Raw genomic sequence first — 115,343 nt, forward strand, 5'->3', positions numbered from 1 at the left:
TTTCATGGAGTCGCCACAAAGTACCTTGATCATTACCTTGGTTGGTTCAGGTATATGGATGCTCCTGGAAACCTTAATGAAAACAAGCTATTTCGCATTCAACAACAGTTAATGGGAACATAGCCAACATTTAAATACAGATGTTGCTTTAAAACACCTGTATTTAAATACTTTTGATTTATTTTTTAATAGTCTTGAATCCCCCTTCTATTTAGCGTGGAGTCAACCACTAAATATTTCAAGGCAATTTAAAAATATCAATTCGATGTAAACTTTCATCACTAACCGCTCCAAAATATATTGTCTTAGCAGGATGGGCTTTATCTGACGCTATAATTGATTTTACTTGCTCACATAAATAGCGTTTACACGTAAGCGAACGCAGTTCATGTGGTAAACGACATCCCCTTCCCCCTTGGAATATACAGCTGTTTTCAATTGACTCATCGACTATATAGCTTTGATATAAATTTACAATTTCACCATCTGAATACCTTGTACCTAAATTATTCTTTACATGTATTATGGAGTTAAAGTCTAAAAAACCATGATCTTTTCCTAGACGACAGCAGTGTCCTTTGCACGTGGCACAAGCTGTAGCCAGCCATACCGGGTCTTGTTGTTGATCGATAATTTGATGGTCAGACTGCGAATAAGGGAAATTTTTATGCGACTCTACATTATGCTGAAGCACTTGGGTTAAATGCTGAGTAAAGCGCTTAATACGTATTTTCGGCACTTTTTTTAGCACGTTTACATTACTTGGTACCAAGCCGACTAGCGTGCGTCCTAATTTTCCGTCACTTGGATGATACTCATTTACTTGGTCACCTTTCGAATGAACTTCTTGCACCAACTGTTCTTCCAACACAAGCTGCTGCTGCCTTTTTCGTTCAATTGCAACTCGTGCTTTAGCACGTTGACAATCCGGCAGGTTACAATACTTGCTGTGAAGGTACTGCGGACCTGTTAAGAACTTTAAGCAATGGTGACAATGATAACTTCCATTCATCGTGATTATCTCCTTATCACTTAAAGGTAGCACAATGCAAGGAAGTTATATGAACCTTAATTAGTTAGGTACAGACGATTAAAAAGTGATTTATTACTTTTCTTTGCCCATTAGCTTATCTTTAAGCATCCGCCAGTCGCCTATAAAGCTATACCAAGGATAAATAAAAGTTGCTGGTTTATTTTTTTCAAAAAAGAAATGTCCCACCCAAGCAAACGCATAGCCAGAAACAATTGCTGCTACCATTAAAAGTAACGATTGATAATAAAGTGCACCTATAAATAACAATAGGCCGAGTGACGTTCCTACATAGTGCAAGCCGCGACAAATTTTATTTTGATGTTGTGATAAATAAAAAGGATAAAACTGTTCAAAACTCTGATATTTCTTTATATCAGTCATTAATCTTGCTCCCGATAATGCACCATTAACGCACCACTAACTTTGCCAACCTGTACCTCTTTAATTAACTGATAATCAACATCGTTAAAGAATGCTCGATATTTATCATTAGTAGCATAAACCGCAACCCCTTCACTATCGGGGTGGGTCTCTAAAACGGTATTTACCGCCGCCATTAAATAATGACCAAAACCGTGATGTTGATGCAATGGATGAATGGCGATAAAACTTAGCATATGAAATTTTTTCAGCGGTACTTCCTGCATGATAATTTTTTCTTTTTCCATCATTTGCTTGGTTGAGAAGTAACCAGCACTTAACAGCATTTTCAGTCGCCAATGCCAAAAACGCTCAAATCCAACCCCATCATCAGGACTGTTTAAACAGGCAACCCCAACCATAGCCTCACCTAAATAAAGTCCAACCATAGGTTGTTTCGCCTGCCAGAACACGCCCAGTTCTTCTCGAATTGAAGCTCGTAGCCGTTGCTCATAGTCTTCTTTATCACCACTAAATATTTCTAAAAAAACCGGATCATCATGATATGCCTGATAAAGTAACGACGCTGCAATTTTTAAATCTTCCGCAGCTAAGTAAGTTGCTCTAATATCTACATTATTTGGTGTGGCTACAGTACTTGTCATACCCTTCCCCATTTTTCTTAACTATACAACTATATTGGTTTATACAACGCTATTTGTTGACAGCAAACTTTATTATTATTTTTTTTCGAAACTCCACCTTACCAGCAAGTTAAGAAGTAGGTCAATATTCAAACAGTTTCCTTGTTTAAGGTTATACTGTTAGAGACACTTATCGATTTCAGCAAAAAAATTGGAGGAATTATGGAGTCTATGCAACACAGCTTAAACGACCTATTCGCCCAACTTGGGTTAGATAATTCAAATGCCGATATTGAAAATTTTGTGAAAAAACATCAAGGCTTACCTATGTCAATCGGGTTATCACAAGCAACATTTTGGAGCCCTTCACAAGCCAATTTTATTCATCAGGCAAAAGAAGATGATGCCGATTGGGCTGAACTTGTTGACACGCTAGATTCAATGCTTCGTTAATTCTAGTTCGCAGTAAAACCAAATATTGTGAGTAGTTTTACATTTCAAAGCACATTTGTTACCGCTTGATAACTGGTACGACCTGATATAGAATATCGCCCGTTTAAAGCACATTAAATATATTGATGCGGTTTGCGATGGAAAAATATATTTAACCAAGTTAGTAATAGGTTGAATATGAATTTACAAACAAATCATTCGACTAGTAACTCAGTATTTACGATCAAAGTAGACGGAGCCTTAACCATAGAAAATTACTATGACTTTCGCTCTGCATTTCTAGCCATGAGCATAATTGGAGCAACATTTATCATGGATTTAAGTAATGCCGTAACTTTGGATGTATCTGCGTTAGCTATGTTATTAATCTTAAATGATTATGTTGATTCACAAAAAGGATACTTAGTCGTAAAGTTTCCGACACAAGAATGCCAAGCTTATCGATTACTTAGAGCTGCAAATTTTGATAAAAAATTTAACCTTAACAGCGAAGCTAGTTAATTTTTACTCTACTAGTACGATATAAAGCTTACAGCGACAGCTATTAAAATATAAAAGGGCTTATTAGCCCTTTTATATTATTCTCTATCAATTTAAACCAATACTAGTATCGTCTAAAGTAACGCATAGGCCTTTTCGCCCCAGCTCACTAACATACCATTTTTGAAAATTAGTGGTGTACATTCATCTTTTGTCGTTAAACCATCTTTGTGTTTACGATTAGTGCGATAGTAAAGCACTTGAATGTTTTCATCGTCTTTTTGATACACTTCATTAAAATCAGCGACACCCAAGGTATGTTGAACATCTGCAAAACTAGAGTTTAATTGTAGTACTGCAATTTTTTTACGATTTTCATATGCACGATCTTCATGATCAAAGCTATAGCCTCTATCTTCATCGCCGCCTACGGAAATTACACAGCCAGTTAATGACAAAGTTAATGGTAGTGCTGCAAGTAAAACAATTAGTGATTTTTTCATAGGTAATAATTCCTTAAGTTTGTTATTATTTACCTAGTCAGCAAATAATAGACCAACAAACTAAGTTATTGATATTAAATAAAATTTATTTATAGCGCTGCAAAACAGACTTATTGAGTTGGTCATATTTCCTAATTTTTAATAAATATCGATACCAGATGTGAAATATGACGATTAAAGGTGAAATATTATCCATTGCTAATCAAATAGCTAATGAAGGTGGTACACCTAGTGTAGCCAAAGTAAAAGCGCGATTAAGCCAACCTGCGCCATTACCAACAATTATACAAGCATTAAAAAATTGGCAGCATGAGCCTGAGAATATCCATACAAAAATGGATATTACTGAGTCCGAAAAGCCAACGAAAGATCAGGAGTTGGAACGAGCAATAGCTAACGCTATCGCTCCATTAGTAAAAGAAATTGAATTATTAAAACAACAAGTTATAGCCCTTGAGAAAAGTATAAAAATTAACAACGATTAGTCGTAAATTATTGGTGTTGCTTGGGCTAAAAACTCAGACAAGCTTTCTGCAAGCTTTTTATGTGGGGCCTTGCCTACTTGCTCAACCCAAACAGCACCAGTTTCATTCTCTATCGATAAAATAAAGTTTTCATCATCCGTTAAAGCAAAGAAAACCGTAGGTGATTGTTTGAGTTTTCTTTTCATTAAAATATGACCAATTAAGTTTTCCTGTAAGCGCTCAAAGTCAGCTTCACTCCATATGAATAACAAGCTGAAATGGCCTTCTTCGCAACTTAAATCAAAGCTTTCACTATAAATACTGGTAAAGTAGCATTTTATATCTGGATGTAACGCCAAACCTAAGGCGGATTCCATATTGTCGAAACTTAAATTTTCATTAATTACTACCGGATGCCAGTAGTCAGCTTCTTTTGAGTATTCACCCGACAAACAAGGTGATGGCCAGTTTTCATCTTTTTCGACCACAGGCAAATGTCCATGCTTTTGTTTAAAAAGTTCAACATATTGCTGGGATAGCTGATGAATTTGGGCAGACAAGTTAGATTTAGAGGGTACCATCAATTAATTTTCCTAGTAAAATAACGCCTAATAATGCTGAACTAGTGATTAAGCACAATATGACAAAGTATCAAAATAACGACTTATTACACGGATTAACGCTTGGAAAAGCAACCGAATATAGTAATAAGTATGACCCAAGCCTATTGCAAGGGGTACCACGCAGTTTAAATCGTGATGATTTAGCTATCGATCAACAAGCGCTGCCATTTTATGGCGAAGACATTTGGTATGGTTATGAGCTTTCTTGGCTAAACGCCAAGGGGAAACCTGTGGTTGCGGTAGCAGAGTTTGTTTTTCCTTGTACTAGTGAAAACCTCGTTGAGTCGAAATCATTTAAACTTTATTTAAATAGTTTTAACCAAAGCAAGTTTGAATCGATAAACGACGTTCGCCAAGCCTTGATTAAAGACTTAACCAGCACGGCCAAGGCTGAAGTTAGCGTTACCTTATATCCTGTTGATGACTGCCCTGCGCTTGATTTAACGAAAGTAGATGCCGTTTGTATTGACGAACTTGATGTCACTATCGATAGTTATCACTATCAACCTGAGCTATTAGAACAATCGGTTAATTTAACCAGTGAATTGTCGGCAATCGAGCTCACTGAACACTTAGTGAGTCATTTATTAAAATCTAATTGCTTGATCACGAATCAACCTGACTGGGCAACGGTTTATATCAGCTATACCGGCGCACCAATCAACCATGAAGCCCTACTAAAGTACTTAATTAGTTTCCGTGAGCACAATGAATTTCATGAGCAATGTGTTGAACGTATTTATTGCGATATCATGCAATATTGCCAGCCGAGTGAACTAACAGTTTACGCTAGATATACTCGTCGTGGAGGTTTAGACATCAACCCTTACCGAAGCTCTATGCATAGTATACCGCCACGCTGTCGCACTTATAGGCAATAAGTACGAAGCATTTACGTGTACTGCAGTATGAAGAAATGTCACATTGTGGAGCTAAATGTGCAGATAGACCATGTTCACCTTGTAGTTCGAACACCACCAAGTTTGAGTGTTTCAGAGTTGGTTGGGTATGTAAAAGGCCGAGTAGCAATCCGAATCTTTGCTAAATTTCCATACTTACGAAAGAAAAAGCTATGGGGAAATCATTTCTGGCAAAGAGGATACTTTGTTGATTCAGTTGGCGCTAACGAGGCAATAATAAAAAGGTATGTAAAATACCAAGACAAAGTTGCTAAAGAAGAGGAAGAGCGTCAATTACAACTGGATGTTGATAAATAAAAAAGCTCCCTTATAGGGAGCCGTGTCAAAGCCACCTGCTATGCAGGTGGATTTTTATTCGCTGCAATAAAGCAGTTTTATATAAAATTAACTATCAGCATTATTTAGCAGGTTCTGGAAATGTTAACCCTGTCCAAGCTTCAAATAATGCTTTTTGCTCAGCAGTTGCGTCTTTTTTCGCAACAACCGTTAACTCACCTGCAGGTTTTGGCTGTAATTTTACCGTTTTGTTAGCAAGTTCATCACGTCTAAAGAAAGTAAACGCCACTTTCTGATCGGCTTTAAAGTTCTTCAAACGTTTTTCTAGATCTTTATCTGCCATACGTAAACCATCAACCGCGATAATAATATCATCAGTTGTTAAACCAGCTTTCCACGCTGGGCTCCCCTTTTCAACACGAGTAACAATTAAACCATTATTATGTGGTTTAGTAGAAAGCCCCGTCCAAGCAGTAGTTTTATCATCGTTTCCATAGCTAATTTCTAAGCCCGATTTTGCTAACAACTCATCGAAATCAGGTTTAGCAAAACCATCAACATTTTGTTGCCACCAAGGAGCATAATCTTCACCTGTTACTCGGTTGATAATATTAATTACATCTTGATCGTTAAAGGTCTTAGGAATGCTATGCTCTTTATATAGAATATCATGAACATTGCGGTAACTTTTCACCAAGTTTGTTTGCTCTAATATTGCAACATCTAACATCCAAGACACTAAGAAGCCTTCCGAGTAAATATTTACGCTGTGGTTATTACCGTAATCACCACCCTCGTTTATCCAGCTATCAAAGCTCGCCTCAGCAACCGATTGCGCATCACGACCAGGCTTATGGTTATAACCTTTGATTCGACCAGCTAGGTTTTTCAACCACTCTTTAGCAGTCATCAACTCACCACGCATCAACAATTGATTTTGTAAGTAGCTAGTTGAGCCTTCTGATAACCATAACAAGTTTGAATAATTTTCATTTTGATAATCGTAAGGCACTAGTCCTTCTGGGCGGTACTGCTTGACGTTCCATGTATGAACAAACTCATGGGCTGCAGTGCCTAAAAAGCCTAAATAGTCTTTGCGATCTGAAAAGCTAAAACGTGAACGTTGGATAATGGTTGAGTTTAAATGCTCTGTTGCACCGCGCGCACCGCTGGTTGCGTGCACCATAAACACATATCGAGAAAATGGGTAGTCAGACCAAATGGCGCTACTTTGAGCGACCATTACTTCAAGATCTTTCACCATTTGCTTGCTATCGTAGTTACCCTGACCCCAGATCACTAACTCGTAATCACGGCCATCTACGCTAAATTCGTGATGTTCGTTAATTCCCGTTTCAATCGGTGAATCAATTAATACATCATAATTAGGGGCAATAAATTGGTGCTTATTACGACCCGTTGCTAAGCCTGATACACTGCGCCACTTTTTAGGTACTTTTAATTGAATAACATGCTTATCATCACGCGTTTTTTCGGTATACATCACCACGCCTGAAGCATCTAAAAATGCATGGCTGTCATCAACATGACGTGTACGATACCCCAATTGATTAGCGTAAACTTGGTAACTCACCTTGATACCGTCAGATAAGTCACCTGAAATACGCCACGTATCTTTATCAATTTTCTGCCATGTTTGAGTGTCATCGCCTAAGCTAAATTCGCGAATACCGTTGGCTAAGTTTAGAATTTCATAACGTCCTGTACGCCATGTTGGTAACTTTAAATCAACAGAAACAGCATCTGATTCAGGAAGCGTCAACGATACGTTGGCATAATGATGCTCGGCTTTAAGTAAATCGATATTTACTTTAACGTCGGCCAAAACCTGCGCAGAAAACACCGTAGAAAGAATAATGGATAATTGACCAAAACGACGAGTCAAAACATGCATATTAAAACGTGCCTTATAATAATTAGAGCGTACTCTAGCAAAATATGAAGCCCAGCATTTTACCTTGTTTGTATACAATTTCCATGGATAACCAACAAAAATCACAAGCTTAGACACTTAATGACAAATTTATTGTCACTAAAATAGTTTTATTGCCGGTTCTGATATACATTCAATAGTGAGAGCAAAGTGTAAATTTTTGCGCTAAAGTTTTGTTCAAGATATTGAAAGTTAATTTAATTTAGGGAAATGATTAACGATGAGCGAGAAATCTGTACCGCACAGTCAATTCAATCAATTAAAAATTAAGCTAGATACCGCTATCAACTCCCACAATGAACTAGAAGAAGATTTTAAAAAACGTTCTAGTTTGCTCAATGAATTTATCGCCAAATTGTCCTTATTATGCAAAGGCGTCGACTTAGTACTAGACAATCGCTTGGCTAAATTAAGAAATATGCTTAAAAAGCCATTTACTGTAACGGCATTAGAAACAGAGCTTGAAAGCATTACTAAGCTCTTACAGCAACAAGCGAATAAAAATGATGCCAATATTCGCCAAATGCACAATGAGTTTCATCATGCAGGCGAACTACTGCAAAAAAGTAAAGGTATGCCAGCCCAGTCTAGGCGTCAACTTAGAGAGCTCTTAACTAACAACAGCGACACCAAAGATTCGTTAATTCAATATATTCCTAAATTGAATGAACTATTAGCCATATATGCCGAGGTTTTGGCAACAAAAGACAATATTAAGGCGACGTTGCCATTTAGTCGTGAAGACGCGAAACCAATAGCACTGCAATATACCGGCTCAACGCAAAGTATTAACCAGTTCATTGAAATATTAGATAACTTAGTGCTGTCCGATCTTCAACAGAAAAAGTTAATACAGGTCAAGGCAAGCCTTGCCAGCTCTACTGACATCAACGATGCCGTGCTAGAGAATATGGTGAAAGCCTTTCAAATTGTTGCCGCAGATATGGAGCAAGAGCGCGCCACAGCTAAAACCTTTTTATCAACGTTATCTGGAGCTCTGACTAAGTTACAGCGCGCGGTAAAATCAACCTTAATTTACTCTGACGAGCAAAAACATTTACACGAAAAAATTAATCAAAAACTGAGTACTGAACTTGAAGCAATGACCACAGTGCTCAGTGATGCGAACTCGTTAAGTGAGGTTAAATCTTCTTTGTCAAAACGTATTGAAACCATTGCTAAAACGGTTGAAATCAAATCATTAAATGAATTGGAGTACTTCAATTCACTGGAAACACAGCTAGATCAAATGAAAGCAAAAGTGCTGGATTTAGAAAAGCAAGGCCAGACGTTTGAGAAGCGCCTATTAGAGCAACAAAAAAAGAGCAAGCAAGACGGCCTAACAAAACTAAACAACCGCGCGGCATTTGATGAGTATATCGCAAAGCAACTCGTTCGCTTCCATCATTCGCCATTTAAGTTGGCAATAGCCATCATTGATTTAGACGATTTTAAGCGAATCAATGATACTTATGGCCACACCGCAGGTGATAAAACCCTAAAAGTTATTGCTTCAACGATTGATAAACAATTAGGCGAGCTAGCGTTTACCGCTCGCTATGGCGGAGAAGAATTTGTGCTGGTTTTTGAAGAATTAAGTTATGGCGACTTAATGTTAACACTCAATAATTTACGCAAACACATCGCCAAATTACCATTTAAATTTAAAAACACCAAAGTCAATATCAGTACCTCCATTGGTGTCACCTATATAAAACCAGAAGACAACATTCATCAGGCGTTTGAAAGAGCCGACCAAGCACTCTATCAATCTAAAAACAACGGCAAAAACCAAGTTACCTACGCAGAATAAACACAGCGCCTACTGTCTTTCACCCAAAAAAGGGAGATTTCTATGCATATTCAAGTAAACCCTGTTGGCAACATGAACCTATTATCTCAATATGAAGTTGATCAACTACAAGAGTCGGTAAGCAAGAAGCTTTATGACCTATATCGCAATTGCTCACTTGCTGTATTAAATGTTGGTAGCCATACCGATGATGCTGAACAAATTTATCGCCAGTTTTTAGACTTTCAAATTACGGTGGTACGTCGTGAGCGTGGCGTCAAGCTTGACCTCCTAAACCCACCAGAAGAAGCCTTTGTTGACGGTAAAATCATTCGAGGTATTCGCGAGCACCTATCAGCAGTGCTGCGTGATATTTTATTTATCAACGATAAATATGATGCCCTATGCAACACGCCGAGTTGTGAACAAGATAAAATGACCCACATAGTGTTTGATATCCTGCGCAATGCCAATGCGATTTTACCCGAAAGTAAAGCCAACTTAATAACCTGTTGGGGCGGGCATTCAATTAACAATGATGAATATAAATACACCAAAGAGGTCGGTTATCAATTAGGCCTGCGTGGGTTTAATATTTGCACTGGTTGTGGCCCTGGCGCAATGAAAGGGCCAATGAAAGGTGCAACTATAGGCCATGCCAAGCAACGTAACCCTGTAGGTCGCTATTTAGGGCTAACCGAGCCGAGCATTATTGCTGCAGAGCCCCCCAACCCTATTGTTAATGAACTGATTATTATGCCTGATATTGAAAAGCGTTTAGAGGCATTTGTTCGACTTTCCCATGGCATTATTATTTTCCCTGGCGGCGCAGGTACTGCGGAAGAATTTCTGTATATTTTAGGTATTATGCTGCATGAAAAAAATGCAGAGCAAAAGTTGCCAATTATCTTAACTGGCCCAAAAGAAAGTGCCGAGTATTTTACTGAAATTGATAACTTTGTTGGTGCCACTTTAGGGAAAAAAGCACAAAGTTTGTATCAAATTATTATTGATGATGCGCCAAAAGTTGCCCAAACCCTAAACCAATCGCTTGAGCAAGTATTGGCGTACCGCAAGACAACGGGTGACTCATTTCACTTTAATTGGACGTTAGCCATTGATAAACAATTTCAACAACCATTTGAACCCTCGCACCAAAACATGGCAAACTTAACAGTCAAAAGTGACATGAACACTGCTGAACTTGCTGCGAACTTACGCCGGATATTTTCTGGTATTGTTGCCGGCAATGTAAAATCTAATGGCATAAAAGCGATAAGAAAGCATGGCCCATTTGTTATTTCTGGTGAAGAGAAAATTATGGCATTAATGGATAAGCTTTTAGCGTCTTTTGTAAAACAACAACGAATGAAGTTGCCTGGTAGTGAATATGTACCCTGTTATCAAATTGCTCAAGGATAGGTTGAATGACTGCACATGTTGTCTTAATTGATGCACTCAATCTGATCAGACGAATATATGCGGTGCAAGAGCGCCCATTTTTATTAAATAACGAACTGTCTGACAACACCAAAAAGCAAGTATTACACAACACAGTTCAAGCGTGCACTACAGCAGTAGCCAATATTTTAGCGCAATTGCAACCTACTCATGGTGTCGCGGTATTTGATAGTGAGCAGCTATGCTGGCGCTATCAATTGTACCCTGACTATAAAAAGGGGCGTAAAAAAATGCCCCAGCATTTAGCTGAGCAATTACCGGTGATCCAAGACGGCTTTTTATCGATCGGTATCGACTCAATTGAACCAGAGGAAGACGAAGCCGATGATGTTATTGCAACGCTGGCTATTAAAGTGGCACTGCGCAATCAGCAAGTAACGATTGTTTCCACCGACAAATGTTTTCTCTCATTATTAAACAACAATATTCATGTATATGATTATTTCAATCGACGCTATTTAGATGATCAGTACATTTCAGATAAATTCAGTGTAAAGTCTAGCCAACTTATTGATTTATGGGCGCTAACCGGCGACAGCACCAATAAAATCCCCGGCGTTGCCGGTGTTGGTCAAATCACCGCCGCCGAACTTATCAACACTTACGGCTCCCTTAGTGCGATATTAGCGGCGGATAAAGTTAAATCCTCCATTAAAGAAAAGCTTGAACAAGGCAAAGAAATGCTAAAACTTAGCCACCAACTTTTGACCTTAAAACAAAATATCCCGCTAGGTTTTAATTTAAAAGATATTCGCTTAAGCGATAACAGCTGTGATGTTGACTAAAAAACATTGACAAAATTTTAACTAACTATTTAAAAATGCTGGTCAAATCGCTATGCTATCGGCAGCATAAAAACAAGGTCCTTGCTGTATCTATTAACATGAATAAAAAAGTCATTCTTCGCATTTTATTAGCTTTAGCCGCTTACGGCGTTTTCGTTTTATTAGTCGTTAATTTTTATGACGACAACCCTGCCAATATGAAGTGGGAAGACAGAGAAGCATACAATCGACAATACATCGCTAAATTAAAATTAGAAGATTTTACCTTTGAGCAAGCGATTGAAGATTTAGGTAGCCCAGATATTACTGAGGCTAAGAAAGTGAATGGTATCAATTACCAAGTAATGTTTTATCGCACACAACACGTAAAGTCAGACGGTATAACCACCCAAGAAGAGTGTACACCATTGCTCTTTAGTAACGGGGTACTTACCGCTATCGGCAATGTTGCCTACACACAATTTAGCGATTTAAAGTTAGACTAAAGCACTATTCCTAATCACATCCTAGCCGCATAAAATATTGCGGCTTTCTGTAATTCATACTGAAAGCTTTATTACTGGCTTACAAGCCTAAGCCATGGTATAACACGCGCAATTTTTCAAAGTGGTACGACAAGCAGCGTTTTTCTGCTTTTCAACTATGCTTTGAAAACCCTTCATTCAAAGTTTAAAGGTAAAATTAAATGGCTAAGCAAACTATCACAGTAATTCCTGGCGACGGTATCGGTCCAGATATTATCGATGCAACAATTAAAGTTTTAGATAAAGCAGGTTGTGATTTCGATTATGAATATGCTGATGCAGGTTTAGTAGCATTAGAAAAGCACGGTGAATTAGTACCGGAAGAAACATTAGAACTAATCAAGAAAAACAAAATCACCCTAAAAGGCCCTTTAACAACGCCTGTAGGTGAAGGTTTTACGTCTATTAACGTAACTTTACGTAAGCAATTCCAACTTTATGCTAACGTACGCCCGGTATTGTCATTTAAAGGCACAAAAGCGCGTTACGAAAACATTGATATCATTACCATTCGTGAAAACACTGAAGGTATGTACTCAGGACTTGGTCAAACTATTTCTGAAGACGGCGCAACAGCAGAAGCTATGAGCTTAATTACTCGTGAAGGTGCTGAGCGCATTGTCGAGTTTGCCTATGAAACGGCACGTAAAGAAGGCCGTAAGAAAGTTACTGCCGTACACAAAGCAAACATCTTAAAATCAACTTCTGGCTTATTCTTAAAAGTTGCTCGTGAAGTTGGTGAACGTTACCCAGATATCGAATCTGCAGAAATGATTGTTGATAACTGTTGTATGCAGTTAGTAATGAACCCAGAGCAGTTCGACGTAATCGTTACCACTAACCTATTCGGTGATATTTTATCTGACTTATGTGCCGGTCTTGTTGGTGGTTTAGGTATGGCACCGGGTGCTAACATTGGTAAAGACTGTGCAATTTTCGAAGCGGTTCACGGTAGTGCGCCAGATATCGCAGGTAAAAACTTAGCCAACCCAACGTCTGTTATTCTGGCAGCTATTCAAATGCTTGAATACTTAGAAATGGGTGATAAAGCCGATGCAATTCGTAAAGCCATTACTGACGTGATTGAATCAGGTGACCGTACTACGCGTGACTTAGGCGGCACACACGGTACTACAGACTTTACTGAAGCAGTATTAGAGCGTTTATAATTTTATAACTTCTCAAACAGCTAATATAAAAAGCCCCGCCATTAACGGGGCTTTTTTATTAAGTCATTGTAAATGTCTAGTTTTTTTACAATAAAATATATATTCCCGACAAAACACCTCTCCTTTTAATAAATTTAACACATTTTTTACAAGGCAAAATATTAAACTTCTTAATATTCAAATGGTTAAAGATTCGGCACAACAACTGCTTAATTTTCAACCAAAAAAAACAATGAGAAGGAATATCTATGAAACACAAAACGTTAAGAACACTTTTTTACGCTGTTACTTCTGCCACAATACTTGCCTCTTTTACTAGCCAAGCAGGCTTAGTCAAAAGTTCCACATCGGTTAACCTTACCCAGCGAACTTGTACCTCTGTAGCCGATGATTTCGATGGCTACATAGCGAAGTGGGGAGATACCATGTCTAATCCAGATCATGGTTTCCCCTTTTCAAATAATAAGGCTGATTTAACCCCGGCTGACGCCTGTATTTTCAATACACAATGGGAGGTATTTTTTGAAGGAGCAAATCCTGGTACAAAAATATCTATGGATCAAATATCCCCCAATATTAGTAGTGCTTACCTAGAAAATGATGATGGTGATATTTGGTTGCAAGCTGAGCTAGATGATACTGAATTGGCATTACCCGAAGCTCATTTCGTAGTTAACGCGGATTATGGAGAACGAAATTCTGCAAATTTATTTTCGGCTCAAAGCTATTTATGGTCAGGCGAAACGACAACACTAGAGTTCAGCGCTAACTTTGATTTCGCTCTATCAAATGGGGCTTGGGGAAACGATCCAGATTCATTTTATATTTTACAAATTGGCGCTAGCCAAAATATGACATTTGGTGAACAGCTATTTCCTGAATACTGGGGAGAATCTTTGGATGTTAGTTCTTACTTGTCTGCAGAAGATAATGGCATTGTTGACACTAGTAAAAACTATCGAAATATGACTATCTCATTCGAAGTAAACAACGGTGACGAATTCCAACTTTGGGGACTATCGCAAGCATTTGCATTAAACGGAGGTTGGGTTGATTCTGCAAATACCATGACGACAAGTTTAGGTATAAAGGGGATAGATAGTGATGAAGAAGTGAAAGCAATATTTGCCAGTTCACTTAGCATTGTTTCAGTACCTGAGCCCCCTGCTATAGCATTAATGTTATTTTCCTTAATTGTGTTACTTCGAAAATTAAGTCATCAGTAACGGATTATTTGTACTTTTACGTGAATAATCTATACCTAGTACAATTCAAGCTCCAATTAATTCGGAGCTTGAATTTGATAGTAAAGCTAACCCTTTACCAATGGCGGTGGTGATAATAACCGTGCATGTACGGTAATTTCTTCACGATCATAATACAAATGCTTAGCATACATTTCGTATTTCACTTCATGCTCGGCAAATCTGTCTTTGATCATTTGTAAGTCTTTTTGTACTTGCTGGTAGCGCCCTTTCATTGGCAACTTCAAATTAAACATCGCTTCTTTGCAGTAGCCATGCAATAGCCATTCTGTCATTAAGTAGGCTACACGATGCGGCTTTTCTACCATATCGCAGACCAGCCAATAAACATTTTGTTTTGCCGGAATAAATTTAAAACCATCCACCATAAAATGCTTAACTTGCCCAGTTTCCATTAGCGATTCTGCCATAGGGCCATTATCCACCGCTTGCACCATCATACCGCGGCGCACTAGCTGATAAGTCCAACCACCGGGTGCTGCACCTAAATCAACCGCGCGTAGACCTGACGTTAAACGAGTTTCCCATTCGCTTTTAGGAATAAAGTATAAAAACGCTTCATCAAGCTTTAATGTTGAGCGGCTCGGCGCTTGAGAAGGAAACTTAAGCCTTGGAATGCCCATCACATGTGGCGAGGTATTAGTGCCTAATGAAAATCCTAAAATCACTTCACTGCCAGAGAAGAATAGCGCATGTAAAACCGCGCCTTCATTATCATCTTTTTCAGTTAACACTTTGTTTTTACGCAATGCTTGGCGCAGTGGTACGGCAAGCTTTCGACAAAATTTAGTTAACTCTTTACCTTCGTTGCTATCTGGCGTTTCCATGCGTAAATCGGCATATTGCCAATCTGTGCCAAGCGCTTCACAAATTGCTTCAACACGATTGTAGTCAGGTAATTCAATTTTTTCGGTTAAGGTAACAAACCATTGGCGAGCAAAAATAAGGCGCTTTAATGGCAACTTTTCCATCAACTTTTCGCCATCTTCAGCTTGGTGTAAATGAAAAAAGACCACACCCTGCTTTTTCATTATTTCAAGGTAGCCATATATTTCATTCCATGCGGCTTTTTCTTGAATTTCAGCGCCACATTCTTTTTCAAAGCCTGGACGACAATATAAAACTATTGAGGTTTTCATTTTCTTTTACCTTTTAACGACAACGCCGGTATATACCAAAGACAGCCAAGCCAAAGCTAACGTTACACCGCCCATTGGCGTTAATTTACCAATAACGGGCATCATCAACAGGGTTTTTAAATATAACGTACCGCTGAACAATAAAATGCCCAGCACCAATAAACCAGCGCTCAGATATAAGGTTTTACGCGGTTTGAACTGTATTAGTACATATACCGCTAGTAGCGCAAGCGTATGAATTACTTGATAATGATGTGCTGTTGTCAGCCGACTATTTAGCTCTGCTGACAAATTTACGCCGGCATGAGCTAACCAAGCGCCGAATAATACGCAGAAAGCACCACTAACACCAATAAAAATAGGAATAAATCGCGCAATAAATATATTAAGCATTTGCTAGCTTCTCATTAATGTAATTAACAATAGCATCTGCCGCACTTTTAATATGGGCACTATAGTTAAAACCCGATTTTACTCGCGGCTTTAAATCATGATCACCATCAGGCAGAAAGTTCACTTTACATAACTCGGGCAATTGATAGCCGGCGATCTCTATTTCATCACCTAACTTGTCTCGTTCACCTTGCACTATCAGTATATCGTTATCACGCTGAGTCAGTGGCTCTAGCCTTAGGTTTTCAGGTTTACCAATTGGGTGAAAAGGATAACCTAGGCAAAAAGTACCTAAAATAGACTTATTAAGCTGAGTATCTAAAGGTAGCTCCATATCACTGGTCAACATTGCTGCGACACGGCTGCCCATAGATTTTCCGCCAATAAATAACGGCAAGTCATTTGAAGTTTGATTAATATGATCAATAAAACAGTCAAGAAGTTTAGGCATGCGATCTGGCGGTCGGCGTTTACCATCTGCTAAACGCTTATCCATATAGGGAAAGTTAAATCGAATAACCGAAATACCTTGTTCAACTAATAAATCACTGACCTTAACGATAAAATCAGACGACTTATCTGCACCGGCACCATGAGCAAAGAGCACATTGGCTTTAGGTGTTTTTGCGTGTTGAATAATTACTGAGCTTGTCATCGAATTTGCCCATCTTCAATGTGCTCACGTTCGCTTTCAACTGTCGTTAACATCCACTCGCGAAACGCTGCAATTTTACCGACATCTGCTTGATGTTCTCTACAGACAATGTAATAAGCATTTTTACTCACTAAAACATCATTAAATGGACAAACTAACCGACCTGCATCGATATCTGGCTTTGCCAAAACACTGTAGGCTAACGCAATACCTTGGCCATGAATAGCAGCCTGAAGAACCATCGACGAGTGACTAAAAATAGGCCCGTGATTAACGTTAACGCCTTTAACACCAACATCTTTAAACCAGCGCTTCCAGTCACGACGAGAGGTATCATGCAATAATGTATGATTAGCTAAATCATTCAACGTATATAACGGCTTTTTACCATTCATTAGCAGCGGTGAGCACACTGGAATTAAATATTCGGTATATAGCTTTTCCGCTAATACTTTGCTCCAGCGCCCGCGACCATAATAAATTGCAACATCAACATCTTCGGTTAATGAATTTTCAGCTTGATCCACCGCGACAATTCGCACATCTATATCGGGGTGTAATGCATTAAACGCGTTTAGTCTGGGTACCAGCCACTGAATAGCAACACTGGGCTGCAGTGCAACGGTAATTGCCCCTTTGGCGCCCCGAGCTAAAAGCTTCTCAGTGGCTTCGTGTAGTGCATTAAAAATATCTTTTATATCTAAATAATAGGCTTGGCCTTCTTCTGTTAATAATAATGCACGGTTTTTTCGCATAAACAGTTTAATGCCTAAATGCTCTTCCAATGCTTTAATTTGATGACTAATTGCTGCTTGCGTAACAAAAAGTTCTTCTGCTGCACGAGTAAAACTTAACTGCCGAGCAGCCGCTTCAAACGCGCGTAAGGCATTTAACGGTGGGAGACGAGAGGCCAAAGCAACCTACCTGATAAAGAGAAAAAAGACTATCGCGGGATTATGACAAAGAAATGAAATCACGGCAAATTAATTCATTAGTTTTTCTAATGTAAAAAGTGAATTTATGTCAGTGTTAACTCTTGACCATTTGGCTTAAAATTTCCCCTGTAGATGAAGGACAACATCTCTAAGTCTTGATTTGACTATTTAAAATTTGATTACGTTCCCAACCCGTAATCATTTCCGGTGGAGATAGGTTCTTTTACATCTATAAGGAAAATTGACGTAATTTAAAGGTAACCTCATGAAAAAAATCACTCTAACCATTGCAGCGATATTATCGCTCGTCGTTAGCCAAGTACAGGCTAAAACTGCTACTGTTGCCGAAAAAGCAACAAAAATTAACAATCAAGTTTATGTCACTATTGCCCATAACTATATATCTGAGCAAGGCACAAAAGACTTAGCAATTACATTAAAGCCACAGATTCTGATCTTAAACAAAAGTCAGATTAAGGTGAATGCAAGTGCTAATACCTTAATGGCATATGCCAGTGCCGATCAAAAGTTAAACGTCGCTGAATAATTTAAGTTTGTTAATTTAATCAATTTAGTTAGGCACTTAGTTAGACAACCAGTTAGGCATAGAATACAACAACCTAGCCTAACATCTGCAATAAACATAGAATACAACCAATAAAAAAGGTGCTAAAAGCACCTTTTTTGATTTTTAAACTGTTATTTAGATTTAGTCAGTCACTAGGGGCTCAAAACCTTTAACTAAATCATCAATCGCTTTCATTTGCGCTAAGTAAGGCTCTAGTTTATCTAATGGCAATGCACACGGGCCATCGCACTTGGCTTCACTTGGATTTGGGTGTGCTTCAATAAATAACCCCGCAATACCTAATGCCATGCCACTACGGGCAAGTTGTGCCGCTTGCGCGCGTCGACCGTCAGCCGAATCACTACGACCACCTGGTTTTTGTAGGGCATGAGTTGCATCAAAAATCACTGGCGCGTAATGCGTCATTTCATCCATCGCCAGCATATCAACCACTAAATTATTGTAGCCATAGCAACTACCCCGCTCACAAAGCATCACTTTTTCATTACCCGCTTCAGCAAACTTTTTAATGATATGGCGCATTTCATGAGCCGCTAAAAACTGCGGTTTCTTAACATTAATTGCAGCGCCGGTTTTCGCCATAGCCACAACTAAATCGGTTTGACGTGCTAAAAATGCTGGTAATTGAATAACATCAACCACGTCAGCAACTGGCTGTGCCTGATATGGTTCGTGAACGTCAGTAATGATCGGTACATTGAACGTTGACTTAATCTCTTCAAATATTTTTAAGCCTTCATCCATACCTGGACCGCGGTATGAGTGAACCGATGAGCGATTTGCCTTATCAAACGATGCTTTAAACACATAAGGAATATTCAGCTTTTGTGTCACTTCAACATAGTGCTCACAGATTTTCAGTGCTAAATCACGAGACTCCAGTACGTTCATACCGCCAAACAAAGTAAATGGCTTATCGTTTGCCACTTCTATTGTGCTGACATTCACTTTATTAATTGTCATTAATATTCCTTAAATTTTAAACTCGTATCTTTTACTTTGACTTTTCACTCTGGCTTTTTAATCAGAAGGCTTTAAGCTGATTCTTTAAACCTGATCGTTTTAGCCGGAAACTGCCTGCATCAACAAACCACAAATATAAGCCATGTAAGTACCAACCCCATAGCCTAACACCGCTAATAATACACCTACTGGTGCCAAAGACGGATGAAATGCAGAAGCAACCACTGGCGCGGAAGCGGCACCGCCAACATTTGCCTGACTACCAACCGCCATATAAAACAGTGGTGCCTTAATTAGTTTGGCAACAATCAACATAAAGCTGGCATGAATTAACATCCAAATCAGCCCCATCAAGAAATACATCGGTGTTTCTGCAATCGCCATAATATTCATATGCAGGCCAATAGAGGCTACTAAGATATAAATAAATACTTGACCAATCTTTGATGCGCCAACCGACTCTATTTCTCTTACTTTAGTAAAAGATAAGCCAATACCTATAGTGGTTGAAATAATAATTAACCAGAAAAACTTGCTATTTAAACTAAACTCTTTAGCCCACGGGAACGTTTCGCCAAAAAATGGTCCAAGAAAATCAGCACAAAAATGTGCTAAGCCCGTAATAGAAAAGGCAATAGCAAGCATTTTTATATAGTCGTTAAGCTGTGGCGTTTTGCTATTTTGAGCATGGTACGCTTCCACCTTAACTTTTAGCTCTTCAATAGCACGGGTATCAGCGCCAGTTCTGGCATCAATTTCTTTATGGCGTGCCGTCATAAACAGTAATACAGCCATCCATAAGTTCGCCATAATAATGTCAACGGTTACCATTGCTGAAAAAATATTACCGCCGACATTAAACATTTCTTTCATTGACGCTTGGTTAGCACCACCACCTATCCAACTACCAGCGATAGTTGTCATGCCGCGCCACACGGCATCAGGGCCATTACCGCCAAAGGCTTCTGGCACAAAGGCACTCATCACTAAAATAGCAATAGGACCGCCAATCACGATACCTACAGTACCGGTTAAAAACATAATCAGCGCTTTGGGCCCTAAATTAATGATGGCTTTTAAATCAATACTAATGGTTAATAAAATCAAACACGCAGGCAGTAAATAACGGGAAGCTACGTAATAAACGTTTGAGTTATGACCATCGACCACACCAAAGGTATTTAATAGTGATGGCAAGAAATAACAAAGCAATAGTGCCGGTACGTATTTATAAAACTTACGACACCAAGGGTGGTTGCTATGGGCAGTTTTAAATACCGCGCCCAGAATAAATGCCAACAAGCCAAGAACAACAGCATCGTTGGTAATTAAAGGATTGTGAGTCATTAAGGCTCCGTGAATCTAATGAATAACTGTATTTGAAATAGTGATATTTTCTAATTGTAATTTTAATATTTGTGCCGCAGGGTCTTGCGGGCATTGATTAACAAAATATTGATAATCGTCGTAAGCCACTTTAAAGCAATCGAGCTGATGAAGCAAAAATCCGCGATCTCGGCGCTGAAAAGGGTCATCAGGTTTTAACGTAATTAACACATCAACACAGCGCAATGCTTTGGTGTATTGCTGTTCTTGGATCAGCGCATTTTTCAGTGCCGTTAAGTACTCGACAACAACAGCTTTAGTGTCTAGCGCATCAAGATAAGCGCTTGGCTCTTGTGATGACTCTTCAAGACGATTATCTAACTCCTGCCAATTTAGCGATTCACCATTAAGCGGATCAAAGATAATCGCGTATTGTTGATCGCAAATTAAACGTAGCATTACTTTTTCTGGCACAAAAACTAAATCAGCCTCAAAACCACACTGCTCAGCAATGTATTTAATTAGAATTGCCTTTAATACAGGATGAACTTCTCGATAGCCAATCGCTTGCTCTAAGGTAAATGCCGCCACTGGCCAAGTGTTTTTCTTTGACTCTAATAGTAATAAATCGATAAACAGCACATTAATTAAATGTTCAGCTTGTGCTAACGGTTCATCAATATCGGCTAACTCCTGCTCACAATAATCAACCAATGCTTCAATAGCAGGTAAAACATTGGATTTTTGTTCAAAGATAAATTCTTCAATCAACATAACTGCTCGCAGCATGTCTTCTTGATCAGTATTTATTTCAGATAACAGCAAATCATTCATGGGAGTTAATACTTAGACACTTAATAAACTTAGGGGGTACAACGTTAATAGGGTATTGTGGGGACTCACTATGCACTTTTAAAGAGCAACGCCAAATAAAATTAGCGTCGCTTGAGTCTGCTGAACGTTTAGGTTTATTTTTGCAGCAAAGTGCTTGGCTGTTATACAAAGCAGAGCCAGCGTAGCATAGTTATGCTACCTAAACAGGCAATAACCCGATAATAACCCAATAGAAAAGCCAAACACTCAGTGACGGATCAACGACTAAAAGAAAAATGTTTGTTTCGTATGAGCAATTTTAAACACTAACATGACCCACCCCATGGCTCCTACATAGCCAAATATTTGCATAACGCGGGTTCTGGCAAATTTTAATGCATATAAACCAGTAAAAATATATGCAACAATCGCCATAATTTTTTCAGCAAGCCACAATTGCTCCATCGGGTTAATGGCTAATTTAACCGCCATTACCACACCAATGCCCAGTAAAAAGGTATCGATAACATGCGGTGAGATTTTTACCCATTTTTTATCTAGCATGGTTGGCGATTTCATTAGCCAGAAAAATCGTAATGTGAAAAATGCCACGCTGATCACTGCCAGCAACATATGAAGATGTTTCATAAAGTTATTCCTACTCTTATTGTTCTTGTTTTTACTCTTTGGTTTATAATTTAGCCCAAGTAATACGATCATTACCAGCAAGATCTTTTACCGTTTCAATAACTTGGTAACCATGATTTGCCAGTATTCCCTGCACTAATGAACCTTGCTCAAAGCCATGTTCAAAATACAGTTCGCCATTTGCCGTTAAATAATGTTTTGCCATTTGGCAAATATGCTCAATATCAGCAAGACCGTGATTGTCTGCGACTAATGCTGACTCGGGTTCAAATCTCACATCACCTTGCACTAAGTGCGGATCATCTTGATCAATATAAGGCGGATTACTGACAATAACATCAAATCGTTTGGAGTTATCTATGCCAGAAAACCAGTTTGATTGATAAATATTAACCTGCTCCAGCTTAAGTGCTTTAGCATTGCGCTTGGCTAAGTTTACCGCATCAGAATTAAAATCGACCGCATCAATTTGCCACATGGGCTGTTCTGATGCTAACGCTAAGGCTATTGCGCCAGTGCCAGTGCCTAAGTCCAATAATTTAATTGGCTGATCAAGATGATTATCCAATACTAATTCAACTAGCGTTTCAGTATCAGGACGCGGGATCAGGGTTGATGGTGAAACTAAAAATGGTAGTGACCAAAATTCTTTAATGCCGATAATATAAGCAACAGGCTCGCCGGTTATTCGACGTTGCAGTAAAGTTTCAAAGCTAGCAACAACGTCCGCATCAAGTCGTTTATCAAACCAGGTCAGTAAATAGGTTAACTCTTTGTTCAGTGCATGAGCAAGTAGAACTCGCGCATCAAGTTGTGGGCTATCTGAGTGCTCAGCAAGCTGTTTACTTGCTGAGCTGATAAGTTGTTCAATGGTTAGATGTTCATCACCTATAAACATAGACTTTACAAGCCAAACAGTTAACTTTGATCAGCAAGAGATGCTAATAAGTCTGCTTGGTTTTCCTGTAAAATCGGATCCATTACCAATTGTAAATTACCTTCCATCACCTCATTTAAGCGGTAAAGCGTTAAGTTAATGCGATGATCTGTCATACGACTTTGTGGATAATTGTAAGTACGAATACGCTCTGAACGATCACCACTTGCCACTAAGCTACGACGAGACGAATCTTCTTCAGCGCGACGTTTGTCATCTTCAGCTTGTTGTAAACGCGCTTGAAGTACTGACATTGCTTGAGCACGGTTTTTATGCTGTGAACGTTGATCCTGACACTCAACAACCACTCCCGTTGGGATATGAGTAATACGAATGGCCGAGTCAGTTTTGTTAACGTGTTGACCACCAGCGCCAGAAGCACGGAAGGTATCAATTTTCAAATCAGTTTTATTAATTTCAATCGCTTCAGATTCTGGAATTTCCGGCATCACTACCACAGTACAAGCTGAAGTATGCACACGGCCTTGTGATTCAGTTTCTGGCACACGTTGCACGCGGTGACCGCCTGACTCAAACTTCATTTCACCATAAACGCCATCACCGACCATTTTGGCGATAATTTCTTTATAGCCGCCCTGCTCACTTTCATTGGCATTCATTAATTCGACTTTCCAGCCTTTCTTTTCTGCATAACGGCTGTACATACGGAATAAATCGCCAGCAAAAATCGCGGCTTCATCACCACCAGCACCGGCACGAATCTCGATAAAGCAGTTATTATCATCATTCGGATCTTTTGGTAGTAATAAAATCTGTAACTCACCTTCCAAGTCTTCAATTGCTTGCTTGGCCGCTTTAAATTCGTCCTGTGCCATTTCACGCATATCAGGATCGTCATCTTTAAGCATTTCTTCTGCCATGGCGAAATCTTCTTCCGCACCTTGGTATTGCTTAAAGACCTTAGTAGTTTCCTCTAACTGAGAAAACTCTTTAGAAAGTGCTTTAAATTTTTCTTGATCGGCAATGGTACTGGGATCAGACAATAACGCCTGAACTTCTTCAAAACGCTCTACCAAGCCTTCAAGTTTGCTATATACAGATTCTTTCATGGATTACTATCTTATGTAAAAGTCGCGCAATATTAATTGTTTGGCTTGTCCAAATCAAAAATATCACGCAAGTAAATTAGTTTGTCGAGCTCGCCACCTTGGGCGGCTGATTGTAATGCACTCGTTGGCGCGTGCATTAATTTATTGGTGAGCTTAGTTGCAAGTTCGGCAACTACCGCTTCTGGATCTTTATTATTTTTTATTTGGCTGATGGCTTTCTCTAATAAAATATCACGCTCATTGATACATTGCTGACGATAACTTAGAACCGCATCTTGGGTATTTAAACCACGCAACCATGACATAAACACTTCTGATTGCTCGCCAACAATTCCCTCGGCTTGCACAGCCGCTTTACGTCGATTCTCAATATTTTTAGCAATAATGCCTTGCAGATCGTCAACAGTATATAAAAAGACATCTTCTAGTTCAGAAACTTGCTCTTCAATATCACGTGGTACGGCAAGGTCGACCATAAAAATCGGCTGATGTTTACGTTGCTGCAGTGCGCTTTCCACCATACCTTTACCAATAATTGGTAAGGTACTGCCGGTTGAACTAATCACGATATCGGCTTTTGCTAAATGCTCTGGAATTTGTGCCAAAGTAATCACATCAGCGCCCACTTGTTCAGCCATAGTTTTAGCGCGAGATATTGTACGGTTTGCAACCGTAATACTGCCGACATTATTGTCATATAAATGCTTGGCTACTAACTCGATAGTTTCACCGGCGCCAACTAATAGCACCCGTGCATTTTTCAGGCTATCAAATATATGCTTGGCTAAATTTACTGCCGCAAAGGCAACAGATACCGCATTTTCACCAATTTCGGTTTCGGTGCGCACTTGTTTGGCGACACCAAAAGTACGCTGAAATAAGCGATCCATTACCAAAGCCATCGAGCCCGCCGCTTTAGCCTGAGAATATGCTTGTTTTAGCTGGCCAAGAATTTGCGGTTCGCCTAATACTAGCGAGTCTAACCCGCAGGCCACACGCATAATATGATTCACCGCTTGTTTGTCGGTGTGCCAATATAAGCTTGGAATAATCGACGATGATGGTATTTGATGATATTGCTCAAGCCAATTTACCACTTTTTGCTGAGTAGCTTCTAATGAGCCATCTTGAATCAGATAAAGTTCCGTTCGATTACAGGTGGAAAGTATTGCTGCTTCATTACAGTTAACCGTAGACAACATTTCTTGCAGGGCGTGGCTTAATTTATCAGGATTAAAGGAAATTTTTTCCCGCACCGCTACTGGAGCAGTTTTATGATTTATACCAACAGCAACAATGGACATATTTCTGATTTCAGCCTAGTGCAATACCAACAACACTCATATAGCCAAAGTATTTAACAAATACTGACGATACAAGTGAAACTATCGAAAGAAAAGCAGGCATCGTACGCACAAATTATCACCAGCCAAGGTCAAATTAAGGCCAAATAAGAGCGTAAACGATATTCTCTGACAAATTTTGTGGCTAATTTTACGAAATATCTAACACGATTGAAAGTCACTAGTGCTATGTGTTCAAATATAACTTGTCTAAAATCACACTAAACTGGTTTAAATCCGGTTCAAGGACGCAATTTTGCGCGCTGTTTATTTGAAATTATCGACCGTTTCACTGTTGAACATATCATTTATTCGTCTATTGCTTATTAGCCTATTACTTACCGGTTGTGCCCAATCGCCCAGCTCAAATCAATCAGCCCTTAAAAACGATCTTTCTGGCAATACTCGTATAGAGCAACTGCAAAATATCAAGCATTGGCAAATTAGTGGTCAAATAGCATTCCTACAAGAAAGTAAGCGCGAAAAAGCCAGCATTTTTTGGCAAAAAAATAGTGCTGAACAACGATTAAATTTAACCACTTATTTAGGTATTAATGTACTGAGCTTAACTTCCGATACCCATGGTCATGTTTTAGAAGTAGAGGGTAAAAAGTATCGCAGCGATAACTTGGATGAGCTTATTTTGCAGCTAACAGGATTAGACTTTCCAAGCGATGCATTAAGCTATTGGCTAAAAGCACTGCCCTATTCTAATGACGACTTAGTTGCCCTAAACGCTGAAAGCCAGTTGCCTGATACCATAACCAGTTTTTATCAAAATAAAATCTGGCAAATACAATATCAACGCTATAAACAAGTAAAAAATATAGCGCTACCTTCAGCAATATTAATTAAACAACAGAATTTAACCATTAAACTTGCGATCAACGACTGGTCAATTTAATCACTATTTATTGAGCACTACGCCTTTATCACATGACTTCATTTACTAAGCAGCAATTTACTGAACATAAGCTTTTATCGCCAGCCAAGCTTAACTTGTTCTTACATGTTAATGGCCGGCGAGCTGATGGTTATCACGAGCTACAAACACTATTTCAGTTTCTAAACTACGGCGACACGATTACCCTAGCGTTAAATAATGCAAAAGCGATTAACTTACTTACGCCAGTCGCCGGTGTTGATGAACAAGATAACCTAATTGTCAAAGCGGCTATGATGTTAATGCCATATAATAAAACCCCTTATGGCATTGATATTAGTATTGAGAAAATACTGCCAATGGGTGGCGGTTTAGGCGGTGGCTCTTCAAATGCGGCCACTATTTTGTTAGCGCTTAACAGTATGTGGCAAATAAACTTTACTCTTACCCAGCTTGCTGACATTGGCTTACAGCTAGGTGCTGACGTTCCCATATTTATTCATGGCGTTGCGGCATTTGCCGAAGGGGTTGGTGAAAAGATTTTTCCTGCATCACCCAAAGAATGTTGGTATTTAGTTAGCAAGCCTAATTGCCACATATCAACCCAAGTCGTATTCCAAAGCCCTGATTTACCAAGAGATACGCCTAAAATATCTCATCAAGCACTCGATACAGAGCATAGGCAAAATGACTGTGAAGTCGTCGTAATAAAACACTACCCTGAGGTTGCCAAGCTGTTGTCGACATTGGTAGAATACGCGCCGTCTCGAATGACGGGTACCGGCGCATGTATTTTCACGTGTTGTACTAGTGAACAAGAGGCACTGCATATTAAAGCTCAGTTACCCAGTGAAATTGAGTCGTTTGTTGCGAAAGGTGTCAACCAATCTCCAGTTCATGCCATGTTAAAAAATATGGTTAAGTAACTGGCAAAAAATGAATAATTTGCTGATAGTTAATGCACGTTTAACTATCAGTGTGAACTTACAATGTCACAAGTTTCTGAGGAACTGATTGTGCCTGACATGAAGATTTTTGCGGGTAACGCCACCCCTGAACTGGCAAAGAAAATTGCGGATCGCTTATACATAGGTTTAGGTGAAGCAAAAGTAGGTAGTTTTAGCGATGGCGAAATCAGTGTTGAAATCACTGAAAACGTTCGTGGTGCTGATGTTTTCATCATTCAATCTACCTGTGCCCCAACCAATAATAATCTAATGGAATTAATCGTCATGGTTGACGCACTGCGCCGTGCTTCAGCTGGCCGAATTACTGCGGTAATGCCTTACTTTGGTTATGCCCGTCAAGATCGTCGCGTACGTAGTGCTCGTGTACCAATTACTGCTAAAGTAGTTGCCGATTTCTTATCTAGTGTTGGTGTTGACCGTGTATTAACCGTTGACTTGCACGCTGAGCAAATTCAAGGTTTCTTTGATGTACCGGTAGATAACGTATTCGGTACGCCTATCTTATTAGAAGATATGAAAGCTAAAGCACTAGAAAACCCAGTAGTTGTTTCACCAGATATCGGTGGTGTTGTCCGTGCCCGTGCTGTTGCCAAGTTACTTGATGATGCCGATCTTGCCATTATCGACAAACGTCGTCCAAAAGCTAATGTTGCGCAAGTAATGCATATTATTGGTGATGTTCAAGGTCGTGACTGTATTATTGTTGATGACATGATTGATACTGGCGGCACATTAGCTAAAGCTGCTGCTGCATTGAAAGATCATGGTGCGAAAAATGTTTATGCTTATGCAACTCACCCAGTTTTATCTGGTAACGCTGCGCAAAACTTAAAAGAATCTGTGATTGATGAAGTGATTGTTACCGACTCAATTCCATTGTCTGACGAAATTAAAGCGTTAGGCGATCGCGTACGTCAACTAACATTAAGTGGTATGCTTTCTGAAGCCATCCGCCGTGTAAGTAACGAAGAATCTATTTCAGCAATGTTTGAAGCTTAATTGCTAAACATTTTCTGCAAAATGTACTACAAAAAAAGCACCAATAGGTGCTTTTTTTTATACACGGTAAAATCCTAATAGGCACGGCCCTTTTTTAAAAGTTAATAAACTTGGCTTTAAATCAAGTGCGTGGTATCATTCCGCGCCTTTTTATTCTGGCTAGTTCAGATAAAAAGTATTCAGGTTGTTTTTGGTCGCAAAAAACAACGAAAATTGACTTATTAATAGAGTATTTATCATGACAGATTTATTTACTTTGGATGCTGAAGTACGTACTGATTTAGGGAAAGGTGCGAGCCGCCGCCTACGTCACGCGAACAAAGTTCCAGCAATCCTTTACGGTGAAGGCCAAGAGCCAGTTTCTTTAACTTTAGCGCACAACAAAGTATTCCGTGCTCAAGAAGAAGAAGCGTTTTACTCACACGTTTTAACATTAAATGTAGACGGTAAAGCTGTTGAGTGTGTTATCAAAGACATGCAACGTCACCCGTTCAAGCCAGTTATCATGCACATGGATTTCATGCGTGTTGATGCTACTCACCCAATCCACACTATCGTTCCTGTTCACTTCATCAACGAAGAAGCAGTAGCGAAAAAAGGTGGTGTTGTAGCTCATCACTTAGCTGAAATCGCAGTGACTTGTTTACCAGGTGACTTACCAGAGTTCATCGAAGTTGATGTAGCTGGTTTAGAAGTTGGTCAAACACTTCACTTATCTGACATCACGTTACCAAAAGGTGTTACTTCAGATGAGTTAGCCAAAGGTGCTGATCACGACCAAGCAGTAGTTACAGCTAACGCTCCAAAAGGCGGCAGCGAAGCTACTGAAGAAGAAGCTACTGAAGAATAAGTTATAACGACTTAAGTTATGACTATTCAGTTAGTTGTGGGGCTAGGTAATCCTGGCCCCGAATATTCTCAAACCCGCCATAATGCTGGCGTCTGGTTCGTCGAAGAATTAGCACGCATACACAATATATCTCTTACTCCCGATAAAAAATACGCAGGTCTGTACGGTAAAGGACAGATTGCTGGTCATTTAGTACATTTACTAATTCCCACAACCTTTATGAACAGAAGCGGCCAAGCTGTTGCGCCACTTGCGAACTTTTTTAAAATTCCTGTTGCAGATATTCTCGTTGCTCACGATGAATTAGATATGGATCCCGGTGTTTGTAAAATTAAACTTGGCGGCGGACATGGTGGACATAATGGCTTACGAGACATTATCGCCCGCATGGCAAATAATAAAGATTTCTATCGGTTACGTATTGGTATTGGTCACCCTGGCCACCGCGAACGTGTAACCGGTCATGTACTTGGCAAAGCACCAGCAGCAGAGCAAGCATTAATTGATCAAGCCGTTGATGAAGCCAGCCGTTGTTTTGATATTTGGCTAAAAGACGATTTAAAGAAAGCACAAAATCGTTTGCACTCATTCAAAGCACAGTAACCGATTTTATCTACCGCACTAAGCGGTAAAAATATTAGGAAATTATCATGGGTTTTAAATGTGGTATCGTTGGTTTACCAAACGTAGGTAAATCTACACTGTTCAATGCACTTACTAAAGCCGGTATTGAAGCGGCAAACTTCCCTTTCTGTACTATTGAACCTAATACAGGTGTTGTTCCGGTGCCAGATCCACGCCTTGATCAAATAGCAGCTATCGTTAACCCTGAACGCGTAATTGCTACTACCATGGAATTTGTTGATATTGCAGGTCTTGTAGCTGGCGCGTCAAAAGGTGAAGGTTTAGGGAATAAATTCCTAGCTAACATTCGCGAAACCGACGCAATTGGTCACGTAGTTCGCTGTTTTGAAAATGACAATATTGTTCATGTTTCAGGTAAGGTTAATCCACTAGATGATATTGATGTTATCAATACCGAGCTTGCATTAGCTGATATGGATACCGCTGAGCGCGCCATTCAACGTCAAACTAAAAAAGCCAAAGGTGGCGATAAAGATGCCAAGTTTGAATTGCCAGTATTAGAAAAAATTCTAAAACACGTTGAAGAAGGCCATATGATCCGCTCGCTAGATCTTTCAAAAGAAGAGTTAGCAGCAGTGAAATACCTTAACTTCTTGACGGTAAAACCAACTATGTACATTGCTAACGTTAACGACGATGGCTTTGAAAACAACCCTTATTTAGATCAAGTACGTGAAATTGCTGAAAAAGAAGGTGCAGTCGTTGTGCCGGTTTGTGCGGAAATTGAAGGCGAACTTTCTGAAATGGACGAAGAAGATCGTCAAATTTTCATGGAAGAAATGGGCTTAACAGAACCAGGCTTAAACCGCGTAATTAATTCAGGTTACGGCTTATTAAGCTTACAAACCTATTTCACCGCAGGTGTCAAAGAAGTGCGTGCTTGGACCGTAAAACAAAATGCCACAGCCCCACAAGCCGCTGGCGTTATTCACACCGATTTTGAAAAAGGCTTTATCCGAGCTGAAGTTGTAGGGTTTGATGATTTTATCGCCTGTAACGGTGAATCTGGCGCTAAAGAAGCCGGGAAATGGCGCCTAGAAGGTAAAGACTACCTAGTTAAAGACGGCGATGTTATACATTTTCGTTTTAATGTTTAGTTTTTTAACATAATATGCGCCCAATAAAACAAGGAACTTATAGTTCCTTGTTTTATTTTAAATATCGACCAAACTTAACATGGACGATGTCATGGCAAACTTTGTTTGTTATGTTTATAAACTAAAATAAGAAGGTTGTTTTTATGAAAAAAACACTATTGATTGCAAGCCTTATCGTTACAGCAACAGCAGCTTCATATACGCCAGTTGCAAGTGCAAATGATGCTGCACTACGTATTTGTGAATATGTAGCAGCCAACGATAAAAACCGATTACGTACATTCTTAAAGCAGAACAAATTGAACATTCGTTCAGTTTTTGATGACATAAGTTGTAATGATCAAAACTTGCTAATTTTTTCAGCAACGAATAACGCACTAGAAGTAGGTGAATTTATTATTGGTAAAACGCCAGCTAAAGTAGTTACAGCTAATTTAGAAGAAATTGCCAAACACTCGCCGCACTTAGCAGAAGCTGCGAAAAAACGCGTAGAGTAGTTTTATTCAATAAAACAACAGATAACGAATAAAGTAAAAAGCGAGCACCTGCTCGCTTTTTTATCAAATAAACACTGTGATTAGCACACTTATAAGTCAGTTTGCTGACAAATTGTTCAAACGAACAAAAACAGTAAATTTTTTCTAAAAAAACGGTTGACGTGTCGCAAACAGATTTGCATAATACGCGCCACTTGCTGAGAGGCAAGATTGTAAATGGCTACATAGCTCAGCTGGTTAGAGCACATCACTCATAATGATGGGGTCCCAAGTTCAAATCTCGGTGTAGCCACCATTTACAATGCGGGGTTGGCGGAATTGGTAGACGCGCTGGATTTAGGTTCCAGTATCGCAAGATGTGAGAGTTCAAGTCTCTCACCCCGTACCATTTCAAGCAACATCAGTTGCGAGAATATGAGACATTGTAGGGGTATAGCCAAGCGGTAAGGCAGCGGGTTTTGATCCCGTCATTCAGAGGTTCAAATCCTCTTACCCCTGCCACTTTCATAACAGTTTCTTTTATTTGATTCTGTTAAGTCAACGAAAGTGGGAGTATAAATCAACAATGTTTCTCTTAAGAATTCCGGAAGGGGTATAGCCAAGCGGTAAGGCAGCGGGTTTTGATCCCGTCATTCAGAGGTTCAAATCCTCTTACCCCTGCCAATTCTTAACACTTCAAAATATTCATTAAGAAATGGTTATTTATTTTGAGTCGCAAACTCATTAAACTATGCTCATATCTACTATGCGGTTTGTCAGAATTGAAGACTCGCTGGCATTTTTAGGTATTAGCGTTTCAGTAACGCTGGAGTTGCAAGCTCCTAAACTATGCTCATATCAAAATGCGGGGTTGGCGGAATTGGTAGACGCGCTGGATTTAGGTTCCAGTATCGCAAGATGTGAGAGTTCAAGTCTCTCACCCCGTACCATTTAAAAGTATCCTCTTTTCTTTATTTCATTAGATGTTACATCATATTTTTATCATTGCCAGAATTGGTAAACGCGCTACTCTTGCCGAAGAAACGTAGGTTCCAGTATCGCAAGATGTGAGAGTTCAAGTCTCTCACCCCGTACCATTTTGAAAAGTAATTCTTTGTATTGTTCCTTTCTTTTTCTATTAGCTTATAAAGCTAAATATTTCGATAATAGCGGAATTGTAAGATACGCTAGCATTTTTAGTTTTAACGTTCCTGTTCGCAATCTCTTTTAGCTATGAGCATTCAATTTCCTTCCTATTACCTTTAAAAGAGTGTTGTTCTAACTTAGTTTGTGCTTTGTAAGAAACTAGAGCTTTTACAAACCACAGGCATAAGCTAATACTTTATCTTTTATAACTTTTGGTGCTTTTTCTGCGCTATATAATCCAAGGTTTCTAATGAACTTTAACAAAGGTAGTTCATTCGAGAACATTTGATACAAACTATCCATTGCTGTCATCATTAATAAGTTATCTGGGCGTCTTTGTTGTTCATAAGCTTTCAACGTCGCTTGTTGATGCCAGCACTCCCCTTCACCTATGGCTTTGGCAATCACTGTTCTCAATGCCTTAACATCTTTAAAGCCTAAGTTCACACCTTGTCCAGCTAATGGGTTAATAGTGTGAGCAGCATCGCCCAATAAAACGACACGTCCAGAAAAGTAGTGATTCGCATGTTGCCTTGTTAATGGAAAGCTTGCGTGGTCAATGACCGAAATATCGCCAAGACGCTGAGGAAATTCCGCCAATATCTGCTGTTTCAATTCAGCTTTAGATAACTGATTTAATTGCTTAATACGATCTTTATGGTGATACCAAACCAATGAAGCCTGGTGAACTGGTACCTGAGCACCAAACTCTTTTCTAACTTGCTCTTTACTGGGCTCTTTACTAGGGAGAGGCAACATTGCTAAAGGACCAGTCGGTTTAAACTGCTGCCAAGTAATGTCTTGCTGTGGCAATTCTGTGCTGACATTAATAAGCATCGCTGATTGCTGATAGTTCCAGCCTGTGCAACCTATTCCTACTTGCTTTCGAATATATGAATTAGCACCATCAGCAGCGACTAATAACTTAGCACTAATAGTACTTTGGGAAGTACTGACGCTAACAAACCTCTCATCTTGTTCAATTGCTTGTATGTCTTCACCAATCAACAACTCAATATTCGAATGTTGAGTTAATTGTTGCCACAGTGACAATTGAATTAGGCGATTTTCAACAATGTGACCTAAATATGGGCTGTTAATCTGCTCTGCTGAAAACTCGGCATATGCCTGCTCTTTTTCCCAAACCCCAAGCCGGCGATATGGGCAAGCACGCCATTGCAAGATTTGTTGCCAAGCATTTAAATCTTTTAATAAGTTCTCTGAGGCAACAGAAATAGCAGAAACTCGTAAATCAATTGGCTGCTTGGCATCAAATGCAATAGGGGCTAGGCGCTCAAGTATGACAACCGATAGTCCTAAGTTAGCTAACGACAATGCACTTGCAGCCCCAACCATGCCGCCACCAACAACAATAACATCTACTTGTTTCATCACTTTTATCACCCAAAAACCTGATAAAAGCTATTGTAAAGCATTGAATAAGATAAGCGAGCAATAACAGCGTGTTATCACGCTCAACCAATAAAATATAGGTTGATATTTGATCTATACTAAGCAACGGCAATTAAGCCGAAAATAAAATTAAGGAAAGATTATGTCAGCATTAAAAGAAGAAAAAATTGTCTCACCGGATATCAAACTTGTTTATGACCTCACGGTAAAACCAAATAACACGCATCTTAAAGCAAAAGTAGATCGTGCGGTAATGGCACGTATGCGTTTAGATTTAGTGTTACCGGAAGATAACATCCTAACCGTAGATGTAGATTTTGATACAACAAGTGGCTACCATGGTAATATCATGATGATTATGGACGACTTTGGTGTAGAGTTACTAGCGACAGCATTCCAAACAAAATATGGCACGGAAGCAGCTGAATGCATCAAAAAAGCCTGGCGAGAAAAACAACAAGAAAATGATCCTAGAAAGCCTAGTTATTTGCTGGTTCAAAAACCAGAGCACCCAGGTGCTCTGCCAAAAGTATTCGCCACTTGCGGCGGTAAAAAGCATGATAATATCGTGCCGCCAGACTGTATTTTGTAAAGCAAACAGAACTTGGTGGCAGTTTTTACTGCCACTTTTATTGCTCTCTTCAGCTCAGGCTTTTTCAGCCACAGCAGTCGATGTTCAAGACTTAGCTAAAGTCTACAGTATTAAACAAGACAATAACGGCTTTATCTGGTTAGCCGGAAACCATGGTATTACAAGGTATGACGGCGTTAGTAGTATCAATTTTTCCGCCACAAGTGCAAACTGGCAAACCCCATTCACTTGGGCTCACCACATTGAGTCATACAATAACCAATTTATTGTAGCAACAGAAAACAAAGGCTCTTGGTTATTCGATCCTAATAATGGGCAAACATCTCCGATCCCTATTAACACCGAGCTCAACAGTCATTATTCAACATTATATTTTAACCAGTCGTTTTATAGCTACTCTTCTAAAAAAGTCTATCAATATCAGCCGCAAACTGGCGCAACAAAGCAATTGCTTACGCTCAATAACGCTGCAGTATTAATTAATACGACAACTGACTTATTTGTTAACGCTGGTCCTCAAGGTCTGTATTTACTCATTGGAGATAAGTTTAGCCAAGTTGTCACACAGCGTGTACTAGCAAGTTTAGCTATAGAAGATAAGCTTATTATCACTACGCCTACTGAGCTTATGGTGTTATCTGCCGGTAAAGTAATCGCTAGAAAATCAATTGACGAGTCAATTCATGGACTAAGCCAAGAAAACAATAGTAGTAACTTTTTTACTATTTCAGATCAGGGGAATATTAAAAAGTATCAGTTGTCAGAATTAAAACAAGTTCGCCATCACTATGGTAAAGCGAGAAGTTCTCGGGTTAAAGCGGCTTATCATGACACTTCAAATGTACTATGGTTAGCAACAAACGTAGGTATTGAAACGCTTTCCGAAAGTGCAATAAAGAACTACCCCATTGTCTTTGATATTGCCAACAATGCCAATGAAATTACCTTAATTGATGATCAGGTAGTTATCGGTAGTTTTGGCATGGGGCTTCAATCTATGCCCAATGAGCCACCATTATTCCCAGAAAATATTAATCAGTTATTTACTAAAAAAGCCCTGCGGATAATGGATGTACTTACGGTAAATAACGACTTATATATCGCGACATTTGATGGCGCTTGGCATTACTCCACTAAAGATAACGTATTAAAAAAGCTGTCATTTTCAGGCAACGATAAAATACTTATAAAGTTATTTTACGCCAACGGCTTACTCTATATTGGTAGTAATGACTATGGCTTGTTTATTTATGATGTTGTAAGCATGCAATTAGTCGATCAAATCTCTATTGAAGATGGGCTAATTGCCAATGAAGTAACCGATATAATTGCGCTAGAAGATGGTAATATCTGGATTGCCACAATCGATGGTTTATCGATTTATAATCGTTACTCAAAGCAAATCAAAAACATACCAGGTAAAGGCCCTAGCAAGTATATCTCTATGGCATTTGCCGATGAGAAAATATTTGCTGCAACCTTAGGCGATGGCGTCTTTATTTACGATCTTCAAGGCACCTTGTTATCAATTATTGCCAGAGGTATAGAATTTACCTACAGCACCATCATTAATGATGAAATATGGCTAGGTGCCGCTTTTGGTTTATATACGATTAATCCAAAAACTCACCAATACACACTTATGCCTGGCACCGAAAAATATTCGTTTTCAGGTGAAGCCCATATCAAAGGCGACAAAGCTTATTTAGCCCATTATGGCGGTATCTTATCGGTTCCAGTTAAAAAGCCAGGCCAATTTAATGCAAAAGTGCATGTTGCGAAAACAACAGTGTCGGGCAAAGAATTCCTATTAAATCGCCAAATTGATGTTTCCTCATCAAATGATGTCATTACCTTGGACTTAGTCAGTTTAGATTACCGCCCTGGCCAGCAAAAAAAGTTTCAATACAAAATCAATAACGGCACTTGGCAAAAAGTAAATGGTAACCAACTAACGTTAACAGGGCTTGCCTCTGGCAGTTATCATATTGAAGTAAAAGCGACAAATAGCCTTGGCCAGTGGAGTAACAACCGAGCATTTACCAATATTGATGTTGCCTTTCCTTGGTACTGGACACCTAAAATTAGAATCATTTATACGGTTACGTTAGTATGTCTTATTAGCTTAATTTTATGGCTTATCTACCTTAGGGCGCAGTCAATACGCAATATTCATTTATTACTAGCTGATGAAATTAAAACAAAAGGTAAACGCGATTTATCCGCAAGAAGAAATATCAACCAAACGCTAAAGTTACTGGAAGATGGTGATATCGATAATGCTAAAACTTTGCTCGCACAAAGTTTAGAGAGCATTGAAAAAGAGAGTAACACTGAACTGCCCGATGGTTTATATGGCAACACCTTAGATGTAGCCCTGCCTTATTTTGCTGACTATCTACAACATAAATATCATGTTCACTTAACCTTTGAATATGATCTTAAACAAAATACGCTTAGTTATGAATTACAATCTAACCTGTATAAAATTATTTATGAGGCAGTGATCTGTGCCGTTGTTAACGGTGACGGTGGAAAATTTCACGTTACCATTCAAGAATTTAAAGAGAAATTATGGCTAACGATAAGTGATGATGAAACCTCTTTCTCTCACTTTAACAATAAAATCACCTTCAATATGTCAATGTATTACATTAGACAAATTGCCAATAAATATAATGCGACTTTCAACACCTTTGAACCGACCGATGATAAAGGTAGTCAACTGGTAATAAGCTTCCCTTCGCTCAATGCGTTTTAAACCGGAACTTTATAGAAACTCCTAAATAAATGTGGTGCCCAGCAAATGGGCGCCATTTACCCATATTGTTTTATTTAGCTAACTAAGCGGCAACTAAGCGGCAACTAAGCAATGACATAGAGTAATTTCGAAAATCGAATAACTGTTTTCGAAACTAGCGTCGGCGGCAAAGGTAGAGTAAAATGTGCGCCCTTAAATTCTCTAGCAAAAACTAGAATCAATTTTTAAAGAAAAGTAGGCGTGTATTAATGAGTAAAAAGCTATATATCAAAACTTGGGGCTGTCAAATGAACGAGTACGACTCGCAGAAAATGGCAGAATTATTAGATTCAACCCATGGTTTCTCGTTAGCAGAAGAAGCGGAAGATGCTGACGTTATTTTACTTAACACCTGCTCTATTCGTGAAAAAGCACAAGAAAAAGTATTTCATCAGTTAGGCCGCTGGAAAAACTTAAAAAACGATAACCCAGATTTAATTATCGGTGTTGGTGGTTGTGTCGCCTCTCAAGAAGGTGATGCCATTCGTGCGCGTGCCCCATACGTAGATATGGTTTTTGGCCCGCAAACATTGCACCGCTTACCAGAAATGATCCAACAAGTTACCGGTGAAAAATCACCAGTAGTTGATGTGAGCTTCCCTGAAATTGAAAAGTTTGATCGTCTGCCTGAGCCTAAGGCTGATGGCGCTACAGCGTTTGTGTCGATTATGGAAGGTTGCAGTAAATACTGTACTTTCTGTGTGGTTCCTTATACGCGTGGTGAAGAAGTGAGCCGCCCGTTAGACGACGTACTTTACGAAATAGCCCAACTTGCCGAACAAGGCGTGCGTGAAGTTAACCTGTTAGGTCAAAACGTTAATGCTTACCGCGGTGAAGCTCATGATGGCAGCATTTGTCGATTCTCAGAATTATTACGCCTTGTCGCCACCATTGATGGTATTGACCGTATTCGTTACACCACTTCACATCCAGTTGAATTTACTGACGATATTATTGAAGTGTATAAAGATGTACCTGAGCTGGTTAGCCACCTTCATTTACCGGTACAAAGCGGTTGTGATCGCATCTTAGTACAAATGAAGCGCGGACATACCGCCCTTGAATATAAATCACAAATTCGTAAGTTGCGTAAAGCGCGCCCTGATATTTGCATGTCGTCAGACTTTATCGTTGGTTTCCCTGGCGAAACTGATGAAGACTTTGAACAAACCATGAATTTAATTAAAGATATCGACTTTGATTTAAGCTTTAGCTTTATCTACAGTGCGCGCCCTGGTACGCCTGCTGCCGATTTACCTGACGATATTTCAGAAGATACTAAAAAGCAACGCTTACAAATTTTGCAAGATCGCATTAACCAACAAGCATTACGTATTGCTCGCCAAATGTTAGGTACCGAGCAGCGTATTTTAGTTGAAGGCCCATCAAAGAAAAACCCGATGGAACTACGTGGCCGTACTGAGAACAACCGTATCGTCAACTTTGAAGCGCCACATCATGTGATTGGCCAGTTTGTTGATGTTAAAATTACTGATGTTTACGCTAACTCATTACGTGGCGAGCTAGTACGTGAAGAAAAAGATATGGGTCTGAGAATTGCCCACTCGCCTTCAGATATTCTTGCTAACAGCCACCATGGCGATAACGCGATGGCTTCAACCAATGGTACTGACGACCTTGGTGTTGGCACTTATACGCCCTAATTAACAGTTAAATGCATAAATAAACGGAATAAATCATTGACTAAAGATAACAGCACATTACTAACGTTAGAGCCGGTTGATAATACCCGCCAAGCTAACCTTTGCGGCCCGCTAGATGACAACTTAAAAGTGATTGAACGTCGCCTAGGTGTTGAAATTAGCTACCGCGGCAATGAGTTTAAGATTGTTGGGCAACCGAAAAATACGGAAGCCGTTGCTCATTTACTCAAAGATTTATACGTTGAAACGGAAACGGTGAAAGGTAAGATGAAAACCATCACCGCCGAAATGGTGCATTTAGGTATTTTAAATGCCGACGTTCTAGAGCAAGCACCAGCAAAAGTCGATATTGATTACGAGAAAATGGTCACCATTAAAACCAAGCGCGGCATCATCAAGCCGCGTAACCTCAATCAGTCGGCTTATGTCCAGCATGTTATTACGCACGACATCAGTTTTGGTATTGGTCCTGCCGGTACCGGTAAAACTTATTTGGCAGTCGCTTGCGCGGTTGACGCATTAGAACGTCAGGAAATTCGCCGCATTCTATTAACTCGCCCAGCTGTTGAAGCCGGTGAAAAACTTGGCTTTTTACCAGGCGATTTATCGCAAAAGGTTGACCCGTATTTACGCCCTCTTTATGACGCACTGTTTGAAATGTTAGGTTTTGAAAAAGTAGAAAAGCTGATTGAGCGTAATGTTATTGAAATTGCGCCACTTGCTTATATGCGTGGTAGGACGTTAAATGACGCGTTTATTATTCTTGATGAAAGCCAAAATACCACGGTTGAACAAATGAAAATGTTCTTAACCCGTATTGGTTTTAATTCACGTGCGGTTATTACTGGCGATATCACCCAAGTGGATTTACCGCGCGGTCAAAAATCAGGTCTGCGTCACGCTATCGAAGTATTGGATAATATTCCAGGTGTTAGCTTTAACTTCTTCCAATCAAAAGATGTGGTTAGACATCCTGTGGTTGCTAGAATTGTTGAAGCCTATGAAGCATTTGATGCCAAAATGGCGAAAATCAAAGCGCAAAAACAAGCTGCGGAAAAGGCATTAAAAGATGCTGAACAGCAATCATCTGAGAAATAAGCAACCCAAATGATAACCGTAGATATTCAACGCGCGATTAATGAAGAAAACTTGCCAACTGATCAAGACTTTCAACTTTGGGCAGAAGCGGCACTTTTACCTTATAACAAGCCTTTTGAGCTAACCATTCGCATCGTTGATGAAACGGAAAGCCAAACGCTTAACCATACTTATCGCGCTAAAGATAAGCCAACCAATGTCCTATCATTTCCATTTGAAGTACCCGATGGTATTGAGCTGGATTTACTTGGCGACTTAGTGATTTGCGCCGAGGTTGTTGACCAAGAAGCACATGAGCAACATAAAACGTTAAATGCGCATTGGGCGCATATGACGATTCATGGCTGCTTACATTTACTCGGCTTTGATCATATAAGTGATGAAGAAGCTGAAGAAATGGAAGCTTTAGAAATAGACATTTTACAAAAACTTGGGTTTAATAACCCTTACGAAATTTTATAGGAATAATAAAAGCTCTATGAGCGACGACAACCCCCATTCTAGTAACGGCTCTTCAAGTAAATCCTTTCTCGAAAAAATCGTTCAAGCATTTACCGGAGAGCCGCAAAACAAAGATGAATTGTTTAGTGTGATTAACGATGCTGAAGATCGCGAGTTAATCAAACCTGAAACCAAACAAATGATCGAAGGTGTGTTAGAGGTATCAGAAATGCGCGTACGCGATATTATGATCCCGCGCTCACAAATTATCTCGCTAGACATTAACCAGCCACTAGCCGCATTCTTACCTATTATTTTAGAATCAGCCCATTCACGTTTCCCGGTAGTTAATGAAGACATCGATAACGTTGAAGGCATGTTACTTGCCAAAGATTTGCTGGCATACGCCTTTAAAGAAGAAGCAGAAGAGTTTTCACTACGTGATCTAATTCGCCCTGCGATGATTATTCCTGAAAGTAAAAAAGTAGAGCCACTTTTAAAAGAGTTCCGCTCTAAACGTTACCATATGGCAATTGTTGTCGATGAATATGGCGGCGTTTCTGGCGTAGTAACCATTGAAGATATTCTAGAGCTGATTGTTGGTGAAATTGAAGATGAAACCGATGATGAAATCGAAGAAGAAATCAAACATTTAGCCGGTAATGTTTATCAAGTTAAAGCATTAACTGACTTAGAAGATTTTGATGAATACTTTAACTGTGAATTTGACGAAGCAGACTCTGATACCATTGGTGGCATTGTGCTTCATCAATTTGGTCATATGCCGCAAAAAGGTGAAGAAGTTGCTATTGGCGACTGGGAATTTAAAGTCGTTGCCGCCGATAATCGCCGTTTGCAAATGCTACAAGTGACCGTTCCTAAAGATCATGAAGTTAAAGGCAAAATTTCTGATTAAGCCTAATGTCAATTGATTTAAACCTTTGTCAAATTAATGCAAACCAGCATCAAACAACGTCTGCTTAAGACCTTAACCAACCGCCATAACCTGCTGAGTTTTTTTGCAGGTTTGGTTATGGTATTTGCCTATGCACCATTTTCATTATGGTGGCTAAGTTTCTTTGCCTTAGCTTTATGGCTGACTCAAATTGATGGTTTAACGCCTAAACAAGCAACCCAATCGAGCTTTAGCTTTGGCCTTGGCTGGTTTGGCGCAGGTATCAGTTGGGTGCATGTCAGTATTGATCAATTTGGCGGTCTACCGCTTATCGCCTCAGTAAGTTTAATGCTGATACTGGTATGTTATCTGGCTATCTACCCTGCGCTAGCAGGTTATTTAACCGCGCGTTTTTCCACAAATAAGCAATTAAATTTACTGTTATTACCAAGCGTCTGGGTGCTTATAGAGTGGCTTAGAAGCTGGGTGTTAACCGGTTTTCCTTGGTTATCTATTGGCTATAGCCAAATCGATTCACCGCTAGCATCGCTGGTACCGGTAATAGGTGAAGTCGGTATTAGCTTTATTATGTTAATGCTTATTGTTAGTGCTTGTACGCTAATTAAAAAGAGCCAGCAAATACCAGCAGCACTTATGCTTGTCAGTGCAGTACTTTTGATTATTATTTCGGCCAACCAAAATTTTATTCAAAAAACTGGCGAAACCAAATCAGTCGCACTAGTACAAGGCAATATAGCACAAGAGCTAAAATGGCGGCCGGAGCAAGAGTGGCCATCTATGCTCAAATACCTTGATTTAACGCGTCCAAACTATAATGTTGATCTAGTTGTTTGGCCTGAATCAGCTATTCCAGCAGTTGAACCTATCGCAGGTGAATTTCTTGATATGGTTAACAGTGCCGCGGCGTTTAATGATACAGCGATTATCTCTGGTATTATCAACTACAATTTTGAAACTAAAGAATACTTCAACAGTTTAATTGTACTAGGCAAGCAAAATAGTGATGACAGTCAAGGCAGCTATTATTACGGCAATAGTAACCGTTTCTATAAACATCACCTGTTACCTATAGGCGAATTTGTGCCATTTCAAGAATGGTTAAGGCCGATAGCACCATTTTTTAACTTACCAATGTCATCGTTTACTCGCGGCGCTTATGTGCAAAAAAACTTAATTGCCAATGGCATTGTACTTTCACCATTAATTTGTTTTGAAATAGCCTTCCCAGAACAGCTTCATGCCAATTTTCATGGTGGTAACTCAGGTGTGGTAGGTACAGATATGTTATTAACCGTGAGTAATGATGCTTGGTTTGGCCACTCTCATGGCCCACATCAACATTTAGAAATTGCCCGCATGCGAGCGCTGGAGTTTGGACGACCACTATTACGTGCAACCAATACCGGCATTACCGCAGCGATTGACGCTGATGGTCAAATCATTAGCCGTATTGCACAGTTTGAAGAAGCGGTACTAACAACTGATGTCGAGTTAGTCACTGGCAATACACCATTTAGCCGTTATCAACGCTATCCAACGTTTGCCCTTGCCGGACTATTATTTTTGCTATTGGTAGCCAGCCAGCGATTACGAGGGCATAAATCAAAGCTTTGATTACTCTCTAAAATCCCCTTAATATAGTGGTTTACGACAATAATAATTAGAGAATTAATATGAACAAGCTTACCGCACTTTATACGGCAATTTCAGTTATCCCCCTGACCGTAACGCTTAGCTCACAAGCTGCAACCACCCTTATTCAAAACGTTAATGGCTATACCATCAACAACGAGCAATTGGTGCAATTTCAAGCGATTAGCTTTACTGATGATAAAGTTGACGCGATTTATGCCAGTAAGCCTGAAAATATCGGCCCAGAAGTAAACGTTATTGACGGTGGTGGCAACACTATGTTGCCTGGACTAATTGATGCTCACGGCCATGTATTAAATTACGGTTTAAGCTTGCTACGAGTGAATTTAATCGATACTCAAAGTGAGCAAGATGCGGTTGCAAGAGTTGTTGCTTACAGTAAGGCAAATCCAGATCAGCGTTGGCTGCAAGGGCGAGGATGGAACCAAGTGCAATGGCCAAGTAATGCCTTTCCAACGGCAAAATCGTTAGATAAATATTTTCCTGACACGCCAGTATTTCTTAGCCGAGTTGACGGCCATGCCGGCTGGGCTAATTCCAAGGCCATGGAGTTAGCAGGTATTACTGCTCAAACTCAGTCCCCAACTGGCGGTGAAATAATCAAAGATAAAGATGGCAAACCAACGGGTGTTTTTGTTGATAATGCTATGGATTTGATTTTCGCTAAAATTCCGCCGCTCACCAAAAACGAAGAAAAAGCCGTGTTTGTAAAAGCAATGGAGGCATTAGCAAGTGTTGGTTTAACCAGTGTTCATGATGCCGGTGTCAGTGCTAACCACATTGAAATCTATAAAGAATTAGCAGAAGAACAGCAAATGCCAATTCGTGTTAATGCTATGTTGTACCTGCCAAGTCCAAACTGGCAGGCGGCGCTGGATAATGGCAGTTATATCAGTGATGACTATTCGTTTTCATTTAATAGTGTAAAAATTCAAGCGGATGGTGCCTTAGGTAGTCGCGGTGCAGCACTTCATGCTGACTACTCCGATCAACCAGGTAATAAAGGGCTACTTCTTCACAGCAATAAAGATTTGCACAACTATATTGAAACCGCAATGAACAAAGGCTTTCAGGTCAATACCCATGCGATTGGCGATCATGCAAATTCATTAACCTTTGATCAGTACGAGCAGCTAATTAAAAAAACGGGTACTAAAGCATTACGTCATCGTATCGAGCATGCGCAAGTCTTACGTGTTGAAGATATCCCGCGTTTTGCCGAGCTTGGCGTTATCGCCTCTATTCAGGCAACTCATGCCACCAGTGATAAAAATATGGCCGAAGACCGTTTAGGAAAAGAAAGATTAAAAGGCGCTTATGCGTGGCGCAGCCTACTTAATGCCAAGGCAAAAATAGCTAATGGCTCTGATTTTCCTGTTGAGCCAACCAATCCGTTTTTTGGTATCCACGCTTCGGTAACCCGTCAAGATCGTCAAAATCAACCGCTTGGCGGCTGGATTGAATCAGAAAAATTAACACTAACTGAAACATTAAAAAGCTTTACCATAGATGCGGCTTACGCTGGTCATCAAGAAAAAGTTGTAGGCAGTTTAGAGCCGGGTAAAAAGGCCGATTTTATCCTTATTAGGCAAGACTTATTTAAACAGGATCCAACGACAATTTGGCAAGATGATGTTGTTGAAACTTGGGTCAATGGCCAGCAGGTTTACTCTGCGAAATAGCTTTTATTGAAAACCCAGCTTAATGATGCAAAACCTATAAAGCTAAAACAACTAAAGCAATAAAAAAAGCGCCTGTGGCGCTTTTTTTATTGCTTAAATGTCACTGTTTCTTATCAAGTTTGACTTAAAACTCTTCACCTTGAATAGGGTATAGTTTAATACAGTTGCGCCCAGCTTCTTTCGCCTGATAAAGCGCCGCATCTGCACATTCGATCCAAGCTTCAAAGCTTTGAATATTAGGTGAAATTTGACAAATACCAATACTGATGGTGTAGCTAATATCAATATCATTATATTTAACCACAGTCTGCTCTACTGACTTTCGTAGACGTTCAGCAAAAACTTTAGCATTCGCAAGTGTAGTATCAGCTAACCAAATACTAAATTCCTCACCGCCATATCTGCCAGCAATATCGGTTTCCCTAACATGCTCTTTGATCATAAAAGCAATATGGCGAATCACTTGATCACCCACCATATGGCCATAGCCATCATTAATACGCTTAAAGTGATCTATATCTAACATCACTAAACAACTATCGTGTTGACTACGCAACCAACGCTTGTATTGCGTAAGTAAGCATGACTCCCAATGGGTCCGATTATATAACTGGGTTAAACCATCGGTTTGATTTAATAGCGCCAGTTCCTGATTAACTTGCTGTAGATCTTTTTTATGAATAGCGGTGTCAGTAACGTCATAAATAATTAAACATAAATGACTGACCGTACCATTGGCCGCCAATAATGGAATAAATGTTGAGTTTTGATACATGTAATCGGCGCTGCCAGTAATTGGCCGATAATTTTGAAATTTAAATAAATAAGGGCGCTGCTCCCAAATGGTGAAGGCTTTATTTTTTAGCAGGAACACCGATTCAGCTTTACGACGAAACCATTGCTCTGGTATTTCATCAAACAAACTAAATAAGTTTTGACCTTTGGCTTCACGTGGCAACAAGCCACTATGGTTTTCCATAAAGCCATTCCAGATCTGAATATTGTACTCTCGATCCAATACCACTAAACCAACATCAATGTTATGCAACATTTCCATTAGCCAATGTAATTCATTGATTTGTGAGGTTTCAAACGACATAGTTACTCCAATAAGTAGGAGAGTTTGTTATTTAATGTTTTCATTGATGCTTCGGTAAAAAGCAGCAAAAGATCACACTTAATATCATAATTTTCAATAGAGTAGCTTATTTCAATAGCTAAGGTTTGTCGCCATCTAGATGAGTTAGTTGCAATCAAATCTTTAATTTTTCGATGCTGACCTAATACCACAGGATGTCCCTGACTAAAGGTCATATCTAACTGCTCTGAGATACCACTTAAACAAGCACCTATGAGGGTATTAGCCATATCCATTAACAATTCTAGCTCGGTATTTTCATCAACTTCGCCAGTAAAGTTCATTAATTTGGCAATATCCTTAAAGCTTGAATCACTTAAGATAAGCAGCGCTTCACCACTAACGCCAGCACCAATAAAGCCTTGGCAAATACCTGATGTACTGTCATTGGCAGCCACCGAGGTTAACGCCATATTTAGCTCACTTACTTCGATAATATTAACGTTAGGAATTGGCAATAACACAAATACATCTAATAACCGCGCTAATAAATCGCCTGCTCGCCCCATAGCAACATTGGCAATTTCCTGGTAACAATCCCTTAAGTCTGGCGCGAGTACAATGCTTGGCGCTGCTTCAAAAGAAGGTGCAACCGTTGGCGCCGGAGATTCTTTTTCTGGCAAAATAAACGCTTGATGTAAAGCATTGCTAGACGGCTCACTGGCAGTAGAAGTTAATGACGCAGCTTCTTCTTTTGGCTCTTGATATTTTTCTCGCGTAAAAATACCGTAACGCAATAATATCTCAGTAAGCTTTTCTTTATTAATCGGTTTTTGAATAAAATCCAGCGCACCTAAACTGGTCACTCGTTGGTAAGCTTCCGGTTGAATATCACCAGAGATCACTACGGTCAGCGTTGGTAAATCTTGTTTAACTATGGCTTCTAAAACTTCATAGCCATCCATTACTGGCATATTTAAATCCAGTAACAATACATCCCCCTTCCCTGCTTTAATCGCGTCAATGCCTTCTTTACCATTGCTAGCAAAACTGATTTCAACTTCCCAGTCGTCAGGTAATGATTTGGCCACTTGTTTACGTGCCATATTTGAATCGTCACAAATGAGTAGTCGGGTCGACATTATTGAAGTGCTACCTCTAAAAGCTTGTGGGGTTAAAGTAATAATAACATTACCTTACGCTGAACACGTTATAAAATTTAGCCAAATCAAGCAACTATATAGTCAACTATCACTTGATAAAACCACGTATTTTAATGGAATTTTTACAACGACACAGGTAAGCTTTAATGATTAATACCCATTATGTTTTTAACTATATATGAAATTTTCAACATTACTATTAACAGCAACGCTAAATTTAACTTTAGTTAGCAGTGTATTAGCAAATTCTCTAGATCAATCATCTTTACCAGAAACTGACAACCTTGTGAAAGCAGGCGGTAAATTTGTCACGTTATTAGGTACTCAAATTAACGAAGGCGACACTGCGCCTAACTTTAAAGTGGTTAACGAGTCTTTTTCACCGGTTGAGCTAGCAGCATTTGCCAATAAAACCATTCTTATTTCGGTAGTACCAAGTTTAGATACCGGTGTTTGTTCGTTGCAAACCAAGCGTTTTAATGAAGAAGTGGCCAACCTACCTAAAGATGTTGTGATGCTGACCATTAGTAACGATTTACCCTTTGCCCAAAAACGTTTTTGTAAAGCCGAAAATATTGACCAGATCAAAGTGCTTTCCGATGCTGTTTGGCGCGACTTTGGCAGTAAATATGGGTTATTAATTAAAGATATGGGCTTATTAACCCGGGCAATTTTTATTATTGATGAGCAAGGTAAAGTTGCTTACAAGGAACTAGTGGCCAATATTTCTCAACATCCCGACTATGAAACAGCATTGGCAACGATAAAAGCGCTAAATATTTCAGAAGTCGACAGTGCCCCACAAGAAAATACTTCGTCGGAAAGTACTCAGAACTAGTAACAAACCAAAGTGCACCAAAGCACTACAGCTCAAACCATATTCACAATAGCTTTTAAACAGTAATTATTAGCGAAAGGTTATTAGTTAGAAGGTTATTTAGTAAGAGTTATTAGTAATCGACCGAGAAAAGGCCTATGGCCTTTTCTCTTTTTTAACCTTTAACTTTTAAGCTCGATACTTTTATTCTTTTTAGACTTTCTTAACTTTTTTAGCTTTTTCCCACTTGATGGTTATGCCCTATTAAGTTTTATAAATTTTATTAAAATCAATTTACTCGATCTTAATGCAACTCCAAAAAACTTAATCACCAACTCATTGATATATTTATAAAAATAAATTTTTTATCAAATTTTTTAAATTTTTCCCTTGAAAATATTTCCAGCCACCACATATCTAATTACGTAGTCGCCATAATGGGATTACATAACATTAACTGCCTGTTCATTTTGAAAGGCACGCTTAATAAAAAGCGCAGTTAACATGACTCGATTCGCGAATATCGGTTTCGAAAATCACTGCAATTAATTAAGCGTTACATATTGCTAACTAACTATAGGATATGAATTATGCGTACAACTACAGATTTCAGCCCACTTTATCGTTCTTTTATTGGTTTTGACCACTTAGCTGGTTTAATGGATAAAGCGGCTCGTTCAGAAAAACAATCAGCTTACCCTCCATACAATATTGAGCTTATCGCCGAAGATAAGTATCGCATTACCATGGCTGTTGCTGGTTTCTCTGAGCCAGAATTAGATATTGAGTCTAAAGAAAACCACTTAGTGATCACCGGCACTAAAGCCGTAGATGCCGATAAAGGCGACCGTAAATTCTTACACCAAGGCATTGCTGAGCGCAGCTTTGAACGTAAGTTCCAGTTAGGTGACCATGTTCGAGTAACTGAAGCCTTTATGGAAAATGGTTTATTACATATAGACCTAGTCAGAGAAATTCCAGAAGCATTAAAGCCACGAAAAATTGCCATTAACGGCCAAGGCTTACTGGAAGGTAAAGCCGAATAAGCTTTACTAAATACTTGTTTTCCCTTTTTGTTTCTTGCCCAGCTTCGCGCTGGGCTTTTTTACTATTCAGCTTAAAGCACCTGTTAGTTCCAGCTTAGGTTACTTTCAACATAACTACTTCTAGCTTAAGATACTTTCTGACAAACTTACTTCTAGCTTACGTTACTACACACTCAAAAAGTTGGCTTAGTTCATCGTATTAGCGGCTAACTTTGCTGCAGTTAACCGCTCTTTAAACACATCAAACATATCGGTATATGCTGTAAATCGACTGTTTTTATTGACCTTTGAGAAGTAAACTTCAGCACTATCAATATCATTTTGCGCTAGGGCTATTTGTGCCCGACGAAAGTTGATCATGTTTTGATCAATCTCACCTAACGCATAAAACTCTTCTGCTAAGGTAAAGTAAACCAGTGCCAAGTCAAACTTATCCACCATTTGATAAGCCCGCGCCAAATTAAATGTCGCGATTGCCGTTTGATTATCATTACCTAACTCTTTGGCCCAATCCAACGCCTTAATACGGTAATCAATATGTTCATCAAGCTTGCCAAGTTTTAAGGCAAAATGTCCCAAGTTCTCATACATTTCATGTCTAAACCAAGGCATATATCGATTTTGATATTTTTCGGCAAGCGGCTTTAACAACTCATATCCGCGCTGATCTTCACCTAGGTAATTAAGCACATTGGCGATTTGTACAATTAATAACGGATCAAAAGCACTGTCTTTCACCTCATCTAGTAAGGCAACAGCTTGTCGCATATATTGACGTGGATCTAACTCGTCTTGTTTACGAATTGATTTTGCATAGTAAATTAAGACATTAATTCTAAATTTCAGCGGGACTGTGTCATTTTCCACCCAAGGTCTTGTCGCCTGTGCTAATTCGGCATATTTATTTAGCTGAAACAACGCCTGAAACTGGTGCAACTTATATTGATACCAAATTCGACTTTGTTTTTGAGTCGCCGCTAAATAAGGCACAATATCAATCAAACATTGCTCAGGCTTAATTTGACATAATTGGTGAATATCTTGCTCTTCCGTAGCCGAAGCCGGCGCCATTGCTGCTAAAACGGCAATAGCAATGGTATTACGTATTGGATGCATAAGTTTTAATTTGTCAGCAGCAAACGTTTTAGCAAAGAACAGGGTTAGTTTTAACGTTTTCGGTAATGCGTACAACTATCCTCTCCTTCAACGAAACTACCACAACAACTAAAGCCTTAAGCGTGCAACAAAATAAAGTCTGCAATTTTAGGCTGAACATCTTCAGCATGACTAATAGGTGCCATGTGACCACCCTCAACCTGCTGATGACTAACCAAAGGTAAGTGTTGGATAAGTTTGTCAGCAAGAAAATGACTTAAATATGGGCTGTCCTTACCCGTCATTATAAAAGATGGTGATGAAATAGCTATCAAATCACCCAATGTATAGTGCTCAGAGATTAAGCCCTTAAAATCCAAAATTACTTTTTTCATATCTTTGGCCATTAACGCCTGAAGTTTTGGCGGTAAACTTTGATAAAAGCCAGGGCTATTCCAAAATTCCGTAAATATTTCTGCCGCTTTTGCCATATCATCAATATCACATAAACGAGCAAATTCTTCAGCTTCGGTATGCTCTTTTGTGCCTTTTTCTAATAAATGGAAAGCAACCGGCTCAAATAAGGTCATGCTAAGCACTTTTTGCGGACACTCCACCGCAAGTTTCAACGCTATAGCACCACCACAAGAGTGCCCGACTAAATGATAACTTTGCTCACCAATTGCCTGTTTAAGTGCTTCTTTTATTCTCGATGTTTCAACATCAAAACCATAATCTTGTGGCGAGCTGACTTCATCAGCTAAGCCATACCCTAATATATCAATATTGATACAAGTGAATTGTTGTTCAAGTTGTTTAACCAAGGGTAGCCACTGACGCGATGAACTTAATGAACTATGTAAAAATACAATGGCAGGCCCCGTACCTGATACATTTACGCCTTTTATCTTCATGGTTGATCTCCAACAATCTGACACCATGTCAAATACTTTATCTTTCATATTATGAAGTCGATTTCAGCATTTTCAATGATTATTTGCGACACCAAAGAGAATCAAATAAAAGTAAATATTTAGCTGACATTAAAAATTTGAATATGTTAAAAATGACTCATCTCATCGAAAAACGATAATAAAAAATTAGAGGTATCAATGAACTTAAATTTAACCGGAAAAAGTGCGCTAGTATGCGGCAGTAGCCAAGGTTTAGGCAAAGCCATTGCAGTTGAATTAGCGGCATTAGGCGCTAATATCACCTTGTTTTCTCGAAATGAACAAGCACTAAACGAAGTAAAAGCACTGTTAGATACCAGCCAAGGTCAAAAACACCAAGTGTTAGTCGCAGACTTTAGCCAAGCCGACGAAGTACACACGGTAATTACTGCCCATATTAATCAGCAAAATGGCTATGAAATTTTAATTAATAATACTGGCGGACCAGCACCAGGCCTTGCCAGCGATAGTGATGTTAGCCAATTTACCGCAGCATTTGAACAACATGTGGTGGTCAATCAGCACTTAATGCAAGCATTATTACCGCATATGAAAGCAACGGGATATGGCCGAATCATCAATGTTATTTCTACTTCGGTTAAACAACCCATTCCAGGCCTTGGTGTGTCTAATACCATTCGCGCAGCAGTGGCTAATTGGGCGAAAACCTTAGCATTTGAGCTAGGTCAATTTGGTATTACGGTAAACAATGTGTTGCCGGGTGCAACATCAACCGCTCGATTAGATGCCATTGTTGCCGGAAAAGCTGAAAAAATGGGGCTTAGCACGGAACAAGTAGTTGAACATGAAAAAGCACAAATTCCAATGCGTCGATTTGCCAAACCAGAAGAGTTCGCCGCCGCTACAGCATTTTTAGCGTCTCCTGCCGCAGGTTATATCACTGGCATTAATTTACCAGTTGATGGTGGCCGAACCTTAAGCTTGTAACTGCATAAGGCCTTAATTTGTGGATATATTAGCAAACTTTATCGGTGGGCAATTTTGCAAGCCGATTAGCCAAACTTACTTAGATAATGTTGCACCAGCAACTGGTGAAGTCTACGGCAAGATACCTGACAGTGACATCGGTGACGTTGAAGCAGCAGTTATCGCTGCCGAAAAAGCATTGCCACAGTGGCGCGCCATGCCAATTGAAGAGCGAGCACAGCTATTATTTGAGTTCGCACAAGCCATAGAGCAGCACTTGCCAGCACTTGCCTTAGCAGAATCAATTGATAACGGTAAACCATTGTCGCTAGCAACTACGGTAGATATTCCGCGCGCCGCCAGCAACTTTAAATTTTTTGCCCATGCCAGTAGCCAATTCGCCAGCGAATCCCACGCCATGGCTGAACAAGCAATTAATTACACCTTAAGGCAACCGGTTGGCATTGTCGGTTGTATCTCACCGTGGAATTTACCGCTTTATTTATTTACTTGGAAAATCGCGCCAGCACTGGCTGCAGGCAACTGTGTTATTGCAAAGCCTTCAGAAGTGACGCCCAAAACCGCAGCCATGCTTGGGGAAATCTGCCAACAAGTCGGCTTGCCTGCTGGCGTATTAAATATTGTTCATGGCTTAGGGCAAAAAGCCGGTCATGCAATTTGTAATCACCCCAAGATAAAGGCGATATCATTTACTGGCGGCACTAATACCGGCAAGTTAATTGCGCAAGATGTTGCCCCGACATTTAAAAAGTTATCACTGGAATTAGGTGGTAAAAATCCGGCACTGGTTTTTGCTGATTGTGATCTGGAAACTACCGTTCAGCAATTGGTCAGAGCCTCTTTTGCTAATCAGGGACAAATTTGTTTATGTGCCTCGCGTATCTATATCGAAAGCAGTGTTTACCAGCGCTTTAAGCAATTATTTGTCGAACACGTCAAACAGCTAGTCGTTGGCGATCCGCTCGCTAGCTCAACCAATATTGGCGCTATCGTATCAAAAGCTCATTATGAAAAAGTACTCGCTTATATTGATCTAGCAAAAGCAGAAGGTGCATCAATACTAATCGGCGGCAAACCGGTTCATTTAACCGACGAGCATCAACACGGCTATTTTATTGCGCCTACGGTAGTAGAAGGTTTAACTAACACCACACGTTGCAACCAAGAAGAAATTTTTGGTCCTATTGTTAGCATTCAACCGTTTACTGATGAAGCACAAGCTTTACGTTTGGCCAATGATAACCAATACGGCTTAGCCTCAACCGTTTGGACCAGCAATTTAAATCGTGCCCATCGCCTAGCTGAGCAAATAAATACTGGCATTGTTTGGGTAAATTGTTGGCTACATCGAGACTTACGTACGCCATTTGGCGGCATGAATCAATCTGGCGTTGGTCGTGAAGGTGGTTTAGAGGCCATGCGCTTCTTTACTGAGCCGAAAAATGTCTGTATAAAATATAACTAAGGCAACTCGCTTATACATTTGCAGCTCAAATAAGAATAAAAATATGAGTCTAACTTGCTATAAATTTAAATCTTCAGGTGCCATTTTTGCTAGCCAACAGGGCTGCAAATGGCTATTGATATAACCCTCCTCTTTTTTGTTAGGTAATCTTTATCTTAGGTGACCTCTTACCTTAAGTAATCTTTTACCTTGCGCAATTTGCCTGGCGGTAGCTTAGGTACTTTTCTATAAGTTCGCCGCTTCGCAAGTTAATTACCAGCTATTATTTAATTAATTCCAAATCATTGTTAGACAGCAGATGTCTGCAAAAAATCAAGCTAGTTGCATACTTCTACATCAGCAATTAGCACAATAAACAACAGGTTAAATAAAATGTCAGTGACAACAAATCATAATGCTATTAGCACCAACAAAGCGCCAAAACCAGTTGGTCTTTACCCACATGCTAGAAAAGTCGGTAATCTTTTATTTTTATCCGGCGTTGGCCCGCGACAAGCGGGAACATCAGAAATACCAGGCGTCGAGCTTAGTGATGACGGCACTATAGTTAGTTACGATATTGCCACGCAATGTCGCAGTGTTTTTGACAATGTAAAAACCATTTTAGAAGCCTCGGGCGCCAGTTGGTTAGACTTAGTTGATGTCACTGTGTTCCTCACCAATATGGATGATGACTTTGCTACCTATAACCAAATTTATGCCGAGTATTTTGCCGATAATCAACCATGCAGAACAACGGTAGAAATTAATAAATTACCGACACCGATTGCCATTGAATTAAAGTGCATTGCTGCCCTAACTGAACAATCGTAGGAGTTATTATGTCTTTTACTATGCCGTTCAATTTAAACCAGTGGATAGATGATCATCGAGCGTTATTAAAGCCACCTGTATGTAATAAACAAGTGTTCGAGCAGGATGATTTTATTGTAATGATTGTCGGGGGTCCAAATAACCGCACCGATTATCACTACAATGAAACTCCCGAATTGTTTTATCAACTTGAAGGTCAAATGACGCTAAAAGTCGTTGAAGATGGTGAGTTTAAAGAGATTGCCATTGGTGCTGGCGAAATATTTTTATTGCCGCCCAAAGTGCTGCACTCGCCGCAGCGAACCGCAGGCAGCATTGGCATGGTGGTCGAGCAAAAACGTGCGCCAAACCAGTTAGATGCGCTGCAATGGTTCTGTGAAAATTGCCAACAGCCACTTTATCGCGAGTCATTTGCGCTAGCCAATATCGAACAAGATTTACCAACAGTATTCAAAAACTTTTATCAAACGCCAGAAAATTGCACTTGCCAGCATTGCGGCACGGTGGCTAAACGTTAATTGAAGGAAAACGTATATATGTTGGTAAATATTACCTTGGCCGATAACACCTACACAGTAAATACCGCGTTTGGCTTTAACGCGGCAATTTCGCTCGATTTTAATCAAACACAGCCTAATCATTTTTCGGCAGAAATCGCTAAAAGCACGCCAATGCAAGCCGGTGGATTTATTGGTGATACTAAACAAGGCGGCAGCTGTAATGTTAATGAGTTAAGTTTTAATCCCCATTGCAACGGCACGCATACCGAGACCATTCGTCATATTTGTCATGATGACTCGCCATTGTCATTAGCTATAGCTGATATTAGTCTGCCACCGCTAATGCCTTGTGTTTTATTATCAGTGACGCCAGTGTCTGCTGCGCAAACAGATGAAAGCTATACGCCAGCACTTAACACAGATGATCGGCTAATAACCCGCGCTCAATTGGCCAAGGTGCTAGATAACTACTCACTTGATGAGCTGCAAGCCTTAGCAGTGAGAACGCTACCTAATGACGATCAAAAACTCAGTGCACACTATAACGAGCAGCATCAGCCTGCGTTTTTTACCCGTGAAGCCATGCTGTATTTGAATGAGCGCGGTATTGAACATTTAATTGTCGATATTCCGTCAATTGATCGCTTACATGATGACGGTCTATTAACTAACCACCACTTATTTTGGCAAGTTGCAGAAGGAATGCACCAAGCGCTGAGCAATAGTTTAATTAACAAAACCATTACTGAACTGGCCTACTTTAACACGGATATTGACGATGGCTTTTACTTTATTAATTTACAAACTCCAGCATTTGCTAATGATGCAGCGCCGAGTAGACCGGTGCTGTACCCTGCAACATTGCTTGATAACACTTAAATGCACAGCAGATTATTTCTTTAGTTTTAAATGAATAAAAGCATTAAAGCTAATAACTGACATAAGAACTAACATAAGAACTAACATAAGAACTAACATAAGAACTAACATAAAAATAATGAGAACAAAGATGTTAACTGATACTTCGCTAGCATATGCCCAACAACTAGATAGCCAAGATCCTTTGGCGCATATGCGTCAACATTTCGCACTGCCAAAACAAGTGAGCGGCGAGCCTGAATATTACTTCACCGGCAATTCTTTAGGGCTTCAACCTATATTAGCCAAAGAAGCCGTTATGGAATTACTCGATGCTTGGGGTGAGTACGGGGTAAAAGGCCATTTTGAAGGGGATTATCCGTGGATGCCCTATCACGAATTTGTCACTGATTTTGCCGCACAAATAGTTGGCGCTAAGCCAGAAGAAGTGGTGATGATGAATTCACTCACGGTGAATTTGCATTTAATGATGGTGAGCTTTTTTAAACCCGAAGGTAAACGTCGAAAAATTTTAATTGAAGATCATGCCTTTCCCTCTGATCACTACGCGGTGGAATCACAGCTGAAACATCATCAACTCTCACCAAAAGATGATTTAATTTTATGGCAACCGCGCGCAGGTGAAGAGTTATTAGACCATGACGATTTATACCAACTCATTGAACAGCACGGTGATGAAATTTCACTAATACTGTTACCTGGCGTGCAATATTACACTGGCCAAGTACTGGATATGAAAACCATTACTGAAAAAGCCCATGCCAAAGGCATTTTAGTTGGGTTTGATTTAGCTCATGCTGCCGGCAATATCGAACTGGCATTACATGACTGGCAAGTCGATTTTGCCTGCTGGTGTAGTTATAAATACCTTAATAGCGGCGCAGGTTCGGTTGCAGGTTGCTTTGTTCATCAACAACATGCCACTAATACTGAACTCAATCGTTTTGCTGGCTGGTGGGGACATGATAAAACTACGCGCTTTAAAATGGCCAATGAATTTCACCCGATCCCAACCGCCGAAGGCTGGCAACTATCAAACCCGCCAGTTTTAAGTTTAGCCGCAGTGCGCGGCGCTTATGAAACCGTGATACTAGCTGGCGGCATGGCTAAGCTAAGAGCAAAATCAATTCAACTTTCTCAGTATTTACGAGCATTGTTAGCTATAGAACTTGGCGATAAAGTTCGGGTAATTACCCCTGAAGCCCAAGAGCAATCAGGTTGTCAGCTTTCAATTATGGTTAATGTCGACGGTATAGATGGCAAAAGCCTGTTTAATACCATTGAAAGTAAAGGTGTAACTACTGATTGGCGCGAGCCCAATGTTATTCGAGTCGCGCCAGTACCGCTTTATAACAGCTTTGAAGACTGCTATCACTTTGTTCGTATTTTAAAGGATTCACTGTAATGAGCATGGTTAATAGTAAAAATGAAAGTAATCCTAATCAACAAAGCCTTACGCTAATTGGTGGTGGCTTAGTTGGCTCATTACTCGCAATTGTCCTAGCGAATAAAGGTTATAAAGTCGAGGTTTATGAATCACGCAGCGATATGCGAACCACCGATATTTCCGCTGGCCGGTCAATTAATTTAGCGCTAGCCAATCGTGGCATAAAGCCATTAGCAGAGCTTGGTTTAATGGATGAGTTAAACGAATTGCTGATCCCAATGAAAGGTCGGATGGTGCACATAGACGGAGAACCATCAAACTTTCAAGCCTATGGTCAAGGACAAGACGATGTCATTTATTCGGTTTCCCGCGGCCAATTAAATAGCTTTTTAATGGATAAAGCCGAAGCTACCGGTAACGTTACTTTCTATTTCGAACATCGTGTTACCGCTATCGATTTTAAGCGCCAGCAATTTACCGTCAATTACCAAGGGCAAGAACAACAGCTAAGCTTTACTCGATTACTCGGAGCTGATGGCGCTAACTCGCCTTTACGCCAAGCTATTTTAGCTCAAGGCGCGCAGCAAGATAGCGAAGCCGTGCTCGATCATAGCTATAAAGAATTAAGCATATTGCCAGACAGTAATGGCCAATTTAAGCTGGATAAACATGCATTGCATATTTGGCCGCGCGGTGAATTTATGATGATTGCCCTGCCTAATTTAGATGGTAGCTTTACCGTAACCTTGTTTATGCCCAATAACGGCTTTACTAGTTTCGCCAGCGTTAATTCTGACAATGAAATTGCTCATTTCTTTGAGGCTCATTTTGCTGAAATCGCCCCTGAACTTGATAATTTAATCACAAGCTTTAAACAAAACCCGACCGGTAAACTTGCCACCATTAAATGTGCTCCATGGCATTACCAAGACCAAGCGTTAATTATCGGTGATGCTGCTCATGCCATTGTTCCGTTTCACGGTCAGGGCATGAATTGTGGGTTTGAAGATTGTGATGCCATTGCTCAATTATTTCCTGAGGCGAAAGCTAGCGCGCAATTTAGTAAGAGTGACTGGCAAGCGGTATTTGCCAAAGTCGAACAACAGCGCAAAGTCAATGCCGATGCCATTGCTGATATGGCGCTAGAAAACTACATTGAAATGCGTGATAGCGTTAGGCAGCATGAGTTTTTATTGCAGAAACAATTCACCTTTCAAATTCAGCAGTGGTTTCCTAACCGCTTTACCCCGCGTTATGGCATGGTGATGTTTGAGCACAGGCCTTACAGCGAAGCTTATGCCTTAGGGAAAAAACATAAACAATTGTTGGCGGAATTATCTGATCGTTATAGTTGCGCGAGTCAGCTCAATCAAGACGAAGTGAAATTACTGCTAGATAAGTACCAACTTTAAGCATTGAACAAATGCTTTCTTTAATATCTTCTTGTTAATGTTTCTTAGTAACAGCCCCTAATAAGGCAGCCGAAACAATAGTTCATCAATAGCAGGTCGCCATTGAAAATCCGCCAATTTAATGCGGTTACCAATGACCACGACCTGCTCTTGCTGTAGGTGCGATTTTTGCTGCTCAAAGCTGTCACTACCAACAGCAAAAGAAATTTTTCCCGCGGAATTAATCACCCGATACCAAGGCACCAGTTGACCATCTACGCCCTCATCTGGCACATAACCTAAGCACTTACCTACTAAGCGTGCTCTGCCCGGTAACCCCGCCAGATCAGCTACTTGCCCGTAACAAGCAACTTTTCCAAATGGTATTTCTTGTACGGTGCGCCAAATTTTTAAATAATTTTCGTTTACCATTTGCTAGTTTTAGCTAGTAATTAGCTACCAAGGTAAGACTTCGCCATTTGAGTGACGAAACTCACCCGATTGTTCTAATGTCAAATGCTCAATCAAACCAAGTAGTCGACTTGCTGCTTCTGCTGCTGAAATATCACCACGTCCACCCACCATATCGGTTTGCACATAGCCTGGGTGGTAAATACCAACTGCAATATTTCTTGGCGCCAAATCAATACTGAGTGAAACTGATGCCGCATTAAGCGCGGCTTTTGACATCCGATAACCAAAGCGACCGCCAGAGCCATTGTCAGCAATTGATCCCATACGAGAGGTGATCATGGCGATTTTACTGCCACTAATTAATTGCGAGTCAAGCGCATGCACAACACGAAGTGGCGCTAAAGCATTGACTTCAAACTGCTCGCGTATGCTCGCCAAATTAAAATCATTTAAATTTTCATCGCGTAAAATACCAGCGTTACAAACTAAGCAATCAATAGCAATACCAGCCAACTCCGCTTTCATCTTGTTAAGGCCAGCTTCATCGGTGACATCTACACCGGTAATTTCTGTTAAGGCAGATGACGATTGTTCAGCAAGTGCTGATAGTGCCTCAGAGCTTTTACGGCACACGGCATATACCTTGTTTCCTGCCTTTACTAACTGTACGGCCATCGCTAGTCCAATGCCTCGGTTAGCACCGGTAATGACAATATTTTTTGACATAAGCTTAAATTTCCCTTAAAAAACGAGCTAACAATTAATCACTAATACTCGGCTTCTGGTAACGAATAGTTTATTTTTATTTGCCTTCGCTGTGTAGCTATTGCATCAAATGCTTGCTGGTATTGCTGCACAATACTGTCTGATGTACCTAAGCTAAAGGCGATATAATTTCCGACTTTATTTACTTGCCAAACAATCTGATAATCATCTTCATTAACGCCGAATGTTTGGCTTAAATATTTAAAACCATGAATAGTAACAACCATCATATCCACACGATCTGCGGTTAACATTTTATGGGCTTGTACTAAATTAGACACCTTAGACATATTAAACTCAGGAAAACCAACCTGCAGCAACGACACTTCTGAAATATCACCACGTACGGCGGCAATTCGATGTGAAAATATCTCACCTAAGTTATTAAATTGATATTGCTTACTTTTCTTCGCTATTAACACATGTGTTGAATAAAATACTGGCCCTACCCACTTAAACAGTTCTTCTCGCGCAGTTGTTCTAGACATGGTAAACAACGCCACATTGTCATTGGTTAATGCAAATCGATAGCCTCGGCTCCATGGCACCATTGAAATTTCTTGCTCTTGTATGCCCATTTCACGCCACATGGCTTTCAATGTATCAACCGTCACCCCCACCAATTTACCATCTGCGATATAGTTTGCTGGCGGGTACATCTCTGTATAAAACGTCACTTTGTTATCAAGTAATTGGCGGTCTATAGTGTCTGCATAGCTAACGCATGCAATACTTAAGCTGGCAATGATTGACCATGCTGCTTTCAGTGTTATTCGACACATGTTAACAATGATTTTCATCTAACTTTCACCATACAATATTGACCAATTTCTATCGCCTCTCTCGCCTTTCAACTTTTCATCATTACAATTGATAGTTAGAGTAATCTTACCCTGCGACAACATTTACTACGTTTAGTATAAATGGTTACAAGGCATTTTGACGGAAAGTATTAAAAGCTGCTTCTACGACAATCGCGTGTCGCTTTGCGAGTCTTGCGTGATCTTTATCGTAACCACCACCAATAACGGTAGCCACAGGCACGCCACGCTGGACACAAATACTAATGACGTTAACATCTCGCTGATAAATTCCCTGCCAGCTGATGTCTAGTCGCCCAAGAACATCTTGTTGCCAAACATCAACGCCAGCGTCATAAAGCACAATATCAGGTTTAAATTGATTAAGTAGCCCAGTTAATGTTGTCATTACTTTGTCGATATAAGGTTGATCTGATAAACCGATGTCTAAGCCGATATCCAGATCACTATCGCTTTTTCTAAACGGAAAGTTTTTCTCGCAATGAATTGAACAAGTAAATATATTAGCATCCTTAGCTAGAATGGCCGCGGTGCCATCACCTTGATGAACGTCTAAATCAAAAATCAGCACTTTATCAACACGGCCTTCAGCAATTAAGGATTTAGCCGCATACGCTAAATCATTGACCATGCAAAATCCTGAGCCAAAATCATAATGCGCATGATGGGTACCACCAGCTAAGTGACAAGCTATACCTTTTTGCAAGGCAATTCGAGCGGCAAGCAAAGTACCATTAGGGGCAGTTAATGTGCGATCAATTAGACCTTGGCTCCAAGGTAGGCCAATACGGCGCCACGCTTTATTATCTAAGCAGTTATTAACCATAGCGCTGAGATAATGAATATCGTGAACAATGGATAAATCTTCAATGCTCGCGCGTTTAGGTTTAACTACATTAGCTTTAATCAAACCACTTTGTTTTAAATAGTTGTGCAAACGCACAAACTTGGACATCACAAAGCGGTGATCTTCAGGAAACGGGCACGAATAATTGTCGTGATAAACCAGAGGTAACAAAAACTACTCCGCTTATTTCGACAAGGTTAGTGCGTATGCGCGTGCTTTTTCCAGATCTTCGGGGGTGTCAACACCCTCAACATCGGTGCGATGTTGAGCAACAGCAACGTGAATTTTTTCACCTTGCCATAACACGCGTAATTGCTCTAACGATTCTATCTTCTCAATGTCACTCGCTGGCCACGCTACATAATCTAAGATAAAGCCAGCACGGTAGGCGTAAATGCCAATATGACGTTTATAAAAATCACCAATTTCACTAATGTCAGTAACACTTTGTTGATTTAAGAATTTATCACGATCATAAGGAATGGTTGCGCGGCTAAAATACATCGCATAACCCAGTTTATCGGTAAGCACTTTAACTACATTCGGGTTAAATGCTTCTTCTACATCATGAATATCAACCGCTAATGTTGCCATACGCGCCATATTTGATTGAGCAAGCTGTTGTTGAGCAAGGTTGTCGGCAACCTGCGCAATATTTTCTGCTGGAATAAATGGCTCATCCCCTTGGACATTGACAATAATTTGCTCTGGGGAGAATTGATATTTTTCAACGACTTCAGCCAAACGTTCAGTACCCGACTGATGATCAGCTCGGGTGCGGCAGACTTCACCGCCAAAACGTTCAACTGCTTCTGCTACCAGGTCATTATCGGTGGCCACTATCACTTGGCTAGCACCACTCGCTTGTGCTTTTTCAAATACCCATTGGATCATCGGCTTACCATTAATACCGGCCAACACTTTGCCCGGTAAACGCGACGATTGATATCGTGCAGGAATGACAACAACAAAAGACATATGATTTCTCTTTATTTTTCTTTACTGTTCAGCATCAACAATACGTCTGGCTTCATTTTCAAGCAACACAGGAATATCGTTTTCAATTGGATACGCTAAACGATCAAATTTGCAAATTAGCTCATTATGCTCTTTATCCAAGACCAATTTTCCCTTACATGATGGACAGGCAAGAATGTCCATTAGTTTTATATCAAATGCCATAATATCTCTTTAAGTCTGTTAATTATTTGAATGTTCAATAACCTGCATTAGCAGTTTCTTTAACGCGTCGGTTGATTGTTGATCAAACTCAGCATTGACCGCCAAATACCACCAATGACCTTGAGCAAAGCCCTGACATTTAATCGCGTCTTTTTCGGTCATCAACAAAGGAACTTCACTGGTAAACTGCTGAAAGTCCTGCGCTGAAAACTGGTGATGATCGGCAAAATCTAAAGCTATTTCGCAGTCAATACTACACTGCTTTAAGGTGTTAAAAAAGCGTGCTGGATCGCCTATTGCCGCCACCGCATTCACTTTCGGGTATTGACTGGCAAAATCTTCAACACTGCACTGCTCACCGGTTTTAAGATTGATAAATGTTTGAGGGGCTAATGTCATATTCAGCTGATTAGCCGTAATTTGTTGACTACCACCATTAACAATCACCAAATCAGCAGTTGATAGCCGCCATTTACCTTCACGCAGCGGTCCAGCCGGCAACAATAAACCATTGCCAAATAACCTTTTACCATCAACGACAATCAGCTCCTTGCTGCGACGCAATTTATAATGCTGCAAGCCATCATCGGCTAAAATCAATTGGCAACCTTGCTGCTTTAATAAGTCAATTGACGCTAATCGGTTAGCACCAACCGCCACTGGTATTTGGCAGCGCTGATAAATCATCGTCGGCTCATCACCCGCTTGAATTGGCGTGCTATTGTCAGTGACTAAATAAGGCGTAGTAGGTGGCGTGCCGCCATAACCGCGGCTGACCACACCAACGCTAATACCAAGCTGCTGACATAACTCTATTAAATATATAGTTAGCGGAGTTTTACCATTACCACCTATGCCAATATTACCGACAACAATCACGGGTAGACTTGGTTCAAAACTAGATAATATCCCCAGTCGATACAGTAGTCGCCTAAACCCGCTAAGCACAGCAAAGATTAGCATTAACGGCAATAATAGCGGCACCAGAAGCCATTTTGATGGGTGCTGATGAAACCAGACTCGCTCAATCAGCTTCATATTTTATTAACCAACACTTTTACTGACCAACATTTTTACTGACCAACATTTTTACTGACCAAACTGGAAGTTGTGCAATTGCGCATATGCGCCACCCGCATCAATTAACGCCTGATGTGAGCCTTGTTCAATAACTTTACCATCATCTAACACTAATATTTTATCGGCATTTTCAATAGTCGACAGTCGATGGGCAATGACAATGCATGTACGATTTTGCTGTAGTACAGTCAATGCGTCTTGAATATGACGCTCTGATTCAGTATCTAAAGCACTAGTCGCTTCATCTAAAATTAAAAATGGCGCATCACATAATAAGGCTCTGGCTATTGCCACCCTTTGACGTTGGCCACCAGAAAGCGCGGAGCCATTTTCACCAACGTTAGTATCTAAACCGTCGGTAAACTTATCAGCAAATTCTAAAACATGAGCTTTACGCGCCGCTTCAATAATTTGCTCGCGCGTGGCATCGGGTTTGCCATAGGCAATATTATTGGCAATGGTATCGTTAAACAGCACCACTTGTTGCGATACATAAGCGAACTGCTTACGAATATCTGCTAAGCGGTAATCATCAATGTTAACACCATCTATAGTCACCTCACCTTTTGAGGCTTTATAAAACCTCAGTAGCAATGAAATGGTGGTAGATTTACCACTACCAGAGCGGCCAACCAGTGCCACTGTTTCGCCGGGCTCAGCGGTAAAATTTAAATTAGATAACGCTGGTTTTTCTTCATCGCCGCTCTTTCCTGCTTCGCCTTGTTTTTCAGCATCACCATAATAGAAGTCAACATGATTAAACGCTAAGCGCCCAGCTGATTTTTCGATAGCGATAGTGCCTGTATCTTGTTCAATGTCTTGATCAAGTGCAGCAAATATACTTTGACATGCTGCCATACCACGCTGAAATTCACTGTTAACCGTTGTTAATAATTTAAGAGGTCTTAACAACATCGACATACAGAAAATCACGGTAGTAAACGTACCCGGCGTTAGTGACGCTTTCATGGTGTCTAAGTTGGCCACATAAAGCACAAACGCTAAGGCAAAAGACGCAATAATTTGAATAATCGGCACACTTCCCGATTTGGTTGCTACCATTTTCATCCGTTGATGACGATTACGTTTATTAATTGCTGAAAAGCGCTCGCTCTCACGCTGTTGACCGCCAAAGGTCAACACCACTTTATGACCGTTAAATGTTTGCTCGGCGGCGCTGGTGACTTCACCCATAGTATTTTGAATGCTTTTACTGACCTTACGAAAGCGCTTAGACACGTAATTAACAATAATGGCGATAACCGGCGTTAGAATTAAGAAAATCGAAGACAACTGCCAGCTGTGATAAAACATCACAATCAATAAACCAATGACAAAAGCACCTTGCTGTACCAAGGTTAATAGCGCTTTACTAGTCGCTTGCAGTACTTGTTCCGTATCAAAGGTTAATTTAGAAATGAGCTTGCCGGTAGATTCCTGATCATGAAACATCACTGGCATTGCCATAATATGGTCAAATAATTGCTGACGTAAGTCTGTTACGACATTGTGTCCAAGCCACGCTAAACAATAGTTCCCGATAAAATGGCAACTACCGCGCAACATAAACATCACCACAACAAACAAGGGCGCCCACTTCATAAACGTAGGATCTTTGCCGGTTAGACCATCGTCAATTAACGGTTGTAACTGAGAAAAAACAAAGCTATCAATAGCGGCATAGCCTAACATACCAATAATGGCTGCTATTAAACCCGCCTTATATGGCTTGGCATACACCATTAATCGCTTAAATGATTGCCATGTTGACGGGGTGGAATTAGACATAAAAACACTCTACTTTTCGTAATCGCCATATTCTATCGTTAATTGGCGCACCAACCAACCGCTAAAAACGGGTTAATTTGCAAACCAGTATGGCAAGAGATCATTTCGATAAGTGACGATATTCCAAGTATTTGGCGCAATATTCACTGTAATCATGCCTTGCGCTGCAGTGGAAAAATGCTGCACGCCAAGCGCTTGAAAACGGGCGACAACATCTGCCGCAGGCATTCGCCAACGATTATAAAAACCACTGCTAAATATAACCGCCTTAGGCTGTAATGCCCGAATAAACGCCCTGCTAGAGGAAGATTTTGAACCATGATGTGGAGCGATTAAAACGTCGGCCTTAAGCTCGGGATACAGCGCTAATAATTGTCGCTCGACTTTAGTAGTGATATCACCGGTTAACAATAGCTTAGTTTTACCATCGTCAATGAGCAAAACACATGATTCATCATTTTTATCGCCCACTTTAGTTAATGGCCAAAGCACTTTTATCTTAAGCTGGTGCCAGATTATTTGTTTACCGGCAGTACAACTCCGGTAAGGCGACTGGCGATCTTCTTGCTCCGGCTCCATCGTCGTTAATTTCAACAAAGAACCATCAATAGGCTGATTATAAAAAACTTGTGGCTTAGCATTATGTGAATTAGCGTCATATGCTAACACTTGTTTTAACCCACCAGCATGATCTTGATCATTATGACTAATCACCACATACTCAAGCTGGATGTCTTTTGCAGCCACAAAGGGTAAAATCACTTGTTCAGCCATACTCCAACCTGATGGGTAAGCTTGCCCGGTGTCATAAAGTAGCGCACTTTGTTGTTGCTCAATAATCACAGACAGGCCTTGCCCAACATCTAAAACGTTGACTTGCCAATGACCCGTCCTATCCACAAATAAAGGCTTTGCTACTACCGTAAAAATTATTGTATAAACTAGCGATAGCAGACCCGTTACCACATTAATTTTTGACAGCTTAATCAGCATAAAAATAATCACCATGAGTAGTAAAGTAGCAGCAATTAGCCAATTGCTTTGCTGGGCAGAAACATGCAGCGCGCCACTATTAAAACTTGCTAACCAAGTTAAATAATTAACTAAATAATCTAGCACGGTATTAAGTAAGGAAAAGAGTTGTTGCGCTGCTGGAATATGGACAAATGTAGCCAGCAAGCTAACGAACAGTAGCGGCATAATAATCAAACTGGCAACGGGCACGGCAATAAAATTAGCCGCTATCGATACCGTTGATATTTGCTGAAAAATGATTGCATTTAACGGCAATAAAAATATTGATAACCCACACTGAATAATCACCAATATCCAGAGCGCTTTTCGCCAGCCATGTTGGCCGCTAAGCAAAGAATTAAATCGCCACAACAATAAAAATATTATGGCAACAGCGCCATAAGATAACCAAAAACTGGTACTGTAAAGACTTGCAGGTAAAAGCAAAACCGTGATCGCCATTGCCCAAACTATTAGTTTCGTTGGTGAAAGCTTTAATGCAAGGCAATGACTGACACAGAATGTCGTAAAGAAGATTAACGCGCGTATAGTTGGAATGGCAAAGCCTGCCAAATAGCTATAACCAGCACTGACGATTAAAGCAATTGCCAAAGCAAGGTAAACGACATTACAACGCGATAGCGATAGTTGCCAATTCCTGCTTAATGAAGTCAATGGTAGCAATCGAAAAAGTGACAAACTGCCAATGAAGCTAAAAGAAACCACCAAACCAATATGCAGTCCAGATATTGCCACCAAATGCTGAGTGCCAGTTTGCTGTAATAGCGACCAGGTTTGGTTAGAAAACAAACTTCTATCACCAAAGCTTAATGCGACCAGCAGCGCTTGATGTTCGAACGGTTGAGTAGTATTTTTTACCCGCTGATAAAAGCGGTCTCGAATATTCGGCGACGATGCTAATAAGGTTATTGCTTTCGTGGTTTGCACATAACCTGTGGCATGAATGCCTTCACTTCGCAGCCAACGCTGATAGCTGAAGCTTCCTAAATTGGCTAAGCCATGAGCTGGTTTTAGTTTTATCCATGCACTAAATTTATCACCATTACGTAGTTGTCGTTCCGCTTGCTGCCAATTGAGCTTGATGGTTATTTTACGCTTTAATTTGGTTTTATCTAATTGCTCTAGGAAAGCCGTAAATCGCCAGCCCAAGTCAGTTTCCACTGGCAGATCAACAATAGTAAATACCGCTTGGTGTGGCTGATAAAAGTAGTTTGATGAAGTAAGTTGGTTATCTTGCCAAATCGAATTATAACTAGCTCCATGGAAAAACATCCACAAAAAGCCTAATATTGTACTAAGCAAAAGACGATGGCGTTGACAAGCTAGCCAATAAATTACGGCAATTATCAACAAACATTCATAAAAAATCACTGGCACACTAGGGGCTAAAAATGACAAAATAGCACCTAAGATAAAGCCGAGTAGCCACCATTCCATAGTGGTTCCTTAAATAATCCTTTAGTTGTAGTACCTTATGCCAAAAAAAGTCATTCGCAGACTGTTACCTGATCACAATACGATCAAATCAAATAAGCACTTGCAAATATTTGGCGAGCTGTTGCACAACGCGAATTTGTGGCATTTAAACCGTCGTAGTGTGGCAAAAGCTTTTGCCGTTGGTTTGTTTTTTGCCTTTATCCCTGTGCCATTTCAAATGATTTTGGCAGCAGGTACTGCCATTATAGTACATTCAAATTTACCCCTTTCTATTGCCTTAGTTTGGATCACCAATCCATTAACCATGCCCGCGATATTTTATGCCTGCTATATTGCTGGAACATGGGTGATTGGCGCTAAAGAGCAAGCTTTCGCCTTTGAAGCCTCATGGCAATGGGTGGTTGATAGTTTACAAACCATAGGGCCTGCGTTCCTTATTGGCTGTGGTGTTTTAGCGATAATATTCGCTATCATTGGCTACTTTGGAATACAATTGCTGTGGCGCTTTTCTGTTGCTCGTGAATGGCAAAAACGAGCGATACGCAATACAAAATAACTTAAAAAGCTTGGTAATAATTTAAGCTTTTAAATGAGCGCTTTCCTTTGTCTAACAAGGCCGCCAATCGCATTAACTTATGCTCAAAAGCTGCTCTATTCTATACTTATTGTTCTAAGCTATGCTGTTCTTATCGACTATCTTCTAAACCACTCTCTTCTAAACCACTCTCTTATAAATTACTCCACGTCTCAGTTTGCAGCATTTAACTAACACTAGAGATATGTAAGAAAGAGGCAAAAAGAAAGGCTAGCGAAATCCTCAGAGGCGATAAAAAAGTATGAATATCGCCAATTACTTCGCATTTAAATCTGCAATTAATTCAGTAAGTAAATCAGCCAGCATTTCACTTAAAGCTTCTAGCGCTTGACGATACTTTAGGCTTTGTTAAAAGCACAGCCATAAAAAAACGCTCGGTAATATTTATTACCGAGCGTTTTAATAAAGACTAATGCTTGGTCTTAATTAATAAGCGTTAGATGCTTCAACTTGTTTACGTTGAGTGATCTTAGCATTAGCTTTTAATGCATTAACATAGCTTTGATATGTTGCCTGCGCTAACTGATTAGTTTTTTGTTCAGCAAGCGTTGGGTTCTCCGTTGCTTCACCTGCTTTGACGGCAGTTACTTGAACCACAGCTAAATCACCATTAGCTAAAGTAGCCGATGATGCTGAAACACCGCCTTCAACAGGGTGTGGTAAAACAAACGCTTTGCGAACTATAGCACTATCAATTGTACCACCAAATCGAGCAACATCAGCTTGCTGAGTAAATGTGCTGTTTACCGCTTCAAGATCTGTATCGATTGATTCTCCGGCCGCTAACTTAGCAACGAGCTCCTCAACCACTGTTTGCGCTTTTTCTGTTGCTTTCTGGTTAGTTAAACGCTCAGCAATTTGAGGCTCTACTTCAGATAGTGGCTTAACACTAGCAGCTTGGTGCTCACGCAAGCGAACAACCATTACTAACGAATCGTTAACTTCAATTAAGTCTGAGTTCATGTGCTCTTGCAAGACAATATCAGAAAAAGCTGCATCAATTAGGTTTGGCGCATCAAATGGTGCAGGATTACCTAATCGAGAAACCCATTCTGATGTTTTAACTTCACCATTAATTACGGCAGCAGCGTCGTCTAAACTATCTGGAAATTCAAAACTAACGCGTGCCAGTTCTTGTTGTAATTCAAAGAATTTATTTTGCGCCTTATCATTGCTTACTCGTGCAATTAACTCTTCTTTAACCTCGGCAAATGGCTTAACTTGCTTAGGCGTGAACTCAGTTAATTTAATGATATGGAAACCAAATGAAGACTTAACCACATCACTTACATCACCAGCACTAGCTAACGAGAATGCAGCTTCATCAAACGCTTCATCCATAACACCGCGCTCAATCCACTCTAAATCACCACCGTTTTCACCGCTGTAGGTATCGGCCGATTCAGTTTTCGCGATTTCTGCAAAGTCTTCACCTGAATTAATACGTTCAAGTAAGGCTTGTGCTTTTGATTGTGCAGCTGCTTCGTCATCACCAAATTCAACTAAGATGTGAGAGATACGACGCTGTTCATCTTGACTAAATTCATTGATGTTTTCGTTGTAGAAAGCCTCAACTTCTTCATCACTGACTTCTATTGACTTTGCAATGTCAGCAACATTAAGTGCGACATAATCTAGTTTAACTAGCTCCTGATTCTCAAACATTGATTGGTTATTTTGATAAAAGCTAGTGATTTCCTCAGTAGTCACTTCAACACTGTCAGTAAACTGCTGAGCGCCAACAATTGCATAGGCAATATCACGCTTTTGGTTTTGCAATGCAGTTAACTGAGCTGATTGATAAGGTAGGCTAAATTCAGTAGAAACTAACGCTTGGCTTAATTGACGACGAGTCATCTCTACACGTAAATAATCACGGAAATCGGAAGATTGATAAAAACCCGATTGATTAATAATCGCCAAATAACGGTTATTATCAAATACGCCATTCACCTGAAATTCAGGCATAGTGCGAATTGTTTTCTTAATTTCTTCATCTGAAATACGAAGAGCCAATTCATCAACATTTTGATCAATTAACTTTTCATTAATTAAACTGTCTATAACGCCCTTACGGAAGTTAGCCATATAATTTGGATCAGCTGATAAAGTATCAAACATCTCACCAAATTGCTGGGTCATACGATTACGTTGCGATTGATAAGCTTGATCAAACGCTTGTTGAGAAATTTTCTCGCCATTAACCGTCGCCACTGAGTTATCAACTGAGCTGGTATATCCGCCAATGCCGGCAACCGCAAACGTTAAAATAATAAATCCAAGGATAACTTTAGCGATAATTCCTTGAGAGCCTTCTCTAATACTTTCTAACATCTCTTTCTCTTTAACACCATTGTGCATTTTGTTGCGCGTGATTCTATCAGAAGCAAGTGAATGCTTGAAGCATCAACACTCGATATTGGTGCATTATTCTGCGTTTTTTTTATAAATTTTAAAAGCGACAAAATAAAAGACCACCTTACGGTGGTCTTAAAAATTCTTACGAATGAAACTGTGATTAGTTACATGCGTCTTTTAAAGCTTTACCAGCTTTGAAAGATGGGATTTTAGCCGCAGCGATTTCAATAGTTGCGCCTGTTTGTGGGTTACGGCCAGTGCGAGCAGCACGGTCACGTACTGAGAACGTACCGAAACCAACTAGAGCTACTTGCTCACCACTTTTTAATTCTTCAGTTACTGCTTCGATAAATGAGTCTAAAGCACGACCCGCAGCAGCTTTTGAAATATCTGCACCAGCAGCAATTTTCTCGATTAGTTGAGACTTATTCACAGTGTCTTCCCCTTCAATTGTTATTATTCAGCGCTATCTTTTGTTTTAGCGTCCTGCAGAAACGTTTATAACAAGCTTCTTTTTGAACATCAAGCGCTGAGTTAAAGAAAATATAAATAGATAAATTTTTATTATCTTGTACTAGACCCCATATAAATAGGGGGCTAGCGCAATCAGCGTTCCTAACTTACCATAGTTTTGGCGTTTGAAAAGCGATATTTTCACTTTTTGCCATTTTTTTTTACTTTTTTTCGATTTCCTACCCAAAATAGTGCTTAAAAGCGTTATTTTTCGCCAATTTGCCATTTGTCAACTGGGTGCTCTAAGGCAATATCAAGCACTTCATCAATCCATTTTACCGGATGAATTGTAAGGTCTTGTTTAACGTTTTCAGGAATTTCAGCTAAATCTCGCTCATTATCTTTTGGGATAACGACCGTTTTAATACCACCGCGATGGGCAGCTAACAGCTTTTCTTTTAAACCACCAATAGCTAAAACTTCACCGCGTAAGGTGATTTCACCTGTCATAGCAACATCAGCTTTTACTGGGTTCCCCGTTAAGCTTGAAACTAACGCTGTGCACATGCCAATACCTGCACTTGGGCCATCTTTTGGTGTTGCCCCTTCAGGTACATGAACATGAATATCACGTTTTTCATAAAAGTCTTCGTTAATTCTTAACTTATCAGTTCGGCTTCTAACCACTGTCATCGCGGCTTGAATCGACTCTTTCATGACATCGCCTAGTGAACCGGTATAAACCAGCTTACCTTTACCGACATTTGACGCTGTTTCTATGGTTAGTAGTTCGCCGCCCACTTGTGTCCAAGCAAGGCCTGTTACTAAACCTATGCGATTTTGATCATCGGCTTTACCGTAATCAAAACGTTGAACACCTAAAAACTCACTTAAGTTTTCTTGGCTAATTTCAACCTTTTTGATTGATTTATTTAATAAAATTTTCTTAACTGCTTTACGGCAAAGTTTTGAAATTTCACGCTCTAAACCACGAACACCTGCTTCACGGGTATAGAAACGAATAATGCCAATAATTGCACTATCATCAATGGTAATTTCACTTGTTTTTAAACCATTACGCTCAATTTGCTTAGTCACTAAATGACGTTTTGCAATATTAAGCTTTTCATCTTCGGTATAACCCGACAGGCGAATAACTTCCATCCGGTCTAGTAATGGGCCTGGAATATCCATACTGTTTGATGTAGCGACAAACATCACATCTGATAAGTCGTAATCTACTTCTAAATAGTGATCATTAAAGCTAGTATTCTGTTCTGGATCTAACACCTCTAGTAATGCAGATGCAGGATCACCGCGCATATCAGATGCCATCTTGTCGATTTCATCCAACAAGAATAATGGGTTTTTAACCCCTACTTTTGAAATTTTCTGAATCAATTTACCTGGCAGTGAGCCAATATAGGTACGGCGATGTCCGCGAATTTCCGCTTCATCACGCACGCCACCTAATGCCATACGCACATATTTACGGCCAGTAGCTTTTGCTATTGATTGCCCTAATGAGGTTTTACCAACACCAGGAGGCCCTACTAAACAAAGAATTGGCCCTTTTAGCTTACTAATACGTTGTTGAACCGCTAAATATTCAATAATACGTTCTTTCACTTTTTCTAAGCCGTAGTGATCTTTTTCTAGCACTTCTTCAGCAAGACTTAAGTTTTTCTTTAGCTTGCTGCGCTTTTTCCACGGCACATTGCACATCCAGTCAATATAACTACGCACTACGGTGGCTTCTGCCGACATAGTCGACATCATTTTTAGCTTTTGTAGTTCTGCCATAGTTTTATCTTTGGCTTCTTTTGGCATATGGGCGTCTTCAATGCGCTTTAATAGCTGCTCAGCTTCGTCAGGTACATCATCCATTTCGCCTAACTCTTTTTGAATGGCTTTCATTTGCTCATTCAAATAATACTCACGCTGGCTTTTCTCCATTTGCTTTTTAACGCGGGTACGAATTTTCTTTTCAACTTGCAGTAAGTCTATTTCACCTTCCATTAACGCCATTAAATATTCAATACGTTCAGCAATATTAGTTGTTTCCAATACCTTTTGCTTATCGTTGATTTTTAATGGCATATGAGCAGCCATGGTATCGGCAAGCTGTTCTGGATCATCAATACCAGACAATGACGTTAACACTTCAGGTGGAATTTTTTTATTAAGCTTTACATAGCCTTCAAATTGAGAAATAGCCGAACGTACTAAGACGTCGCTATTTTCATCATCAATTGTTTCAGAGGTAATGTATTCAACATCAGCGGTAAAGTGATTTTCAGTTTCAACAAATTGCTTGATGTTGGCACGCTTAACCCCTTCGACCAATACTTTCACCGTACCGTCGGGTAACTTAAGCATTTGTAAAATTGAAGCTACCGTCCCTGTCTCATACACATCTTCAGCACTAGGGTCGTCAACCGCAGCATCTTTTTGTGCCACTAAAAACACTTGCTTGTCGCTTTCCATAGCAATATCTAAACTGCGAATCGACTTTTCGCGACCAACAAATAACGGAATAACCATTTGTGGATAAACAACAACATCCCGCAACGCTAACACCGGGATTTCAACTACGCCTGACAATTCATTGGTCATAGAAAACTCTCTTGGAAATAGATTAAGAAATCAGCAAGTTACTTAACTAGTAATTGCTGCACTTATCAAGAAAAAAACTCGTTAAAAAGTATATGGGGTTATAACGACTAGTTTCAACACAGGAATAAAAAAAAGAGCCTTTCGGCTCTTTTTATTTAACAATTAGCATATCGCTAGCAATTAGCTTTCCGATGATGCTTTATCTTGTTTGGTTTCGTAAATAACAATTGGTTTTGATTCCCCGGTAATAACCGTTTCATCAACCACGACTTTGCTAGCGTTTTCCATTGAAGGTAATTCGTACATAGTATCAAGTAATACACCTTCAACAATTGAACGCAAACCACGAGCACCTGTTTTACGCACCATCGCTTTATGAGCAATCGCTTTTAACGCGTCTTCTCTAAACTCAAGTTCAACATCTTCCATATCAAACAAGGCTTTAAATTGCTTAGTTAAGGCATTTTTAGGTTCTTGTAAAATTTCAATTAACGCGTCTTCATCAAGTTCCGTTAACGTAGCAACTACCGGTAAACGGCCAATAAACTCAGGAATTAAGCCGTATTTAACTAAATCTTCTGGCTCTACTTCTTGGAAGCGCTCAGTTAAGCTCTTCTGCTGATCTTTACCTTTAACTTCCGCGCCAAAACCAATACCTGTGCCAGTATCACAGCGCTGTTCAATGACTTTATCAAGGCCCGCAAACGCACCACCACAGATAAATAAGATCTTAGATGTATCAACTTGTAAGAACTCTTGCTGTGGATGCTTACGGCCACCTTGCGGCGGAACCGATGCAATTGTACCTTCAATCAGTTTAAGTAGTGCTTGCTGAACGCCTTCACCAGACACATCACGCGTAATCGATGGATTGTCTGATTTACGTGAAATCTTATCGATCTCATCAATGTAAACAATACCACGTTGTGCTTTTTCAACGTCGTAATCACATTTTTGTAGCAGCTTTTGAATGATGTTTTCAACATCTTCACCAACATAACCCGCTTCGGTTAATGTCGTGGCATCGGCCATAGTAAACGGCACATCCAATAAGCGCGCTAGTGTTTCAGCAAGTAACGTTTTCCCACTACCAGTTGGGCCAATTAGCAAAATATTACTTTTGCCTAACTCAACACCATTGTGTTGATCTCCATTGCGTAATCGCTTGTAATGGTTATATACCGCTACAGATAACACTTTCTTAGCATGGTCTTGACCAATAACATAGTCGTCCAAGCTCGTACGGATATCGATAGGAGAAGGTAAGGATTGATTATCTTGCTTGGGTGCAATCTCTTTAATTTCTTCACGAATAATGTCATTACACAGTTCAACACATTCGTCACAAATAAATACTGATGGCCCAGCAATTAACTTTCTTACTTCATGCTGACTTTTACCGCAGAATGAGCAATATAATAACTTACCACCATCACCGTCACCTTTTTTAATATCGGTCATACGGTACCTCTATACTTTTCGTTTATTTCAATCTTTCGCTATTAATAAGTATTTCACAAAATACTTAGATAACAATCTTATTTATCAGCTCTATGTTCTAATATGGCGTCAACTAAGCCATATTCAACTGCTTGTTCGGCACTTAAGAAGTTATCACGATCAGTATCTTCTGCCACTTGCTCATACGGTTTACCTGTATGGTTAGCCATTAATCGATTAAGCTTTTCTTTGATATATAAAATTTCTTTAGCGTGAATTTCAAAATCTGATGCCTGACCTTGGAAACCACCTAATGGTTGATGAATCATCACACGAGAGTTTGGCAAACAATAACGCTTACCTTTTTCACCGCCTGATAATAAAAATGCACCCATACTTGCTGCTTGGCCAATACACACTGTGCTTACGTTAGGTTTAATAAACTGCATTGTATCGTAGATAGCAAGACCTGCGGTTACCGAACCACCAGGAGAGTTTATATAAAGGAAAATATCTTTATCTGGACTTTCTGACTCTAAAAACAACATTTGAGCAACGATAAGATTTGCCATGTGATCTTCAACCTGACCACATAAGAAAATAACGCGCTCTTTTAATAGACGCGAATATATATCGTAAGAGCGTTCACCTTTCGCGGTTTGCTCTACTACCATAGGTACTAAAGCGCTTTCGATGGTGTTGTTATCACGGGGAGAATTTTGTAGATGAGATGTAAACAACGGGTTTTCCTTACTATAAAAAAAATGGCTCATATGATTCCATACAAGCCATTTAAGCTATTGCTTAACCTAATGTCAACGAAAAGCTTATTTTGCTTCTGGATTCATGATCTCTTTGAAGCTATTTTTCTTTTCTTTAACCTTGGCTTTTTCAACGATAAAGTCTACTGCTTGCTCTTCAAGTGCAACATTTTGCATTTGTTGATACATTTCTTTATTCGTTTTGTAGTATTCAATTACTTCCGCAGGGTCTTCGTAAGCAGATGCAGCTGTTTCGATTAACTCTTCAACTTTTGCTTCATCAACTTTAAGTTCATTTACTTTGATGATTTCACCAAGTAATAAACCAACTTTTACACGACGCTTAGCTTGTTCTTCAAACATTTCAGCAGGTAACTGTGGCATGTTTTTCGGGTCAATTTGACCACCAAAGCGTTGCATCGCTTGTTGACGTAATACATCAACTTCTTGCGCAACTAATGCTGCTGGCAAGTCAACTTCATTGTTTTCTAATAAACCTTCAATTGCTTGCTCTTTAACTTTAGATTTAACCGCTTGGTTTAATTCACGAGACATGTTTTTAGCAACTTCTTCACGAAGAGCTGCAACACCGCCTTCTTCAACACCGAATAACTTAGCAAATTCATCATCAACGTCTGGTAATACTGGACCTTCTGTTTTATGAACAGTAATGTCGAATTCCGCGTCTTTACCTTTTAAGTTTTCAGCATGGTAATCTTCAGGGAAAGTTACAGAGATAGTTTTCTCTTCACCCGCTTTCATGCCAATAATGTCTTTTTCAAAACCAGGGATCATACGACCAGCGCCAAGTTCTAATTCAAAACCTTCAGCTTTGCCGCCTTCAAATTCTTCACCATCTACACGGCCTACGAAATCGATCGTTAACTTATCGCCTTTCTTAGACTTACGCTTGTTTTCTTTCCACGTTTTGTGTTGGTTTTGTAATGTTACAAACATTTCATCGATGTCAGCATCAGTTACTTCTACAACTGGACGTTCAACAGCGATTTTTTCTAAATCTTTGATTTCAACTTCTGGGTATACTTCAAACGTTGCTTCAAACTCGAATGCTTGGCCATCTTCGTTGCTTTTAGCGACAAAGTTAGGACGACCAGCTGGGTTAATTTTTTCAGCAACAATTGCTTCAACGAAGTTACGTTGCATTAATTCACCAGTAATTTCTTCGCGAACAGCTTTACCGTAACGCTTTTGAATAACTGACGGTGGCACTTTACCTGGACGGAAACCATTAATACGCTGTGTCTTAGCTAGTTGACGAAGACGGTTTTTAACTTCTACATCTACCTTTTCAGCAGGAACAGAGATCGTTAAACGACGTTCCAAACCTTGTGTAGTCTCAACAGAAACTTGCATTTATATACCTCAAATTTAGCGTGTTGATACGCTTCCTATTTTTCACCTATTTATCCAAGCAAATTCTCACCATGAAAATGCTGTTAGTTCTTTAATGCGTGCTGAGTAAACAACGCGAGTAGAACATGGAAAAACCTGAATAAATGATGCTCAGATTAAAAATAATGACGCGCAATTATAGCCATGCTAAAAGCAAGAGTCGAGTTTCTCGCCACTTTTTTTTAAAAACTTTTAACAAACCAGTAATTGCAAGGCTTACAAAGGAGTTTTGACAGGAATATATCGCTTAATTTATCTACAAAAACATCAGAGACTTAGCAGTGAAATGAAATAAAAATTGACAATTAAGTCGTTTAAAAAATGACTACGGTATAAATCTAAGAAAAATTGAGAATGGTCTTAAATGAGGAAAGTAATTGCTGGCGTAGGACTTATTTCTATAACTACGTAAGCCACAAAAGTTACTCAAACCTAGTTAAGTTGTACATGTAATTAGTAAGGAATAAAAACGAATATATAAAGAGAGTGGTCGGTGATGTAGGATTTGAACCTACGACCGCGTTAGCTATAAATAGCACCCAAACCTAGTTGGTTTGTGCTTACAAATAAAAAGAATATATAAAGAGAGTGGTCGGTGATGTAGGGTTTGAACCTACGACCGCGTTAGCTAAAAATAGCCCCCAAACCTAGTTGGTTTGTGATTATAAATAAAATGAATATATAAAGAGAGTGGTCGGTGATGTAGGATTTGAACCTACGACCGCGTTAGCTATAAATAGCACCCAAACCTAGTTGGTTTGTGATTATAAATAAAATGAATATATAAAGAGAGTGGTCGGTGATGTAGGATTTGAACCTACGACCCCTTGGACCCAAACCAAGTGCGCTACCAAGCTGCGCTAATCACCGACGAAAGATGGGGTGGCTAATGGGACTTGAACCCACGACAACCGGAATCACAATCCGGGGCTCTACCAACTGAGCTATAGCCACCACTATGGCACGCCCTGTAGGATTCGAACCTACGACCCACGCCTTAGAAGGGCGTTGCTCTATCCAGCTGAGCTAAGGGCGCACATTACCTACAGTGCTACTTTCTAAAAAAGAAAGTGGTCGGTGATGTAGGATTTGAACCTACGACCCCTTGGACCCAAACCAAGTGCGCTACCAAGCTGCGCTAATCACCGACTTGCTGTTAAAAGCTGTGTTGCTTCAACGGGTGCGGATATTACCGAGTTGCCCTCGCCTCGTCAAACACTTTTTTATAATTTTATTCTGTTCGCTCACTTTTGCGCCAGCTTGACTAAAAAAGCGCTTATTCGACGATTTATTATCGAATTACAGTATGTTCCATTAATGTGGTTTGGATCACTTTTTCCGTATTTATTTCGTTAACTGCTACACCATTTTTATGTTTTGTGAGAAAATATCGCGGTTTTTTCCACACTACATAAAGAACTATGACGGCACAACTTATCGACGGTAAAGCAATCGCACAAAATATTCGTACTTCTGTTAAACAAAAAGTTGCACAACGTATCGAGCAAGGTAAAAGAGCTCCAGGCTTAGCAGTAATACTTGTAGGTAATGACCCTGCATCGGAAGTATATGTTGGTAGTAAACGTAGAGCTTGTGAAGAAGTAGGCTTTGTTTCTCGTTCTTACGATTTACCTGAAACCACCTCTGAGCAAGAATTATTGGCGCTGATTGAAGAGTTGAATCACGACGATAGTGTTGACGGTATCTTAGTACAGTTACCTTTACCTAAAGGCTTAGATCCAAATTTAGTGATAGAGCATATCAACCCGCATAAAGACGTTGACGGTTTTCATCCTTCAAATGTCGGTAAATTAGCATTACGTCAACCGGGATTACGCCCTTGCACGCCAAAAGGTATTATGACCTTATTTAACTCAACGGGTGTAGATCCTCATGGTTTAGAAGCAGTTGTGGTTGGTGCGTCTAATATTGTTGGTCGCCCAATGACCTTAGAGTTGCTGCTTGCTGGCTGCACAGTAACCACTACTCACCGCTTTACCAAAGACTTGGAAAGCAAAGTACGCAACGCCGACTTATTGGTGGTAGCTGTTGGTAAACCGGCATTTATTCCAGGAGACTGGATTAAACAAGGTGCGATTGTCATCGATGTTGGCATTAACCGATTAGAAAGCGGCAAATTAGTAGGCGATGTTGAGTACGATATAGCAAAAGAGAAAGCGTCGTTTATTACCCCAGTTCCGGGTGGTGTTGGACCAATGACAGTGGCTAGCTTAATTGAGAATACCTTAATTGCTTGCGAACAATTTGGTGCTGAATAACATTAAATCAAGCCAATATAAGTTTATTCAATAAAAAAGGCTCCTAACAATAGGAGCCTTTTTTGATTTATATTTTGTCCTAAAAGATGATTGTTTTAAATTAGATTAAAAATCACTTAAAACTTGTTCATCTAAAGCTTAACCCTTGATTCGTTACGCTTTACGCCAAGTAGTTTTACCAGCGCTATCTTCTAACACAATATTCATCGCATTAAGTTTATCTCTAGCTTCATCGGCAAGAGCCCAGTTTTTATCAGCACGTGCTTGATTACGCTGTGCAATTAATGCCTCAATCTCTGCGACTTCATCACTATCGCCTGCACCCTGCAAGAAAGTAGCAGGTGCTTGTTGTAATAGCCCAAGTAAGCCGCCTAAACCTTTTAAATTACCTGCGAGCTCATTTGTATTAGTTACATATTCATTACTCATCTTTGCAACGTTAAGTTGCTTTGCCATTTCGAAAAGAACAGCTATTGCTAACGGCGTATTAAAATCATCATCCATTGCGGCACAGAATTGCTTCACATATGGATCTTCTTTATCAATAACAAAATCAGCAGCAACGTCAACATCTCGTAGCGCTGTATAAATACGCTCGAGTGATGAACGCGCCTGATCTAAGTTATCAGTTGAGTAATTTAACTGACTGCGATATTGACCAGAAGTTAAGAAAAAGCGTGTCGTTTCGGCATCATACTTTTGTAACACTTCGCGAATAGTAAAGAAGTTACCCAGTGATTTAGACATTTTTTCCTGATCAACCTGCACCATACCGGTATGGATCCAGTAATTTACATACGGCGTATCAAGTGCGCAGCAGCTTTGTGCCACTTCATTTTCATGGTGAGGAAAGGCTAAATCAGAGCCGCCGCCGTGAATATCAAAATGTGCGCCTAATTCTTTAGCGTTCATTGCCGAACATTCAATATGCCAACCCGGACGACCATTGCCCCATGGCGATTCCCAATATGGTTCATTTGGTTTAGCTGATTTCCAAAGCACAAAATCTAATGGATTGTTCTTGGTTTCATCAACGTCTACGCGAGAGCCTGCTTGCAACTGCTCTAGGTTTTGACCGCTTAACTTGCCATATTCGTTAAAGCTTGAAACATCAAATAACACATCGCCACTGTCCGCAACATAAGCATGCTTTTTCGCCACTAAGGTTTCGATCATCTCTATGATCTCGTTCATATGCGTCGTTACGCGCGGCTCAATATCAGGACGTAATAAATTTAATGCATCAAAGTCTTGATACATTTCAGCAACATTGCGTTCTACTAACGCCTCTGGTGACTCACCATTTTCATTCGCGCGATTAATGATTTTATCTTCGACATCAGTAATATTACGTACGTAGTTCACATCGTAGCCTGAAAACCTTAAGTAACGAACAATATTATCAAAACCAATATAAGTGCGGGCATGACCTATATGACACAGATCGTAGACTGTTACACCACAGACATATAACCCAACCTTTCCTGCATGGATTGGTTTAAACGCTTCTTTCTTACGGGTTAATGTATTGTATATCTGCAACATGTGATTTTTATTTCCTTACGATCTATTGAAAATCATGATAACAAGTTATTTGGCACGAAATTGTTTGAATGTGTGCCAGGCGCACATTGTATATGAACAAAATGCAGGATTCATTAGATAATACCAATCGAATAAAATATTTGATCATTCAGCGAGAATTAAACGGCTTATAGGCACAGGTTTTATGCTCCTGCAAAACCTAAGCACCTACACCCTTGTAGGCGTGGCTTTGATTGCAGGTAATGGTTATTCCCTTATCAAAATCAGTAACGCAGCATATAAGCCGTTTAAACTCGCCCTTCGGGAGCTCATCAGGAAAGTGATAACTTTACAAATTGCCTTGATGTAGATTGACTACATTTGCATCAATTTGCTTTGTTCTAACTTTTCTGACGTAGCTCTGAATAGTTTAAATATTTATTTCAATTGGTATAACGCTAATTCAAAAGAAGAAAATTGAAATTTTTTGCGATACAATTCAGCCACATTATTGATATAGGATAAAACCATGATCACTTTTAAAACCAACTTAGGTGATATCAAAATTAAATTAGATTTTGACAAAGCACCTGAAACCGCTAAAAACTTCCAAACGTACGCAGAAGATAAGTTCTACGATGGCACTATTTTTCACCGTGTAATTAAAGGCTTTATGGTTCAAGGCGGCGGTTTTGCATCGGGTATGGATGAAAAAGACACGCGTGAACCAATCAAAAACGAAGCAAGTAATGGTTTAAGCAACAAGCGTGGTACGTTAGCGATGGCACGTACTCAAGATCCACATTCAGCATCTGCCCAGTTTTTTATTAACCTAGTTGATAATGACTTCCTAGATTTTAAAAATGAATCGGTACAAGGTTGGGGCTACTGCGTATTTGGTGAAGTAGTAGAGGGTATGGATATCGTTGATAAAATGGCATTAGCAGATACGGGTCGTTTTGGTTTCCATGACGATGTACCAACGGATGAAATCATCATTGAATCAACAGTAGTTGAAGGTTAATCACCGCTAAATGACTCGTGTTAATACTCAGCAAGTTAGCTACTTTATCGCTGACTTGCATTTAGCACCAAACAGGCCGGATATTACGGCCTGTTTTTTGTCGTTCCTATCAAATGAAGCGCCAAGTGCCGACAAGCTCTTTATTTTAGGTGATTTATTTGAATACTGGATTGGCGATGACGACAGCAATGAGTTTATAAATACCATTGCCGCTGCATTAAAGCAATTAAGCACTAACACTGAAATCTATTTTATTCATGGCAATCGTGATTTTCTGCTCGGCCAGCGCTACGCTAGCAAGTGCGGTATGCAATTACTGCCGGAAGTAGAAAAAATAAAGCTGTATGGACATGAGCTCGTTGTATTACACGGTGATACTCTTTGCACTCATGATCTTGGTTATCAAGCGTTTAGAAAAAAGTCGCGTAGCTGGTGGTGGCAGGCTTTAGTTAAAAACTTGCCGTTATTTATTCGCCGAAAAATGGCGGAAAACTACCGCAAACAAAGCGCCGCTTCTACAGCAATGAAGTCGCAAGAGATCATGGATGTAACGCAAGAAGAAGTTGAACGTTGTTTAACTGAAAATCAATGTCAGTTAATGATCCACGGTCATACCCACAGGCCAGCTGTTCATCAGTTTGAAATAAGTGGCATCTCTCATACACGAGTAGTATTAGGTGACTGGTACGAACAAGGGGCTTGGCTACAGTTCACGCCAGATGGCTATGAGTTGTTAAACCGCCCACTTGTTAAATAGTGTCTACTCTTTAATATTTGAGTTAAATATCAACATTAAAAAAGCCTGACGAATCAGGCTTTTTATTATTTGGTGGTTTACTTTAGTCGTTATTTAACCGAAGCAACCCAATCTTTAACGCGTTTTTCTAACACAGGCAATGGCATGGCACCACCACCTAATACTGTGTCATGGAAGCCTCGAATATCGAACTTATCTTTAAGCTCTGCTTTAGCTTCTTCACGTACCTTTAAGATTTCCAACATACCAATTTTGTAAGCTGTCGCTTGACCTGGCCAAACAATATAACGGCGCACTTCTGAGCGAATAGCTTCTTCTGCCACTGGCGCTTTTGATTTAAAGTAATCAAATGCTTGTTGTTCAGTCCAACCTTTAGCGTGTAAGCCAGTATCAACCACTAAGCGCACTGCACGCCAAATTTCATTGACTAAACGACCAAAATCAGAAAAGTCATTTTGATAACCGCCCATTTCTTTGGCTAACAACTCAGAATATAAACCCCAACCTTCACTGTATGCGGTAAAATTTGCTTGCGTTCTAAATTGCGGTACCGAGGTTAATTCTTGGGCAATTGAAATTTGCATATGATGGCCTGGGTTACCTTCATGATAAGCAATACCTTCCATTTCATTTTTCGGCATTGAAGTCATATCAGATAGATGCGCATAATAAATACCAGGACGCGAACCATCTGGCGTGCCAGGGAAGTAATGCTGAGCAGCGCCATCTTGCTCTCTAAACGGTTCAACGCGTTTAACCACTAATGGTGCTTTTGGCAATATACCAAAGTATTCAGGTAGCTTTTGATTAATGGCGTCTAAATAGGCTTCAGTGTCAGTGATATAGGCTTGGCGACCTTCATCATTGTTTGGATAAAAGAATTGTTGATCAGTTTTAATAAAGGTGAAAAATTCTTTTAAGTTCCCTTCAAAGCCAACTTTATCTTTGATCGCTTCCATTTCACTAGTAATTCGAGCCACCTCAGCCAAACCAATTTCATGTATTTCATCGGCGGTTAAATCAGTGGTTGTTGAATGCTTTAAGCGCATATTGTAATAATCTACGCCATTCGGTTGCTTGCCAACACCAGTAGCGACTTCATCAGCATTAGCCATGTCTTGTTCAAACCAAGTGACTAATGATTGATAAGCAGGCTGGTAATCGTTAATTAATGCCGTTTTAGTTTGTTCTTTTAGTGTGCTGGCCTGTGTTTCGTCAATTACACCTTGCTCAACCAGTGCATCAATTTTTGTATTAGCATCAGCCCACAATGGCGCTTGTTTATCTGAATTGTCAAACGGTTGGCCAGTAATCACATTTTTTGCCTGTTCAATAACGCCTTGGTAAGCAAACTTTGGCGGGCGAACACCATATTCAGCATTTTCTTTAGCACGTACTAACAAATTAGATAACGCCGTTGCAACGCCAGTAATACGCTTGTTATAAGCTTGCATATCAGAAAGCTCAGTTACTTTATGGAAATTAATTAAGAACTGAGTAAGGAAGGCTTGAGCACCATTCATTTGGGTGAAAACATAATCGTTATAAGGAAAAGCTTCCGCCTCTTTCGCTTGGTTGTATTGATATAGCCAAATATCGTACGAGGTTTTTGCCTCTTCACTTAATTTTTCATAATCAAAGTTCGCTTTAAGCTCTTTAACTGTTTCGGCGAGCCAAGCCAGTTGCTTTTGTTCTTCTTCACGTGTCAGTAAATTAAATTCATCATATTTGTCCTTACGCCCTAAGAAAGTGAGCATCAGCGGATTCATTTGCAGTTGCTGCTCGTATTTTTCATTAAACCAAGCGTTAAGTTTTTCTGACTCACTAAGCGCGGGGCTTTGCACAGCTTCTTTCGTAGCGCTAGCGGCATTTGTTTGTTCAGTTGAAGAAGTATTAGGTTGGCAGGCAGTTAGTACCGCTAAAGCACATACTGCGGGTAAAAGAGTACGCATTGGACGTCCTTTGTTCGTTATAGTTATTAGTAATTAACTACTGATAATAGCGGACTTTTTTTCTCTCTTGCAAGTACATTAAAACAAGCATAATAACTACGTAAAGCTACGTAGATATTATGCTGCAATCGTTTGAGTTGTTACAAAATATTAACAGGTGTTCCGGAATGAAACTTGAAGTCATGATCTGGGCTAATAATTAACTGCGCTTCGACCTCACCAAATAGCTTAACACGGTCACTAATATCTTGGTATTTGTCGTGCTGATCGGCCACTGATTGCGCTAGTGCTAAATAATCTTGATAATGTCTTGCTTCTGAGCGTAATAACGACACATAAAACTTATTTAGTTCATCATCTAAATGTGAGGCAAGTTTGGCAAAACGCTCACACGACCTCGCTTCAATATAAGCACCACAGATTAATTTATCGATCAAAATTGCTGGTTCATGTGTTCTTACGTGAGTCATCATGCCTTTTGCATAGCGACTTGCTGTAATATTGTCATACGGTATATTACGAGCTGTCATTATCTCTAATACTTGATAGAAGTGATGTAACTCCTCTTTAATTAACAGCACCATTTTATCAATCAAGTCTTGGCCAATAGGTGAATTACTTTTAGGGACAATCGCCTTAGAAAACTTTAGTTTTTGCACTAAGGTTGCCAAATCACCTTCTTTGCGATAAACAAATTTTTCATAGGGTTCTAGCCAATTTAGTAAGGCTTCGCCGCTCGATTTATCTACCGCATACTTACGAATTAACCACATAGCTGTTTGCGCAGCTTTTAATTCACAAATTAAATGATCAGTAAGTAAAACCGCTAAGTTTTCTGGTCGTTTAGCTTGAACTATCCAAGCGTCAGGCGTTTCGCATTGCAGAAACTGTTTAATTGGCATTAACAACTTATCCAATTCAGGCTCACCTTTATCTATTTCTTTCGTACAAATAATATTGCTTTATAACGCTGGTTGCGTGCCACATAAAGCGGCGAAATTATAGCATAGGTATTTATGGAAGTTGTCACCAATGATGAAGATGATTCGTCAACAAAGCTCACCTTTATCAATCTAACGCGACGGCGGTTATTGTATTTAAGCTGTAAAATACAAGCTTATTTACTTTATACTGAAACTAACTTTGCCAAATAGGAATGCCAAATAAATAGCAGGCTACAAATATTTCAATGAAAAACGATCATAAAAAGTTACTCGACAAACACGCTAAATTGATTCAAACCGACAATATGAAAGTAAACTCGCACGTACAACGAGAAGATGGTGACTGGATTATCAATACAATAATGGTTGAGAATGTCAGCGCGCCATTTAAATATAAACGTAAAACAAAGTACCAAAGCCTTGACGGACAAAGAGTTAACCTGACCTATTATCCAACAACAGAAACGGTGGCAGGCTTTGATATTGAAGTGATGAATGTTGTTCGTATTAAACGATCTTAACAAATTACTGCTAATTATTGGCTTTGCCTCACCCCACTCTTTTTGATTATTTTTCAATCTACTCTTGACGAAAGCTTAACCATATTACATAAATAAATAGTCGGTATATAAAAAATATATAGCCGATAACATAAATGCAGAAGAATAAAACAAATAATACTGCATTAGAAATTGGGGACTGCGAGAGGTAATACTTATGATCTTAAATCATATCTGGGGGCTGTACGCTCATCCAAGAGAAGAATGGCATACTATTGAAAAGCGCCATGAGAGTTTAACTTATAGCTTGGCTCACATTTTAGCCGTGGCCTTAATTCCCAGTATTTGTGGCTATTATGCTGCTGCACATATTGGCTGGTCCATCGGTGCCGCCGATACCATTAAACTAACCGAATCAAGTGCTATGGTAATGGCTGTCGGTATGTATGCTGCAATGATAGCTGGAGTTTTTGCCCTAGCCTATTTAATTCATTGGATGGCAAAAACATTTGATTCATCACCAAACTTTACTCAATCACTTGAGCTAGCAGCCTATACTGCAACACCATTATTAATGGTAGGTGTTGCCGCATTAGTACCAGTTTTATGGTTTGTTGTTGTCGCTGGCATGGCAGCAATCGCTTACTCGGTATACCTGCTTTATTCTGGGGTGCCGATTATGATGAACATACCTGAAGAGAAAGGCTTTATTTATTCAAGTTCAGTAGTAACTTGCGGTTTAGTACTGCTAGTTAGCATTATGGCTGCTACTGCAATTTTATGGAGTATGGGCTTTGGCCCAGAGTATGTTGCCTAATCATAATAAACTATGTTAGCCAAAGTAAACTATCTAGCCTAGTTATTTTACTTCCAATGAAAAAGCACCTTTTAAAGGTGCTTTTTTTCGTTAATCAAACTAGGTAAATTAGGTGTAATTAAGCACCTTCATTATATAAATCGATTATTGAATCAGCATTTTTATCCGACTTTTCTTTAGTTTCATTATTACGTGCAGCATCTAATCTTTCTAAATAAGATTGATCAATATCATTTGTAATATAAACACCGTCAAATACTGATGTTTCGAAACGTTTAATTTCAGGGTTATAAGTACGAACAGCTTCAACTAAATCTTCTATTGATTGGAAGATTAACTTATCAGCACCAATAATTTCAGCAATATCATCCACTTCACGGCCATGAGCAATTAACTCATTAGCACTTGGCATATCGATACCATATACGTTAGGGAAACGAATTTCTGGCGCCGCTGAAGCAAAATAAACTTTTTTAGCGCCGGCTGCTCTGGCCATCTCAATAATTTGTTCTGAAGTTGTACCACGAACAACCGAGTCATCGACCAACAATACGTTCTTACCTTTAAACTCAGTATTGATTGCATTAAGCTTCTGGCGAACTGATTTTTTGCGTAACTCTTGACCTGGCATAATAAAAGTACGGCCAATATAGCGATTTTTAACAAAGCCTTGGCGGTAAGGAATATTTAAATGATGGGCAATTTGCAACGCAATATCGCATGATGTTTCCGGAATAGGAATAACAACATCAATATCTAAGTCGCTCCATTCCTTTTCAATTTTTTGACCCAGCTTTTTGCCCATTTCAACGCGCGCGCCGTAAACCGAGACTTTATCTATGGTTGAATCAGGGCGAGCAAAATAGACAAATTCAAAAATACACGGGCTGTACACTGGTGCTTCTGCACATTGTTGGCTATGAATTTTACCGTCTTCAGTAAAGTAAATTGCTTCACCAGGGGCAACGTCACGGACAAATTCAAAATCATTTGCATCTAGTGCTACTGATTCTGAAGCTACCATATATTCAACGCCATTATCAGTTTCACGCTTACCGAAGACTAATGGACGAATGCCGTTTGGATCGCGAAATGCCACCAAACCATGACCAATGATCAAAGCGACTGTCGCATAACCACCACGAATACGGCTGTGCACATTAGCTACTGCAGTAAATATATCGTCTGGCGTTAAGTTTAAGCGATCTGTTTGCGCTAACTCATGTCCTAAGATATTTAATAGTAATTCTGAGTCAGAGGTCGTATTAACATGGCGACGAGCAGTGGTGAATAACCATTGCTTTAACTCTTCAAAATTAGTCAGGTTACCATTATGAGCAAGCGCGATACCAAATGGTGAGTTCGCATAAAATGGTTGTGCTTCTGAAGAGCTTGAAGAACCAGCAGTAGGGTAACGAATGTGCCCTATACCGATATTGCCTTGTAAACGTAGCATGTGACGCGTATGAAACACATCTTTGACTAAGCCATTAGCCTTACGTAATCGAAACGTATTGTCATTAATGGTAACAATACCAGCTGCATCTTGGCCACGATGCTGAAGCACCGTTAAACCATCATATAAAGATTGAGCCACAGGCGTTTGACCAACTATGCCAACAATACCACACATAAACCTATTCTCCGACGAGCGTGTTTAAGTTAAAAAACTTGATGTTTCCTTGAGGTACTCAAAAAACCATTCTATGACTAATTTAAACTCTGGGATCAACATTGAGTCTTGCCACCATGCTGTGCCTGCAGCGCCGGTAAAAGCGTCCATAAAGAACAAAATGGCACTAACAATCAATGCCCCTCGCAATGCGCCAAAAGCTAGACCTAGCACTCTATCGGTACCCGATAAACCTGTTTTTTGTACCAGTTGGCCAATAACATAATTGACTAAGGCACCAAGTATTAAGGTCGCGATAAATAAGATAGCGATTGCGGCAGCATTTCGCAGGAAATGATCAGAGATATTAGTAAGTAATGCGGCTAAATTTGGATAGAAAGAGCTTGCGATAAAGAAAGCACCGATCCATACAACGAGCGATACGGCTTCTTTAACAAAACCTCGTACCAAACTTATTAAGGTTGATATGCCAATCACTGTTAAAATGGCATAATCTATCCAAACCATATACTGAGTAGTCTCAAGAAGTGAGTGGCGCGCATTCTACCAGAAGCGAACCACCTCGCCTAGAATTTTTATTATTTTGTTACTTTAAATCGTGCTAAGCGCCCTTGCACTTTGGTTAACTTTTTTAAATCTGGGAGCTTTTGTTCAAGATCGCTTTTATTTAGCTCAGGGCCAACTATCACTTTAGTTAGCACGCCTTTCTTAGTTTTAATCGGTTGCGTAAATGCGGTATAACCTGCAGCGGTTAATTTGCGCATGAGCTCATCAACATTTTTTTGATGTTTAAAGCTGCCTAAATGAATCACCCAAGCGTAACTATCTTTTGCTGGCTTAGCAGTTACCGTAACTACTTTTCGCTCAGTGGCCACAGATTCAAGTTTACTCTCAGCTTTTTCAACATCTGCAGTTTTAGCTTCATTATTACCACTACTTAAAGCCGTTGACTGAAGCTGTTCACCACCTTGCTCGGGCTCAATGTTAAAGTCTTCATTTTCATCAACAGCGGTTTCATCGGCCAGCGACTCTGTGGGCAGATTTGCCAGCTTCTCTTGTGGAAAAGGTTTATGCTCGGTTGCCCCTTGAAACGCAGGAGCTTGAGGAATTGCTTCAAAATCAACCTGATAACTTTCTTTTTCCCCATCTAAAATATCAGGTAAAAAAATAATCACGGCAGCCGCAACAATAATGGTACCAACTAACCTATTTTGGAACGGAGTAGACAAGAAAACTTCCTCTTTGTAATGCACTTTATCCGGTGATTAATGTTGGCCTGATTTCAGCTACCGTATAAAACGAGCCAAATACCAACACTAGCTCATCTGAGCTCACTTTAGCTGTTGCCATTGTATAGCCCTGTTCTACATTGTCAAAACAATTACCGTCAATGCCTAAAACTTGCGCTGCTCGCATAATTTCTTGCGCGGTAGCCGCCCTTGGTCCTTGTAAGCTGGTGAAATACCAGTTATCGACAATACCGCTGAGTTCCGCCAAGGTCGAGGTAATATCTTTATCTTTTAACATGCCAATTACCGCATGTACTTTTTTGTAGTTCAGCTTATCTAAATGTGAAGCAAGATATTTTGCTGCATGAGGATTATGGGCAACATCTAGCATCACATCATATTGCCCTTGAAACAGTTCAGTGCGCCCCGGCACTTTAGTTTTTGCAATTACTTGGTTAATCGTTTGCTCATCAACAGGCACGGCAAGTTGCTTTAATACTGCAAGTGCTGTTGCTACATTATCTAGCGGTATTTGTGGCATGACTAAATGTTCAAAGACATTTTGGTTATCCTGCCATTGCCAATTATCACTATTTGGTTGTATTGTCACTGAAAACGTGAGCTCTCGCTGCACCAACACAGCGCCAATATCATTTGCGTAAGCTATTACTGAATGTGGCGTGTCTATTTCGCCAAGAACTGCTGGTACATTGGCTCTAAAGATCCCTGCTTTTTCCCGGCCAATAGCTTCACGAGTATCGCCTAAGAATGCTTGGTGGTCGAGGGCTACACTAGTTAATACAGCGACATCTGGGTCTACAATGTTAGTGGCATCTAATCGTCCGCCAAGCCCTACTTCCAATATAATGAACTGTGGCTTTAGTTCTTGCAAAATCAGTAACGCAGCAAGCGTGGTAAATTCATAATAAGTTAAGGATATTTCACCGCGCGCCGCTTCAACTTTTTGCAAAGCTGCAATCCAAGGCTTATCGTCAATATCTTGCTTATTTAACCGTAACCGCTCATTAAACAGAGTTATGTGTGGCGATGAATAAACCGCAACATCGGCATTTAATGTCAGTAAATAGTTTTCGATGAATGCGCAAGTTGTGCCTTTACCATTAGTACCGGCAACCGTGATTACTTTGGCAAAAGTTAAGTCAATGGCTAGCCTATCAGCCACTTGCGTGATGCGCGATAAGCCAAGATCAATTTCTTTAGAGTGAATAGTTTCAAGATAACAAAGCCATTGAGACAACGACCAATTGTCCCAATGGCTTTCAATATGATTTGATGTCATAAATGTTTTTTACTGTGCTGTTGCAGCCTGATTTTCTTCTTCAGTCGCTAAACTTGCGTGTCCCATAAATTTAGCAAGTAAACGAGATAAAGTGGCGCGCATTTCACGTCGATCAACAATTAAGTCAATCGCCCCTTTCTCTAATAAGAACTCGCTACGCTGGAAACCTTCTGGTAACTTTTCACGTACGGTTTGTTCAATAACTCGCGGGCCAGCAAAACCTATTAGTGCTTTAGGCTCGGCTATATTCACATCACCCAACATCGCTAAACTAGCAGAAACACCACCCATCGTAGGGTCGGTTAATACTGAAATATAAGGTAAACCTTTTTCACTCATTTTCGCTAATACTGCGCTGGTTTTAGCCATTTGCATTAATGAAAATAGTGCTTCTTGCATACGAGCACCACCACTGGCTGAAAAGCACACTAACGGTAGGTTATGTTCGATACAATATTCTGCGGCTTTAACAAAGCGGGCACCAACCACTGACGCCATCGAACCACCTAAAAATGAAAATTCAAAGGCTGCAGCAACTATTGGCATTCCGTTTAATTCACCGCGCATAACAACTAGTGCATCTTTTTCACCTGTGCTTTTTTGAGCGGCACTAATTCGGTCTTTGTAGCGCTTTGAGTCTTTGAATTTTAAAATATCTTGCGGCTCAAACTCTGTGCCAATTTCAACGCGCTCACCTTTATCTAAAAAGTGCTCTATACGATTACGAGCAGTAATACGCATATGATGATCACATTTAGGACAAACATAAATCTGACGCTCTACTTCTGCTTTGTATAGCATCGCATTACATGATTCACATTTTGTCCAAACACCTTCTGGTATATTGCGTTTCTGTGTGCTTTTAGCTTTTGGGAGAATTTTTTCTATCCAGCTCATAAATTAAAAATGCCTATTGCAAAATTTTGAAGGTTGATTGTGTAATTTTGCACCAACCTTGTTCAAATAACTAGTGGAAACAAATATAACAGCGGATTAAACCATAAATTGTTAGTTAATCGTTAATAAAAACTGGTCTGTGTTGTTTAAATCAACGCATTCTAAGCTAACTAACCTCAGGTTTGTATAAGTTGTAGTGTTAAATCAAGGAAAACAACGGATTGTTCTAATTTTAATTTCTAGCGTGGTATTTTTTGCTGAATTCAAGGCTTTTTGACGTAGGAATAGCAAGCTATTTCACGTCAAAATAACGCCGAAGTCGTTAAAAATAACCGCTAGAAACACATTGCTTATGCAAACCTGAGGTCAACTAAATGTTTCGGGTAAAAAAAGCGGTCCTAGTGGCGATAAAGGCAAGCCAAACTCTTCTGGATAATCAACATCGACAAAATATAACCCATTTGCTGGTGCGGTTATGCCAGCTAAACAACGATTCTTTGCTACCAGTACTTCAGCAATCCAATCGATTGATTCTAAGCCTTGGCCGACTCTAATTAAGCTACCAGCAATATTGCGCACCATATGATGCAAAAACGCATTACCTTTTACATCTAATACGATGTAGTGTCCTATGCGACTAACATTAACATGATACAGCGTTCTTACCGGCGAATTAGACTGACAATGCACTGTACGATAAGAAGTAAAATCATGTTTACCAACTAATGCTTGCGCTGCTTGATGCATTTTTTTTTCATCTAAAGGGTGATGAATAAAGGTTAAACCACTATTTAAAATAGCCGGACGCATAGAGCCATTGTAAATAATGTATCGATAGCGACGAGCGGTTGCGCTAAAGCGTGCATGAAATGACTCATCTACTGCTTTTACCCAGTGTACGGCTATATCTTTTGGTAGATTAGTATTGACGCCTAACGTCCACGCTACATCTTTTCGATGTTTGGTTGTGTCAAAATGGACAATTTGATTGGTCGCGTTAACGCCAGTATCTGTGCGGCCGGCACAAACAACTTCAATAGGCTCTGCCGCAATTTGCGACAGTGCTTTTTCTAATGACTCTTGAATACTCGGCGAATGATTTTGTCGCTGCCATCCACAGTAATTTGTGCCATCGTATTCAATTCCTAACGCGTACCGCATGTCTACCTCCAGAAAATCTGGCGCGCATTATCGTAGATTTCATCAAGAAATTCTAGCAAGCCCTCACTTTTAAATAAGCAACTAAACTTTGCAAATCAATGCTCATTTGATGTAACTCCTTAATCTCAAGTTTGCATAAGAAAAGTGTTAAACCACAGAAAACAACAACTTGCTCTGTTTTTTAATTCTAGCTTGATAGTTTTACTGAATTTAAGGCTTTTTGACGAAGGAATAGCCAGCTATTTCCAGTCAATACAACGCGGAAGTCAGTAAAAATAGCAACTAGAAACGCATTGCTTATATAAATCTGAGGTTACTTAAGTCAGTGCAAAAAAAACACCGCTAGTAAGCGGTGTTATTGTTGTTTACCTTAGCTAACAGTCGCTTACATATTATCGAGTAGCTGTTGCGCTTCAATTTGCTGCTCAGCATCGCCTATTTGCAATATATCTAACAAGATAATTTCAGCGTTTTCTTTGTCGCCAATCTCAAGGTAAACCTTAGCTAAGTCCAGCTTTGCTGTGACCCCATTGTCGTCATCGACATCAATATCATTAGCATCAGCGCCAAACTCTGGAAACTCCCCTAAGCCAACATCAATATTAGTATTTTGATAAGGCTCATCTGTATTATTAGGCTCTAAGCTATCAGATAACAATGAATCAACTGAGATAAAGTCATCGTCATTATCGTCACTGTTAATGCCGTCAGTTTCCGCAGTCAATGTATCGAAATCATCCGTTAGCTCATTACCAATATCTAGTTCTTCTGTTAAATCAAAATCCCCATCATCACTTGAGGCTGACTCTTCTTCAATATTGGCGAGAAGTTCATCAAAGTCTAAACTATCTAATTCTTGAATATCATCAAGTTCGTTAGCTTCACTGACTTCTTCTCGTGTTGAGTCTCCATCAGCTAACAAGTCAGCCAGTACATTACTGTCGGTAAAATCAGGCGATAGCTCAATAGATGCGTGACTTTCTTTTTCGTCGTTAAGCAATTCCGACAATGTTGACTCGTCAAAATCAGTATTTAACGCATCAGATAAATCTTCATGGCTAGAATCGTCGCTATCAGAATCTGCGTCATCGGCCTCTTCTTCAAAGCCTCCTAAAATATCATCACCAATATCCAAAACATCATCTTCGCTGTCACCTTGTTCCTGAACATCGGCAATTAAGCTGTCTATATCTAGATCATCAGAAAGCTCTTCTTGATTTTCTGGCAATATTTGATCGATTGCAGGATGCGAAGACTCGAGACTAGGTTCCTGTGCTTGCTCTTGGTCAACTTCACTATTTTGTGCTGTTTCTGCCTGGGTATTTTCTGCATCAGCTGACGAATTGATATCACTAAAGTCAAGCGCTAAGAATGGCGCAATATAATCTTCAGTAAACGCTTCTATTTGTGCTTGGTGCTCTGATGTATCGTCCGTGTTATCAACACCTTCGACATCATCTAATAATGCTTCAATCTCTTCAGCATCAGTTATTTCGGTGATCTCATCTAAGTCATCGCTAACGCTTTCTGGCTCAGTTACTTCTTCTTGTTGAGTCGTTGTATCGCCATCAATACTAGCTAACAATGCATCAATATCATCTGGATCGGTTATTTCAACATCGCCGTCGTCAACCAAAGTGTCTGTAGAGTCTTCACTTTCAGCATTAATACTAGCTAATAACGCATCAATATCATCAGGGTCGGTAACATCAGCATCATCAGCGATATCATCTACTTTTGACGTTTCTTCTGCTGGTGCTTCTGTTTGCGCTTGCTCGGCACTATTACTTACGCTATTTAACAGCGCATCAATATCATCTGGGTCGGTAACATCAGCATCATCAGCGATATCATCTACTTTTGACGTTTCTTCTGCTGGTGCTTCTGTTTGCGCTTCTGTTTGCGTTTGTTCGGCACTATTACTTACGCTATTTAACAGCGCATCAATATCATCTGGGTCGGTGACATCAGCATCATCAGCGATATCATCAACTTTTGACGTTTCTTGTGCTGGCGCTTCTGTTTGCGCTTGATCGGCACTATTACTTACGCTATTTAACAGCGCATCAATATCATCAGGGTCGGTGACATCGGCATCATCAGCGATATCATCAACTTTTGACGTTTCTTCTGCTGGCGCTTCTGTTTGCGCTTGCTCGCCACTATTGCTTACGATGTTTAACAGCGCATCAATATCATCAGGGTCGGTAACATCAGCATCATCGGCAATTTCATCAAGGCCTGCTAGCTCATTGTCTAAATCAACGAGCTCTTCATCGCTATCGCTATCGCTAGCCGTATCTTGATCTAAACCTGATAGTAAGTCGTCTAAATCATTCTGGCCAAGTTCGCCGCCTTCTAACGGCTCAGACACCTCTTCATCGCCATCATCAATTCCTGATAATAAGTCATCTAAGTCACCTTGATTGAGTTCACCACCTTCCAGTGGCTCAGGTAACTCATCGTCATCATCGATACCCGACAATAAATCATCTAAATCACCTTGATTCAACTCTCCACCTTCTAGTGGCTCGCCTTCGTCAGATAACTCATCTAAATCATCATCTAATGAGATATCTTCCAAATCATCAAGTTCTTCTAACTCATCATCTAAATGTATAACGTCATCAGTTAATTCGTCATCAAGTAAGTCATCATCGAGATCATCTAAGTCATTGCCAAATAAGTCGTCAGCATCATCTTCAGACTCGGTTAAATCAATGGATAATTCATCATCAAGTGATAACTCTTCGTCCAGTGATAATTCGCCATCTATGTTATCTGTTGCTATATCAGCCACCGCAGCAGCTACTGGCGCCTCAACCGGAGCAGATTTTTCGGCTACTGGCGCTTGCTCTGATTGCGGTTGTTCTTTTTTACGTCTTGCTAAAATAAGCGCAACAATACTAGCGATTAATAACGCCGGTAACGTGCCCATCAACACCTTAAACCAAAGGCTTGACATAAAGTCATCTTTTTCAAGTTCAGCTTGTTGTTTCTCAAGTAATAGCTGACGCTCACGCTCTTCGGCTTTAGCCAATAATTCTTTTTGTAGCGCTAACATATCATCCATTTGCGCTTTAACTTCTTGACCTTTTGCAACTTCCTGCTGCATAACACCTAGCTGGTCATTAAAGTTGCTTAGGCGATTTTTCAACGATTCATTTTCACGTAAAATCGCTTGTAACCCGTCAATAGAGTCAAGCACATCTTGCTGAATCGTATCGAGCTTTTGCTTTTGTGCACTATCAAAGGTTTTTAACTGTTCATTAATTTCAACTTTAGCTTCATCAAGATCTTTCTTTTTAACCGCTAACTCTTCAGGCTTAACTGGCTCTTTAACCGCAGGTGTTTCAACTTTTTTCTGCCATTTTTTATCATCACGCTCAGCCTGAGCTTTGGCGATATAAGGATCAATTAAACGAATTTTTTCAATCGATGGGATTTGTAAGTATTGGCCGTTAACTAAGTGATTGCGGTTGTTGTCGGCAAAGGCATTTGGGTTTAACTCGAAAAGTGCTTGCATCACTTGATAAACGGAAACCGAAGGATCAGGTCGAACCGCTAATGCTACTTTCCATAAAGTATCACTGGCAGTAATAGGTCCATATCTTTCGTGCGGAAAGACATCAGTACTCTTCGGGCCTCGAATTTGAATACCGGCTTCTTGTGCTGATGCAGTCGGCAGATTTACCGACAAAATTCCAACAATTAGCACCTGCCAGAGGCACAGGCTTAACAATCGCAGCATGAATACTTTCCTAGTTATTATCTTTATTGCCAATTTTTTGGCAGTTATACCCAGTAAAAACAAAGCAAAGTTTATTCCAACTCAGAAATAAATACTATGCTATTCAATTGAGTAGTTAACGTTAACTGGATTTATACCAATTAAAGTAATTATTTAATTGGTATTAACTATAAAAATTCAATTTATCAAAAATCGTACTGTTGATAAAAATAAAAAAGGAGTTAACCATAACATTTAACGGCTAACTCCTGATTTTCTTTACTAATTTTTTAATTAAATTAATCTTTAAAACTGTTTAACGCTTTTAGTTAATTAAAGGTACTGTGTAATTAAAAATATTGGTTAAAGGTATTGTTTAAAGGTACTGTTCAATTAATAACTCAGCAATTTGAATACTGTTGGTGGCAGCACCTTTACGAACGTTATCAGCAACAACCCATAAATTAATACCGTTTGGATGGCTGATATCTTCACGTACGCGGCCAACAAAAGTTTCATCTTTGCCACTGGCGTCACCAATTTGCGTAGGGAAGTCTTCATCAGCTTCTTTTAATACAACACCTGGCGCTGCTCTGAGTAAGTCTTTAACTTCTTCTGCTGAAATTTGTGTTCTCGTTTCAATATGAATTGCTTCAGCATGACCAAAAAATACTGGTACACGCACTGCAGTTGGATTCACAAGAATATTTTCGTCGCCTAAAATTTTCTTAGTTTCCCACACCATTTTCATCTCTTCTTTGGTGTAACCATTGTCTTGGAATACATCAATTTGTGGGATCACATTAAAGGCGATTTGACGTGAAAAGTTTTGTGGTTCAATAGGCTTGCCACTTAACAAATCAGCGCATTGTTTTGCTAACTCATCCATAGCTTCCTTACCAGCACCAGAAACCGACTGATAAGTACAAACATTAATGCGATCAATACCAACAGCATCTTGAATAGGCTTTAGCGCCACCATCATTTGAATGGTCGAGCAATTTGGGTTAGCAATAATATTGCGATTACGGTAGTCCGCTAATGCATCAGGGTTAACTTCTGGCACCACTAGTGGGATATCAGGCTCATAACGGTATTCAGAAGTATTATCAATTACCACACATCCAGCATCCGCCGCTAGTGGTGCATATTTAGCAGAAGTTGCACCGCCTGCAGAGAAGAAACCAATTTGTGCTTGGCTCCAATCAAAGTTATCAGCATCGATCACTTCAATGCTTTCACCATTAAATTCAACAAACTGCCCTGCTGAACGTGCGCTTGCTAATGGATATAACTTATTAATCGGAAAATCGCGTTGCTCTAAAATCTCAATAATAGTTTTACCAACAAGACCTGTTGCGCCTAATACGCATACATCAAATTTTTGTGCCATGCTTTTATTCTTCCTCTCTGGTGCACAGTGATTTAAAGCCCAATTGAAACAGCGGGTTCAACTGAACATTTTCGCTTAAGATAGCCACTGAAGAGAACTCCCTGCGAGCGGGGTAAGTTTTTCTAATATGGTCAAATCCGAAACGAGGTAATTGTTGACGAAATATTGCATCGTCGCGCCTAACATCGTAAACCATTTTTACCACATGGTTTAGTAAAATTTCATCATAATCTTGATTTACGACAACTTGTGCAATTGCCGGCTCAGGTAAAAACTGCTCTAGTGTTTTTTCAACCGGGAAATTGCATGCTTTACATAGTGCCTGATACAAAATTTCAGTGCCACGCGCTTTTCCTTCTAAGCTATAACCAGCAATATGTGCTGTCGCTATTTCGGTAAAAGGTATAAGTTCGGTTAAGACATTAGGCTCATTTTCCCAAACATCTAATACGAGTTTTAATGCAGAACCTTGCTGTTTAAGCGCTAAAAGCGCCTGGTTATCAACTACTTCACCGCGACAAGCATTAATTAAAATTTGCTCTTCACTAAGAGCTGCAAGGCTCGTAGCATCCAATAAATGATAGGTTGGGTACGCACCATCATTCGTTAATGGCACATGTAGCGAAATAATACCGCAGGCTAACACTTCATCTAGGCTTACATAACTTCTGCTATTATCTGTTTTAGCCTGACTGTCTGCTAAACCCTCTGCCAAAAAAGGATCGCAGATTTTATAGTCGATACCGAGCGCCGAAAGTTTCTCAGCAAGCCGAGAGCCAGTATTACCACCTCCAACAATGCCAACGGTTTTATCGACTAGCGTCATTTGATAGCGTTCAGCCAAAACCACTAAGGCACTAGTCACGTATTCCGCGACAGAAATGGAATTACAACCAGGGGCTGATGAAAACGAAATACCCTGCTTTGCTAAATAGCCTTGGTCAATATGATCAACACCAATAGTTGCAGTACCGACAAATTTAAGTTGCTTAGCATGCGCTAACAATTCTTGATTAACTTGGGTAATTGAACGCACTAATAAAATATCAGCGTCAACTAGTTGTTCGCTAGTTAATTCCCGACCTTTAAAACTTATAAGATTGTTTTCTAAAAGCCCTGAGTCAGAAGACATCTTAGCGAAGAACTCGCGAGCAAAAGGCATATTTTCATCAAAGTATATATTCATGGATTTTACAATATCTGATTACCAAACAGTAAAGCTAGCCGCCGAGCTACCTCATTACCTCGATACCTAGATACCTAAATACCTAAATACAACGACAAGTAGCTGACCGTAAACTTTTGTCGCCTATTCTAACAGGGAAACACCAACAAAAAAGCCAATCACGAAGATTGGCTTTCATTTAGTTTTCGCTATTACAGCTATTCGTTAACAGAAAGTAATTAGGCTTAAGCGTACTTTTTAAATACTAAGGTAGAGTTAGTACCGCCAAAACCAAAGCTATTTGACATCACAAGATTTAAATTAGCATCGCGCGTTTCATGAACAATATCTAGCCCTTGTGCTTGTTCATCAAGCGTATCAATATTAATTGAAGGAGCAACAAAGTTATTTTCCATCATTAAAATTGAATAAATGGCTTCATGAACACCAGCTGCGCCCAAAGCATGACCTGTCATGGCTTTAGTTGCACTAATGGCTGGAGAATCATTACCAAATACTTGCTGAATAGCGCCTAGCTCTTTGACATCGCCGACAGGTGTTGAAGTGCCGTGAGTATTTAAGTAGTCGACTTTATCTTCAACGCCTTGCATTGCCATTTGCATACAACGCACCGCGCCTTCACCACTTGGGGCTACCATATCATAGCCATCAGAAGTTGCGCCGTAGCCAACAAGCTCAGCATAAATATGAGCGCCACGTGCTAATGCATGTTCAAGTTCTTCAACAACAACCATGCCGCCACCGCCAGAAATAACAAAACCGTCACGGTCAGCATCATAAGTACGCGATGCTTTATCTGGCGTATCATTATATTTAGTTGATAATGCGCCCATGCCGTCAAACATCATGGCAAGTGACCAATCCACTTCTTCACCACCACCAGCAAAAACAACATCTTGCTTACCTAACTGAATTAGCTCCATAGCATGACCAATACAGTGTGCTGAGGTTGCACAAGCTGAGCTAATAGAATAGTTAACACCTAAAATTTTAAATGGTGTTGCTAAGCATGCTGAAATCGTGCTCGACATAGTTTTAGGTACTGCGTAAGGACCAACGCGCTTAACGCCTTTTTCGCGTAAAGTATCTGCTGATGCAACAACGTTAGCCGAAGATGCACCACCAGAGCCGGCAACAATACCTGTGCGAACATTTGAAACATCTTCTGGAGATAATTTTGCATCCTCAATCGCTTGTTCCATAGCGATATAGGCATAAGCTGAGGCATCGCCCATAAAGCGCATTGCTTTGCGATCAATATGCTCTTTTAAATCAATATCTGGTTTACCCCATACCTGACTACGAAGGCCTACTTCTTCAAAACTTTCTGAGCGGGTAATACCTGAGCGACCTTCTTTTAAAGAAGCCAATACTTCTTTAGCGTTGTTCCCTATACTTGAAACAATTCCTAAACCTGTAATAACAACACGTTTCATTTATCTAAACCATTCTTGTGTAAAAAAACTGGCATATAATAGCGATTTTTATCTGCCATACTGGTCTATCCAGTGTACAGATGTACGCTGAACAATTCGATACTCATTTCAAAAATAAAATAAACCAGTGTCTTGCCATGACTTTACTAATCAAAGCACGATAAAATAACAATCAAATTAATTTTTCATTGCAGTTTATTGTGTCTAAAGTTACCCCTATTGACTTCCTGCCAAATGGCGCGCCTTTTTCTACCCAATTTAACGATATCTACTTTGATACCGAATCTGGCTGTCAGCAAAGTGAGCAAGTCTTTCTACGAGGTAATGATATTGAGGCACGATTACTTAACCCCACTACGCCATTAATCATAGGGGAAACTGGCTTTGGTACTGGGCTTAATTTCTTTTTAACTGCGCTAAAGTTGCAACAGGCAATCACTAAGTATGGGCGAGATAAAGTTGCTGATGTACAGTTTATTAGTGTCGAAAAATTTCCGTTGTCCTGTGAACAAATCACCAAAAGTTTAACCATTTGGCCTGAATTAAAAGCAATAATTAAGCAAACGCTTAAGCAATATCCCCTGCAGCCTAATAAACGTTGCGATATTAAGCTATTCGACGGCAAATTATGCCTAACCATATTATTCGATGATGCCACCGTAGGATTTAGCCAATTGCACTTAGCGCCATCACAAAAAGTTAACGCTTGGTATCTTGATGGCTTTTCACCGTCACAAAACAGTGATATGTGGACGCCTGCGTTGTTTGAACAAATCGCTAGACTCTCAGCAGACGATGCTACCCTAGCCACTTTTACTGTCGCAGGTTTTGTTAGACGCCAGCTCACCGATGTAGGCTTTCGTGTAGAGAAAAAAGCAACCGCAGGTAAGAAAAAGCAAACCTTAGTAGCGAAATTTCAACAGCCATATCATCAAGGCAAAGGCTATTTAATTCGCCCAAACACTGGCAAGCCACAACATGTCACTATTATTGGTGGCGGTATCGCCTCGGCCTGTTTAACTTACCAATTGGCAAAACAAGGCGTTAAAGTAACCTTGTTATGTCAAGATGAGCAACTCGCAACGGGGGCCTCAAGTAATGCCATTGGCGCACTTTATCCGTTAATTCATTTGCAACAAGATGAAATTAGCGAGTTCTATGTAAAAGCATTAGTTCAGGCTCGTGAATTTTATGATGAGTTAATTGATGACGGTTACCAATTTGATCATAATTGGTGCGGCCTGCTTGAGCTTTCCTATAAAAAAGCGCTGCAAGATCGCCAAGCAAAGTTTCAGCAAAAACCAGTATGGCCTGCGCACATCATACACGGTGTCGATGCCCAAAAAGCTTCAGCACTAGCTGGCATAACACTTAATAACGGCGGTATGTTTATTCCTAGCGCTGGCTGGATATCGCCAGTTTCCTTGGTTAATAGTTTAATTCAAGCAGCCTGTGATAAAGCTCAGGTTAAAATAAAAACCAATATTGCGGTAAGTCAATTAACTCAGCTTGATGACAATCGCTGGCAACTAACCACTAATAAAGGCCAATTGATTGCTTCAGCACTTGTGCTATGCACCGGCGCAGAGAGTAACTTATTATCTCCTTTGGATAAACTGCCAATCAAACCAGTGCGTGGGCAAGTTACCCAAATAAAAGCTGATGAACATTTGCCAAGTGTAAACACAGTAGTTTGCCACAAAGGCTATTTGACACCAGCTCACAACCAACAATTTTGTATTGGCGCTACGTTTGATAAAAATGAGCGCGATACTAATGTTCGTCCAGAAGATGATATTTACAATATTGAGATGCTCAAAAAATCAATGCCAGAATATCCAGAAATAGCGAACAGTGATATTGTCGCTAGTAAAGCGCGACTTAGAGCAACAACGCCGGATCATTTTCCGGTTGCAGGGCCAGTACCGAAAACGGACGAACATAAAGCGATTTATGCCAAGCTGGCACAAGATAAAAATTGGCGTTTTGATACGCCAGCACCGTATTATCCCAATTTATATGTGATGTCAGGGCTTGGCGCACGTGGATTATGCTCAGCGCCATTAGCCAGTGATATTCTAGTCGCAGACTTGTGTAATCTGCCTTATCCGGTCGACAGCAAAATGCGCTTTAACCTTGCCGCCAACCGTTTTGTGATTAAAGATCTTATCAAGGGCAAAGCCTAGGTTCTGCCCTTTATTTAGTCACTAAACCTAGGTACTAAGCCTATGTACTAAACCTATGTACTAAACCTATGTACCAAACCTATGTACCAAACCTATGTACAAAGCCTACGCACGAAATTGAGGTAAAAGCGATTGCCAGTAGTTCGCGACAATTACTTGATCTTGGGGCGTTAATTCAGTTTTTGCCTCTGCTAACTTAGCACTTACAGCCTTTGCTAACGCCGTTGAAAGCGGCTGAGACTCATCGCCTAAGTCACTAGCAATCAGCGCAATAAAACCGCGAATATAGCTTGATGCAAATAGGGTATCGGCATCAGCATCATGCTCAGCTAGTTGATCAAAATAATGATAAAGACCAGTCAAATTTTCAATGAACACATTAAACTCCAAAAAGATAATTATTGTGGGCTTGCCACCGGATATAGCACCTGATCTTTATAACCCGTTACAACCGGTATAAAGCCGCTTAACTCAGCATCAAGGGCTTCATCACCTGTATCTGAAATTAACGGCCTTGCATTTAGCGCGCTAAGCTTAGTTTTTGTCGCCACGACAATTATATTGTCTTTGCCAATAGCGCGGATCACTCGCGGACTTAATTGCTGATTACCTCGACCAAAAATATGGCCCTGGCCACCAATTAAGGTGATCACTAATTTAATTGGCTGCTCTTGACTAGGGTCACTTTGATACGCCTGAATATGCTGCCAAAGCATTGGTTCGGTTAAATCATTAGCTATCACCATTTGATGCTGAATTAAATCAACACCTAATAAGGTATGCGGCAAGCCCATTTCTTCCATAATAAAGGCTGTAGTTGAACCTGAACCGATGATCGCTAACTGATCGTCAAGTTCATCGATTACGTGCGCAGCAATATCTTGCAGCACTAATTCATCTGATTCTTTGCCACCAGATTTCACCGCCTGAATATAGCGTAGTTCACATGGCACCTGCATTTCACCATAACGCTTAGCTTTAACAATACCTTGTCTAAATAGCGACTCGTCAATATCCATGACATCAGCTTCAGCTAATGTCACCATTTGATTGGTCACCATCATTTCCACAATGCGTCCTGCGGCCTTTGGGGTGACGGCATAAACGCCTGAATGAATTTTACAGCCAGCAGGAATACCTAACACCGGGCAACTTTCTTGTGCCTGATGACAAATGTTACGGGCAGTACCATCACCACCTGCAAATAAAATTAAATCAACATGTTGCTCTATTAACGCATTAACGGCATTTTCAGTATCTTGCGAAGTTGTTGGTGATTGTGCGTGATAGCAAACTTGAGTATCAAACCCTAGCGCTTTGGCACAGCTTTCGCCCATATCGCCATTAACGGTAAATACTTTTATTTGCGATAGATAAGGTGTTAATACTGACAACGCAACGGCGGCTCTTTGATTGGCCTTAGCTTCTGCCCCAAGTGCAATTGCCTGCTCAGCAATGCCCTCTCCGTCACTGCCTTTTAGCGCAACACTGCCGCCAATACCGGCAACAGGGTTGATAATTAACCCTAAGTTAAATATATGTTTCATCGAGTAACCTGTAAAAACTGCGCTGGTGTTGTTGGCATTGGCCGCTGATAAAAATTAGCCAAAGCAGTCATCAATTGCACTGCTCGTGGTGGAAAGCCCTTGGTTAAATAATCTTGAACTTGTGCAAATACTGATGCTTTAAATGATGCAATATCTGGCTCTGCACCATCAAGATTATCTGCAGATACATTAAAGTTTTTACCTGCAGCCGCGCAAAGTGCCCATTCAATGGCTTGCGGTTTTATCTCTACTTGTTCAAACGCTTTTTGCTGTTGTTCATTACGACCATCAGGTTCATACCAATAACCGAAGTCTTCCAGCAATCTACGTTCGGCGCCAGCAATGCACCAATGGGCAATTTCATGTAATGCACTAGCGTAATAGCCATGGGCAAAAACAATTTGATGATATTCGCACTCGCCATTTGCTGGTAAATATATTGGTTCGTCGCCGCCTTTAATTAGTCGGGTATTGTAGGAAGCGAAAAACGTATCATCAAAAATGGAAATAATGTCGTTGACGTAATGCATACAAGTGTCATTGATGGTTTAAATTTTGGCGCAATTGTAACGAAAAACGGCGATTATTGCATCGCCGTTTTGTAATCTGTCACATTATTTTTATTCAATGACTAAGCTAACGATTTTACACCGCGTTTTATAACAAAGTAGCCAAGGACACCAGATATGACTGAGCCGACAATAATACCTAACCGGTCTTGATAAACTAAGTTAACACCAGTTTGTTCAAATGCTAAAGAGCCGATAAATAAACTCATGGTAAAGCCAACACCACAAAGTAGTGCCGCGCCATATAACAATGTCCAATTTACATGTTCCGGTAATTTAACAAAACCTGCTTTAATTGCGAGGAAACAAAAACCAAATACACCTAATTGCTTACCAACAATTAATCCTAAAATAATACCTAATGGCACAGGTGAGACTATTTGCTCAACACCAATGCCTGTTAAATTGACACCCGCATTAGCAAAAGCAAATATCGGCAAAATAATAAATGCCACCATCGAATGTAAATTATGCTCGAGTGATTTCAGCGGTGAGGGCTGACCTTCACCGCCTTTAATTGGAATAAACATCGCCAAAACCACACCAGCCAAGGTTGCATGAACGCCAGATTTTAATACTGCCACCCATAAAATCATGCCAAAGAAAATATAAGGCGCGGTATCTTTCACACCTCGTTTATTCAACACCCACAGCGTTACTAGCACGAATGCCGAAACGACAAGCGATGTCACTGACAGTTGATCGGTATAGAACAAAGCGATAACAATAATCGCGCCTAAGTCATCAAAAATAGCGAGTGATGTTAAAAACACTTTAAGTTGCAATGGCACTTTGCTACCAACAATGGCGAGAATTCCCAGCGCAAAAGCGATATCTGTTGCTGTTGGTATTGCCCAACCTTTTAATGCATTTACATCTTGATAATTTAATGCGGCATAAATTAATGCGGGTATTAACATACCACCAACGGCGCCAATAGCAGGTAACGCCACTTGGCCCGGTTCCGATAAGTCGCCTTCTAAAAATTCTCGTTTAAGCTCTAAGCCTACAAGAAAAAAGAACAAAGCCATCAAACCATCATTAATCCAAAGTAATAATGGTTTCGCTATTTCAAAGCTTCCCACAGCCACCACAACAGGGATATTTAACAACAAATCGTAATAATGACTTAAAGGCGAGTTCGCCAAAATAATCGCAACCACTGCCGCAATCATCAAAATGATCCCGCTGGCCGCTTCTAACTTTAAAAAATCTTGAATTGCTTTTAAGGGCATAGATAACTTCCATTCACTTTTTTCGACATATTATGTCAATCTTATGGTTAATTCCAAATATTATTATTGATTAGCAGTATTAATATCAAAGATTGTGAGATATATTCGGAAATATAGACACTTATTGACATTAAATTCTAATACTAACATCTTGGCATTAATAAATTGTGAATTAATGTTACGCTAATATGTAACGTAATGCAGGATGTCAGCCCAGTTATAAGCATAGGTTGTACAGTGAAAAAGCTCGACGCTATAGATTTAAAAATACTTACCATTCTTTTTAACGATGCAGATATCACTAATAAAGAACTGGCGGCACAAATCAATATCGCCCCTTCTACTTGCCTTGAGCGTGTAAAACGACTCAGACAAGCCGGCATTATCAAAAGCTCTTATGTCGATATCGACTTTAAAACGATTGGTGGAAATATTGAAGCGATTGCCGCTATTCGTCTACAACCTTATTCTGAAGAGATAGTTAATCAGCTTCGTGATGACTTATTACAATTACCTGAAATCGTTAGCCTTTATCATATGGGCGGCAATTACGATTATTTTATTCATATGTCGGTAAAAGATACTGAACATTTAAGGAAGTTTGTTTTCGATGCCATTACCTCGCGAGATGAAGTACAAACCGTAGAAACGTCGCTAGTGTTTGAATATAGCCGAAGTGGCGTATTGCCTAATTTTACTGATAATGATTAGCGAAATGTACATTAGTAAAAAGTACAAATGCGCTTCTATTTATAGAATAGAAGCGCTGTAGGTAAGGTGGTACTAGTAAGGGTTAGTGCTTTTTAGTTGCTTTAAAGTCTTCTGTTTCATAGTACAACGGACGCATAGTGCCGCAATTAATAAAGCGGCGTAGCAATTCATCTTGTGATGGTACCGCTGCTGACGTAGCGATTTTTGTTGGGCAACTGGCTTCTAGATCAATGTGCAAAATATGATCATAGCTAGGTGCCTGCTGAATATGATGCACATATAGGCGATCACTTTTCTTATTATATTCAACCGCAGTATATTCCTGAACCCGACCTGAAGCTTCTAGCCCATCTAATTTACGAGCAAACAACAGCTGATCAAAACTTAATGTCACATCGTCGTATACCTTAAAACCATCGCGCTCAAAATGACCAATATAAACGTCGGCTTTTATTTCCATTTCTTCGCCTCGCACTAAGCGCTCTAGGTTAAAAAGCTCTGGCTCAATCGTCACTAAAGGGTTATCACGAACTACCTGCAATAAATTCAGGTCTTTAACATTCAATTTATAAAGTATTTGATAGTCGTGTGGCTTGTGATAAAGCGGTAAATGTGAAGCAAAAACAGTCGAGCCTTTTTGCATTAACACCATACCATGTGTTCCTTCATAAGCGGGATCAAGCGGCGGTAACGCTTGTTCTTCCTCAGCAAAAGAAAGTGATGGGATGAGTAAAGCAACCAATAAACAAAGTGCAGATTTAGTCATTAATACAGTCCAACGAAAAATAAAACTAAAAACAAATTAAGGAAACACTAGGGCGTGTTGTTCTTTGCTGTTTAATTTTCGTTCGAGATAAAAGCGTTTTAATCGCGGCGAGAGGTGTGACGCTTAGCCATCTAAGCAAACCTCCTCACAGCCTTTTCATTACAACAACAAGGGTAAAACGCTTTTAGCCGAACCTTTCAGGCAGCGTTTGTTGTCATTTCTACTGTGATGCCCCACACGGATGTGGGGTAAGGAGACTTTGCAGGAGCATAAAGTCTTTAGCACTTTATCATGGGGAATAACCACACATCAAAAGTGCTGCCTTGTATAAATTTCCAACAAACTGCTGCAAAAACAAACTTGAAAGAACAGCACGCCCTAATTATACGCTTATTTTTGGTAATAGGTTGGCAACTGTTAAATTTTATCATCAGTTTTTTAGATGTTTTGCCGATCGCTAATGACACTCTTAACTGCATTAGCTGAATGAAATTTGACTTGTGCATTTATTCTGTTCACTGCTAGTAATTTGTTCTAGTAAGCCAATAAAGAATAAAAGTATTCGTCGCCATCTATATTGCTAGCGGTACTATAGGAGCTGATAAACGCTGCTATGTTGAATTTCTGCATATCAGTAAATATTTTATTCCAGCTAAACACTTCAAACTCTTTGCCTTTGACTTCACATACAGATACTTCGCACTTTACACCATGTAATTCAATATGATCAGCTAACTGATGAATGACAATAAAATCACGAATTTTTTCTTCGAGTACATAATCCCTTTCTTCATGCGAGCTACTGTCATAAAGCTTAGTGAATAAACCAGCGCTCTCGTCAGATAAGGCGGCAGCCATACTTGCGTAAGGCTGTTCCAGTAACTCAAGCAACTGTTCATCGCTATAGGGCATTCGATTAAAACTTTCATTATCGCTAGAATATTCAGAAAGATATTGCTCATGGGTATCAGGTTCAGCTGAATTTTGTTGCTCAAGTAACGCAGTTAACCGATTAACTTCTGTGGTTAATCGAGTGATTTCATCTTGTAGATTTTGTTTGTTGTTACGACTAATTTCATCATCACCTCTTGCATGCTTAAATTGTGTTTGCGGTGCTGATATAACCGAGGCATTTTTTGCCGATTCGGGCATATCAGGTGAAAACATAATATTTCCAGCGCCTATTCCAACACTAAGTCCTACTATTGCTGAGATGATAATTTTAGCGTTCATACTGATATCCTTATTTAATTAATTCCTTAACTATCAACAAACATCTTCTATTAATTTTCAGAAAAGATCAAAAAATCCCGCCGAAGCGGGATTTTAAACATGAAATAAATATTCGTTTTGTTAGGTAAATGGTTTTAGAACAAAGAGCCGACACGGAGCGTACAAGTGTACGTGAGTATCGGCGATAAAGTTATAAAGCCATTTACGACACAAAACTAAGATTTCAGGTCGTCGAAGAACTTCTTAACCCCATCAAAGAACCCTGTTTCTTTTGGGCTGTGCTTTTTACCACTAGCACCCATTTTCTCATCTAACTGACGTAATAAGTCAGCTTGATCGCCAGTTAAGTTCACAGGTGTTTCTATCACCACCTTACACATTAAATCACCCGCGGCTGCGCTGCGTACCGACTTGACGCCCTTACCACGTAAGCGGAACATTTTGCCTGTTTGAGTCTCTTTGGGTACTTTAAGTTTTACTTTGCCATCTAGGGTTGGCACTTCAATTTCGCCACCTAATGCCGCTGTTGTAAAGCTAATTGGCACCTCACAATATAAGTGATTTTCATCACGAACAAAAATTGGGTGATCTTTAACATTCACCTGAACATATAAGTCGCCGGCTGGAGCACCATGCTCACCCGCTTCTCCTTCGCCTGATAAACGAATACGATCACCCGTATCAACACCTGCTGGAATTTTCGCATTAAGGGTTTTAGTTTTTTGTACGCGACCTTGGCCATGACATGAATTACATGGATCTGAAATTACCTGGCCTTTCCCACCACAGGTTGGACAGGTTTGTTGAACCGCAAACAAGCCTTGGCGCATTTGTACTTGTCCATGACCATGACAAGTAGAACAGGTTTTAGACTGAGTACCTTTTTTTGCTCCGCTGCCACCACATGGTTCACAGCTAACATAAGTTGGCACTTTAATTTCGACTGACTTACCTTTAACCGCTTCCTCTAGAGTCATTTCAAGGTTGTAACGTAAATCACTGCCACGACGAGCACGTGAACCGCCCCCACCACGACGACCGCCCCCAAAGATGTCGCCAAAAACGTCACCGAAGATATCACCGAAATCTGCGCCGCCACCGAAGCCGCCACCGCCGCCCATACCACCTTGTTCAAAGGCAGCATGGCCGTATTGATCATAAGCTGCACGTTTTTGATCATCACTTAACACTTCATAAGCTTCTTTGATTTGCTTAAACGTTTCTTCTTTTTCTTTATCACCCTTAGTGCGGTCTGGGTGATACTTCATTGCTAAACGTTTATAAGCTTTTTTGATGTCGCGCTCGCTTGCATCTTTTGCAACTTCAAGCACTTCGTAATAATCGCGTTTTGCCATAAATCTTCTACTTCACTTTAAAATTTCAGGGATATCAACGATATCAATTTGTTTATTTACTTAAAAAACTAGAGTTAGCAACAGCAAATAAGCAAACAATTTAATATCAAAAAGCGCCGATACCGACGCTTTAATCAAACTCTTAACTTTTATATTGATTAACTAAAAATCTATATACTCAATTAAGTGCTTTTACTTTTAAGCTAATCGGCGCTAGTTCAAGGCGGTCACGCGGAGCATACAAGTGTATGTGAGCATGACCAACACCGAAATAGCGCTTATTAGCGACAAAGTTAAAGGACAACTTATTTGTTGTCGTCCTTAACCTCTTCAAACTCAGCATCAACTACGTCGTCAGCTGGCGCTGCATCAGCTTCTGGTGCAGCACCTTGTGCGCCACCTTGAGCTTGTGCTTTAGCTTGAGCAATTTCCATTAACTTGGCAGACGCTTCCATTAATGCTTGTTGCTTCGCTTCGATTTCAGCTTTATCGTCGCCTTTGATTGCAGTTTCTAACTCAGCTATTGCAGCTTCAATTTTCTCTTTGTCTTCGCTTGGTAAGTCATCACCAGCTTCAGTTACTTGAGTTTTAGTTGCGTGAATCATGCCATCTGCTTGGTTACGTGCAGTCACTAACTCTTCGAACTTGGCATCAGCATCAGCATTTGCTTCAGCGTCGCGTACCATTTGTTCTACTTCTTCATCCGATAAACCAGATGAAGCTTTGATGGTGATCTTCTGCTCTTTACCTGTGTTCTTATCTTTTGCAGACACATGTAAAATACCGTCAGCATCAATATCGAAAGTTACTTCGATTTGTGGCATACCGCGTGGTGCAGCATCAATACCTTCTAAGTTGAATTGACCTAATGACTTGTTAGCATGTGCTTGCTTACGCTCACCTTGTAGTACGTGAACAGTTACCGCCGCTTGGTTATCTTCAGCAGTTGAGAACGTTTGCGATTGCTTAGTAGGAATCGTGGTGTTCTTATCGATAACTTTCGTCATCACGCCACCCATTGTCTCAATACCTAACGATAATGGTGTTACGTCTAATAGTAGTACGTCTGTTACGTCGCCCGCTAAAACACCCGCTTGTACCGCAGCACCAGAAGCTACAGCTTCATCAGGGTTAACGTCTTTACGTGGCTCTTTGCCGAAGAAATCAGTTACCGCTTTTTGTACTAGTGGCATACGAGTTTGACCACCTACTAAAATCACGTCAGTGATATCAGAGGTTGATAAATCAGCATCAGCAAGTGCAGTTTTTAGCGGCTCTAATGTTGCTTTAACCATATCTTCAACTAGTGACTCTAACTTAGCGCGAGTTACTTTGATGTTCATGTGCTTAGGACCTGAAGCATCAGCAGTGATGTACGGTAAGTTAACGTCTGTTTGTTGTGCTGAAGAAAGCTCACATTTCGCTTTTTCTGCCGCTTCTTTAAGACGCTGCATTGCTAATGGATCTTTCGTTAAATCCATGCCTTGTTCTTTTTGGAATTGCTCAACAAGGTAGTTGATTAAACGGTTATCAAAATCTTCACCACCTAAGTGCGTGTCACCGTTAGTCGCTAATACTTCGAACGTGTGCTCGCCTTCAACTTCATCAATTTCAATAATTGAGATATCGAAAGTACCACCACCTAAGTCATATACTGCAACAACGCGGTCGCCTTTTTGCTTGTCCATACCGTAAGCAAGGGCAGCAGCTGTTGGTTCGTTGATAATACGTTTAACTTCTAAACCAGCGATACGACCAGCATCTTTAGTTGCTTGACGCTGTGAGTCGTTAAAGTAAGCAGGAACCGTAATTACCGCTTCTGTCACTGCTTCACCTAAGTAGTCTTCTGCTGTTTTCTTCATTTTTTTCAGTACTTCAGCAGATACTTGTGGTGGCGCTACGTTTTTATCACGTGCAGTTACCCACGCATCACCGTTGTCTGCTTTAACAATACCGAATGGCATAATGCCGATATCACGTTGTACTTCTTTGTCTTCAAAACGACGACCGATTAAACGCTTAATAGCGAACAACGTGTTTTTTGGGTTAGTTACCGCTTGACGCTTAGCTGGTTGGCCAACTAAGGTTTCACCTTCTTCAGTGTATGCAATGATAGAAGGGGTTGTGCGATCGCCTTCCGCGTTCTCGATAACGCGAACTTTATCTCCGTCAAGAACAGCTACACATGAGTTAGTTGTCCCTAGGTCAATACCAATAATTTTGCCCATCGTGAGGATCTCCAAAATTCTTAAAAATAAAACTTTTTGTTTCTTGATTTACTTAGTGGGGGCGGTGAAAAACATTTCAAGAGAAAAAAATAAAAAAGATCATTTTTCTGCAATATTTTTTTACGTTTTTACCGTTAGCGCATTTTCTTCAAAGTGAAACCATAAAAAAGCCAGCTAATGAGCTGGCCTTAACAAGGTTAAATGGTGAGTGACTTATGCAGATGTATCGACACTTGCTGCTTTTGACACCATCACCATGGCTGGACGAATTAGTCGGCCATTAAGTTCATACCCTTTTTGCATTACCGCAATAACTGTGTTTGCAGGAACACCTGGCACTTCTTGCATTGACATAGCTTGATGAAGTTCAGGATTAAATGGCTGATCTTGTGGATTAACCGCATTAATATCGAACTTTTCTAAGGTTGATAAAAAGCTTTGAAGTGTTAATTCAACACCTTCAAGCATGGCTTTTTGTGCTTCGTCTTCACGATCGAATGATTCAATTGCACGTTCTAAGTTATCAACCACAGGTAATAATTCACCGGCAAATTTTTCTAAGGCGAACTTACGAGCTTTCTCAACATCTTGTGCACTGCGGCGACGAACATTATCTACTTCTGCTTTTGCACGGATCACCGAATCTTTTTGATCAGCAACCGTTGCTTGGGCAGCGGCAAGTGCTAACTCAAGTTCATTAATTTTTTGTTGCTCTTCGCTGATTGCGTCAACAGCAGCATCTAATTTCTCTTCTACTTGCGCTTCAGCTTGCGCAATAATTTCTTCAGCAGCAATTTCTTCAGCTGACTTAGTTTCGTTAGACATATTTTCGTTCGGCATAGTTTCGTTAGGTTTAGTTGTCATGAAAACCTCCAGTAAATTCAATTGTGCTAATTATGGGGCTTAGATTTTGTCTTTCAAGCACGAAATTTTAATTTGTTGGCTTTACAACGCAAAAATTAAGAGCGAAACTGCCGCTTATAGGAATAGTAAAGGCATATAACTCTATGAGTCAGTTATATAAAACCATTGGCTTAATCGGCAAACCTAATCACGAAGGTGCAAGCGCAACCATTTTGAGCTTGTATCAATACTTACAAGAAAACGGTTATCAGGTCATTGTCGAACGTTCAGTTGCAAAATCAATTGCTGAAGAAAATATCACCATTCAATCACTCACTGAAATTGGCGAACAGGCTGATTTGGCTATAGTTGTTGGTGGTGATGGTTATATGCTTGGTGCCGCGCGAGTTTTATCAAGCTACCAAATTGGCGTGATCGGCGTTAATCGTGGCAACTTAGGTTTTTTAACCGATCTTTCACCACAAGACTTAATCGAACCTTTAGAAAAAATTCTTAAAGGTGAATCACGCGCTGAACAACGTTTTATTATTGAAGCGGAAGTTTATCGCCACGGTAAATTGAAAAGCTCAAATTCAGCGGTTAACGAAGCGGTTCTGCATGCTGGTAAAGTCGCCAGTATGATTGAATTTGAAGTGTATATTGATGACAGTTTTATGTTTAGCCAGCGTTCAGACGGCTTAATTGTTTCAACGCCAACAGGCTCTACTGCTTATTCGATGTCGGCTGGTGGCCCTATTCTCACTCCTACCCTCAATGCGCTGTCTTTGGTGCCAATGTTTCCACATACCCTTACCAGTCGCCCGATAGTAGTTGATGGTGATAGTGAGATTAAACTAGTACTCGCTAACGACAATCAAGAGAATTTACAAGTAAGCTGTGATGGTCACGTGATTTTAGCGGTGATGCCAGGCGATCAAGTCATTATCAAGAAAAGTCCTTACACCTTACGATTAATTCACCCGCTAGATCATAGCTACTTTAACGTACTTCGAAAAAAACTGAGCTGGGGCAATCGCTTATATTAACTGAATATATAAGCATAAACATTGAACACAGCCAGCTAGTTAAAATTTAATCGGCTTAATGCAATTTTTTAGTTGCACTGTATAAAATTACTGTATAAATTACCAGTTAACCACTGTTTTTTTATACATGTAATTTTATTTATGTTGCTTCAACTTACTATTCAAAATTTCGCTATTGTTAAGTCGTTGGATATTGACTGGCAATCAGGCATGACTACCATTACAGGCGAAACAGGCGCAGGTAAATCAATCGCAATTGATGCCTTAGGCTTATGTTTAGGCGATCGTGCAACCACCAATGTTGTTAGACGTAACGCAACAAAAGCTGAACTAGCCGCCACTTTTGCTATTGAACAAAATGCAGCAGCTAAAGCTTGGTTAATGGCTAACGAATTAGACAGTGATGACGAATGTATTTTACGCCGCGTTATTTCTGCAGAAGGCCGTTCAAAAGCGTATATCAATGGCAGTCAAGTACCGCT

At 39.9% G+C, this 115,343-nt stretch carries 104 protein-coding genes, 9 tRNA genes and 2 pseudogenes (1 of these 115 running past the window's edge); 52 read left to right on the forward strand and 63 right to left on the reverse strand.

The window, feature by feature from the left end:
- Positions 1–123: pseudogene (locus ACOB82_RS12265) on the forward strand (IS1595 family transposase); the annotation flags it as partial.
- A 115-nt stretch (positions 124–238) separates the two neighbouring features.
- Here ACOB82_RS12265 and ACOB82_RS12270 read toward each other — a convergent pair.
- From ACOB82_RS12270 to ACOB82_RS12280, 3 genes are all read right to left on the reverse strand, one after another.
- Positions 239–1,012: a hypothetical protein gene (locus ACOB82_RS12270; RefSeq protein ID WP_448213275.1), complete on the reverse strand. Its 774-nt coding sequence runs from the start codon at positions 1,010–1,012 to the stop codon at positions 239–241.
- Between the two features lie 93 nt (positions 1,013–1,105).
- Entirely contained in the window at positions 1,106–1,414 is a 309-nt protein-coding gene (locus tag ACOB82_RS12275; protein ID WP_448213276.1) for an Mpo1-like protein, read from the reverse strand.
- A complete protein-coding gene (locus tag ACOB82_RS12280) occupies positions 1,414–2,058 on the reverse strand; it encodes a GNAT family N-acetyltransferase (RefSeq protein ID WP_448213277.1) in 645 nt (214 codons plus the stop codon). Before ACOB82_RS12280 ends, ACOB82_RS12275 begins: the two co-directional genes overlap by 1 nt.
- 201 nt (positions 2,059–2,259) lie before the next feature.
- On the opposite strand from ACOB82_RS12280, the gene ACOB82_RS12285 reads away from it, so the two are divergent.
- Positions 2,260–2,490 (forward strand): DUF2789 family protein, encoded by a 231-nt coding sequence (locus ACOB82_RS12285; protein WP_448213278.1) that lies wholly within the window; start codon positions 2,260–2,262, stop codon positions 2,488–2,490.
- A 177-nt stretch (positions 2,491–2,667) separates the two neighbouring features.
- Positions 2,668–2,991, forward strand: coding sequence for an STAS domain-containing protein (locus ACOB82_RS12290; RefSeq protein WP_448213279.1), 324 nt, complete (start codon positions 2,668–2,670; stop codon positions 2,989–2,991).
- A 113-nt stretch (positions 2,992–3,104) separates the two neighbouring features.
- On the opposite strand, the gene ACOB82_RS12295 is transcribed toward ACOB82_RS12290, so the two are convergent.
- A complete protein-coding gene (locus tag ACOB82_RS12295) occupies positions 3,105–3,473 on the reverse strand; it encodes a DUF3192 domain-containing protein (RefSeq protein WP_448213280.1) in 369 nt (122 codons plus the stop codon).
- Positions 3,474–3,640: 167 nt separating this feature from the next.
- Between ACOB82_RS12295 and ACOB82_RS12300 the strand changes: the two genes are divergently transcribed.
- Positions 3,641–3,958: a hypothetical protein gene (locus tag ACOB82_RS12300; RefSeq protein ID WP_448213281.1), complete on the forward strand. Its 318-nt coding sequence runs from the start codon at positions 3,641–3,643 to the stop codon at positions 3,956–3,958.
- On the opposite strand, the gene syd is transcribed toward ACOB82_RS12300, so the two are convergent.
- Positions 3,955–4,518, reverse strand: a complete 564-nt coding sequence (gene syd, locus ACOB82_RS12305; RefSeq protein WP_448213377.1) for a SecY-interacting protein — start codon at positions 4,516–4,518, stop codon at positions 3,955–3,957. The genes ACOB82_RS12300 and syd overlap by 4 nt on opposite strands.
- Before the next feature lie 59 nt (positions 4,519–4,577).
- Between syd and queF the strand changes: the two genes are divergently transcribed.
- Both queF and tnpA read left to right on the forward strand, forming a co-directional pair.
- Complete coding sequence (queF, locus tag ACOB82_RS12310; protein ID WP_448213282.1) at positions 4,578–5,441, forward strand: NADPH-dependent 7-cyano-7-deazaguanine reductase QueF; 864 nt, start codon at positions 4,578–4,580, stop codon at positions 5,439–5,441.
- A gap of 3 nt (positions 5,442–5,444) precedes the next feature.
- Positions 5,445–5,777 (forward strand): annotated as a pseudogene (gene tnpA, locus ACOB82_RS12315) (IS200/IS605 family transposase); the annotation flags it as partial.
- A gap of 100 nt (positions 5,778–5,877) precedes the next feature.
- Here tnpA and ACOB82_RS12320 read toward each other — a convergent pair.
- The gene (locus ACOB82_RS12320; protein WP_448213283.1) at positions 5,878–7,671 is read right to left on the reverse strand and encodes a M61 family metallopeptidase; all 1,794 of its coding nucleotides are present in this window, start codon (positions 7,669–7,671) and stop codon (positions 5,878–5,880) included.
- Positions 7,672–7,930: 259 nt separating this feature from the next.
- Between ACOB82_RS12320 and ACOB82_RS12325 the strand changes: the two genes are divergently transcribed.
- From ACOB82_RS12325 to ACOB82_RS12350, 6 genes are all read left to right on the forward strand, one after another.
- Positions 7,931–9,523, forward strand: a complete 1,593-nt coding sequence (locus ACOB82_RS12325) for a GGDEF domain-containing protein (protein WP_448213284.1) — start codon at positions 7,931–7,933, stop codon at positions 9,521–9,523.
- A 42-nt stretch (positions 9,524–9,565) separates the two neighbouring features.
- Positions 9,566–10,924: a nucleotide 5'-monophosphate nucleosidase PpnN gene (gene ppnN, locus ACOB82_RS12330; protein ID WP_448213285.1), complete on the forward strand. Its 1,359-nt coding sequence runs from the start codon at positions 9,566–9,568 to the stop codon at positions 10,922–10,924.
- Positions 10,925–10,929: 5 nt separating this feature from the next.
- A complete protein-coding gene (xni, locus tag ACOB82_RS12335) occupies positions 10,930–11,748 on the forward strand; it encodes a flap endonuclease Xni (protein ID WP_448213286.1) in 819 nt (272 codons plus the stop codon).
- Positions 11,749–11,846: 98 nt separating this feature from the next.
- Positions 11,847–12,233, forward strand: coding sequence for a DUF3192 domain-containing protein (locus ACOB82_RS12340; RefSeq protein WP_448213287.1), 387 nt, complete (start codon positions 11,847–11,849; stop codon positions 12,231–12,233).
- A 200-nt stretch (positions 12,234–12,433) separates the two neighbouring features.
- Positions 12,434–13,441, forward strand: a complete 1,008-nt coding sequence (locus ACOB82_RS12345; protein WP_448213288.1) for an isocitrate dehydrogenase — start codon at positions 12,434–12,436, stop codon at positions 13,439–13,441.
- Positions 13,442–13,689: 248 nt separating this feature from the next.
- Positions 13,690–14,667 (forward strand): hypothetical protein, encoded by a 978-nt coding sequence (locus ACOB82_RS12350; RefSeq protein ID WP_448213289.1) that lies wholly within the window; start codon positions 13,690–13,692, stop codon positions 14,665–14,667.
- Positions 14,668–14,753: 86 nt separating this feature from the next.
- On the opposite strand, the gene rlmM is transcribed toward ACOB82_RS12350, so the two are convergent.
- Genes rlmM through ACOB82_RS12370 form a run of 4 tightly spaced genes read right to left on the reverse strand, consistent with a single transcriptional unit; the run spans position 14,754 to position 17,807 of the window.
- Positions 14,754–15,845 carry a 23S rRNA (cytidine(2498)-2'-O)-methyltransferase RlmM gene (gene rlmM, locus ACOB82_RS12355; protein ID WP_448213290.1) on the reverse strand — a complete coding sequence of 364 codons (1,092 nt, stop codon included), beginning with the start codon at positions 15,843–15,845 and terminating at the stop codon, positions 14,754–14,756.
- A gap of 6 nt (positions 15,846–15,851) precedes the next feature.
- Positions 15,852–16,238 (reverse strand): DUF423 domain-containing protein, encoded by a 387-nt coding sequence (locus ACOB82_RS12360; protein WP_448213291.1) that lies wholly within the window; start codon positions 16,236–16,238, stop codon positions 15,852–15,854.
- On the reverse strand, positions 16,231–16,893 hold the full coding sequence (locus ACOB82_RS12365) for an alpha/beta family hydrolase (RefSeq protein WP_448213292.1): 663 nt from the start codon (positions 16,891–16,893) through the stop codon (positions 16,231–16,233). Before ACOB82_RS12365 ends, ACOB82_RS12360 begins: the two co-directional genes overlap by 8 nt.
- Positions 16,890–17,807, reverse strand: coding sequence for a transcriptional regulator GcvA (locus ACOB82_RS12370; RefSeq protein WP_448213293.1), 918 nt, complete (start codon positions 17,805–17,807; stop codon positions 16,890–16,892). Before ACOB82_RS12370 ends, ACOB82_RS12365 begins: the two co-directional genes overlap by 4 nt.
- 286 nt (positions 17,808–18,093) lie before the next feature.
- On the opposite strand from ACOB82_RS12370, the gene ACOB82_RS12375 reads away from it, so the two are divergent.
- Positions 18,094–18,375 carry a hypothetical protein gene (locus tag ACOB82_RS12375; RefSeq protein ID WP_448213294.1) on the forward strand — a complete coding sequence of 94 codons (282 nt, stop codon included), beginning with the start codon at positions 18,094–18,096 and terminating at the stop codon, positions 18,373–18,375.
- A gap of 162 nt (positions 18,376–18,537) precedes the next feature.
- On the opposite strand, the gene kdsA is transcribed toward ACOB82_RS12375, so the two are convergent.
- From kdsA to hemA, 7 genes are all read right to left on the reverse strand, one after another.
- Entirely contained in the window at positions 18,538–19,380 is an 843-nt protein-coding gene (gene kdsA, locus ACOB82_RS12380; protein ID WP_448213295.1) for a 3-deoxy-8-phosphooctulonate synthase, read from the reverse strand.
- A 99-nt stretch (positions 19,381–19,479) separates the two neighbouring features.
- Positions 19,480–20,727: a DUF819 family protein gene (locus tag ACOB82_RS12385; RefSeq protein WP_448213296.1), complete on the reverse strand. Its 1,248-nt coding sequence runs from the start codon at positions 20,725–20,727 to the stop codon at positions 19,480–19,482.
- A gap of 15 nt (positions 20,728–20,742) precedes the next feature.
- The gene (locus tag ACOB82_RS12390; protein WP_448213297.1) at positions 20,743–21,540 is read right to left on the reverse strand and encodes a SirB1 family protein; all 798 of its coding nucleotides are present in this window, start codon (positions 21,538–21,540) and stop codon (positions 20,743–20,745) included.
- 264 nt (positions 21,541–21,804) lie between these two features.
- Positions 21,805–22,167 (reverse strand): SirB2 family protein, encoded by a 363-nt coding sequence (locus ACOB82_RS12395; protein ID WP_448213298.1) that lies wholly within the window; start codon positions 22,165–22,167, stop codon positions 21,805–21,807.
- A gap of 43 nt (positions 22,168–22,210) precedes the next feature.
- Complete coding sequence (gene prmC / locus ACOB82_RS12400; protein WP_448213299.1) at positions 22,211–23,065, reverse strand: peptide chain release factor N(5)-glutamine methyltransferase; 855 nt, start codon at positions 23,063–23,065, stop codon at positions 22,211–22,213.
- A 20-nt stretch (positions 23,066–23,085) separates the two neighbouring features.
- Positions 23,086–24,174, reverse strand: a complete 1,089-nt coding sequence (prfA, locus tag ACOB82_RS12405) for a peptide chain release factor 1 (RefSeq protein WP_448213300.1) — start codon at positions 24,172–24,174, stop codon at positions 23,086–23,088.
- A 32-nt stretch (positions 24,175–24,206) separates the two neighbouring features.
- Positions 24,207–25,478: a glutamyl-tRNA reductase gene (gene hemA / locus ACOB82_RS12410; protein ID WP_448213301.1), complete on the reverse strand. Its 1,272-nt coding sequence runs from the start codon at positions 25,476–25,478 to the stop codon at positions 24,207–24,209.
- Positions 25,479–25,812: 334 nt separating this feature from the next.
- On the opposite strand from hemA, the gene lolB reads away from it, so the two are divergent.
- The 12 genes from lolB (at position 25,813) to ACOB82_RS12470 (ending at position 32,385) form a co-directional block, all read left to right on the forward strand.
- On the forward strand, positions 25,813–26,421 hold the full coding sequence (lolB, locus tag ACOB82_RS12415) for a lipoprotein insertase outer membrane protein LolB (protein ID WP_448213302.1): 609 nt from the start codon (positions 25,813–25,815) through the stop codon (positions 26,419–26,421).
- A 32-nt stretch (positions 26,422–26,453) separates the two neighbouring features.
- A complete protein-coding gene (gene ispE / locus ACOB82_RS12420; RefSeq protein ID WP_448213303.1) occupies positions 26,454–27,326 on the forward strand; it encodes a 4-(cytidine 5'-diphospho)-2-C-methyl-D-erythritol kinase in 873 nt (290 codons plus the stop codon).
- 90 nt (positions 27,327–27,416) lie between these two features.
- On the forward strand, positions 27,417–28,367 hold the full coding sequence (locus ACOB82_RS12425) for a ribose-phosphate pyrophosphokinase (RefSeq protein ID WP_448213378.1): 951 nt from the start codon (positions 27,417–27,419) through the stop codon (positions 28,365–28,367).
- Between the two features lie 235 nt (positions 28,368–28,602).
- Entirely contained in the window at positions 28,603–29,217 is a 615-nt protein-coding gene (locus tag ACOB82_RS12430; protein WP_448213379.1) for a 50S ribosomal protein L25/general stress protein Ctc, read from the forward strand.
- Between the two features lie 18 nt (positions 29,218–29,235).
- Positions 29,236–29,820 (forward strand): aminoacyl-tRNA hydrolase, encoded by a 585-nt coding sequence (pth, locus tag ACOB82_RS12435; protein WP_448213304.1) that lies wholly within the window; start codon positions 29,236–29,238, stop codon positions 29,818–29,820.
- A 47-nt stretch (positions 29,821–29,867) separates the two neighbouring features.
- Entirely contained in the window at positions 29,868–30,959 is a 1,092-nt protein-coding gene (ychF, locus tag ACOB82_RS12440; RefSeq protein WP_448213305.1) for a redox-regulated ATPase YchF, read from the forward strand.
- Positions 30,960–31,102: 143 nt separating this feature from the next.
- Entirely contained in the window at positions 31,103–31,456 is a 354-nt protein-coding gene (locus ACOB82_RS12445; protein ID WP_448213306.1) for a DUF3718 domain-containing protein, read from the forward strand.
- Between the two features lie 218 nt (positions 31,457–31,674).
- A tRNA-Met gene (locus ACOB82_RS12450) sits at positions 31,675–31,751 on the forward strand.
- Between the two features lie 8 nt (positions 31,752–31,759).
- Positions 31,760–31,844, forward strand: a tRNA-Leu gene (locus tag ACOB82_RS12455).
- Positions 31,845–31,882: 38 nt separating this feature from the next.
- Positions 31,883–31,957 (forward strand) — tRNA-Gln (locus ACOB82_RS12460).
- Positions 31,958–32,044: 87 nt separating this feature from the next.
- Positions 32,045–32,119, forward strand: a tRNA-Gln gene (locus ACOB82_RS12465).
- Positions 32,120–32,300: 181 nt separating this feature from the next.
- A tRNA-Leu gene (locus ACOB82_RS12470) sits at positions 32,301–32,385 on the forward strand.
- A 364-nt stretch (positions 32,386–32,749) separates the two neighbouring features.
- Here ACOB82_RS12470 and ACOB82_RS12475 read toward each other — a convergent pair.
- Complete coding sequence (locus tag ACOB82_RS12475) at positions 32,750–33,973, reverse strand: FAD-dependent oxidoreductase (protein WP_448213380.1); 1,224 nt, start codon at positions 33,971–33,973, stop codon at positions 32,750–32,752.
- Between the two features lie 163 nt (positions 33,974–34,136).
- Between ACOB82_RS12475 and ACOB82_RS12480 the strand changes: the two genes are divergently transcribed.
- The 8 genes from ACOB82_RS12480 to ACOB82_RS12515 all read left to right on the forward strand — a co-directional run bounded on the left by ACOB82_RS12480 (position 34,137) and on the right by ACOB82_RS12515 (position 44,840).
- Positions 34,137–34,586 (forward strand): hypothetical protein, encoded by a 450-nt coding sequence (locus ACOB82_RS12480; protein ID WP_448213307.1) that lies wholly within the window; start codon positions 34,137–34,139, stop codon positions 34,584–34,586.
- Positions 34,552–37,347, forward strand: coding sequence for a triple tyrosine motif-containing protein (locus ACOB82_RS12485; RefSeq protein WP_448213308.1), 2,796 nt, complete (start codon positions 34,552–34,554; stop codon positions 37,345–37,347). The genes ACOB82_RS12480 and ACOB82_RS12485 overlap by 35 nt, the downstream gene beginning before the upstream one ends.
- A 248-nt stretch (positions 37,348–37,595) precedes the next feature.
- Positions 37,596–39,050 carry a tRNA (N6-isopentenyl adenosine(37)-C2)-methylthiotransferase MiaB gene (gene miaB / locus ACOB82_RS12490; protein WP_448213309.1) on the forward strand — a complete coding sequence of 485 codons (1,455 nt, stop codon included), beginning with the start codon at positions 37,596–37,598 and terminating at the stop codon, positions 39,048–39,050.
- 36 nt (positions 39,051–39,086) lie between these two features.
- Positions 39,087–40,148: a PhoH family protein gene (locus ACOB82_RS12495; protein ID WP_448213310.1), complete on the forward strand. Its 1,062-nt coding sequence runs from the start codon at positions 39,087–39,089 to the stop codon at positions 40,146–40,148.
- Between the two features lie 9 nt (positions 40,149–40,157).
- The gene (gene ybeY, locus ACOB82_RS12500; RefSeq protein ID WP_448213311.1) at positions 40,158–40,610 is read left to right on the forward strand and encodes an rRNA maturation RNase YbeY; all 453 of its coding nucleotides are present in this window, start codon (positions 40,158–40,160) and stop codon (positions 40,608–40,610) included.
- A 16-nt stretch (positions 40,611–40,626) separates the two neighbouring features.
- Positions 40,627–41,505 carry an HlyC/CorC family transporter gene (locus ACOB82_RS12505; RefSeq protein ID WP_448213312.1) on the forward strand — a complete coding sequence of 293 codons (879 nt, stop codon included), beginning with the start codon at positions 40,627–40,629 and terminating at the stop codon, positions 41,503–41,505.
- 36 nt (positions 41,506–41,541) lie between these two features.
- Positions 41,542–43,119 (forward strand): apolipoprotein N-acyltransferase, encoded by a 1,578-nt coding sequence (gene lnt / locus ACOB82_RS12510; protein ID WP_448213313.1) that lies wholly within the window; start codon positions 41,542–41,544, stop codon positions 43,117–43,119.
- Positions 43,120–43,178: 59 nt separating this feature from the next.
- Positions 43,179–44,840, forward strand: a complete 1,662-nt coding sequence (locus ACOB82_RS12515) for an amidohydrolase (protein WP_448213314.1) — start codon at positions 43,179–43,181, stop codon at positions 44,838–44,840.
- Between the two features lie 124 nt (positions 44,841–44,964).
- On the opposite strand, the gene ACOB82_RS12520 is transcribed toward ACOB82_RS12515, so the two are convergent.
- Positions 44,965–45,939, reverse strand: coding sequence for a diguanylate cyclase (locus tag ACOB82_RS12520; RefSeq protein ID WP_448213315.1), 975 nt, complete (start codon positions 45,937–45,939; stop codon positions 44,965–44,967).
- A gap of 2 nt (positions 45,940–45,941) precedes the next feature.
- Positions 45,942–47,060 (reverse strand): response regulator, encoded by a 1,119-nt coding sequence (locus ACOB82_RS12525; protein WP_448213316.1) that lies wholly within the window; start codon positions 47,058–47,060, stop codon positions 45,942–45,944.
- Between the two features lie 199 nt (positions 47,061–47,259).
- Here ACOB82_RS12525 and tpx point away from each other — a divergent pair, with 199 nt between their 5' ends.
- Both tpx and ACOB82_RS12535 read left to right on the forward strand, forming a co-directional pair.
- Positions 47,260–47,919 carry a thiol peroxidase gene (gene tpx, locus ACOB82_RS12530; protein WP_448213317.1) on the forward strand — a complete coding sequence of 220 codons (660 nt, stop codon included), beginning with the start codon at positions 47,260–47,262 and terminating at the stop codon, positions 47,917–47,919.
- Positions 47,920–48,488: 569 nt separating this feature from the next.
- Positions 48,489–48,944, forward strand: a complete 456-nt coding sequence (locus tag ACOB82_RS12535; protein ID WP_448213318.1) for an Hsp20 family protein — start codon at positions 48,489–48,491, stop codon at positions 48,942–48,944.
- A gap of 186 nt (positions 48,945–49,130) precedes the next feature.
- Here ACOB82_RS12535 and ACOB82_RS12540 read toward each other — a convergent pair whose 3' ends face one another.
- Together ACOB82_RS12540 and ACOB82_RS12545 are read right to left on the reverse strand one after the other, a co-directional pair.
- Positions 49,131–50,135, reverse strand: coding sequence for a tetratricopeptide repeat protein (locus tag ACOB82_RS12540; RefSeq protein WP_448213319.1), 1,005 nt, complete (start codon positions 50,133–50,135; stop codon positions 49,131–49,133).
- Positions 50,136–50,176: 41 nt separating this feature from the next.
- Entirely contained in the window at positions 50,177–51,001 is an 825-nt protein-coding gene (locus tag ACOB82_RS12545) for an alpha/beta fold hydrolase (RefSeq protein ID WP_448213320.1), read from the reverse strand.
- A gap of 150 nt (positions 51,002–51,151) precedes the next feature.
- Here ACOB82_RS12545 and ACOB82_RS12550 point away from each other — a divergent pair, with 150 nt between their 5' ends.
- The 7 genes from ACOB82_RS12550 to ACOB82_RS12580 all read left to right on the forward strand — a co-directional run bounded on the left by ACOB82_RS12550 (position 51,152) and on the right by ACOB82_RS12580 (position 58,396).
- The gene (locus tag ACOB82_RS12550) at positions 51,152–51,940 is read left to right on the forward strand and encodes an SDR family oxidoreductase (RefSeq protein WP_448213321.1); all 789 of its coding nucleotides are present in this window, start codon (positions 51,152–51,154) and stop codon (positions 51,938–51,940) included.
- Between the two features lie 19 nt (positions 51,941–51,959).
- Positions 51,960–53,405: an aldehyde dehydrogenase gene (locus ACOB82_RS12555; RefSeq protein ID WP_448213322.1), complete on the forward strand. Its 1,446-nt coding sequence runs from the start codon at positions 51,960–51,962 to the stop codon at positions 53,403–53,405.
- A gap of 372 nt (positions 53,406–53,777) precedes the next feature.
- Positions 53,778–54,218 (forward strand): RidA family protein, encoded by a 441-nt coding sequence (locus ACOB82_RS12560; protein WP_448213323.1) that lies wholly within the window; start codon positions 53,778–53,780, stop codon positions 54,216–54,218.
- An 8-nt stretch (positions 54,219–54,226) separates the two neighbouring features.
- The gene (locus ACOB82_RS12565) at positions 54,227–54,736 is read left to right on the forward strand and encodes a 3-hydroxyanthranilate 3,4-dioxygenase (protein ID WP_448213324.1); all 510 of its coding nucleotides are present in this window, start codon (positions 54,227–54,229) and stop codon (positions 54,734–54,736) included.
- Positions 54,737–54,754: 18 nt separating this feature from the next.
- Positions 54,755–55,597: a cyclase family protein gene (locus tag ACOB82_RS12570; protein ID WP_448213325.1), complete on the forward strand. Its 843-nt coding sequence runs from the start codon at positions 54,755–54,757 to the stop codon at positions 55,595–55,597.
- Between the two features lie 130 nt (positions 55,598–55,727).
- Positions 55,728–57,002 carry a kynureninase gene (gene kynU / locus ACOB82_RS12575; RefSeq protein WP_448213326.1) on the forward strand — a complete coding sequence of 425 codons (1,275 nt, stop codon included), beginning with the start codon at positions 55,728–55,730 and terminating at the stop codon, positions 57,000–57,002.
- On the forward strand, positions 57,002–58,396 hold the full coding sequence (locus ACOB82_RS12580; protein ID WP_448213327.1) for an FAD-dependent oxidoreductase: 1,395 nt from the start codon (positions 57,002–57,004) through the stop codon (positions 58,394–58,396). Before kynU ends, ACOB82_RS12580 begins: the two co-directional genes overlap by 1 nt.
- Positions 58,397–58,453: 57 nt before the next feature.
- Here ACOB82_RS12580 and ACOB82_RS12585 read toward each other — a convergent pair whose 3' ends face one another.
- The 9 genes from ACOB82_RS12585 to ACOB82_RS12625 form a co-directional block, all read right to left on the reverse strand.
- Entirely contained in the window at positions 58,454–58,807 is a 354-nt protein-coding gene (locus ACOB82_RS12585) for an MGMT family protein (protein WP_448213328.1), read from the reverse strand.
- A 24-nt stretch (positions 58,808–58,831) separates the two neighbouring features.
- Positions 58,832–59,515 (reverse strand): SDR family oxidoreductase, encoded by a 684-nt coding sequence (locus ACOB82_RS12590; RefSeq protein WP_448213329.1) that lies wholly within the window; start codon positions 59,513–59,515, stop codon positions 58,832–58,834.
- 41 nt (positions 59,516–59,556) lie between these two features.
- Complete coding sequence (locus ACOB82_RS12595; protein ID WP_448213330.1) at positions 59,557–60,354, reverse strand: substrate-binding periplasmic protein; 798 nt, start codon at positions 60,352–60,354, stop codon at positions 59,557–59,559.
- Positions 60,355–60,481: 127 nt separating this feature from the next.
- Positions 60,482–61,393 (reverse strand): histone deacetylase family protein, encoded by a 912-nt coding sequence (locus tag ACOB82_RS12600; protein WP_448213331.1) that lies wholly within the window; start codon positions 61,391–61,393, stop codon positions 60,482–60,484.
- 12 nt (positions 61,394–61,405) lie between these two features.
- Complete coding sequence (gene kdsB / locus ACOB82_RS12605; RefSeq protein ID WP_448213332.1) at positions 61,406–62,200, reverse strand: 3-deoxy-manno-octulosonate cytidylyltransferase; 795 nt, start codon at positions 62,198–62,200, stop codon at positions 61,406–61,408.
- A 21-nt stretch (positions 62,201–62,221) separates the two neighbouring features.
- Positions 62,222–62,404 carry a Trm112 family protein gene (locus tag ACOB82_RS12610; RefSeq protein ID WP_448213333.1) on the reverse strand — a complete coding sequence of 61 codons (183 nt, stop codon included), beginning with the start codon at positions 62,402–62,404 and terminating at the stop codon, positions 62,222–62,224.
- An 18-nt stretch (positions 62,405–62,422) separates the two neighbouring features.
- Positions 62,423–63,442: a tetraacyldisaccharide 4'-kinase gene (lpxK, locus tag ACOB82_RS12615; protein WP_448213334.1), complete on the reverse strand. Its 1,020-nt coding sequence runs from the start codon at positions 63,440–63,442 to the stop codon at positions 62,423–62,425.
- 51 nt (positions 63,443–63,493) lie between these two features.
- Positions 63,494–65,272, reverse strand: a complete 1,779-nt coding sequence (gene msbA, locus ACOB82_RS12620; protein WP_448213335.1) for a lipid A export permease/ATP-binding protein MsbA — start codon at positions 65,270–65,272, stop codon at positions 63,494–63,496.
- A 72-nt stretch (positions 65,273–65,344) separates the two neighbouring features.
- Complete coding sequence (locus tag ACOB82_RS12625) at positions 65,345–67,744, reverse strand: DNA internalization-related competence protein ComEC/Rec2 (RefSeq protein ID WP_448213336.1); 2,400 nt, start codon at positions 67,742–67,744, stop codon at positions 65,345–65,347.
- A 37-nt stretch (positions 67,745–67,781) separates the two neighbouring features.
- On the opposite strand from ACOB82_RS12625, the gene ACOB82_RS12630 reads away from it, so the two are divergent.
- A complete protein-coding gene (locus ACOB82_RS12630) occupies positions 67,782–68,300 on the forward strand; it encodes a DUF2062 domain-containing protein (protein WP_448213337.1) in 519 nt (172 codons plus the stop codon).
- Between the two features lie 465 nt (positions 68,301–68,765).
- Here ACOB82_RS12630 and ACOB82_RS12635 read toward each other — a convergent pair whose 3' ends face one another.
- From ACOB82_RS12635 to ACOB82_RS12680, 10 genes are all read right to left on the reverse strand, one after another.
- On the reverse strand, positions 68,766–70,673 hold the full coding sequence (locus ACOB82_RS12635; RefSeq protein WP_448213338.1) for a SurA N-terminal domain-containing protein: 1,908 nt from the start codon (positions 70,671–70,673) through the stop codon (positions 68,766–68,768).
- Positions 70,674–70,857: 184 nt separating this feature from the next.
- Positions 70,858–71,130, reverse strand: a complete 273-nt coding sequence (gene hupB / locus ACOB82_RS12640) for a nucleoid-associated protein HU-beta (protein WP_074499445.1) — start codon at positions 71,128–71,130, stop codon at positions 70,858–70,860.
- A gap of 284 nt (positions 71,131–71,414) precedes the next feature.
- Positions 71,415–73,766 (reverse strand): endopeptidase La, encoded by a 2,352-nt coding sequence (lon, locus tag ACOB82_RS12645; protein ID WP_448213339.1) that lies wholly within the window; start codon positions 73,764–73,766, stop codon positions 71,415–71,417.
- 180 nt (positions 73,767–73,946) lie between these two features.
- The gene (gene clpX, locus ACOB82_RS12650; RefSeq protein ID WP_448213340.1) at positions 73,947–75,227 is read right to left on the reverse strand and encodes an ATP-dependent protease ATP-binding subunit ClpX; all 1,281 of its coding nucleotides are present in this window, start codon (positions 75,225–75,227) and stop codon (positions 73,947–73,949) included.
- 77 nt (positions 75,228–75,304) lie between these two features.
- Positions 75,305–75,901: an ATP-dependent Clp endopeptidase proteolytic subunit ClpP gene (clpP, locus tag ACOB82_RS12655; protein ID WP_448213381.1), complete on the reverse strand. Its 597-nt coding sequence runs from the start codon at positions 75,899–75,901 to the stop codon at positions 75,305–75,307.
- A gap of 132 nt (positions 75,902–76,033) precedes the next feature.
- Positions 76,034–77,341, reverse strand: a complete 1,308-nt coding sequence (gene tig, locus ACOB82_RS12660) for a trigger factor (RefSeq protein ID WP_448213341.1) — start codon at positions 77,339–77,341, stop codon at positions 76,034–76,036.
- An 832-nt stretch (positions 77,342–78,173) separates the two neighbouring features.
- Positions 78,174–78,250 (reverse strand) — tRNA-Pro (locus ACOB82_RS12665).
- An 8-nt stretch (positions 78,251–78,258) separates the two neighbouring features.
- A tRNA-His gene (locus tag ACOB82_RS12670) sits at positions 78,259–78,334 on the reverse strand.
- A gap of 5 nt (positions 78,335–78,339) precedes the next feature.
- Positions 78,340–78,416 (reverse strand) — tRNA-Arg (locus ACOB82_RS12675).
- Positions 78,417–78,451: 35 nt separating this feature from the next.
- Positions 78,452–78,528: transfer RNA gene (locus ACOB82_RS12680), tRNA-Pro, on the reverse strand.
- A 273-nt stretch (positions 78,529–78,801) separates the two neighbouring features.
- On the opposite strand from ACOB82_RS12680, the gene folD reads away from it, so the two are divergent.
- The gene (folD, locus tag ACOB82_RS12685) at positions 78,802–79,659 is read left to right on the forward strand and encodes a bifunctional methylenetetrahydrofolate dehydrogenase/methenyltetrahydrofolate cyclohydrolase FolD (protein ID WP_448213342.1); all 858 of its coding nucleotides are present in this window, start codon (positions 78,802–78,804) and stop codon (positions 79,657–79,659) included.
- 153 nt (positions 79,660–79,812) lie between these two features.
- Here the strand turns inward: folD and cysS are convergent, their stop codons facing one another.
- Positions 79,813–81,204 carry a cysteine--tRNA ligase gene (gene cysS / locus ACOB82_RS12690; protein WP_448213343.1) on the reverse strand — a complete coding sequence of 464 codons (1,392 nt, stop codon included), beginning with the start codon at positions 81,202–81,204 and terminating at the stop codon, positions 79,813–79,815.
- A gap of 508 nt (positions 81,205–81,712) precedes the next feature.
- On the opposite strand from cysS, the gene ACOB82_RS12695 reads away from it, so the two are divergent.
- Positions 81,713–82,207 carry a peptidylprolyl isomerase gene (locus ACOB82_RS12695; protein WP_448213344.1) on the forward strand — a complete coding sequence of 165 codons (495 nt, stop codon included), beginning with the start codon at positions 81,713–81,715 and terminating at the stop codon, positions 82,205–82,207.
- 10 nt (positions 82,208–82,217) lie between these two features.
- Entirely contained in the window at positions 82,218–82,964 is a 747-nt protein-coding gene (locus ACOB82_RS12700; RefSeq protein ID WP_448213345.1) for a UDP-2,3-diacylglucosamine diphosphatase, read from the forward strand.
- A gap of 89 nt (positions 82,965–83,053) precedes the next feature.
- On the opposite strand, the gene ACOB82_RS12705 is transcribed toward ACOB82_RS12700, so the two are convergent.
- On the reverse strand, positions 83,054–84,916 hold the full coding sequence (locus ACOB82_RS12705) for a DUF885 domain-containing protein (protein WP_448213346.1): 1,863 nt from the start codon (positions 84,914–84,916) through the stop codon (positions 83,054–83,056).
- 140 nt (positions 84,917–85,056) lie between these two features.
- The gene (miaE, locus tag ACOB82_RS12710; protein WP_448213347.1) at positions 85,057–85,833 is read right to left on the reverse strand and encodes a tRNA isopentenyl-2-thiomethyl-A-37 hydroxylase MiaE; all 777 of its coding nucleotides are present in this window, start codon (positions 85,831–85,833) and stop codon (positions 85,057–85,059) included.
- A gap of 272 nt (positions 85,834–86,105) precedes the next feature.
- On the opposite strand from miaE, the gene ACOB82_RS12715 reads away from it, so the two are divergent.
- On the forward strand, positions 86,106–86,381 hold the full coding sequence (locus tag ACOB82_RS12715; protein WP_448213348.1) for a hypothetical protein: 276 nt from the start codon (positions 86,106–86,108) through the stop codon (positions 86,379–86,381).
- Between the two features lie 196 nt (positions 86,382–86,577).
- Positions 86,578–87,177 (forward strand): Yip1 family protein, encoded by a 600-nt coding sequence (locus ACOB82_RS12720; RefSeq protein ID WP_448213349.1) that lies wholly within the window; start codon positions 86,578–86,580, stop codon positions 87,175–87,177.
- A 118-nt stretch (positions 87,178–87,295) separates the two neighbouring features.
- On the opposite strand, the gene purF is transcribed toward ACOB82_RS12720, so the two are convergent.
- The 10 genes from purF to fabB form a co-directional block, all read right to left on the reverse strand.
- Complete coding sequence (gene purF / locus ACOB82_RS12725; RefSeq protein ID WP_448213350.1) at positions 87,296–88,810, reverse strand: amidophosphoribosyltransferase; 1,515 nt, start codon at positions 88,808–88,810, stop codon at positions 87,296–87,298.
- 24 nt (positions 88,811–88,834) lie between these two features.
- Entirely contained in the window at positions 88,835–89,317 is a 483-nt protein-coding gene (locus tag ACOB82_RS12730) for a CvpA family protein (protein WP_448213351.1), read from the reverse strand.
- A 71-nt stretch (positions 89,318–89,388) separates the two neighbouring features.
- Complete coding sequence (locus ACOB82_RS12735; RefSeq protein WP_448213352.1) at positions 89,389–90,039, reverse strand: SPOR domain-containing protein; 651 nt, start codon at positions 90,037–90,039, stop codon at positions 89,389–89,391.
- A gap of 25 nt (positions 90,040–90,064) precedes the next feature.
- A complete protein-coding gene (folC, locus tag ACOB82_RS12740) occupies positions 90,065–91,339 on the reverse strand; it encodes a bifunctional tetrahydrofolate synthase/dihydrofolate synthase (protein WP_448213353.1) in 1,275 nt (424 codons plus the stop codon).
- A gap of 9 nt (positions 91,340–91,348) precedes the next feature.
- Positions 91,349–92,236 carry an acetyl-CoA carboxylase, carboxyltransferase subunit beta gene (accD, locus tag ACOB82_RS12745; protein ID WP_448213354.1) on the reverse strand — a complete coding sequence of 296 codons (888 nt, stop codon included), beginning with the start codon at positions 92,234–92,236 and terminating at the stop codon, positions 91,349–91,351.
- Positions 92,237–92,602: 366 nt separating this feature from the next.
- The gene (truA, locus tag ACOB82_RS12750) at positions 92,603–93,397 is read right to left on the reverse strand and encodes a tRNA pseudouridine(38-40) synthase TruA (protein ID WP_448213355.1); all 795 of its coding nucleotides are present in this window, start codon (positions 93,395–93,397) and stop codon (positions 92,603–92,605) included.
- Between the two features lie 385 nt (positions 93,398–93,782).
- Positions 93,783–97,148, reverse strand: coding sequence for a FimV/HubP family polar landmark protein (locus ACOB82_RS12755; RefSeq protein ID WP_448213356.1), 3,366 nt, complete (start codon positions 97,146–97,148; stop codon positions 93,783–93,785).
- A gap of 355 nt (positions 97,149–97,503) precedes the next feature.
- On the reverse strand, positions 97,504–98,520 hold the full coding sequence (locus ACOB82_RS12760) for an aspartate-semialdehyde dehydrogenase (RefSeq protein WP_448213357.1): 1,017 nt from the start codon (positions 98,518–98,520) through the stop codon (positions 97,504–97,506).
- A 4-nt stretch (positions 98,521–98,524) separates the two neighbouring features.
- Complete coding sequence (locus tag ACOB82_RS12765) at positions 98,525–99,706, reverse strand: 4-phosphoerythronate dehydrogenase (protein ID WP_448213358.1); 1,182 nt, start codon at positions 99,704–99,706, stop codon at positions 98,525–98,527.
- 224 nt (positions 99,707–99,930) lie between these two features.
- Positions 99,931–101,142 (reverse strand): beta-ketoacyl-ACP synthase I, encoded by a 1,212-nt coding sequence (gene fabB, locus ACOB82_RS12770; RefSeq protein WP_448213359.1) that lies wholly within the window; start codon positions 101,140–101,142, stop codon positions 99,931–99,933.
- Positions 101,143–101,342: 200 nt separating this feature from the next.
- Here fabB and mnmC point away from each other — a divergent pair, with 200 nt between their 5' ends.
- The gene (gene mnmC, locus ACOB82_RS12775; RefSeq protein ID WP_448213360.1) at positions 101,343–103,328 is read left to right on the forward strand and encodes a bifunctional tRNA (5-methylaminomethyl-2-thiouridine)(34)-methyltransferase MnmD/FAD-dependent 5-carboxymethylaminomethyl-2-thiouridine(34) oxidoreductase MnmC; all 1,986 of its coding nucleotides are present in this window, start codon (positions 101,343–101,345) and stop codon (positions 103,326–103,328) included.
- A 105-nt stretch (positions 103,329–103,433) separates the two neighbouring features.
- On the opposite strand, the gene ACOB82_RS12780 is transcribed toward mnmC, so the two are convergent.
- The 4 genes from ACOB82_RS12780 to nhaA form a co-directional block, all read right to left on the reverse strand.
- A complete protein-coding gene (locus ACOB82_RS12780) occupies positions 103,434–103,706 on the reverse strand; it encodes a YfcL family protein (protein WP_448213361.1) in 273 nt (90 codons plus the stop codon).
- 20 nt (positions 103,707–103,726) lie between these two features.
- Entirely contained in the window at positions 103,727–104,875 is a 1,149-nt protein-coding gene (locus tag ACOB82_RS12785; protein ID WP_448213362.1) for an ATP-NAD kinase family protein, read from the reverse strand.
- Positions 104,872–105,405: an elongation factor P hydroxylase gene (locus ACOB82_RS12790; RefSeq protein ID WP_448213363.1), complete on the reverse strand. Its 534-nt coding sequence runs from the start codon at positions 105,403–105,405 to the stop codon at positions 104,872–104,874. The genes ACOB82_RS12785 and ACOB82_RS12790 overlap by 4 nt, the downstream gene beginning before the upstream one ends.
- A 101-nt stretch (positions 105,406–105,506) precedes the next feature.
- Positions 105,507–106,679 carry a Na+/H+ antiporter NhaA gene (gene nhaA / locus ACOB82_RS12795; protein WP_448213364.1) on the reverse strand — a complete coding sequence of 391 codons (1,173 nt, stop codon included), beginning with the start codon at positions 106,677–106,679 and terminating at the stop codon, positions 105,507–105,509.
- Between the two features lie 237 nt (positions 106,680–106,916).
- On the opposite strand from nhaA, the gene ACOB82_RS12800 reads away from it, so the two are divergent.
- Positions 106,917–107,390, forward strand: coding sequence for an Lrp/AsnC family transcriptional regulator (locus tag ACOB82_RS12800; protein ID WP_448213365.1), 474 nt, complete (start codon positions 106,917–106,919; stop codon positions 107,388–107,390).
- Positions 107,391–107,472: 82 nt separating this feature from the next.
- On the opposite strand, the gene ACOB82_RS12805 is transcribed toward ACOB82_RS12800, so the two are convergent.
- From ACOB82_RS12805 to grpE, 5 genes are all read right to left on the reverse strand, one after another.
- Positions 107,473–108,156 (reverse strand): hypothetical protein, encoded by a 684-nt coding sequence (locus ACOB82_RS12805; RefSeq protein WP_448213366.1) that lies wholly within the window; start codon positions 108,154–108,156, stop codon positions 107,473–107,475.
- A 534-nt stretch (positions 108,157–108,690) separates the two neighbouring features.
- On the reverse strand, positions 108,691–109,389 hold the full coding sequence (locus ACOB82_RS12810) for a hypothetical protein (protein WP_448213367.1): 699 nt from the start codon (positions 109,387–109,389) through the stop codon (positions 108,691–108,693).
- A gap of 215 nt (positions 109,390–109,604) precedes the next feature.
- On the reverse strand, positions 109,605–110,744 hold the full coding sequence (dnaJ, locus tag ACOB82_RS12815) for a molecular chaperone DnaJ (protein WP_448213368.1): 1,140 nt from the start codon (positions 110,742–110,744) through the stop codon (positions 109,605–109,607).
- Between the two features lie 305 nt (positions 110,745–111,049).
- The gene (gene dnaK / locus ACOB82_RS12820; protein WP_448213369.1) at positions 111,050–112,972 is read right to left on the reverse strand and encodes a molecular chaperone DnaK; all 1,923 of its coding nucleotides are present in this window, start codon (positions 112,970–112,972) and stop codon (positions 111,050–111,052) included.
- A gap of 213 nt (positions 112,973–113,185) precedes the next feature.
- Entirely contained in the window at positions 113,186–113,812 is a 627-nt protein-coding gene (gene grpE, locus ACOB82_RS12825) for a nucleotide exchange factor GrpE (protein ID WP_448213382.1), read from the reverse strand.
- A 167-nt stretch (positions 113,813–113,979) separates the two neighbouring features.
- On the opposite strand from grpE, the gene nadK reads away from it, so the two are divergent.
- Positions 113,980–114,861 (forward strand): NAD(+) kinase, encoded by an 882-nt coding sequence (gene nadK / locus ACOB82_RS12830; RefSeq protein WP_448213370.1) that lies wholly within the window; start codon positions 113,980–113,982, stop codon positions 114,859–114,861.
- A gap of 141 nt (positions 114,862–115,002) precedes the next feature.
- Positions 115,003–115,343 carry the beginning of a DNA repair protein RecN gene (recN, locus tag ACOB82_RS12835; RefSeq protein ID WP_448213371.1) on the forward strand. 1,339 nt of this gene lie beyond the right edge of the window, so the window shows 341 of its 1,680 coding nt (coding positions 1–341); it begins with the start codon at positions 115,003–115,005; the stop codon falls past the right edge of the window.

The organism is Colwellia sp. MEBiC06753 (assembly GCF_053470325.1).

Coding starts and splice junctions, on each gene's coding strand:
- accD (WP_448213354.1), bottom strand. CDS start 92,236: ATGAGCTGGATAGAAAAAATTCTCCCAAAAGCTAAAAGCACACAGAAA.
- ACOB82_RS12635 (WP_448213338.1), bottom strand. CDS start 70,673: ATGTTAGAAAGTATTAGAGAAGGCTCTCAAGGAATTATCGCTAAAGTT.
- grpE (WP_448213382.1), bottom strand. CDS start 113,812: ATGCCGAACGAAAATATGTCTAACGAAACTAAGTCAGCTGAAGAAATT.
- ACOB82_RS12445 (WP_448213306.1), top strand. CDS start 31,103: ATGAAAAAAACACTATTGATTGCAAGCCTTATCGTTACAGCAACAGCA.
- ispE (WP_448213303.1), top strand. CDS start 26,454: ATGACTTCATTTACTAAGCAGCAATTTACTGAACATAAGCTTTTATCG.
- dnaJ (WP_448213368.1), bottom strand. CDS start 110,744: ATGGCAAAACGCGATTATTACGAAGTGCTTGAAGTTGCAAAAGATGCA.
- ACOB82_RS12810 (WP_448213367.1), bottom strand. CDS start 109,389: ATGAACGCTAAAATTATCATCTCAGCAATAGTAGGACTTAGTGTTGGA.
- ACOB82_RS12345 (WP_448213288.1), top strand. CDS start 12,434: ATGGCTAAGCAAACTATCACAGTAATTCCTGGCGACGGTATCGGTCCA.
- tig (WP_448213341.1), bottom strand. CDS start 77,341: ATGCAAGTTTCTGTTGAGACTACACAAGGTTTGGAACGTCGTTTAACG.
- ACOB82_RS12485 (WP_448213308.1), top strand. CDS start 34,552: ATGATAATATCGTGCCGCCAGACTGTATTTTGTAAAGCAAACAGAACT.
- nadK (WP_448213370.1), top strand. CDS start 113,980: ATGAGTCAGTTATATAAAACCATTGGCTTAATCGGCAAACCTAATCAC.
- miaB (WP_448213309.1), top strand. CDS start 37,596: ATGAGTAAAAAGCTATATATCAAAACTTGGGGCTGTCAAATGAACGAG.
- ACOB82_RS12790 (WP_448213363.1), bottom strand. CDS start 105,405: ATGCATTACGTCAACGACATTATTTCCATTTTTGATGATACGTTTTTC.
- kdsA (WP_448213295.1), bottom strand. CDS start 19,380: ATGACAATTAATAAAGTGAATGTCAGCACAATAGAAGTGGCAAACGAT.
- lpxK (WP_448213334.1), bottom strand. CDS start 63,442: ATGAAGCTGATTGAGCGAGTCTGGTTTCATCAGCACCCATCAAAATGG.
- ACOB82_RS12375 (WP_448213294.1), top strand. CDS start 18,094: ATGAAAAAAATCACTCTAACCATTGCAGCGATATTATCGCTCGTCGTT.
- kdsB (WP_448213332.1), bottom strand. CDS start 62,200: ATGTCTTTTGTTGTTGTCATTCCTGCACGATATCAATCGTCGCGTTTA.
- ACOB82_RS12525 (WP_448213316.1), bottom strand. CDS start 47,060: ATGTCGACCCGACTACTCATTTGTGACGATTCAAATATGGCACGTAAA.
- ACOB82_RS12625 (WP_448213336.1), bottom strand. CDS start 67,744: ATGGAATGGTGGCTACTCGGCTTTATCTTAGGTGCTATTTTGTCATTT.
- ACOB82_RS12730 (WP_448213351.1), bottom strand. CDS start 89,317: ATGGTTTGGATAGATTATGCCATTTTAACAGTGATTGGCATATCAACC.
- ACOB82_RS12350 (WP_448213289.1), top strand. CDS start 13,690: ATGAAACACAAAACGTTAAGAACACTTTTTTACGCTGTTACTTCTGCC.
- ACOB82_RS12505 (WP_448213312.1), top strand. CDS start 40,627: ATGAGCGACGACAACCCCCATTCTAGTAACGGCTCTTCAAGTAAATCC.
- ACOB82_RS12545 (WP_448213320.1), bottom strand. CDS start 51,001: ATGAAAGATAAAGTATTTGACATGGTGTCAGATTGTTGGAGATCAACC.
- ACOB82_RS12325 (WP_448213284.1), top strand. CDS start 7,931: ATGAGCGAGAAATCTGTACCGCACAGTCAATTCAATCAATTAAAAATT.
- ACOB82_RS12475 (WP_448213380.1), bottom strand. CDS start 33,973: ATGAAACAAGTAGATGTTATTGTTGTTGGTGGCGGCATGGTTGGGGCT.
- ACOB82_RS12515 (WP_448213314.1), top strand. CDS start 43,179: ATGAACAAGCTTACCGCACTTTATACGGCAATTTCAGTTATCCCCCTG.
- queF (WP_448213282.1), top strand. CDS start 4,578: ATGACAAAGTATCAAAATAACGACTTATTACACGGATTAACGCTTGGA.
- fabB (WP_448213359.1), bottom strand. CDS start 101,142: ATGAAACGTGTTGTTATTACAGGTTTAGGAATTGTTTCAAGTATAGGG.
- ACOB82_RS12695 (WP_448213344.1), top strand. CDS start 81,713: ATGATCACTTTTAAAACCAACTTAGGTGATATCAAAATTAAATTAGAT.
- ACOB82_RS12700 (WP_448213345.1), top strand. CDS start 82,218: ATGACTCGTGTTAATACTCAGCAAGTTAGCTACTTTATCGCTGACTTG.
- dnaK (WP_448213369.1), bottom strand. CDS start 112,972: ATGGGCAAAATTATTGGTATTGACCTAGGGACAACTAACTCATGTGTA.
- xni (WP_448213286.1), top strand. CDS start 10,930: ATGACTGCACATGTTGTCTTAATTGATGCACTCAATCTGATCAGACGA.
- ACOB82_RS12320 (WP_448213283.1), bottom strand. CDS start 7,671: ATGCATGTTTTGACTCGTCGTTTTGGTCAATTATCCATTATTCTTTCT.
- ACOB82_RS12360 (WP_448213291.1), bottom strand. CDS start 16,238: ATGCTTAATATATTTATTGCGCGATTTATTCCTATTTTTATTGGTGTT.
- prfA (WP_448213300.1), bottom strand. CDS start 24,174: ATGAAAGAATCTGTATATAGCAAACTTGAAGGCTTGGTAGAGCGTTTT.
- nhaA (WP_448213364.1), bottom strand. CDS start 106,679: ATGCCCTTAAAAGCAATTCAAGATTTTTTAAAGTTAGAAGCGGCCAGC.
- ACOB82_RS12280 (WP_448213277.1), bottom strand. CDS start 2,058: ATGACAAGTACTGTAGCCACACCAAATAATGTAGATATTAGAGCAACT.
- hemA (WP_448213301.1), bottom strand. CDS start 25,478: ATGTCCATTGTTGCTGTTGGTATAAATCATAAAACTGCTCCAGTAGCG.
- ACOB82_RS12535 (WP_448213318.1), top strand. CDS start 48,489: ATGCGTACAACTACAGATTTCAGCCCACTTTATCGTTCTTTTATTGGT.
- ACOB82_RS12340 (WP_448213287.1), top strand. CDS start 11,847: ATGAATAAAAAAGTCATTCTTCGCATTTTATTAGCTTTAGCCGCTTAC.
- ACOB82_RS12550 (WP_448213321.1), top strand. CDS start 51,152: ATGAACTTAAATTTAACCGGAAAAAGTGCGCTAGTATGCGGCAGTAGC.
- ACOB82_RS12805 (WP_448213366.1), bottom strand. CDS start 108,156: ATGACTAAATCTGCACTTTGTTTATTGGTTGCTTTACTCATCCCATCA.
- lon (WP_448213339.1), bottom strand. CDS start 73,766: ATGACCAATGAATTGTCAGGCGTAGTTGAAATCCCGGTGTTAGCGTTG.
- folD (WP_448213342.1), top strand. CDS start 78,802: ATGACGGCACAACTTATCGACGGTAAAGCAATCGCACAAAATATTCGT.
- ACOB82_RS12760 (WP_448213357.1), bottom strand. CDS start 98,520: ATGGCACAAAAATTTGATGTATGCGTATTAGGCGCAACAGGTCTTGTT.
- ACOB82_RS12715 (WP_448213348.1), top strand. CDS start 86,106: ATGAAAAACGATCATAAAAAGTTACTCGACAAACACGCTAAATTGATT.
- ACOB82_RS12630 (WP_448213337.1), top strand. CDS start 67,782: ATGCCAAAAAAAGTCATTCGCAGACTGTTACCTGATCACAATACGATC.
- ACOB82_RS12295 (WP_448213280.1), bottom strand. CDS start 3,473: ATGAAAAAATCACTAATTGTTTTACTTGCAGCACTACCATTAACTTTG.
- folC (WP_448213353.1), bottom strand. CDS start 91,339: ATGACATCAAATCATATTGAAAGCCATTGGGACAATTGGTCGTTGTCT.
- ACOB82_RS12385 (WP_448213296.1), bottom strand. CDS start 20,727: ATGACTCACAATCCTTTAATTACCAACGATGCTGTTGTTCTTGGCTTG.
- rlmM (WP_448213290.1), bottom strand. CDS start 15,845: ATGAAAACCTCAATAGTTTTATATTGTCGTCCAGGCTTTGAAAAAGAA.
- ACOB82_RS12285 (WP_448213278.1), top strand. CDS start 2,260: ATGGAGTCTATGCAACACAGCTTAAACGACCTATTCGCCCAACTTGGG.
- ppnN (WP_448213285.1), top strand. CDS start 9,566: ATGCATATTCAAGTAAACCCTGTTGGCAACATGAACCTATTATCTCAA.
- ACOB82_RS12785 (WP_448213362.1), bottom strand. CDS start 104,875: ATGAAACATATATTTAACTTAGGGTTAATTATCAACCCTGTTGCCGGT.
- lnt (WP_448213313.1), top strand. CDS start 41,542: ATGCAAACCAGCATCAAACAACGTCTGCTTAAGACCTTAACCAACCGC.
- ychF (WP_448213305.1), top strand. CDS start 29,868: ATGGGTTTTAAATGTGGTATCGTTGGTTTACCAAACGTAGGTAAATCT.
- clpX (WP_448213340.1), bottom strand. CDS start 75,227: ATGACCGATATTAAAAAAGGTGACGGTGATGGTGGTAAGTTATTATAT.
- cysS (WP_448213343.1), bottom strand. CDS start 81,204: ATGTTGCAGATATACAATACATTAACCCGTAAGAAAGAAGCGTTTAAA.
- ACOB82_RS12290 (WP_448213279.1), top strand. CDS start 2,668: ATGAATTTACAAACAAATCATTCGACTAGTAACTCAGTATTTACGATC.
- msbA (WP_448213335.1), bottom strand. CDS start 65,272: ATGTCTAATTCCACCCCGTCAACATGGCAATCATTTAAGCGATTAATG.
- ACOB82_RS12520 (WP_448213315.1), bottom strand. CDS start 45,939: ATGTCGTTTGAAACCTCACAAATCAATGAATTACATTGGCTAATGGAA.
- ACOB82_RS12585 (WP_448213328.1), bottom strand. CDS start 58,807: ATGGTAAACGAAAATTATTTAAAAATTTGGCGCACCGTACAAGAAATA.
- ACOB82_RS12275 (WP_448213276.1), bottom strand. CDS start 1,414: ATGACTGATATAAAGAAATATCAGAGTTTTGAACAGTTTTATCCTTTT.
- ACOB82_RS12300 (WP_448213281.1), top strand. CDS start 3,641: ATGACGATTAAAGGTGAAATATTATCCATTGCTAATCAAATAGCTAAT.
- ACOB82_RS12765 (WP_448213358.1), bottom strand. CDS start 99,706: ATGAATATATACTTTGATGAAAATATGCCTTTTGCTCGCGAGTTCTTC.
- ACOB82_RS12270 (WP_448213275.1), bottom strand. CDS start 1,012: ATGAATGGAAGTTATCATTGTCACCATTGCTTAAAGTTCTTAACAGGT.
- ACOB82_RS12365 (WP_448213292.1), bottom strand. CDS start 16,893: ATGACAAGCTCAGTAATTATTCAACACGCAAAAACACCTAAAGCCAAT.
- ACOB82_RS12610 (WP_448213333.1), bottom strand. CDS start 62,404: ATGGCATTTGATATAAAACTAATGGACATTCTTGCCTGTCCATCATGT.
- kynU (WP_448213326.1), top strand. CDS start 55,728: ATGTTAACTGATACTTCGCTAGCATATGCCCAACAACTAGATAGCCAA.
- ACOB82_RS12480 (WP_448213307.1), top strand. CDS start 34,137: ATGTCAGCATTAAAAGAAGAAAAAATTGTCTCACCGGATATCAAACTT.
- ACOB82_RS12755 (WP_448213356.1), bottom strand. CDS start 97,148: ATGCTGCGATTGTTAAGCCTGTGCCTCTGGCAGGTGCTAATTGTTGGA.
- ACOB82_RS12390 (WP_448213297.1), bottom strand. CDS start 21,540: ATGAATGATTTGCTGTTATCTGAAATAAATACTGATCAAGAAGACATG.
- prmC (WP_448213299.1), bottom strand. CDS start 23,065: ATGTTTATAGGTGATGAACATCTAACCATTGAACAACTTATCAGCTCA.
- ACOB82_RS12565 (WP_448213324.1), top strand. CDS start 54,227: ATGTCTTTTACTATGCCGTTCAATTTAAACCAGTGGATAGATGATCAT.
- ybeY (WP_448213311.1), top strand. CDS start 40,158: ATGATAACCGTAGATATTCAACGCGCGATTAATGAAGAAAACTTGCCA.
- pth (WP_448213304.1), top strand. CDS start 29,236: ATGACTATTCAGTTAGTTGTGGGGCTAGGTAATCCTGGCCCCGAATAT.
- ACOB82_RS12595 (WP_448213330.1), bottom strand. CDS start 60,354: ATGAAAATCATTGTTAACATGTGTCGAATAACACTGAAAGCAGCATGG.
- purF (WP_448213350.1), bottom strand. CDS start 88,810: ATGTGTGGTATTGTTGGCATAGTTGGTCAAACGCCTGTGGCTCAATCT.
- ACOB82_RS12580 (WP_448213327.1), top strand. CDS start 57,002: ATGAGCATGGTTAATAGTAAAAATGAAAGTAATCCTAATCAACAAAGC.
- syd (WP_448213377.1), bottom strand. CDS start 4,518: ATGGTACCCTCTAAATCTAACTTGTCTGCCCAAATTCATCAGCTATCC.
- ACOB82_RS12720 (WP_448213349.1), top strand. CDS start 86,578: ATGATCTTAAATCATATCTGGGGGCTGTACGCTCATCCAAGAGAAGAA.
- ACOB82_RS12705 (WP_448213346.1), bottom strand. CDS start 84,916: ATGCGTACTCTTTTACCCGCAGTATGTGCTTTAGCGGTACTAACTGCC.
- truA (WP_448213355.1), bottom strand. CDS start 93,397: ATGCGGTACGCGTTAGGAATTGAATACGATGGCACAAATTACTGTGGA.
- ACOB82_RS12560 (WP_448213323.1), top strand. CDS start 53,778: ATGTCAGTGACAACAAATCATAATGCTATTAGCACCAACAAAGCGCCA.
- ACOB82_RS12590 (WP_448213329.1), bottom strand. CDS start 59,515: ATGTCAAAAAATATTGTCATTACCGGTGCTAACCGAGGCATTGGACTA.
- tpx (WP_448213317.1), top strand. CDS start 47,260: ATGAAATTTTCAACATTACTATTAACAGCAACGCTAAATTTAACTTTA.
- ACOB82_RS12395 (WP_448213298.1), bottom strand. CDS start 22,167: ATGAAACATCTTCATATGTTGCTGGCAGTGATCAGCGTGGCATTTTTC.
- ACOB82_RS12570 (WP_448213325.1), top strand. CDS start 54,755: ATGTTGGTAAATATTACCTTGGCCGATAACACCTACACAGTAAATACC.